This is a genomic window from Blastococcus tunisiensis, from assembly GCF_900112815.1.
Lineage (GTDB): Bacteria > Actinomycetota > Actinomycetes > Mycobacteriales > Geodermatophilaceae > Blastococcus_B > Blastococcus_B tunisiensis.
The window spans coordinates 111,661-215,967 of record NZ_FOND01000009.1 but is presented as its reverse complement, the minus strand read 5'-3'; the positions used below and the strand labels follow the sequence as shown (position 1 = coordinate 215,967).

General features: G+C 74.3%; 103 protein-coding genes, 1 pseudogene and 2 riboswitches (1 of these 106 only partly in view). Of the genes and pseudogenes, 58 read left to right on the top strand and 46 right to left on the bottom strand.

Annotated features, from left to right (window positions below; all coding sequences use genetic code 11):
- Nucleotides 1–340: 340 nt before the first annotated feature.
- Genes BM142_RS13450 through BM142_RS13440 form a run of 3 tightly spaced genes read right to left on the bottom strand, consistent with a single transcriptional unit; the run spans nucleotide 341 to nucleotide 2,777 of the window.
- Nucleotides 341–1,504, bottom strand: a complete 1,164-nt coding sequence (locus BM142_RS13450) for an alkaline phosphatase family protein (RefSeq protein ID WP_092199530.1) — start codon at nucleotides 1,502–1,504, stop codon at nucleotides 341–343.
- Nucleotides 1,504–2,247: a methyltransferase domain-containing protein gene (locus BM142_RS13445; RefSeq protein WP_092199425.1), complete on the bottom strand. Its 744-nt coding sequence runs from the start codon at nucleotides 2,245–2,247 to the stop codon at nucleotides 1,504–1,506. The genes BM142_RS13450 and BM142_RS13445 overlap by 1 nt, the downstream gene beginning before the upstream one ends.
- A gap of 44 nt (nucleotides 2,248–2,291) precedes the next feature.
- A complete protein-coding gene (locus tag BM142_RS13440; protein ID WP_092199421.1) occupies nucleotides 2,292–2,777 on the bottom strand; it encodes a VOC family protein in 486 nt (161 codons plus the stop codon).
- A 159-nt stretch (nucleotides 2,778–2,936) separates the two neighbouring features.
- Here BM142_RS13440 and BM142_RS13435 point away from each other — a divergent pair, with 159 nt between their 5' ends.
- On the top strand, nucleotides 2,937–3,131 hold the full coding sequence (locus BM142_RS13435) for a hypothetical protein (protein WP_092199418.1): 195 nt from the start codon (nucleotides 2,937–2,939) through the stop codon (nucleotides 3,129–3,131).
- Nucleotides 3,132–3,209: 78 nt separating this feature from the next.
- Entirely contained in the window at nucleotides 3,210–3,524 is a 315-nt protein-coding gene (locus BM142_RS13430; RefSeq protein ID WP_092199415.1) for a hypothetical protein, read from the top strand.
- Nucleotides 3,525–3,539: 15 nt separating this feature from the next.
- Here BM142_RS13430 and BM142_RS13425 read toward each other — a convergent pair whose 3' ends face one another.
- The 3 genes from BM142_RS13425 to BM142_RS13415 are packed head-to-tail and all read right to left on the bottom strand — an operon-like array spanning nucleotide 3,540 to nucleotide 8,142.
- Nucleotides 3,540–7,313 carry a DNA polymerase III subunit alpha gene (locus BM142_RS13425; protein ID WP_254790890.1) on the bottom strand — a complete coding sequence of 1,258 codons (3,774 nt, stop codon included), beginning with the start codon at nucleotides 7,311–7,313 and terminating at the stop codon, nucleotides 3,540–3,542.
- On the bottom strand, nucleotides 7,310–7,819 hold the full coding sequence (locus BM142_RS13420) for an SAV_6107 family HEPN domain-containing protein (protein ID WP_092199412.1): 510 nt from the start codon (nucleotides 7,817–7,819) through the stop codon (nucleotides 7,310–7,312). Before BM142_RS13420 ends, BM142_RS13425 begins: the two co-directional genes overlap by 4 nt.
- Nucleotides 7,819–8,142 carry a DUF6504 family protein gene (locus BM142_RS13415; RefSeq protein ID WP_092199409.1) on the bottom strand — a complete coding sequence of 108 codons (324 nt, stop codon included), beginning with the start codon at nucleotides 8,140–8,142 and terminating at the stop codon, nucleotides 7,819–7,821. Before BM142_RS13415 ends, BM142_RS13420 begins: the two co-directional genes overlap by 1 nt.
- A gap of 222 nt (nucleotides 8,143–8,364) precedes the next feature.
- On the opposite strand from BM142_RS13415, the gene BM142_RS13410 reads away from it, so the two are divergent.
- The 5 genes from BM142_RS13410 to BM142_RS13390 are packed head-to-tail and all read left to right on the top strand — an operon-like array spanning nucleotide 8,365 to nucleotide 13,118.
- Entirely contained in the window at nucleotides 8,365–8,901 is a 537-nt protein-coding gene (locus tag BM142_RS13410; RefSeq protein WP_092199406.1) for a YbaK/EbsC family protein, read from the top strand.
- A complete protein-coding gene (locus tag BM142_RS13405; RefSeq protein ID WP_092199403.1) occupies nucleotides 8,898–9,494 on the top strand; it encodes a GNAT family N-acetyltransferase in 597 nt (198 codons plus the stop codon). Before BM142_RS13410 ends, BM142_RS13405 begins: the two co-directional genes overlap by 4 nt.
- A gap of 2 nt (nucleotides 9,495–9,496) precedes the next feature.
- Nucleotides 9,497–11,188 carry a phytoene desaturase family protein gene (locus tag BM142_RS13400; RefSeq protein ID WP_092199400.1) on the top strand — a complete coding sequence of 564 codons (1,692 nt, stop codon included), beginning with the start codon at nucleotides 9,497–9,499 and terminating at the stop codon, nucleotides 11,186–11,188.
- Entirely contained in the window at nucleotides 11,185–12,018 is an 834-nt protein-coding gene (locus BM142_RS13395) for a carotenoid biosynthesis protein (protein ID WP_092199397.1), read from the top strand. The genes BM142_RS13400 and BM142_RS13395 overlap by 4 nt, the downstream gene beginning before the upstream one ends.
- Nucleotides 12,015–13,118, top strand: a complete 1,104-nt coding sequence (locus tag BM142_RS13390) for a glycosyltransferase family 2 protein (RefSeq protein WP_092199394.1) — start codon at nucleotides 12,015–12,017, stop codon at nucleotides 13,116–13,118. Before BM142_RS13395 ends, BM142_RS13390 begins: the two co-directional genes overlap by 4 nt.
- On the opposite strand, the gene BM142_RS13385 is transcribed toward BM142_RS13390, so the two are convergent.
- The gene (locus BM142_RS13385; protein WP_092199524.1) at nucleotides 13,093–14,010 is read right to left on the bottom strand and encodes an alpha/beta hydrolase fold domain-containing protein; all 918 of its coding nucleotides are present in this window, start codon (nucleotides 14,008–14,010) and stop codon (nucleotides 13,093–13,095) included. The genes BM142_RS13390 and BM142_RS13385 overlap by 26 nt on opposite strands.
- Nucleotides 14,011–14,135: 125 nt before the next feature.
- Here BM142_RS13385 and BM142_RS13380 point away from each other — a divergent pair, with 125 nt between their 5' ends.
- Nucleotides 14,136–14,777, top strand: a complete 642-nt coding sequence (locus BM142_RS13380) for a flavin reductase family protein (protein ID WP_254790888.1) — start codon at nucleotides 14,136–14,138, stop codon at nucleotides 14,775–14,777.
- Nucleotides 14,778–14,783: 6 nt separating this feature from the next.
- On the opposite strand, the gene BM142_RS13375 is transcribed toward BM142_RS13380, so the two are convergent.
- From BM142_RS13375 to BM142_RS13365, 3 genes are all read right to left on the bottom strand, one after another.
- Nucleotides 14,784–15,761, bottom strand: a complete 978-nt coding sequence (locus BM142_RS13375) for a carbohydrate kinase family protein (RefSeq protein WP_092199391.1) — start codon at nucleotides 15,759–15,761, stop codon at nucleotides 14,784–14,786.
- A 145-nt stretch (nucleotides 15,762–15,906) separates the two neighbouring features.
- Complete coding sequence (locus tag BM142_RS13370; protein ID WP_092199388.1) at nucleotides 15,907–16,560, bottom strand: CDP-alcohol phosphatidyltransferase family protein; 654 nt, start codon at nucleotides 16,558–16,560, stop codon at nucleotides 15,907–15,909.
- Nucleotides 16,561–16,629: 69 nt separating this feature from the next.
- Nucleotides 16,630–17,007, bottom strand: a complete 378-nt coding sequence (locus BM142_RS13365; protein ID WP_092199385.1) for a hypothetical protein — start codon at nucleotides 17,005–17,007, stop codon at nucleotides 16,630–16,632.
- Between the two features lie 170 nt (nucleotides 17,008–17,177).
- Between BM142_RS13365 and BM142_RS13360 the strand changes: the two genes are divergently transcribed.
- Nucleotides 17,178–17,948 carry a hypothetical protein gene (locus BM142_RS13360; protein ID WP_254790886.1) on the top strand — a complete coding sequence of 257 codons (771 nt, stop codon included), beginning with the start codon at nucleotides 17,178–17,180 and terminating at the stop codon, nucleotides 17,946–17,948.
- 103 nt (nucleotides 17,949–18,051) lie between these two features.
- Complete coding sequence (locus tag BM142_RS13355; protein WP_092199382.1) at nucleotides 18,052–18,672, top strand: hypothetical protein; 621 nt, start codon at nucleotides 18,052–18,054, stop codon at nucleotides 18,670–18,672.
- Nucleotides 18,673–18,685: 13 nt separating this feature from the next.
- On the opposite strand, the gene BM142_RS13350 is transcribed toward BM142_RS13355, so the two are convergent.
- Nucleotides 18,686–19,891 carry an AI-2E family transporter gene (locus BM142_RS13350; RefSeq protein ID WP_092199379.1) on the bottom strand — a complete coding sequence of 402 codons (1,206 nt, stop codon included), beginning with the start codon at nucleotides 19,889–19,891 and terminating at the stop codon, nucleotides 18,686–18,688.
- Nucleotides 19,892–19,935: 44 nt separating this feature from the next.
- Nucleotides 19,936–20,856, bottom strand: a complete 921-nt coding sequence (gene metF / locus BM142_RS13345) for a methylenetetrahydrofolate reductase [NAD(P)H] (RefSeq protein WP_092199377.1) — start codon at nucleotides 20,854–20,856, stop codon at nucleotides 19,936–19,938.
- 257 nt (nucleotides 20,857–21,113) lie between these two features.
- Between metF and BM142_RS13340 the strand changes: the two genes are divergently transcribed.
- Genes BM142_RS13340 through BM142_RS13330 form a run of 3 tightly spaced genes read left to right on the top strand, consistent with a single transcriptional unit; the run spans nucleotide 21,114 to nucleotide 24,678 of the window.
- Nucleotides 21,114–22,232 (top strand): polyprenyl synthetase family protein, encoded by a 1,119-nt coding sequence (locus BM142_RS13340; protein WP_254790884.1) that lies wholly within the window; start codon nucleotides 21,114–21,116, stop codon nucleotides 22,230–22,232.
- A complete protein-coding gene (crtI, locus tag BM142_RS13335) occupies nucleotides 22,232–23,728 on the top strand; it encodes a phytoene desaturase family protein (protein WP_092199371.1) in 1,497 nt (498 codons plus the stop codon). Before BM142_RS13340 ends, crtI begins: the two co-directional genes overlap by 1 nt.
- Nucleotides 23,725–24,678, top strand: a complete 954-nt coding sequence (locus BM142_RS13330; RefSeq protein WP_217640708.1) for a phytoene/squalene synthase family protein — start codon at nucleotides 23,725–23,727, stop codon at nucleotides 24,676–24,678. Before crtI ends, BM142_RS13330 begins: the two co-directional genes overlap by 4 nt.
- Here the strand turns inward: BM142_RS13330 and BM142_RS25190 are convergent.
- The 3 genes and pseudogenes from BM142_RS25190 to BM142_RS13315 form a co-directional block, all read right to left on the bottom strand.
- Nucleotides 24,675–24,884: pseudogene (locus BM142_RS25190) on the bottom strand (lycopene cyclase domain-containing protein); the annotation flags it as partial. The gene BM142_RS13330 and the pseudogene BM142_RS25190 overlap by 4 nt on opposite strands.
- Complete coding sequence (locus BM142_RS13320) at nucleotides 24,881–25,309, bottom strand: lycopene cyclase domain-containing protein (protein ID WP_092199365.1); 429 nt, start codon at nucleotides 25,307–25,309, stop codon at nucleotides 24,881–24,883. The gene BM142_RS13320 and the pseudogene BM142_RS25190, both read right to left, overlap by 4 nt.
- 42 nt (nucleotides 25,310–25,351) lie before the next feature.
- Nucleotides 25,352–25,675 carry an Rv2175c family DNA-binding protein gene (locus BM142_RS13315; protein WP_092199362.1) on the bottom strand — a complete coding sequence of 108 codons (324 nt, stop codon included), beginning with the start codon at nucleotides 25,673–25,675 and terminating at the stop codon, nucleotides 25,352–25,354.
- 13 nt (nucleotides 25,676–25,688) lie between these two features.
- On the opposite strand from BM142_RS13315, the gene BM142_RS13310 reads away from it, so the two are divergent.
- From BM142_RS13310 to BM142_RS13295, 4 genes are all read left to right on the top strand, one after another.
- Nucleotides 25,689–26,822 carry an alpha-hydroxy acid oxidase gene (locus tag BM142_RS13310; RefSeq protein WP_092199359.1) on the top strand — a complete coding sequence of 378 codons (1,134 nt, stop codon included), beginning with the start codon at nucleotides 25,689–25,691 and terminating at the stop codon, nucleotides 26,820–26,822.
- A gap of 4 nt (nucleotides 26,823–26,826) precedes the next feature.
- Nucleotides 26,827–26,910, top strand: a riboswitch (ZMP/ZTP riboswitch).
- A 24-nt stretch (nucleotides 26,911–26,934) separates the two neighbouring features.
- Nucleotides 26,935–28,413 (top strand): glycine hydroxymethyltransferase, encoded by a 1,479-nt coding sequence (locus BM142_RS13305; RefSeq protein ID WP_092199356.1) that lies wholly within the window; start codon nucleotides 26,935–26,937, stop codon nucleotides 28,411–28,413.
- A gap of 193 nt (nucleotides 28,414–28,606) precedes the next feature.
- Entirely contained in the window at nucleotides 28,607–30,595 is a 1,989-nt protein-coding gene (locus BM142_RS13300; RefSeq protein WP_092199352.1) for a Stk1 family PASTA domain-containing Ser/Thr kinase, read from the top strand.
- The gene (locus BM142_RS13295; protein WP_092199518.1) at nucleotides 30,592–31,491 is read left to right on the top strand and encodes a deoxyribonuclease IV; all 900 of its coding nucleotides are present in this window, start codon (nucleotides 30,592–30,594) and stop codon (nucleotides 31,489–31,491) included. Before BM142_RS13300 ends, BM142_RS13295 begins: the two co-directional genes overlap by 4 nt.
- A 43-nt stretch (nucleotides 31,492–31,534) precedes the next feature.
- Here the strand turns inward: BM142_RS13295 and BM142_RS13290 are convergent, their stop codons facing one another.
- From BM142_RS13290 to BM142_RS13275, 4 genes are all read right to left on the bottom strand, one after another.
- On the bottom strand, nucleotides 31,535–31,870 hold the full coding sequence (locus tag BM142_RS13290) for a hypothetical protein (protein WP_092199350.1): 336 nt from the start codon (nucleotides 31,868–31,870) through the stop codon (nucleotides 31,535–31,537).
- Nucleotides 31,871–32,112: 242 nt separating this feature from the next.
- Complete coding sequence (locus BM142_RS13285) at nucleotides 32,113–33,177, bottom strand: threonine aldolase family protein (protein ID WP_417852093.1); 1,065 nt, start codon at nucleotides 33,175–33,177, stop codon at nucleotides 32,113–32,115.
- Nucleotides 33,170–34,507, bottom strand: a complete 1,338-nt coding sequence (locus BM142_RS13280; RefSeq protein ID WP_092199346.1) for a class II 3-deoxy-7-phosphoheptulonate synthase — start codon at nucleotides 34,505–34,507, stop codon at nucleotides 33,170–33,172. Before BM142_RS13280 ends, BM142_RS13285 begins: the two co-directional genes overlap by 8 nt.
- A 36-nt stretch (nucleotides 34,508–34,543) precedes the next feature.
- Nucleotides 34,544–35,569: a 6-phosphofructokinase gene (locus BM142_RS13275; RefSeq protein ID WP_092199343.1), complete on the bottom strand. Its 1,026-nt coding sequence runs from the start codon at nucleotides 35,567–35,569 to the stop codon at nucleotides 34,544–34,546.
- A gap of 86 nt (nucleotides 35,570–35,655) precedes the next feature.
- Here BM142_RS13275 and BM142_RS13270 point away from each other — a divergent pair, with 86 nt between their 5' ends.
- Nucleotides 35,656–36,531: an NmrA family NAD(P)-binding protein gene (locus tag BM142_RS13270; protein WP_254790880.1), complete on the top strand. Its 876-nt coding sequence runs from the start codon at nucleotides 35,656–35,658 to the stop codon at nucleotides 36,529–36,531.
- A gap of 23 nt (nucleotides 36,532–36,554) precedes the next feature.
- Here the strand turns inward: BM142_RS13270 and BM142_RS13265 are convergent, their stop codons facing one another.
- Complete coding sequence (locus BM142_RS13265) at nucleotides 36,555–37,040, bottom strand: polyadenylate-specific 3'-exoribonuclease AS (RefSeq protein ID WP_092199507.1); 486 nt, start codon at nucleotides 37,038–37,040, stop codon at nucleotides 36,555–36,557.
- A 43-nt stretch (nucleotides 37,041–37,083) separates the two neighbouring features.
- The gene (locus BM142_RS13260) at nucleotides 37,084–38,001 is read right to left on the bottom strand and encodes a short-chain dehydrogenase/reductase (protein WP_092199341.1); all 918 of its coding nucleotides are present in this window, start codon (nucleotides 37,999–38,001) and stop codon (nucleotides 37,084–37,086) included.
- 107 nt (nucleotides 38,002–38,108) lie between these two features.
- On the opposite strand from BM142_RS13260, the gene BM142_RS13255 reads away from it, so the two are divergent.
- From BM142_RS13255 to BM142_RS13245, 3 genes are read left to right on the top strand one after another with little or no spacing between them, the layout of a single operon-like run.
- On the top strand, nucleotides 38,109–39,641 hold the full coding sequence (locus BM142_RS13255; protein ID WP_092199338.1) for a flavin-containing monooxygenase: 1,533 nt from the start codon (nucleotides 38,109–38,111) through the stop codon (nucleotides 39,639–39,641).
- On the top strand, nucleotides 39,638–40,588 hold the full coding sequence (locus BM142_RS13250) for an alpha/beta fold hydrolase (protein WP_092199335.1): 951 nt from the start codon (nucleotides 39,638–39,640) through the stop codon (nucleotides 40,586–40,588). Before BM142_RS13255 ends, BM142_RS13250 begins: the two co-directional genes overlap by 4 nt.
- Nucleotides 40,589–40,601: 13 nt before the next feature.
- Nucleotides 40,602–41,192, top strand: a complete 591-nt coding sequence (locus BM142_RS13245; protein ID WP_092199332.1) for a TetR/AcrR family transcriptional regulator — start codon at nucleotides 40,602–40,604, stop codon at nucleotides 41,190–41,192.
- 135 nt (nucleotides 41,193–41,327) lie between these two features.
- On the opposite strand, the gene BM142_RS13240 is transcribed toward BM142_RS13245, so the two are convergent.
- The gene (locus BM142_RS13240) at nucleotides 41,328–42,089 is read right to left on the bottom strand and encodes a lysophospholipid acyltransferase family protein (RefSeq protein WP_254790878.1); all 762 of its coding nucleotides are present in this window, start codon (nucleotides 42,087–42,089) and stop codon (nucleotides 41,328–41,330) included.
- Nucleotides 42,090–42,211: 122 nt separating this feature from the next.
- Between BM142_RS13240 and BM142_RS13235 the strand changes: the two genes are divergently transcribed.
- Genes BM142_RS13235 through BM142_RS13225 form a run of 3 tightly spaced genes read left to right on the top strand, consistent with a single transcriptional unit; the run spans nucleotide 42,212 to nucleotide 44,982 of the window.
- Entirely contained in the window at nucleotides 42,212–43,039 is an 828-nt protein-coding gene (locus tag BM142_RS13235) for an alpha/beta hydrolase (protein ID WP_254790876.1), read from the top strand.
- Nucleotides 43,036–43,731, top strand: a complete 696-nt coding sequence (locus tag BM142_RS13230) for a hypothetical protein (protein ID WP_092199329.1) — start codon at nucleotides 43,036–43,038, stop codon at nucleotides 43,729–43,731. The genes BM142_RS13235 and BM142_RS13230 overlap by 4 nt, the downstream gene beginning before the upstream one ends.
- Before the next feature lie 9 nt (nucleotides 43,732–43,740).
- The gene (locus tag BM142_RS13225) at nucleotides 43,741–44,982 is read left to right on the top strand and encodes an ornithine cyclodeaminase, nickel-pincer nucleotide-dependent (protein ID WP_092199327.1); all 1,242 of its coding nucleotides are present in this window, start codon (nucleotides 43,741–43,743) and stop codon (nucleotides 44,980–44,982) included.
- 93 nt (nucleotides 44,983–45,075) lie between these two features.
- Here BM142_RS13225 and BM142_RS13220 read toward each other — a convergent pair whose 3' ends face one another.
- From BM142_RS13220 to BM142_RS13205, 4 genes are read right to left on the bottom strand one after another with little or no spacing between them, the layout of a single operon-like run.
- Nucleotides 45,076–46,065: an ROK family glucokinase gene (locus BM142_RS13220; protein ID WP_092199324.1), complete on the bottom strand. Its 990-nt coding sequence runs from the start codon at nucleotides 46,063–46,065 to the stop codon at nucleotides 45,076–45,078.
- Nucleotides 46,062–46,448: a hypothetical protein gene (locus BM142_RS13215; protein ID WP_092199321.1), complete on the bottom strand. Its 387-nt coding sequence runs from the start codon at nucleotides 46,446–46,448 to the stop codon at nucleotides 46,062–46,064. Before BM142_RS13215 ends, BM142_RS13220 begins: the two co-directional genes overlap by 4 nt.
- Nucleotides 46,445–47,590, bottom strand: coding sequence for an ArsA family ATPase (locus BM142_RS13210; RefSeq protein WP_092199318.1), 1,146 nt, complete (start codon nucleotides 47,588–47,590; stop codon nucleotides 46,445–46,447). The genes BM142_RS13215 and BM142_RS13210 overlap by 4 nt, the downstream gene beginning before the upstream one ends.
- Before the next feature lie 6 nt (nucleotides 47,591–47,596).
- On the bottom strand, nucleotides 47,597–48,028 hold the full coding sequence (locus tag BM142_RS13205) for an SRPBCC family protein (RefSeq protein ID WP_092199315.1): 432 nt from the start codon (nucleotides 48,026–48,028) through the stop codon (nucleotides 47,597–47,599).
- A gap of 154 nt (nucleotides 48,029–48,182) precedes the next feature.
- Between BM142_RS13205 and BM142_RS13200 the strand changes: the two genes are divergently transcribed.
- Nucleotides 48,183–49,976: an AMP-dependent synthetase/ligase gene (locus tag BM142_RS13200; protein WP_092199312.1), complete on the top strand. Its 1,794-nt coding sequence runs from the start codon at nucleotides 48,183–48,185 to the stop codon at nucleotides 49,974–49,976.
- Between the two features lie 64 nt (nucleotides 49,977–50,040).
- Here BM142_RS13200 and BM142_RS13195 read toward each other — a convergent pair whose 3' ends face one another.
- From BM142_RS13195 to BM142_RS13175, 5 genes are all read right to left on the bottom strand, one after another.
- Complete coding sequence (locus BM142_RS13195; RefSeq protein WP_092199309.1) at nucleotides 50,041–51,165, bottom strand: glycosyltransferase family 4 protein; 1,125 nt, start codon at nucleotides 51,163–51,165, stop codon at nucleotides 50,041–50,043.
- Nucleotides 51,162–52,439, bottom strand: coding sequence for a M48 family metalloprotease (locus BM142_RS13190; RefSeq protein WP_092199306.1), 1,278 nt, complete (start codon nucleotides 52,437–52,439; stop codon nucleotides 51,162–51,164). The genes BM142_RS13195 and BM142_RS13190 overlap by 4 nt, the downstream gene beginning before the upstream one ends.
- A 99-nt stretch (nucleotides 52,440–52,538) precedes the next feature.
- Entirely contained in the window at nucleotides 52,539–53,621 is a 1,083-nt protein-coding gene (locus BM142_RS13185; RefSeq protein WP_092199302.1) for a C40 family peptidase, read from the bottom strand.
- Between the two features lie 16 nt (nucleotides 53,622–53,637).
- Nucleotides 53,638–53,787: riboswitch (cyclic di-AMP (ydaO/yuaA leader) on the bottom strand.
- A 216-nt stretch (nucleotides 53,788–54,003) separates the two neighbouring features.
- On the bottom strand, nucleotides 54,004–54,330 hold the full coding sequence (locus tag BM142_RS13180; RefSeq protein WP_092199299.1) for a hypothetical protein: 327 nt from the start codon (nucleotides 54,328–54,330) through the stop codon (nucleotides 54,004–54,006).
- A gap of 81 nt (nucleotides 54,331–54,411) precedes the next feature.
- Nucleotides 54,412–56,154: a D-alanyl-D-alanine carboxypeptidase family protein gene (locus BM142_RS13175; RefSeq protein ID WP_092199296.1), complete on the bottom strand. Its 1,743-nt coding sequence runs from the start codon at nucleotides 56,152–56,154 to the stop codon at nucleotides 54,412–54,414.
- 187 nt (nucleotides 56,155–56,341) lie between these two features.
- Here BM142_RS13175 and BM142_RS13170 point away from each other — a divergent pair, with 187 nt between their 5' ends.
- Together BM142_RS13170 and BM142_RS13165 are read left to right on the top strand one after the other, a co-directional pair.
- Nucleotides 56,342–58,204: a DEDD exonuclease domain-containing protein gene (locus BM142_RS13170; protein WP_092199293.1), complete on the top strand. Its 1,863-nt coding sequence runs from the start codon at nucleotides 56,342–56,344 to the stop codon at nucleotides 58,202–58,204.
- Nucleotides 58,201–58,488, top strand: coding sequence for an Lrp/AsnC family transcriptional regulator (locus BM142_RS13165; protein ID WP_092199290.1), 288 nt, complete (start codon nucleotides 58,201–58,203; stop codon nucleotides 58,486–58,488). Before BM142_RS13170 ends, BM142_RS13165 begins: the two co-directional genes overlap by 4 nt.
- A gap of 57 nt (nucleotides 58,489–58,545) precedes the next feature.
- Here the strand turns inward: BM142_RS13165 and trpD are convergent, their stop codons facing one another.
- Together trpD and BM142_RS13155 are read right to left on the bottom strand one after the other, a co-directional pair.
- Nucleotides 58,546–59,601, bottom strand: coding sequence for an anthranilate phosphoribosyltransferase (gene trpD / locus BM142_RS13160; protein WP_175527263.1), 1,056 nt, complete (start codon nucleotides 59,599–59,601; stop codon nucleotides 58,546–58,548).
- A 7-nt stretch (nucleotides 59,602–59,608) separates the two neighbouring features.
- The gene (locus BM142_RS13155) at nucleotides 59,609–60,049 is read right to left on the bottom strand and encodes an ANTAR domain-containing protein (RefSeq protein ID WP_254790874.1); all 441 of its coding nucleotides are present in this window, start codon (nucleotides 60,047–60,049) and stop codon (nucleotides 59,609–59,611) included.
- 133 nt (nucleotides 60,050–60,182) lie between these two features.
- Between BM142_RS13155 and ctaE the strand changes: the two genes are divergently transcribed.
- From ctaE to BM142_RS13130, 5 genes are all read left to right on the top strand, one after another.
- On the top strand, nucleotides 60,183–60,794 hold the full coding sequence (gene ctaE / locus BM142_RS13150) for an aa3-type cytochrome oxidase subunit III (protein ID WP_256381297.1): 612 nt from the start codon (nucleotides 60,183–60,185) through the stop codon (nucleotides 60,792–60,794).
- A 7-nt stretch (nucleotides 60,795–60,801) separates the two neighbouring features.
- Nucleotides 60,802–61,653: a cytochrome bc1 complex diheme cytochrome c subunit gene (qcrC, locus tag BM142_RS25515; protein ID WP_092199283.1), complete on the top strand. Its 852-nt coding sequence runs from the start codon at nucleotides 60,802–60,804 to the stop codon at nucleotides 61,651–61,653.
- Nucleotides 61,650–62,762, top strand: coding sequence for a cytochrome bc1 complex Rieske iron-sulfur subunit (qcrA, locus tag BM142_RS13140; RefSeq protein ID WP_092199279.1), 1,113 nt, complete (start codon nucleotides 61,650–61,652; stop codon nucleotides 62,760–62,762). Before qcrC ends, qcrA begins: the two co-directional genes overlap by 4 nt.
- Entirely contained in the window at nucleotides 62,762–64,441 is a 1,680-nt protein-coding gene (qcrB, locus tag BM142_RS13135; RefSeq protein ID WP_092199276.1) for a cytochrome bc1 complex cytochrome b subunit, read from the top strand. The genes qcrA and qcrB overlap by 1 nt, the downstream gene beginning before the upstream one ends.
- Nucleotides 64,442–64,571: 130 nt before the next feature.
- A complete protein-coding gene (locus tag BM142_RS13130) occupies nucleotides 64,572–64,889 on the top strand; it encodes a hypothetical protein (RefSeq protein WP_092199273.1) in 318 nt (105 codons plus the stop codon).
- 263 nt (nucleotides 64,890–65,152) lie between these two features.
- Here the strand turns inward: BM142_RS13130 and BM142_RS13125 are convergent, their stop codons facing one another.
- Together BM142_RS13125 and ctaC are read right to left on the bottom strand one after the other, a co-directional pair.
- The gene (locus BM142_RS13125; RefSeq protein WP_092199270.1) at nucleotides 65,153–65,557 is read right to left on the bottom strand and encodes a cytochrome c oxidase subunit 4; all 405 of its coding nucleotides are present in this window, start codon (nucleotides 65,555–65,557) and stop codon (nucleotides 65,153–65,155) included.
- 51 nt (nucleotides 65,558–65,608) lie between these two features.
- Entirely contained in the window at nucleotides 65,609–66,490 is an 882-nt protein-coding gene (gene ctaC, locus BM142_RS13120; protein WP_092199267.1) for an aa3-type cytochrome oxidase subunit II, read from the bottom strand.
- Between the two features lie 274 nt (nucleotides 66,491–66,764).
- Here ctaC and BM142_RS13115 point away from each other — a divergent pair, with 274 nt between their 5' ends.
- From BM142_RS13115 to asnB, 3 genes are read left to right on the top strand one after another with little or no spacing between them, the layout of a single operon-like run.
- Complete coding sequence (locus BM142_RS13115; RefSeq protein WP_092199265.1) at nucleotides 66,765–67,133, top strand: metalloprotease; 369 nt, start codon at nucleotides 66,765–66,767, stop codon at nucleotides 67,131–67,133.
- The gene (locus BM142_RS13110) at nucleotides 67,123–67,473 is read left to right on the top strand and encodes a DUF3817 domain-containing protein (protein ID WP_092199493.1); all 351 of its coding nucleotides are present in this window, start codon (nucleotides 67,123–67,125) and stop codon (nucleotides 67,471–67,473) included. The genes BM142_RS13115 and BM142_RS13110 overlap by 11 nt, the downstream gene beginning before the upstream one ends.
- A 46-nt stretch (nucleotides 67,474–67,519) precedes the next feature.
- Entirely contained in the window at nucleotides 67,520–69,451 is a 1,932-nt protein-coding gene (gene asnB / locus BM142_RS13105) for an asparagine synthase (glutamine-hydrolyzing) (RefSeq protein WP_092199262.1), read from the top strand.
- Nucleotides 69,452–69,620: 169 nt separating this feature from the next.
- On the opposite strand, the gene BM142_RS13100 is transcribed toward asnB, so the two are convergent.
- Nucleotides 69,621–69,989 carry a HesB/IscA family protein gene (locus BM142_RS13100; RefSeq protein WP_092199259.1) on the bottom strand — a complete coding sequence of 123 codons (369 nt, stop codon included), beginning with the start codon at nucleotides 69,987–69,989 and terminating at the stop codon, nucleotides 69,621–69,623.
- Between the two features lie 154 nt (nucleotides 69,990–70,143).
- Here BM142_RS13100 and BM142_RS13095 point away from each other — a divergent pair, with 154 nt between their 5' ends.
- The 3 genes from BM142_RS13095 to BM142_RS13085 are packed head-to-tail and all read left to right on the top strand — an operon-like array spanning nucleotide 70,144 to nucleotide 72,629.
- Nucleotides 70,144–70,752 carry a DUF3043 domain-containing protein gene (locus BM142_RS13095; RefSeq protein WP_092199256.1) on the top strand — a complete coding sequence of 203 codons (609 nt, stop codon included), beginning with the start codon at nucleotides 70,144–70,146 and terminating at the stop codon, nucleotides 70,750–70,752.
- A gap of 21 nt (nucleotides 70,753–70,773) precedes the next feature.
- The gene (locus tag BM142_RS13090; RefSeq protein ID WP_092199253.1) at nucleotides 70,774–71,634 is read left to right on the top strand and encodes an MBL fold metallo-hydrolase; all 861 of its coding nucleotides are present in this window, start codon (nucleotides 70,774–70,776) and stop codon (nucleotides 71,632–71,634) included.
- Between the two features lie 11 nt (nucleotides 71,635–71,645).
- A complete protein-coding gene (locus BM142_RS13085) occupies nucleotides 71,646–72,629 on the top strand; it encodes an aldo/keto reductase family protein (protein WP_092199250.1) in 984 nt (327 codons plus the stop codon).
- A 61-nt stretch (nucleotides 72,630–72,690) separates the two neighbouring features.
- Here the strand turns inward: BM142_RS13085 and BM142_RS13080 are convergent, their stop codons facing one another.
- Nucleotides 72,691–72,900, bottom strand: coding sequence for a hypothetical protein (locus BM142_RS13080; RefSeq protein WP_092199247.1), 210 nt, complete (start codon nucleotides 72,898–72,900; stop codon nucleotides 72,691–72,693).
- 109 nt (nucleotides 72,901–73,009) lie between these two features.
- Between BM142_RS13080 and BM142_RS13075 the strand changes: the two genes are divergently transcribed.
- The 4 genes from BM142_RS13075 to BM142_RS13060 are packed head-to-tail and all read left to right on the top strand — an operon-like array spanning nucleotide 73,010 to nucleotide 75,416.
- Entirely contained in the window at nucleotides 73,010–73,456 is a 447-nt protein-coding gene (locus tag BM142_RS13075; RefSeq protein ID WP_092199244.1) for a phage holin family protein, read from the top strand.
- Nucleotides 73,453–73,956: a DUF3618 domain-containing protein gene (locus tag BM142_RS13070; RefSeq protein WP_092199241.1), complete on the top strand. Its 504-nt coding sequence runs from the start codon at nucleotides 73,453–73,455 to the stop codon at nucleotides 73,954–73,956. Before BM142_RS13075 ends, BM142_RS13070 begins: the two co-directional genes overlap by 4 nt.
- Nucleotides 73,953–74,225, top strand: coding sequence for a DUF4235 domain-containing protein (locus tag BM142_RS13065; protein WP_092199238.1), 273 nt, complete (start codon nucleotides 73,953–73,955; stop codon nucleotides 74,223–74,225). Before BM142_RS13070 ends, BM142_RS13065 begins: the two co-directional genes overlap by 4 nt.
- 48 nt (nucleotides 74,226–74,273) lie before the next feature.
- Nucleotides 74,274–75,416, top strand: coding sequence for a YihY/virulence factor BrkB family protein (locus BM142_RS13060; RefSeq protein ID WP_092199235.1), 1,143 nt, complete (start codon nucleotides 74,274–74,276; stop codon nucleotides 75,414–75,416).
- A gap of 21 nt (nucleotides 75,417–75,437) precedes the next feature.
- Here BM142_RS13060 and gcvT read toward each other — a convergent pair whose 3' ends face one another.
- A complete protein-coding gene (gene gcvT / locus BM142_RS13055) occupies nucleotides 75,438–76,559 on the bottom strand; it encodes a glycine cleavage system aminomethyltransferase GcvT (RefSeq protein ID WP_092199232.1) in 1,122 nt (373 codons plus the stop codon).
- 36 nt (nucleotides 76,560–76,595) lie between these two features.
- On the opposite strand from gcvT, the gene BM142_RS13050 reads away from it, so the two are divergent.
- Nucleotides 76,596–78,110, top strand: a complete 1,515-nt coding sequence (locus tag BM142_RS13050) for a leucyl aminopeptidase (protein WP_092199229.1) — start codon at nucleotides 76,596–76,598, stop codon at nucleotides 78,108–78,110.
- A gap of 106 nt (nucleotides 78,111–78,216) precedes the next feature.
- Here the strand turns inward: BM142_RS13050 and BM142_RS13045 are convergent, their stop codons facing one another.
- Complete coding sequence (locus tag BM142_RS13045; protein ID WP_092199227.1) at nucleotides 78,217–78,579, bottom strand: oxidoreductase; 363 nt, start codon at nucleotides 78,577–78,579, stop codon at nucleotides 78,217–78,219.
- 176 nt (nucleotides 78,580–78,755) lie between these two features.
- On the opposite strand from BM142_RS13045, the gene lpdA reads away from it, so the two are divergent.
- The 3 genes from lpdA to BM142_RS13030 all read left to right on the top strand — a co-directional run bounded on the left by lpdA (nucleotide 78,756) and on the right by BM142_RS13030 (nucleotide 83,060).
- On the top strand, nucleotides 78,756–80,135 hold the full coding sequence (lpdA, locus tag BM142_RS13040) for a dihydrolipoyl dehydrogenase (RefSeq protein ID WP_092199224.1): 1,380 nt from the start codon (nucleotides 78,756–78,758) through the stop codon (nucleotides 80,133–80,135).
- A gap of 48 nt (nucleotides 80,136–80,183) precedes the next feature.
- Nucleotides 80,184–82,067 (top strand): 2-oxoglutarate dehydrogenase, E2 component, dihydrolipoamide succinyltransferase, encoded by a 1,884-nt coding sequence (gene sucB / locus BM142_RS13035; RefSeq protein ID WP_092199221.1) that lies wholly within the window; start codon nucleotides 80,184–80,186, stop codon nucleotides 82,065–82,067.
- An 87-nt stretch (nucleotides 82,068–82,154) separates the two neighbouring features.
- Complete coding sequence (locus BM142_RS13030; protein WP_092199218.1) at nucleotides 82,155–83,060, top strand: TIGR01777 family oxidoreductase; 906 nt, start codon at nucleotides 82,155–82,157, stop codon at nucleotides 83,058–83,060.
- 6 nt (nucleotides 83,061–83,066) lie between these two features.
- On the opposite strand, the gene BM142_RS13025 is transcribed toward BM142_RS13030, so the two are convergent.
- Nucleotides 83,067–84,779: a serine/threonine-protein kinase gene (locus tag BM142_RS13025; RefSeq protein WP_092199215.1), complete on the bottom strand. Its 1,713-nt coding sequence runs from the start codon at nucleotides 84,777–84,779 to the stop codon at nucleotides 83,067–83,069.
- 102 nt (nucleotides 84,780–84,881) lie between these two features.
- Between BM142_RS13025 and BM142_RS13020 the strand changes: the two genes are divergently transcribed.
- Both BM142_RS13020 and BM142_RS13015 read left to right on the top strand, forming a co-directional pair.
- Nucleotides 84,882–86,129, top strand: a complete 1,248-nt coding sequence (locus tag BM142_RS13020; RefSeq protein ID WP_092199212.1) for a protoporphyrinogen/coproporphyrinogen oxidase — start codon at nucleotides 84,882–84,884, stop codon at nucleotides 86,127–86,129.
- Nucleotides 86,129–86,863 carry a Type 1 glutamine amidotransferase-like domain-containing protein gene (locus tag BM142_RS13015; protein ID WP_092199209.1) on the top strand — a complete coding sequence of 245 codons (735 nt, stop codon included), beginning with the start codon at nucleotides 86,129–86,131 and terminating at the stop codon, nucleotides 86,861–86,863. Before BM142_RS13020 ends, BM142_RS13015 begins: the two co-directional genes overlap by 1 nt.
- 37 nt (nucleotides 86,864–86,900) lie before the next feature.
- On the opposite strand, the gene BM142_RS13010 is transcribed toward BM142_RS13015, so the two are convergent.
- The gene (locus BM142_RS13010) at nucleotides 86,901–88,316 is read right to left on the bottom strand and encodes an amidase (RefSeq protein ID WP_092199490.1); all 1,416 of its coding nucleotides are present in this window, start codon (nucleotides 88,314–88,316) and stop codon (nucleotides 86,901–86,903) included.
- A 195-nt stretch (nucleotides 88,317–88,511) separates the two neighbouring features.
- On the opposite strand from BM142_RS13010, the gene lipB reads away from it, so the two are divergent.
- Genes lipB through BM142_RS12995 form a run of 3 tightly spaced genes read left to right on the top strand, consistent with a single transcriptional unit; the run spans nucleotide 88,512 to nucleotide 89,754 of the window.
- Nucleotides 88,512–89,156 (top strand): lipoyl(octanoyl) transferase LipB, encoded by a 645-nt coding sequence (gene lipB / locus BM142_RS13005; RefSeq protein ID WP_092199206.1) that lies wholly within the window; start codon nucleotides 88,512–88,514, stop codon nucleotides 89,154–89,156.
- Nucleotides 89,153–89,536, top strand: a complete 384-nt coding sequence (locus BM142_RS13000) for a PPOX class F420-dependent oxidoreductase (RefSeq protein ID WP_092199203.1) — start codon at nucleotides 89,153–89,155, stop codon at nucleotides 89,534–89,536. The genes lipB and BM142_RS13000 overlap by 4 nt, the downstream gene beginning before the upstream one ends.
- A complete protein-coding gene (locus tag BM142_RS12995; protein WP_092199201.1) occupies nucleotides 89,533–89,754 on the top strand; it encodes a hypothetical protein in 222 nt (73 codons plus the stop codon). The genes BM142_RS13000 and BM142_RS12995 overlap by 4 nt, the downstream gene beginning before the upstream one ends.
- A 177-nt stretch (nucleotides 89,755–89,931) precedes the next feature.
- On the opposite strand, the gene leuS is transcribed toward BM142_RS12995, so the two are convergent.
- Entirely contained in the window at nucleotides 89,932–92,823 is a 2,892-nt protein-coding gene (gene leuS / locus BM142_RS12990; protein WP_092199198.1) for a leucine--tRNA ligase, read from the bottom strand.
- A gap of 324 nt (nucleotides 92,824–93,147) precedes the next feature.
- On the opposite strand from leuS, the gene BM142_RS12985 reads away from it, so the two are divergent.
- Complete coding sequence (locus BM142_RS12985) at nucleotides 93,148–95,409, top strand: putative bifunctional diguanylate cyclase/phosphodiesterase (RefSeq protein ID WP_254790872.1); 2,262 nt, start codon at nucleotides 93,148–93,150, stop codon at nucleotides 95,407–95,409.
- A gap of 12 nt (nucleotides 95,410–95,421) precedes the next feature.
- Here the strand turns inward: BM142_RS12985 and BM142_RS12980 are convergent, their stop codons facing one another.
- Nucleotides 95,422–96,351, bottom strand: a complete 930-nt coding sequence (locus tag BM142_RS12980; protein WP_092199195.1) for an LLM class F420-dependent oxidoreductase — start codon at nucleotides 96,349–96,351, stop codon at nucleotides 95,422–95,424.
- 112 nt (nucleotides 96,352–96,463) lie between these two features.
- Here BM142_RS12980 and BM142_RS12975 point away from each other — a divergent pair, with 112 nt between their 5' ends.
- The 3 genes from BM142_RS12975 (at nucleotide 96,464) to BM142_RS12965 (ending at nucleotide 99,584) form a co-directional block, all read left to right on the top strand.
- Nucleotides 96,464–97,606, top strand: coding sequence for a hypothetical protein (locus tag BM142_RS12975; RefSeq protein ID WP_139228883.1), 1,143 nt, complete (start codon nucleotides 96,464–96,466; stop codon nucleotides 97,604–97,606).
- Nucleotides 97,607–97,701: 95 nt separating this feature from the next.
- The gene (gene lipA, locus BM142_RS12970; protein WP_092199484.1) at nucleotides 97,702–98,676 is read left to right on the top strand and encodes a lipoyl synthase; all 975 of its coding nucleotides are present in this window, start codon (nucleotides 97,702–97,704) and stop codon (nucleotides 98,674–98,676) included.
- 74 nt (nucleotides 98,677–98,750) lie between these two features.
- Nucleotides 98,751–99,584, top strand: coding sequence for a DUF4191 domain-containing protein (locus BM142_RS12965; protein ID WP_092199190.1), 834 nt, complete (start codon nucleotides 98,751–98,753; stop codon nucleotides 99,582–99,584).
- Nucleotides 99,585–99,752: 168 nt separating this feature from the next.
- Here BM142_RS12965 and BM142_RS12960 read toward each other — a convergent pair whose 3' ends face one another.
- Nucleotides 99,753–100,172 (bottom strand): RDD family protein, encoded by a 420-nt coding sequence (locus tag BM142_RS12960; protein ID WP_092199187.1) that lies wholly within the window; start codon nucleotides 100,170–100,172, stop codon nucleotides 99,753–99,755.
- A gap of 188 nt (nucleotides 100,173–100,360) precedes the next feature.
- On the opposite strand from BM142_RS12960, the gene glnA reads away from it, so the two are divergent.
- Nucleotides 100,361–101,794, top strand: coding sequence for a type I glutamate--ammonia ligase (gene glnA, locus BM142_RS12955; protein ID WP_092199184.1), 1,434 nt, complete (start codon nucleotides 100,361–100,363; stop codon nucleotides 101,792–101,794).
- Between the two features lie 314 nt (nucleotides 101,795–102,108).
- Nucleotides 102,109–102,426 (top strand): hypothetical protein, encoded by a 318-nt coding sequence (locus BM142_RS12950; RefSeq protein WP_092199181.1) that lies wholly within the window; start codon nucleotides 102,109–102,111, stop codon nucleotides 102,424–102,426.
- Here BM142_RS12950 and BM142_RS12945 read toward each other — a convergent pair.
- Complete coding sequence (locus BM142_RS12945; RefSeq protein ID WP_092199178.1) at nucleotides 102,423–103,154, bottom strand: glutamine amidotransferase; 732 nt, start codon at nucleotides 103,152–103,154, stop codon at nucleotides 102,423–102,425. The genes BM142_RS12950 and BM142_RS12945 overlap by 4 nt on opposite strands.
- A 255-nt stretch (nucleotides 103,155–103,409) precedes the next feature.
- On the opposite strand from BM142_RS12945, the gene BM142_RS12940 reads away from it, so the two are divergent.
- The gene (locus tag BM142_RS12940) at nucleotides 103,410–103,652 is read left to right on the top strand and encodes a hypothetical protein (RefSeq protein ID WP_175527262.1); all 243 of its coding nucleotides are present in this window, start codon (nucleotides 103,410–103,412) and stop codon (nucleotides 103,650–103,652) included.
- A 20-nt stretch (nucleotides 103,653–103,672) separates the two neighbouring features.
- On the opposite strand, the gene BM142_RS12935 is transcribed toward BM142_RS12940, so the two are convergent.
- A protein-coding gene (locus BM142_RS12935) for a 5-methyltetrahydropteroyltriglutamate--homocysteine S-methyltransferase (protein WP_092199172.1) crosses the window boundary here: on the bottom strand, nucleotides 103,673–104,307 show its 3' portion. 490 nt of this gene lie beyond the right edge of the window; 635 of the gene's 1,125 nt are visible here — the last part of the coding sequence; its start codon lies beyond the right edge, outside the window; it ends in the stop codon at nucleotides 103,673–103,675.

The window sequence follows — 104,307 nt, the reverse complement described above, 5'->3', positions numbered from 1 at the left end:
CAGGAGCAGGAGCAAGCCGACCCATCACAGACCTGGCTCGTATCGGGCACCGACGGGCAGCAGCGCGAGGGGCCGAACCGGCGATTGGGCTGTGAGCCACGACGCCGACCCACCAGTACGGTTCGACGAGCGTGACGCTCGACCTCAGACACGCCGAAGCGCCCCCGCCGAACGCCGTCCTGCGGAACCAACCCGCGAATATCAGCATCGACCGCGCGTCGCACCGACACGCTCACCCCGTCGCACCGCCGATCCGAGCCAGCACAAAAGCGAGGCGCCGCCAGAGCACCCAGCCCCGGCGGCGCCTCGCCCTGCCCTCTTGACAGCGAGGGACTACATATCAGCCCAGGGCACGCCCCCGTGCGGTGAGCAACGGGACGGCGAGCTCGGTGGCGGTCAGCGAGCCGTGGTAGCCGATGAGCGAGCTGGGGCCCGGTTCCCGCTGCGGCGTCGTGAGCGCCCAGGTGCCGCGGGCCAGGGCGACGACGTCGCCGATCCTCGCGGCGAGGGCGTCGTCCACCGGTCCGAAGACCCCGGAGGCGACGGCCTCGGCACGCCCGACCACCCAGGCCCGCTCCCCCAGCGTCTCGCGCCATGCCTGCAGCACGTCGTCCTCGGCGCCCGCCTCGGCGTGCACGTAGCGGGCCCGCGGCTCGCCGGCCAGGAGCCGGACGCCGTCGGCCAGCCCGGCCTCCTCGTCCAGGTCGAACCGGGTGTCGTCGGGGACGTCGAGCATCCCGTGGTCGGCGGTGACGACCAGCGCGGCGTCCTCGGGCAACCCGGCCACGAGCTCCTCGACGACGCGGTCGACGAAGGCCAGCTGCGCCCGCCACGCCGCCGACCCGACACCGCGGACGTGGCCGGTGAGGTCGAGCTCGGGGATGTAGCCGTAGACCAGGGCCCGGGGTGTGGCGGCCAGCGACCCGAGCAGCAGGGCGCAGAGGTCGCCGTGGCTGACCGCACCGGTGTAGGTGGCCCCCCGGTAGACCGCGCGGGTGAGGCCGGAGCCGGTGTAGGCGTAGGGCCCGACGGCGGTGGCCGGGACGCCGGCCGCGGCAGCCTGCTGGAACACGGTGCGCCGCGCCTGCCAGACGTCCGGGTCGGGGTCGTCGCCCCACTGGACGTGGTTCAGCGTCCGGTCCTCGCCGGGGACGGCGGTGACGAAGCCGAGGATGCCGTGGCTGCCCGGCGGGAGCCCGGTGCCGAGGGTCGCCAGGCTGACCGGGGTGGTGCTCGGGCAGGGGGCGGACAGGTCCCCGGCCGGGCTGCTGAGCGCGGCGAGGGTCGGGGCCAGCCCGGCGTGGGCCCGGACCAGGTCGGCACCGAGGCCGTCGACCAGGAGGACGGCGACCCGGCGGGCGCCACCCAGGGCGCCGGTCAGGTCCAGCGGGTCGGCGGCGAGGTCGCCCCGCTCGACCGGGACGCCGAGGGCCGTCGCCACGCCGGGGAGGACGTCGGCCAGGGACGCTGCGCCGTACGGGGGTACCGCGAGGTCCGGAGGCATCACGGCCGGGCGGCCAGGACGTGCAGGCCGGTGGCGACGTCCCGGTAGGGCGAGGTCTCGGCCAGCGCCACCTCGAGGGCGCGGACGGCCAGCGGGTCGGCGCCGGTGCTCGCCTCCAGCAGGTCCGCGACGACGGAGACGCCGCGCCACGCGCCGGGGGTGAGATCCGCCGCCTCGACGAGGGCGAGCAGCCCGTCGGGGGTGAACCGGCGTCGCTCGGGCTTCGTCCGGCCCGGGGCCGGGTCGCGGTCCTCCACGAGGGCGAGCGCCTCCACCGGGTGGCCGGCCACGGCCCGCGCGAGGACGGCACCGGCCCGGTTGCTCGTGGCGACGCTCACCTGCCCGCCCGGCCGCAGCGCGCGGGCGATCTCCCGGAGGGTGACGGCCGGGTCGTCGACCACCTCCAGCACGTAGTGGCACAGCGCCAGGTCGTAGCCGGTGGCGGTGTCGTCCCCGGCGGGCAGCACCTCGTGCAGCAGGTCGCCGTCGCCCTGGAGGCCGTGCACGCGCGCGCCGACCCCCGCGGTGTCGGCCCGCCGCCGCAGCGTGGCGAGGGCGTCCGCGCTCGGGTCGACGACGGTGACGTCGTGGCCGAGCCGGGCCAGCGGGACGGCGAACATGCCGCTGCCGCCGCCGACGTCGAGCACGCGGAGCGGCGTACCCGCACCGATCACCGGGTCGAGCGCGGCCCACACGGCGGCGGTCCGGGCGGGCAGCTGCTCGGTCGCAGGGGTCGTCGGCACCCCAGGGAGCCTAGTGGCGGCCCGCCCGGGCCACAGGCCGCGCGTCAGCCGGGCACGTCGTCGGCGGCCCGCCGGATCTCGGCGAGATCGAGCCGGCGCATCTGCAGCATGGCCTGGGTGGCCCGCTGGGCCCGGCCGGGGTCGGGGTCGCTGAGCAGGCCGGTCAGCTCCGTGGGAACCACCTGCCAGGAGACGCCGAACCGGTCCTTGAGCCAGCCGCACTGGCTCTCCTGGCCACCCTCGGTCAGCCGGGTCCAGTAGTGGTCGGCCTCCTCCTGGTCGGCGCACATGATCTGGAAGGAGATCGCCTCGCTGAACGGGAACTGCGGCCCGCCGTTGAGGGCGGTGTAGGGCTGCCCGTCGAGGGTGAACTCCACGGTCATGACGTCGCCCTCCTTCATCGGGGGCGGCATGTCGGGGCCGTAGCGGGTGACGTCGCCGATGCTCGAGTTCGGGAAGATCGAGGTGTAGTGCTCGGCCGCCTGCTGGGCGGTGCCGTCGAACCACAGGCAGGGGATCTGCTGAGGCATGGCTGGTCCTCTCGTCTCCGGTGGATCCGGTCGCAGGGAGGACCCCGCCGACGGTGCGATCTCATCGGTGCACGCCGGATCGGGCCCGGGCGGTCGTTTACCGCCCTGCCGTCCACGGGCACGGGGTGTGGGTCAGCACCCGTCGATCGAGGAGCTCCCATGCCCAGGTCCACCCGCCCCCGCCTGCTCCGCTCCACCGCCGCCGCTTTCGCCATCGCCGCCGCATCGCTGACGACGGTCGCCTGCGGGGAGGACGTCGTCGACGACGGCGTGGAGCAGAACATCGAGGAAGGTGTCGACGACGTCGAGCAAGAGGTCGACGAGGGCCTCGACAGCGAGGACACCGAGGGCTGATCGCCTGCCCGGTACCGGGCCGGGCGGCTCGCGGAACGCCTGGTTCCGGTTCATGCCGGCGGGCGCTAGCCTCCGCGCATGGGAGTCCTGGTCGGGCTGGTCCTCGTGGCGGCCGGTGCGCTGGTCGCCGTCGTGCAGGTCCGCCGGGCCGCCCGGTCGCCACTGGTCCCGCTGCGCATGTGGCACGTCTCGGAGTCGCTCCCGCCGCGGGAGCGGTACGTCTCCGACGCCACCATCGCCGTCCTCCTCTTCGTGGGGGTGGCCACGGTCGGCTGGAGCGAACCGTGGCCGGTGCGACTCCTCGTCCTCGTCGCGGCCGCCGCGGTCACCGCCGCCGCCCAGGCACTGGCGCTCCGCGCCGGGCGTGCCCGGTCGACGGCCGTCGGGTCGTGAGCTGCTCCGCCGGGGTCAGTGGCCGGAGCTGCCCGGGCTGGAGTGCCAGAGCTTCCGTGGCGGCCCGGACGCCGCGCGTCTCGCGGCGGCCTTCGCGTCCGTGCCGGCGGGCTTGATGTCGGCGTAGGGCGACATCCGGAAGCCCGTCGGGTGCACCAGCACCGGCCGGACCACGACCGGTCGCGGCCCGTGCGAGGCCGCCGCTCCCGCGATCGCCTGCTCGGTGAACCCACCCGGTTCCGCCATGAGCTCCCGCACCCCGTCCGGCCCCTCGGCCTCCCACGCCTCGTGCAGCGCCGGCAGCTCCCACGCCCCGGTGGCCCGGAGCGACACCCCGCGCGGACCGGTGCGGCGCAGCACCCCCCGGATGACCAGCAGCCAGGAATGGAAGACAGTGGCCGCGTAGGGCCCCTGCGCGTCCTCGAAGAACGTCGAGTCGGTGCAGCCGGTCCCGTCGTCCAGGGTCACGAACACCACCCGTCGCCCGGAGCGGATGGGCGGGGTCTGGGTGGCCACCTTGACGCCGGCGACCAGCACCTCCGCCCCGCTGCGGCAGCCCAGCAGCTCCCCCGCCGGGACCGCACCGAGGGCGGACAGGAACGGCCGGTAGAAGTCGACGACGTGCCGGCTGGCGTCCAGCCCCAGGACCTCCAGCTCGGCGCGCACCAGCTCGGCGTCGGTGAACTCCGGCAACCCGCTGCCCTCGGCCCAGCCGAGTCCGGCCTCCTCCGGCCCGGTCCCCTCCTGATCCGCATCCTCGGGCAGTTCCAGCCCCATCAGGTCCAGGCTCAGCTGGCCGCTGGAGCTCGCCCGCGCGCCGCTGCGACTCCACCGGTCCAGCTCGCCGATCTGCAGCAGCAGGTCCCGCCGGGTCACCTGGTTCCGGCGGGAGGTGGGCCGGCCGGCCTCGCGGTCGCGCACCCCGAAGCCGTAGAGGGAGTCGAAGCCACCGGCGAGCACCAGCCGCTCCACCACGGGCCGCGACACCGACGCGCGGTGCCAGAAATCCGTCAGTGACCGATAGGGCTGCCCGGTGACGATCCGGTCCACCTCGTCGTCGGAGATGCCCTTCACGTCGGCCAGCGCGAGCCGGATCCCGTAGCGGGACGGGTCGCGCATGTCCCCCGGCATCCACTCCGGCCGGGACCAACCCTGGACCTCTGGTCGACCCTCAGGGTCCTCCGCGATCCGCTCCACCCGGTAGGTGCCGGTGGACGCGTTGACGTCGAGGCCCAGCACCCGGATCCCGAAGTTACGGGCGTCGTCGAGGATCAGCCGCTTCGGGTACATGCCCGGGTCGTGGGTGAGCACCCCGGCGAGGAAGGCCGCCGGGTGGTGGGTCTTCAACCAGGCCGACTGGTAGGTGGGCAGCGCGAACGCCGCCGCGTGCGCCTTGCAGAAGCCGAAGGAGCCGAAGGCCGCCAGCACCGTCCAGACCTGCTCGGCGACCGCCACCGGATAGCCGGCGTCCAGCGCCCGGGGCACGAACCAGGCCCGCACCTCGGGATGGGCGTCCTTCTCCCCCAGCGCCCGGCGCACCTCGTCGGCCTCGGCCAGCGTGCAGCCGGTCATCCGTGCCACCACCTGCAGCACCTGCTCGTGGAAGACCACCACCCCGGCGGTCTCCTCGAGGGCGAAGGCCAGGTCGGGGTGCGGGTAGACCGCGTCCCGCCAGCCGTTCCGCGCCATGAGGAACGGGGTGACCATGTCGCTCTTCACCGGCCCGGGCCGGAACAGCGAGATGTCGATGATGAGGTCCTCGAACGTCTGCGGACCGAACTTGCCGACCAGCTCCCGCTGCCCCGGCGACTCGATCTGGAACATGCCGAGGGTCCGGGTGCTGCGGATCAGCTCGAACGTCGTCGGGTCGTCGCGCGGGACGGCGTCGATGTCGACGCTCTCGCCGTCGACCCGGACCACCTCGTCCAGCGCATGGGCGATGGCCGACTGCATCCGGATGCCCAGCAGGTCCAGCTTGAGCAGGCCCAGCTCCTCGACGTCGTCCTTGTCGAACTGGCTCATCGGATAACCCAGGTAGCTGTTCTCCACCGGGGTCCGGTCCAGCAGCGTGGCGTCGGACAGCAGCACCCCGCACGGGTGCAGCGCGATGTGCCGGGGCAGCCCGTCCAGCCGGGAGACGAGGTCGAACATCAGGTCCAGGTCGCCGGAGCCGCCGGTGCGCTTCGAGCCCAGCCGGCTGGCGCGCAGCTCCGGGAGGTCCTTGAGCGCGGCGTGCACCTGGTTGGCCCGGATGTGCGGGAAGGCCTTGGCGACGGCGTCGATCTCGGCCGGGGGGAGGCCGAGAGCCGCCCCGACGTCGCGGATGGCGTGCCGGACCCGGTAGGTGTCCATCATCGAGATGCAGCTGACCCGGTCGGCGCCGAAGCGGTCGAGAACCGCGTCGTAGACCTCCATGCGCCGGGCGGACTCCACGTCGATGTCGATGTCGGGCAACTGGTGGCGCAACGGGGACAGGAAGCGCTCCATCAGCAGGCCGTAGCGCAGCGGGTCGACGTCGGAGATGCCGAGCAGGTAGGTGACCAGGCTGCCGGCGCCCGAGCCGCGCGCCGCGGCACGAACCCTCAAGCTCTTGATGAGGTCGACCACGTCGGCGACGGTGAGGAAGTAGGACGGGTAGCCGAGGGAGTCGATCACCGCCAGCTCCTCGTCCAGCCGCTGCCGGACCCGCTCCGACGGCGCCAGCCCGCGCCGGCCCATCCCGGCCTCGCACCGCGCCCGCAGCACCTGCGAGGGACCCATCCCCCGTTCCGCGGCCGTCGTGACGACGTCCAGCTCCGGATAGCGGACGCTGCCGATGCCGAGGTCCTCGCGGACGTCGACGACGCACTGCTCGGCCAGCCGTGCGGTGCCCTCGAGCAGCCGCAGGGCGGCGTCCCGGTCGGGCCCCACCAGGTCCTCGGCGACCGCGGCCATCTCCTTGCCCGACTTGAGGTACCCCTCGGCCGTGCGCCGGTCGACGTGCCGCGCGTCGAGCGGGACGAGGCGGCGGGCGGCGTCGAGCACGTCGGCGGTCGGTGCGTCGAGCGCGTCCACGTACCGGACGGCGTTGCTGAGCACCACCGGCACGCCCTGCTCGGCGGCGAACCGCAGCATCGTCTGCGCCCGCACGCGGTCGCCCCGGCCCCGGTGGTGGACCAGTTCGAGCACCAGCCGGCCCGCGCCGAAGGCCGCCCGCCAGGCGTCGAGGTGGGCCGCCGCGTGGTCGGCCCGGCCCGACAGCAGCGCGCGGCCGACCGCCGAGTCCGGGCCCAGCACGGCGATCAGCCCGTTCGCGTGCTCCGCGGCCGCGGCCAAGGAGCTGACCGGCTCCCCGCGGGTGCCGCGCAGGTGGGTGGCGCTGGTCAGCCGGCACAGCGACCGCCAGCCGGCGCCGTCCCGGGCGAGGAAGGTGACCCGCGGCAGCCGCGGGTCGACGCTCGCCCCACCGCGCGCGGGACTGCGGCGGGGCGGCGCGGACGGCGTCCGCAACCGGGGCGACCGGGCTCCGGACGCGTTCCCACCGAGGGCGTGCGCCAGCGGCGGCGGGACCGTGGCGCCGAGGGCAGGGGCGACGGCGAGGTCCACCCCGAAGATCGGCCGCACCCCCGCCGACCGGCAGGCCAGCGCGAACTTCACCGCGCCGTACAGCCCGTCGCGGTCGGTGAGCGCCAGCGCCGGCATGCCGTGCTCGGCGGCGCGGGCCACGAGGTCGGCGGGGTGGTTGGCCCCGTACCGCATCGAGTAGCCGGAGGCGACGTGCAGGTGGACGAAGGGATCGCGGTCGCTCACTTCCCGGGCCTGGAACCGGGCCCGCCGGCCCCCCGCGGGCGGGTGAAGGGCGATCGGGACGGTGCCGGTGCGGCAGGAGCAGGAGCGGCGAGGACGTTCTCCACGACGGCGAGGAAGGCGCCGACGTCACGCACGAGGTCGTCGGCCTCCCGCTCGGTCACCGCCCGGGAGAGCCCGGCCTCGGCGGCCGCCCGCTTGGCGGCCCCGGCGGCGAAGAAGGTGGCCCACTCCCCCAGCTCGGGCGCGACCTGCCCGAGCAGCACCCAGGCACTGCGCGGACGACGGCGGGCGGGTTCGGGCCGGGTACGGGCGGCCAGCACTCCCGCCGCCGCCCGCAGCGCACCCAGGTGCGCGGTGGCGTACCGCTGGCGCGGATCGGTGTGCTCGGTCGCCTCGCGCAGCGCACGGTGGGCCTGGTCGAGCAGCTGGGTGGCCGCGGCCGGCAGCGCCGGGGGCAGGGGCAACTGGGTGGCCGGCACCTGGGGCATGGCTCGGAGGGCGGCCATCAGTCGTGCACCCGCACGAGCCACCAGCGGTTGCCCGCCGCGTCCCAGGTGAGGTCGTAGACCCCGGCGAAGCTGGTGCGCGACCGCCCGGCCCGCACCGCCTCGACCCGCCACACCTCCTGGGTGGCGACCAGCTCGGCGGAGGCGCCGGCGCCGGCGGCATCCCGGCGCCACCACGGAGCGGTCTCGACCCAGGAATCCAGCAGCTCACCCACGAGGTAGCGGGACTGCCCCCGCCAGAACTGCGCCGGGCCCAGCGGACCGCGCTCGACCTGGACCTCCTCGCCGGCCCGTCCGACGACCTCACCGAGCACCCGGCTCATGACAGCCTCCCCACCTCTGACCATCCGCGCCGCTCCCGGCCACCGCTCCCGGCGGGGAAGGACCGCGGAGCGATGGAGGAGCGACGCTGTTCGAACGCCTGTTCGAACGCACTCCAGTAGACCGGACCCGCCCCCGGCCGTCAAGACCGGACCCGCCGTGTCGCCCCTCCGGCCGCAGCGACCACGGCGGCGCGGGTTCCGGGCCGGTGGCAGGATCAGGCCATGCCGCCTCCCCCGACCCCGACGGACCATCCCCGGGTCGCCGAGGTCGCCCGCCTCCTGCGCGCCGCCGGTGCGGCCGGCGAGGTGCGCTCCCTGCCCGACAGCGCACGCACCGCCGCCACGGCCGCCGCGCAGCTCGGCGTCCCCGTCGGCGCGATCGCCAACAGCCTCGTGTTCGACGTCGACGGCAACCCGCTGCTGGTGCTGACCAGCGGCGCCCACCGGGTCGACGAGACCACGGTCGCCGGCCTGCTCGGCGTCCCCCGGATCGGCCGCGCCACCCCGGAGTTCGTCCGCCGGCACACCGGTCAGGCGATCGGTGGCGTCGCCCCGATCGGCCATCCCGAGCCGATCGGCACGCTCGTCGACGTCGAGCTGGCCCGCCACGAGAGGGTCTGGGCCGCCGCGGGACACCCGCACACCGTCTTCCCCACGACCTACGACGAGCTGCTCCGCCTCACCGGCGGCACGGCGGCCGAGGTGGGCGCCGGTCCGGCCGCCGAGGTCCTGCAGAGCCCGGGGGCGACCGCACGATGACCGACACCCGTCCGGCCACGCGCATCGTCGAGCTGCCGACGCCGTGGCTGCGCGAGCACATGCACGAGGCGCTCACCATCTACGGGCTGGCGATGGGTTACGACTCCGGCGTCGTCGCCGGCCGCTACGGCTACGCGATCCAGCACACCGAGCGCCCGGGGTTCCGGGCCGTCGGCGCCTTCGCCCAGACGTCGGAGGGCGAGCAGCTCGTCGGCTTCGGCTACGGCTACGTCGTCGCCCCCGGCCAGTGGTGGCACGACCAGGTGCGCGCCGCACTCGACCGGCGGACGGCGAAGAAGTGGCTGCCCGACGCCTTCGAGGTCTGCGAGCTGCACGTCCACCCCGACTCCCAGAGCCGCGGGCTGGGCCGCCGGCTGCTGCACGCCCTCGTCGCCGGCATCCCCCAGCCCGCAGCCCTGCTCTCCACCCCGGACGCCGACACCAAGGCGTTCCGGCTCTACCACGCCGACGGCTTCGTGGACCTGGCGCGCGGCTACCACTTCCCCGGCGACGCCCGGCCGTTCGCCATCCTCGGCGCCCGGCTCCCGCTCCGGCCGCTGCATCCGGACGCCGGGGACCGGGCGAACACCTGAGCGTGAGCACCCCTTCCCCCGACGCCCGCGTCGACGTCCGGGTCGACGTCGCGGTGATCGGCTCCGGCCACAACGGCCTCGTCGCCGCCTGCTACCTGGCGCGCGCGGGCCTGTCGGTCGAGGTCGTCGAGTCCGACGCGGTCCTCGGCGGCGCCGTCTCGACCGTCGAGCGCTGGCCCGGCGTCCTGGTCGACCGCGGCTCCAGCGCGCACGTGATCATCCGGCAGAGCGGCATCGTCGAGGAGCTGGACCTGGCCCGGCACGGCCTGCGCTACATCGACTGCGACCCCTGGGGGTTCGCGCCCGCGCCGTCCCCCGGCACCGACGGGCCCGACGGGCGGCCGCTGGTCTTCTCCGTCGACCTCGACGCGACCTGCGCGTCCATCGCCGACGCCTGCGGTCCCGAGGACGCCGCGGCCTACCGGCGCTTCGTCGAGGTCTGGGGGCCGCGCAGCCGTGCGGTGGCCGCGTCCTTCCGTCGTCGGCCGAACCCCGCCGGGCTGCTCCGGTCCTTCTGGCCGCTCGGGGCCCCCGCGGACGGCCGGCCGCGCACGCCCGGGGGCGAGCTCGCCGTGGACTTCCTCGGCTCCGGCGACGCGCTGCTGGACCGCTGGTTCGGCAGCGAACGGCTCAAGGCGGCGCTGGCCTGGTTCGGCGCCCAGTCCGGGCCGCCCATGTCCGAGCCCGGCACGGCGGCGATGGTCGCCTGGTCCGCCCTGCTCCACGACGTCCCGCCCGGGCATCCGGTCGGTGGCTCCGGCGGGCTGACCGCGGCGCTGCGCCGCCGCCTGGAGTCCGACGGCGGGCGGGTGGTGCTCGGTGACGGCGCCGCGGAGCTGCTCACGGAGGACGACGGCGCGGGCGGCCGGCGGGTCACCGGGGTCCGGACGACCGGTGGACGGCGGGTGCGCGCCGACGCCGTCGTGGCGGCCTGCCACGTGGACGCGACGCGGCGGCTGGCGGGGGCCGCCGCTCCCCCGGCGCTGGCCGACGCCGACCCACCGCTGGGCAACGGCTTCGGGCTCGTGGTGCGCGCGCTCACCGACGCGCCCCCGAGCTACCCCGGCGTCGCCCCCGAGCAGGCTCTCCAGGGGCTCCAGCTGCTGTGCACCGACCGCGCGGAGCTGGCCTCGGCGCACGGCGACTGGTCGGCCGGCCGGCTCCCGCGCTCCCCGGTCCCCCTGGCCATGTGCTTCTCGGCCAGCGACGACACCCTCGCCCCGCCCGGGCAGCACGTCGTCACGATCTGGGGGCAGTGGTACCCCTACGAGCTCGCCGACGGCGCCGACTGGGACGCCCTGGCCGAGGCCGAGGCGCAGCGCCTGGTGGCCGCGGTCGACCGCTACGCGCCCGGCTTCGCGGCCTCGGTGCAGGAGCTCTACATCCAGACCCCGCTGCGGCTCGAGCAGGAACTGTCCCTGCTCCGTGGCAACGTCATGCACGTGGAGATGGGCCTGGCCAGCATGTTCGCCTTCCGCCCGACCCCCGCGCTGTCGGGCTACACCGTCCCGGGGCTGCCGGGCCTCTACCTGGCCGGCGCCTCCACGCACCCCGGCGGCGGCGTCTCCGGCAACTCCGGACGGACGTCGGCGCGCGTCCTCCTTGCCGATCGCCGTGGGCTCCCGCGCGCCCGGGCCGCGGCCGGCCGGACGCTGCGCCGCACGGTGGCCAGGCTGCGGCGGGCGCCGTCGTGAGCACGGCGCTCACCGCGCACGCCCGGGCCTGGCGGCCGACCGCCCGCGAGCTGCTCCCGCTGCTCGTCGCCGGGGCGCTGGTGCTCACCGCCATCGCCTACCCGCTGAGCTCCGGCTCCGCCCGCGACGTGGTGAGCTGGGCGATCGTCGTCCTGGGTTCGGTGCTCTCGGTGGCGCACGCCGGGCTCAGCCGGGGTGCCCGGACGGCGGCCGGCGTGCTGGCGCTCGTCGTCGCCGCCGCCGTCGCCTTCGAGTCGGTCGGCCTGGCCACGGGCTTCCCGTACGGCAGCTACGACTACGCCGACGTGCTCGGCCCGACCCTGCTGGGCGTGCCGTTCCTGGTCCCGCTGGCCTGGCTGATGATGGCGTGGCCGAGCTGGCTGCTGGGTGGGCACCTCGCCCGGACGACGCGTCCGACGCGGCGACGGTTCGTGCGCGTCGCGTGGGCCGCCGCGGTCTTCGCCGCCTGGGACGTCGTCCTCGACCCGCAGATGGTGCAGGCGGGGTACTGGACGTGGGCCTCGCCCTCGCCCGGGCTGCCGGGGATCGACACGGTCCCGCTGACCAACCTGGCGGGCTGGCTCGTCGCGGGCGCCGTGCTCATGACCGTGCTCGACGTGCTGGTCACCCGCACCGCCGTGCCCGACGCTCCCCGGATCGGGAACGCGGCGCCGCTGCTGGTGCTCGGCTGGATGACCCTCGGCGGTGCGCTGGCGCACGCGGGCTGGCTCGGGCTCCCGGGCTCGGCGGCGTGGGGAGCGGCGCTCGCCGTCCCGGTGCTGGTCGTGCTCGCCGTGCAGCACCGCCGGGCCGGCGCGGGCACCGGGTGACCGGGCGGGCGGTGCGTGTCCTGGCCGGCCTCTCGGTGCTCGGGGCGCTGCACGCGGTGCTCAACGTGCTGCTGCTCCGCCGTCCCCCGGTGGACCCGCCGCCGGTGCGCCGTCCGGTCACGGTGGTGGTCCCGGCCCGGGACGAGGAGGACCAGATCGGCGGCTGCCTGACGGCCCTGCTGGACCAGCGGGGTGTGCCCGACCTCCGGGTGGTCGTGGTCGACGACGGCTCCACGGACGGGACGGCGGCCGTCGTCGGCTCGGTGCCCGATCCGCGGGTCCGGCTGGTCCGGGCGGCCCCACCCCCGCCCGGCTGGCTGGGCAAGCCGCACGCCTGCGCCACCGGAGCGGCCGCCTCCGCCGACGGGGGCGACGGGGTGCTGGTCTTCGTCGACGCCGACGTCCGGCTCTTCCCCGACGCGGTCGCCGGCGCCGTCGCGGTGCTGGAGCGGCACGGCCTGGACCTGGTGTCGCCCTGGCCGCGCCCGCTGGCGCACGGCCCGGCCGAGCGGCTGGTCCAGCCGCTGGCCCCGTGGCTCTGGCTGACCACGCTGCCGCTGCGCCTGGCCGAGCGCTCCGGCCGGCCGTCGCTCGCCGCGGCGAACGGCCAGTTCCTCGTGCTCGGCCGGCGCGGGTACGAGCGGGCGGGCGGCCATGCGGCCGTCCGCGGCGAGGTGCTGGAGGACATCGCGCTGCTGCGCGCGGTCAAGCGGTCCGGGGGGCGGGGCGTCCCGATCGACGGGTCGCGACTGGCCGCCTGCCGCATGTACGACGGGTGGCCGGCCCTGCGGGACGGCTACGCCAAGTCGCTGTGGGCGGCGGTCGGGGGCCGCTCCGCCGCGAGCGTCGCGGCGGCGATCGGTCTCACCGCCGTCTGGGTGGTGCCGCCCGCCGCCGCGCTCGCCGGCTCCCGGGCGGGGCTGGTCGGCTGGCTGGCCGGCGCGGCCGGTCGCGCCGTGGCCGCCGTGGCGACCGGCGGCCGGGTCTGGCCGGACGCCCTGGCGCACCCGGTGTCGATCGTGGTGTTCGACGCGCTGGTGGCCCGGTCGGTCGTCGGCCGCCGCCGCGGCACCCTCACCTGGCGGGACCGGCGCCTGTAGACCGCTGCGCCGTCCCGGCGACCGACGCGACGATCTCCCGCGCCGCCGCCCGGCCCTCGGGTGCCGGGACCAGCGGGTAGACGTGCACCGCGCCCTCGCACACCACGAGGCGGAGCGTGGCACCCTCGGCCGCCGCGCGGTCGCGCAGCAGCAGGGCGTCGGGCAGGCAGATGTCCCGGCTGCCGACGTAGAGGTCCGTCGGCGGCAGGCCGGCGAGGGACCCGTTGATCGGGCTGAGCCGGGAGTCGGTCGGGTCGTCGCCACCGGCCCACGCCGCCGCCGCCTCGTGCAGGCCCGCCCTGCTCAGCCACGGGTCGCGCGCCTCCACCGCGGGGATGCCGGGGTTGCTCATGGTCAGGTCCAGCCAGGGCGCCACCAGGACCAGCCGGCCGGGCCGCGGCAGCCCCGCACCGTCCAGGGTCTGCGCGAGCCCGAGCGCCAGTCCGCCGCCGGCGGAGTCACCCAGCACGGTGGTCGCGCCGGCGTCCACGTCGGCCAGCAGCTGCCGGTACACCTCGGTGAGGAACGGATAGGCGTCCCGGTAGGTGTGCTCGGGGGCGAGGCCATAGCTGGGCACCTCCACGCGGACGCCGGCGTCGGCCAGGCGGGAGACCAGCGTCCAGTGCTGCGGTGAGATCTCGCTGATGTACGCCCCGCCGTGCAGGTAGACGGCGGCACGTCCGGCAGCCCGGTCCCGCGGGGCCACGGTGGTGCAGTCGAAGCCGCCGATCCGCCGGGTGGTCACCGCGTGCCGCCGGCGCAGCGCCGCAGGGGGTCCGGACGGGCCCTTCGGCGCCGCCACCCGTCGGCGGCCGGCGGCGGCCGTCGCCATGCCCCGCTTGCGGGTCAGGCGCACCACCGCCGCCACCGCCCGCATCTGCAGACTGGTCATCGTCGTGCGCACTCCTCCGCTGCCGGACTCGCCGCCCCCGCACCCCGGCGGCACCGACACCCTAGGCGCCGGCCGGATCCCGCCCCGCCTGCGCGGAAGCGCACGGTACGGGCGACGATGGGCCGGTGAGCGACCGCGTGCACTTCGACCCCGCAGCGATGGAGACGCGCGCGTTCTACCGCGTGCTGAACTCCGTCGTCGTCCCCCGCCCGATCGCCTGGGTGTGCACCCGGTCGGCGGAGGGGGTGGTCAACCTCGCGCCGCACTCCTTCTACACGGTGGCCTGCGTCGATCCACCGGTCGTGCAGTTCACGTCGGTGGGGCGCAAGGACTCGCTGCGCAACGTCGAGGCGACCGGCGAGTTCACCGTCAGCCTCACCCCCGAGCCGCTGTTCGAGCAGATCAACGCCACGGGGACCGACTTCCCCGCCGGCATCAGCGAGGCCGAGGAGTGCGGCGTGCGGCTCGAGCCCAGCGAGCGGGTGGCCGTGCCGCGGGTGGCCGAGTCGCCGGTGTCGGTCGAGTGCACGCTGCACTCGACGGTCCGGCTCGGCGACAGCACGGTGGTGTTCGGCCGGGTCCGGCTGATCAGCGCCTGGGACAGCGTGGTGCGCGACGGCCGGCCGAGGGTCGAGCAGCTCCGGCCGCTGGCCCGGCTGGGCGGCAACGAGTGGTCGACCGTCGGCGAGGTCAGGGAGATCCCGCGGATCCCCTACACGAACTGGGCCGAGGACCCGGCCATCGGGGAGCAGGTCCGGGGCGGCTGAGGCCCCTCAGCCGGGCAGGTGGACGGCGATCTCGTCGGCGGCGTCGGCGCCGAACGCCTCGGCGAACCGGGCGAGGAAGCTGTCCTTCGGCAGGTCGTACTCCTGGGTGCCGACCACCTCCACCGCAGCGGTCGCGACGGCGGACCCGAGCTGGGTGGCCCGCTCGAGGTCCAGGCCCCACATCCGCCCCGCGATGAACCCGGCGCGCAGGGCGTCGCCGCCGCCGGTGGGCTCGACCGGCTTGGTCTCCGGGACGGCGATCACCGAGATGGGCTCGGCGCCGGCCTGGCGGACCAGGACCCCCTCGGCCGCGCGGGTGGTCACCCAGGTGCCCACCCGCGCGAGCACCTCGGTCTCGTTCCAGCCGGTCTTCTGCTGGAGCAGGTGGGACTCGTACTCGTTGGTGAACAGCAGCTCCGCACCGTCGACCAGGGCGCGGATCATCTCGCCGTCGGCCCAGGCCAGCTGCTGGCTCGGGTCGGCGGCGAACAGGTAGCCGCGCTGCCGGCACTCCTCGGTGTGCCGCACCATCGCCGTCGGGTCGTTCGGGCCGACGACGACCAGGTCGGGCTCACCGACGCGGTCGGCCACCGGGCCGAGTTCGATGCTGCCCGCCTCGGACATGGCGCCCGAGTAGAAGGACGCGATCTGGTTGTTCGCCGCGTCCGTGGTGCACACGAACCGTGCGGTGTGCTTCAGCTCGGACCAGTGCACGCTGCGCGTATCCACGCCGTGGCGGGTCAGCCAGGCGTCGTACTCGGCGAAGTCGCTGCCCACCGCACCGACCAGCACCGGCCGCAGACCGAGGAGCCCCAGGCCGTAGGCCATGTTCGCGCCGGCACCGCCCCGGTGCTGCACGAGGTCGTCCACCAGGAAGGAGAGCGAGACGTTCTCCATCTGGCCCTCGACGAACTGCTCGACGAACTTCCCCGGGAAGGTCATCAGGTGGTCGGTGGCGATGGAGCCGGTGACGGCGACGGGCACGGAGCGCTCCCCTGGTGCTGGATCGGCGGAACGGCCCGCGCGATGGCGAATGCCCTGCCGCTGGCGCAGGGCACCCGCACACCCTAGAAGGCGGGGGCCCGCCCGGCTCGGCGGCGTCGGACACCGGCGGGCCCGGTAGCCCCCGTCAGTCGGCGAGCATCCGCCGCAACGAGAACCCCAGCTGCACGACCCCGACCAGGCCCAGCGCCGCGCCGACGCCGGCGCCGGCCGTCACCACCAGCTCCTCCGCCCCGGTCGCGGCGAGCACCCCGGCGCCGCCGAGGGTCATCCCCGCCATGGCCACGCGGGAAGGCCGCTCCCACACCGACAGCGCGCCGGTCTCCTCGACGCCGGCCTGGCCGGCCCGGGCCCGCAGGTAGTCGGGCAGCCAGCAGAAGGCGCCGAACGCGACGGCCAGCCAGCCGGGCGCACCGGCCGCCCACAGCGCGCCCGCGTAGGCCGCCTCGCTCAGCCGGTCGACCACCGAGTCGAGGACGAAACCGCGACGGGAGGCCCGGCCGGTGCCGATGGCGATCGCGCCGTCCAGGGAATCCAGCAGCCCCGACGCCCCGACGAGCAGCCCCGCGGCGATCAGCCAGCGCCCACCGGCGACCGCCGGCCCCAGCGCCGCTGCCGCCACCAGCAACCCGAACGCGGTCGCGGCGAAGGGGGGCAGCCCGGCCAGCGGGCGCGCCAGCACCCAGGCGCCGGTCAGCCAGCCGCGCACCAGCGGCCGGGAGGTGTCCGCGCCACCGTGCCAGCGGGACCAGGCCGCGAGGTACTCGTCCCGGCTCAGCACGTCCCGGCTCCCCGCGTCACCCGGGCAGTCCACCAAACCCGGGGACGCCGTGCGACCGCGGCGCGCCCGTCACCCCAGCGCCACGACCAGGCAGCAGACGGCGAGCACGGTCACCACCGGCGTCATGACCAGCCGCTCGGGCAGGCTCCGGGAGATCCCGTTGAGCACGATGCCGAGGGCGAAGTAGCCGGTCAGCACCCAGATGCCGACGTCGGCGACCGCGTCGGGCAGCACCGACAGCACCTCGGCGGCCTGCAGGACGACCGCGCCGAAGGCGGCGTAGAGGACGACGGACACCGCGCTGCCGATCCGCAGGTGCCGGGGCAGCACCTCGTGCTGACCGCCCCAGGCGAACCGGCCCAGGGGCCGGCCGGCGAAGAGCAGGACCTGGAGGACGGCGAGACCGGCCAGGAGCACGCACGCCACGACGGCCGCCCCGATGATCACGCTGACGACCCTAGTCAGCGGGTGCCGTCGCCCCTCCCACCCCAGGCGACCCGGCCACCCCGCCCGGCCGCCGGACCTCACCCGCCCGGGCGTCCCCGTCGGGTAGACCCTTCCTCGTCGACGGACGCGCAGGCATCGTCGGCAGCCGGCACACGAGAGGGGAAGCACGGGTGGACCCTTCCGAGCGCGGCGCCGGTGAGCCGTTGTGGCCGGCCCGCTACCTGCTGGACGGCCGCCTCGTCGTCCTCAGCGGCGCATCACGCACCGAACGCTCACCCGTGCGGGACCTCCTGCGTCGCGCCTTCCGTCGCTGGCGCGGCTGGACCCGCCGCTCTCGGGCTGACGCCGGTCCCCCGGAGACGGCCCTCACGCCCGGACAGCTGCTCGCCGCCTGGGACTCGACCGAGGCACGCGTCGCCGGGGCCGCCAGTCGCGCCTGGCTGGAGACCGTGCGCGAACCGGCCTGGTCCTCACCGTTCCTGGCCTCCAGCCGCGCCGCCTTCGACGGGCGGGCGGAGGTCGACCAGATCACCGACCTGGCGCTGCGGATCCGCGACGCCCGGATCGCCCTCGGCGCCCGTCCGTCCGGCCCCGCCGCCGAGTACTGGGAGCGGCAGCAGGAGGCGCTGGAGAGCACTGCCCGGCAACTGGGCCACCGGGCGGATGCGCTCATCCGCTATCGCGACCAGACGGCTCTGCTCTCCGCGGAACTGCAGCACCTGACCGAGCTCGAGCGACTCGAGCGCAGCGCGACCGAGATCGACGGGCTCACGATCGAGACGGCGTACGCCTCCGGCCGCGGGGACGGCGGGCTCGGCACCGTCGCCGAGGAGATCGCCGGTGTCCGGACGGCGATGACCGAACTCCTGGACCTCATGACCCGCACGAGGGCGCCGCTGGCCGGGCCGCCCGACGGGTCCGCCTCGCCCGCGCAGCGCTGACCGGGATCCCTGCCCCGGGCCTGCCCGCGCCGGCCCCGGGCGGCGGTCTCCCCGCGGCCGTCCTCAGCGGGTGAGATCGCTCCGTCCGGGGCACCCCGCTCCCATGGCAGCCATCAGTGACGCCGTCGTCGTCGACGTCCTCCGCCGGATCGACCGGATCACCGCACCCCTCGTCCGGCGCCTGGGCCGCCCGCCGGCACTCCCCGAGGCGGAACGGGACGCGTGGTGGGCCGACCGGGTCTCCCGCGTGGCGGCCGGCGTCTCCGCCGCGCCGCGTTTCGCCGGCAAGCTCGCCGACCTGCTCCCGCTGCAGAACACCGTCGGCACGGCCGTCCAGTCCGTCGTCGTCCTGGGCGTGGCGTCCGAGCACGGGGTCGAGGACCCGGCCGCACGGGTCTCGCTGCTCACCCGGGTGCTGATGCGCCGCGACCTCACCGCGGAGCAGGTGGCGCCGCTGCTGGACCGGGCCCAGGGCACCTACGCCGAGGAGGCGCTCGGCGCGAAGGACCGGCGCACCGGCCTCCGCGGGACGGCCCGCACCCTGTGGCGCGTGGCCCGACTGCTGGGCCGGATCGACGACGCGCTCGACGCCCGCCCGAAGGGCAAGCTGCGGCACCGGCTCCTGTCGAACCTGCCGGTGGTCGGTGTCGTGGGCGGCTACGCCGCGGAGCGGGAGGGGCTGCGCCGGGCCGCCGCGGAGGCCGCGGCGGCGCTGCAGGCCTGAAAGGCGCCGGGGCTCAGCCGGGCAGGTCGGCGTCGGCGGACGTCGACCCGCCCGGCCGCCCGTCCCGCGCGCCCTGCCCCGCCCCGTCCGTGGCCCCGTCGGGGGACGCCGCACCACCCCACCCGTCCTTCCCGTCGGCAGCCGGGCCTGCGGCCGGCGGCCGGCCACGCGCGTAGTCGATGATCCGGCCGGCGCAGGCGGTCAGCGGGACCGCCAGGAACGCCCCGAGGACGCCGTAGGTCACCGCGCCCACGGTGACGGCCAGGATGATCACGAAGGGGTGCAGGCGGAGCACCGGGCTGAGGATCAGCGGCTCCAGCAGGTTCCCCTCGGCCTGCTGGACGACGACCACGACGAGCAGGGCGATGAGCGCCGTCGTCAGCCCCTGGTCGGCGAGGGCCACCAGGACGGCGACGAGACCGGAGACGAACGCGCCCACGATGGGGAAGAAGCCGCCGAAGAAGATCAGCAGGGCCAGGGGCAGGACCAGCGGCACCCCGAGGATCGCCAGCCCGATCCCGATGAACACCGCGTCGGCGAGCGCCACCACCATCTGACCGCGGAAGTAGGCGCCGAGCGTCCAGAACAGCTGCCCCGACACCCGCCGCACGTGCCGGCCGGCGGTGTCCGGGAGCAGCCCGGACACCGCGGCCCAGATGCGTTCCCCGTCGCGGAGGTAGAAGAACAGGGCGATGACGAACAGGACGGTGGCCGTGGCGACGTCGGTCAGCGTCCGCGCCACCTGGAGCCCCTGGCCGACCACGTCGGTGCCCTGCCCCATCGCCTGGAACGCCTCGTCGGCCAGGTCGGCGAGCCCACCGTCGCCGACGTCGAACGGGAAGGCGAACGGGGTGTCGGCGACGAACTCGGAGAGGTCGCTGATCGCCTGCTCGACGCTGTCGGCGAGGGTGGGCAGCTCGTCGGCGAAGCGCGGCACGATGAACCAGAGGACCAGCGCGACCAGCCCGAACAGCGAGAGCACCAGGAACAGTGCGACGAGCGTCGCAGGCAGCCCCCTGCCCTTCAGCCAGGCGGCGAGCGGCCAGAGCACGGCCGCCGGGAACAGCGCGATGGCCAGTGGGGTGGCGACCACGCTGACCTCGCGCCCCACCAGGTAGACCAGGACGAGGACGCCGACCACACCGAGCACGGCCCACGCCCGGCGCCCGGTGCGCAGCAGGAGGGCGTCACGGCCCCCCGGTTCGGCCGGACCGTCCATGGCACCTCCCTGCCAGGTGGGGCAGGTCGCCCCGCCCGAGCAGATCAGCCGGAGACGGGTTCCGGCTGCCGCGGGGAGCCGGCGACGAGGTTCGCGTACACCTCACGCGTCGCCGTGGAGCGGTTCATGGTGATGAAGTGGATGCCGGGGACGCCCTCGGCCAGCAGCGTCCGGCACAGCTCGGTCGCGACCTCCACCCCGAGCGCGCGCACCGCGGCCTTGTCCTCCGGGCGGTCGCCGTCCAGGGCGGCGAACCGGTCGGCGAGGTCGCTCGGGAACGCCTGCCCCGACAGCTGCACGATGCGGGCGATCTGGCGGGCGCTGGTCACCGGCATGACCCCGGCGACGATCGGGACCTCGCAGCCGTGCCGGGCGACCCGGTCGCGCAGCCGCAGGTAGTCCTCGGCCCGGAAGAACATCTGGGTGATCGCGAAGTCCGCCCCGGACCGGCACTTGTCGACGAACCGGGACACGTCCGTCTCGAAGTCCGGCGAGCGCGGATGCTGCTCGGGGAACGCGGCGACACCGACGGAGAAGTCCCCCATCGACTTGATCAGCTCGACCAGCTCGGCGGCGTAGTTCAGCCCCTGCGGGTGCGCCCGCCACTCCGCCTGCGGGTCGAGGCCGGGCGGGTCGCCGCGCAGCGCCAGCAGGTTGCGCACGCCGGCCGCGGCCAGGCGGCTGACCACGTGCCGCAGCTCGGCGACGCTGTGGTCGACGGCCGTGAGGTGCGCCAGCGGGGTCATCGTCGTCTCGGCGGCGATGCGTTCGGTGATCGCGACGGTGCCCTCGCGGGTCGAGCCACCCGCCCCGTAGGTGACCGACACGAACGAGGGCCGCAGGCGCTCCAGCTCGCGCAGCGCCTGCCAGAGCTGGGGATCGGCGTCCGGGCTCTTGGGCGGGAAGAACTCGAACGACCAGGTCGGTCGCTCGGCGGCGAGGAGCTCACTCACGGTCCGGCTCACGGGCTCCCAGGGTACGGGCCGCCCTCCCGTGGCGCGGCAACCGGCGCCTCGCGGCGGCCGGCACGCCGGCGCATCCAGATCCGGCGCACCCGCCGAAGAAGGGTCGGCAGCGGCCCAGGCCGGGGCCGCCGGGGCGTCCTCGCCCCCCTGTCGACCGTCGCGCGCCGCGCGAGGAGGGTGGAACGACGATGAACCGGAGCCCGGGACCTGCTCTGCTGCGGAGGTCGCACACCACCAGGTTGGGCAATACTGGGCCGGTGACCGCCGCCCGGACCCAGCAGCGCGAGTCCGCGGCCCGATCGCTCGCGGCAGCCGACCTCGACCGGCTCCGGACGGCGGTGAGCGCAGCCCTGGCGGGGTTCCTCGACCGCCAGCGCGACACGCTCGCCGCGATGGACGCCAGCCTGACCCCCGTCGTCGACGAGGTGTGCGCCGTCGCCGAGGGCGGCAAGCGGCTGCGTCCCGCGTTCGCCTACTGGGGCTGGCGCGGCGCCCGCGACGAGGCGACCGGCGAGGACGACGCCGCCGTGCTCACGGCCGTCGCGGCCCTGGAGTTCGTGCACGCGAGCGCCCTGGTGCACGACGACGTCATGGACGGCGCGCAGACCCGCCGTGGCCGGCCGGCCACCCACGTCGGCTTCGCCCGCCGCCACTCCGGCCAGGAGCTGGACGGCGACCGCGAGCTGTTCGGCACCGGATCGGCCATCCTCGTCGGCGACCTGGCGCTCGTGTGGTCCGACGAGCTGCTGCGCCGGTCGGGCATCTCCCCGGCGGCCCTCTCCCGCGCCCGGGCGGTCTGGGACACGATGCGCACCGAGGTCACCGCGGGCCAGTACCTGGACCTGCTGCGGGCCGCCGGTGGCCTGCCCGGCCCCGACGGCGCCCTCAAGGTCGCCCGGTACAAGAGCGCCGGGTACACCGTCCAGCGGCCGCTGCAGCTGGGCGCCGCCATCGCCGGCGCCGGCCCCGCGGTCGCGGACGCGTACACGGCCGTCGGGCTGCCGCTGGGCGAGGCCTTCCAGCTGCGCGACGACGTCCTCGGCGTCTTCGGCGACCCGGCCGTCACCGGCAAGTCCGCCGACGACGACCTGCGCGAGGGCAAGCAGACCCTGTTGATCGCCCTCGCCGCGGAGGCCGCCGGTCCGGACGGCCTGCGGCTGCTCGACGACCTGCTGGGCAACGCCGACGCCGGCCCGGAGGAGTTCGACGCGCTGCGCGGGCTGCTGGAGTCCACCGGAGCCCGCGCCCGGGTCGAGGAACGGATCACCGAGCGGACCGCCCTGGCCCGTGCCGCCATCGCCGAGGCACCGATCGCCGACGACGCGCGCGCCGCCCTCGACGCCCTGGCCCTCGCCGCGACCTCCCGCACCGCCTGATGGTCCGCACCGTTCCCGGGCGCACCGAGCGCGTCGTCGTCGTCGGTGCCGGGCTCGCCGGGCTGGCCACCGCCCTGCGGCTGCGCGGAGCCGGTCGCGAGGTGACCGTCGTCGAGCGCGGCGCGGGACCGGGCGGGCGGGCCGGGCGGGTGGACCGGGGCGGCTACTCCCTCGACACCGGGCCGTCGGTCTTCACCGCGCCGGAGATCGTCGCCGACACCCTCGCCGCGGTCGGCGAGAAGCTCGAGGACCGGCTCACCCTCGTGCCGCTGGCGACCACCTACCGCGCGCAGTACGCCGACGGCTCGCACCTGGACGTGCACGCCGACCCCGACGCCTTCGCCGCCGAGGTGGCGGCGTTGTGCGGCCCGGCCGAGGCCACTGCCCTGCGCCGGTACCTGGCCGACCTCGCCGAGCTGTACCGGCTGCAGCTGACCACGTTCATCGACCGCAACCTCGACTCGCCGCTGGACCTGCTGGGGCCGGAACTCCTCGCCCTCGCCCGGCGCGGCGGGTTCGGCCGGCTGTCGGCGCACGTGGGGAAGTACTTCGCCGACGACCGGCTGCGCCGGCTGTTCAGCTTCCAGGCCCTCTACGCCGGGGTCTCCCCGTTCCGGGCCATCGCCGCCTACGCGGTGATCGCCCAGCTCGACATCGGCGCCGGCGTGTGGCACCCCATGGGCGGGATCGCCGCCGTCCCGAACGCCCTCGCGGCCGCGGCGGCCGACGCCGGCGTCGCCTTCCGCTACGGCGCGGACGTCGAGGAGCTCGAGACGGCCGGCCGGCGGGTCACCGCTGTGCGCCTCGCCGGGGGGGACCGGCTGCCCGCGGACGCCGTCGTCGTCACCACCGACCAGCCCTGGCAGCTGGTGCCGGGGCTCCGGGCGCCGCGCCGGCCGGTGTACTCGCCGTCCTGCGTCGCCCTGCACGTCGGTGTGCGGGCCGAGCTGCCCGGCCAGGCGCACCACACGATCAGCTTCGGCGACTCCTGGCAGGGGGTGTTCGACGAGCTCACCCGCGACGGCCGTCCGATGACCGACCCGAGCCTGCTGGTCAGCATGCCGTCGCGCACCGACCGCAGCCTCGCCCCCGAGGGCGGTCAGGTGCTGAGCATCGTCGCCCCCACCCCCAACCTGGACCGGCGCAGCGGCGGGAATCCCGACCTGGACTGGACGACGCTCGGTCCCCGGTACCGCGACGAGGTGCTCGCCACCCTCGAGGCCCGCGGCTGGACCGGTCTTCCCGGTGCCATCGAGGTCGAGGAGCTGGCGACCCCGCTGGACTGGGCGGCCCAGGGCATGGCCGCGGGCACCCCGTTCGCCCTCGCCCACACGTTCGGGCAGACCGGGCCATTCCGGCCCTCGACGCTGCCCCGCCGCGGCCCGGAGAACGTCGTGCTCGCCGGGTCGTCGGTGCAGCCCGGCGTCGGCGTGCCGATGGTGCTGATCAGCGGCCGGCTGGCCGCCGAGCGGATCACCGGGCCGGTGGCCCGATGACGGGCCTCCGGATGCCGGCCACGCAGGCGGGACGCCAGGCACAGCTGGACGCCGCCTACCGGCACTGCGCCGCGATCGCCGCCCGGCACGGGAAGAGCTACCACCTGGCGACCCGGCTGCTCACCCCCGACCGGCGGCCCGCCGTGCACGCCCTGTACGCCGCGGCCCGCACCGCCGACGACCTCGTCGACCTGCCCGGCCCGGACCCCGAGGGCGACCTCGCCGAGTGGTCGCGGGCGGTGCTCGCCGAGCTCGAGGCCGGCTGGTCCGACGACCCGGTGCGGCTGGCCCTGGTGCACACCTACCGCCGCTACGACATCGCCGTCGAGCACCTGGTCGACTTCCTCGCCGCGATGACCAGCGACCTCGACGTCGACAGCTATCCCGACATGGCCGCCCTGGACCGGTACATGTGGGGATCGGCGTCGGTCATCGGCCTGCAGGTGCTGCCGGTGCTGGGCACCGCCCCCGGCGTGGCCCGCGCGGAGGCCGCGCCGCACGCCATCGCCCTCGGCGAGGCCTTCCAGCTGACCAACTTCCTGCGCGACGTCGCCGAGGACGTCGACCGCGGCCGGATCTACCTGCCGGCCGACGCCATGGCCGCGCACGGGGTCACCCGCGAGCAGCTGGCGGAGAAGCGGCACGACGACCGGTTCGCGGACCTGATGCGCGAGATGGTCGCCGTCGTCCGCCGCCGGTACGACGACGCCGCTCCCGGCACGCCCCTGCTGGCGCCCGAGTCGCGGGACTGCGTGCGGGCGGCCACCGCGCTCTACGGCGGCATCCTCGACGAGATCGAGCGGGCGGACTACCGGGTGCTCGACGGGCGGGTGTCGGTGTCCAAGCCGCGGCGCCTGGCGGTGTTCGCCCGCCGGTTGACCGCCGCCCAGCTGGCCAGGGTCAGGGTGACCATGGCAAAGCCGAAGAGCAGGTCCTCCACCGGGGCGTAGGCGATGCGCGGACCCCAGATCGCGCCCGGGTCGTAGGTGACGACGTCCAGCCCGGTGAGCACCCCGTTCATCAGCAGCTGGAAGAAGACGATGATCGCGTAGGCGGTCCAGAACACCTTCCGGGTGACCATGCGGGTGCGGTAGACGGCCAGGTCGACGACGAGGACGCCCACGACGGCGAGGACGGCGAGGGTCGAATAGCTCATCGCCGGGGCTCCGCTTCTCTGCCGTGACCCGACTCCGCGCCGCCGTCCGCTGCTCGCTCGTTCCTCGCTGCGATGCTCCCGCGGCTGTCGTCGGGGGAAGCCGGGTAGCCGGCGTCCCACCCCGTCACCCGGCGCACCGCCTCCAGGGCGAGCACCGAGCACAGCGGGACGACGAGGAAGAACAGCACCTCCTCCACCGGGATGCCGCCGGGGAACCGGACGCCGAGGGTGAGCTCGTCGCTGTAGTTCCAGTGCCCCTGCGCGATCGCGTAGAGCACCCAGACGACGAAGACGGTGAACTCCGGCAGCACCGCCAGCAGGAAGCGGCGCCAGCGGGCGTAGACCCGCACCCGCAGCACGATCTCGAGCGGTGCGGTGACGACCAGGCACCCCACGAGCAGCGCGAGGTACGTCAGGGAGCCCACGGGATCAGCTTCGTCCCCGTGCCGGCGTCCGGATGCATCCGCTCAGAACGCCAGCGCCTGGGCCCGGCGGGTGACCTCGGTGTGCCGGTCGTCGCGGAGCGCCTGCACCGGCGTGCCGGGCAGGGTGTCGTCCTCCCGGAACAGCCAGTCGAAGGCCTCCTCGTCGGTGAAGCCGCCGTCCTGGAGAACGGTCAGCAGCCCGGGCAGGTGCTTGAGGATCACGCCGTCCTGCACGAAGTCGGCGGGGATCCTGCCGTTGCCGCTGCCGGGGACGGCCATCAGCTTCCGGTCGCGCAGCAGCTGGCGGACCCGGTTGGGCGAGGTGCCCAGGAGCTGGGCGACCTCCGTCGGGGTGAGCGTGTCCATAGGGTGCCAGCCTATGGCCACCGCCGACGACGCACCCACGGTGCCCGGGCAGGCGCTCGGCGGTCCGGGAGCGCCGCGCCAGCGCCGGGAGTCCGACCCGGCGACCGCGGCGCCCGAGCACCTCGACCTGGCCGCCCTGGAGGCCGAGGCCGCCGCCCTCCTCCCGCCGGCGGTCGCCGACTTCTACGCCGGTGGCGCGGAGTCCGAGACCACCCTCGCCGAGGCGCCCGCGGCGTGGCGGACCTGGCGGCTGCGGCCCCGCGTGCTGACCGGGCTGTCGGCCGTCCGCCTGCGCACGTCGCTGCTGGGCAGCGACGTCGCGACGCCGATCGGCATCGCCCCCTGGGCCTACCAGGCGCTGGCCCACCCGGACGGGGAGCGCGGCAGCGCCCGTGCCGCCGCCGCGTCGGGTGCCCTGCTGACGGTCTCCACCTCGGCGAGCGCCCCGCTGGCCGAGGTGGCGGCCACCGAGCCCGGCGCGCCGAAGTGGTTCCAGCTCTACCGGCAGCACTCCCCCGCCCACACCGACGACCTCGCCCGCCGCGCCGGGCAGGCCGGCTACCGCGCTCTCGTGCTCACCGTCGACCTGCCGGTCCTCGGCCGGCGGCTGCGCGACGTGGCCAGCGGCTTCGCCCTGCCGGCCGACCTGCCGCCGGGGAACCTGCCGACCGAGAGCGCCGTCGAGGCCGAGTCGCCCGTCTGGACCGTCGACGACATCGCCCGCTTCGGCGACCTGTCCGGCCTCCCGGTGGTCACCAAGGGGGTGCTCCGGGGCGACGACGCGGCGCGGTGCGTGCAGGCCGGCGCGGCCGCGGTGTGGGTGTCCACGCACGGCGGCCGGCAGGCCGACCCGGCGGTCGCCAGCGCCCACGCCCTCCCCGAGGTGGTCGACGCCGTCGGCGACGACGCCGAGGTCTACGTCGACGGCGGGCTCCGGAGCGGATCGGACGTGTTCACTGCGCTCGCCCTGGGTGCGGACGCGGTGTTCGTCGGGCGGCCGGCGATCTGGGGCCTGGCCACCGGCGGCGCCGACGGCGTCTCCCGCGTGCTGGACGGACTGACCGCGCAGCTCGCGCACACCATGCTGCTGTGCGGGGTGCCCGACGTCCGGTCGGTGCCCCGCGACGCGGTCACCCCGGCGCGATAACCTGAGGACGGGCCGTGACTGGCGCGTCGAGGTGGGCCACCACCGGGGAGCGGCCTGGAGGACCCTGCCGTGCGCCTGGGCACCTTCCCGACGTCCCGTCCAGGAGCCCCCGATGACCACGTCAGTTGAGAACCAGCCCGTAGGCACCCACTCGTTCGACGGCGCGGCCGCTTCGGCCGCCTACCGCAACGCCCTGGCGGTGATCGGCGCGGTCGAGCCCCGCGTGGCCGACGCCATCGGCCAGGAGCTGGCCGACCAGCGGGCCTCGCTCAAGCTCATCGCCAGCGAAAACTACGCGAGCCCCGCCGTGCTGCTGACCATGGGCAACTGGTTCAGCGACAAGTACGCCGAGGGCACCGTCGGGCACCGCTTCTACGCCGGCTGCCAGAACGTCGACACCGTCGAGGCGCTCGCCGCCGAGCACGCCCGCGAGCTGTTCGGCGCCGCCCACGCCTACGTCCAGCCGCACTCGGGCATCGACGCCAACCTGGTCGCGTTCTGGGCCGTCCTCGCCCAGCGGGTGGAGCTGCCGGCACTGGAGAAGGCCGGCGCCAAGCACGTCAACGACCTGACCGACGCCGACTGGGCGCAGCTGCGCCGGGCGCTGGGCGACCAGCGGATGCTGGGCATGTCGCTGGACTCGGGCGGCCACCTCACCCACGGCTTCCGGCCCAACATCAGCGGCAAGATGTTCGAGCAGTCCTCCTACGGCACCGACCCGGGCACCGGCCTGCTCGACTACGCCGCCGTCCGCGCCCGTGCCCACGAGTTCCGCCCGCTGATCATGATGGCCGGGTACTCCGCCTACCCGCGGCGGGTGGACTTCGCCGCCATGCGGGAGATCGCCGACGAGGTGGGGGCCACGCTCGTCGTCGACATGGCCCACTTCGCCGGCCTGGTCGCGGGCAAGGTGCTCACCGGGGACTTCGACCCCGTGCCGCACGCCCACGTCGTCACCAGCACCAGCCACAAGTCGCTGCGCGGCCCGCGCGGTGGCTTCGTGCTCGCCCAGCCGGAGTTCGCCGACGCCGTCGACCGCGGCTGCCCCATGGTGCTCGGGGGGCCGCTCCCCCACGTGATGGCCGCCAAGGCCGTGGCCTTCGCCGAGGCCCGGCAGCCATCCTTCGCGACGTACGCGCAGAACATCGTCGACAACGCGGTCACCCTGGCCGACGGCCTGCGCAAGCGCGGCGTCCGGCTGGTCACCGACGGCACGGACAACCACCTCGTGCTGCTCGACGTCACCTCCTTCGGGCTGACCGGCCGGCAGGCGGAGTCCGCCCTGCTCGACGCCGGCATCGTCACCAACCGCAACTCGGTCCCGGCCGACCCGAACGGCGCCTGGTACACCTCGGGCGTCCGGATCGGCACCCCGGCGCTGACCACCCGGGGCTTCGGGGCCGCCGAGTTCGACCAGGTGGCCGAGCTCATCGCCGGCGTCCTCGAGGGGACGACGCCGACGACGACGTCCTCGAACGAGCCGTCCCGCGCCAAGTACACGCTGGCCGAGGGGCTCGCCGACCGCACCCGCGACGCCGCGGCGGAGCTGCTCAGCGGTCATCCGCTCTACGCCGGGCTGGACCTGGGCTGATCGGGCCCCGTCCGGAGGCTCGCCGCGATCTCGTGAGCGGTGAGCGGGACGGGGCCCTCCGACCGCCGCCCGTCGTCGGCACACCCGCGGCGGGCGGCGGGGTGGTCCATTTCATTCGCACCACCGGCCACGGCGGCCCCCTGCACCGCGTGGTTGGCCTGTCCGCGCCCGACTCCTACCTACACTCGCTCGAGTGGACACCGCCGTGAGCGACCCCGTCGTGGGCCTGGTCCTCGAGGGGCGCTACCGCCTCGAGGAGCGGGTCGCGCGCGGCGGCATGTCGACGGTGTACGCGGCCACCGATCTGCGGTTGCACAAGACGGTCGCGGTCAAGGTCATGGCCGAGCACCTCGCGCACGACCCGACGTTCGTCGACCGGTTCACCCGCGAGGCGCGCGCCGCGGCCATGCTCAGCCACCCGAACGTGGTCGGCGTCAGCGACCAGGGCAGCGACCAGGGGCTGGTGTTCCTGGTCATGGAGCTCGTCCGCGGGCGCACCCTGCGCGACCTGCTCACCGCCCGGGGCCGGCTGACCGTCGCCGAGGCGTTCGCCGTCCTCGAGCCGACCCTGTCCGGGCTGACCGCCGCCCACCGGGCCGGCATCGTGCACCGCGACATCAAGCCGGAGAACGTCCTCATCGGCCTCGACGGCGTGGTGAAGGTGGCCGACTTCGGCCTGGCCCGCGCCGTCGTCGGCACCGGGACCGCCCAGGCCAGCCAGACCGGCGGTGTGCTCATCGGCACCGTCGCCTACCTGTCGCCCGAGCAGCTCGAACGCGGCAAGGCCGACGCCCGCAGCGACATCTACGCCGCCGGCATCGTGCTCTACGAGATGCTCACCGGGCACCCGCCCTACGGCGGGGACACGCCGCTGGCGGTGGCCTACCAGCACGTGCACCACGACGTCCCGGCCCCGTCGGACGAGGTCGAGGGGCTGCCGTGGGCGGTCGACGAGCTGGTGGCCCGCACCACCCGCCGTGACCCGGCGGGCCGGCCGGTGGACGCCGGCGCGTTCCTCGCCGAGCTCGGTCACGTGCGCAAGGACCTCGGGATCGAGCCGGTCCCGGTGCCGACGGGGCGCAGCACCGCCGGGCCGGGCACCCTGCGGCCGACCAACCGGCCCTCCCGGCCGCGCCACCCCAGCGACCCCGGGACCGCCGTGCTCGGCGGCCAGCGCACCGATCGCACGGGCCGGACCAGCATGCTGCCGGCCGCGGGCGGCGCCACGATGAACGTGAACGGCCGGCGGCCGGCCGCACTGGAACGCCCGCGCCCCGGCGTCCCGCAGCACATCCGCCGCCGGCGGGCCCGGTTCGCCGTCGCGATCATCGCCCTGCTGGCCATCACCATCGGGGCGATCGGCTGGTGGCTGGGCAGCGGCCGGTGGACGCAGATCCCGCAGCTGGTGGGCCAGGACGAGGCCGCGGCGATCGACCTGCTGCAGGAGGCGGGGCTGACCCCCGACTGCTGCGAGGAGGTCTGGAGCGAGGAGTTCCCCGCCGGCGTCGTCATGTCCACCGATCCCGAGCCCGGCGAGGCGATCCGCGGCACCGACGTCCGTCTCGTCGTCTCGCAGGGGCCGGAGCGCTTCACCGTGCCCACCGAGCTGGTCGGCCAGCCCGTGGACGACGTCGTCACCTTCCTCCAGGAGGAACGGTCGGCGATCCAGGTCACCGTCGCCGAGCTCTACAGCGACGCCGTCGCGCCGGGTCTGGTCATCGGTTTCGACCCGCCGGCCGGCACCGCGCTGCCGCGCGACTCGGTGGTGACCGTGCAGGTGAGCCTCGGCCACGAGCCGGTCGTCGTGCCCGACGTGACCGGGCAGAGCCCCGAGCAGGCGGTGGCCAACCTGGAGGCGCTCGGGTTCACGGTCACCCGCGGCGAGGACGGCCGGAGCGCCGACGTGGACCCGGGCGAGGTCATGGCCATCACCCCCGGCCCCGCCGCGGGCCCCGTCCCCTACGGCAGCGCGCTGACGATCGTGGTCTCCGCCGGGGTCCCGCTGGTCGTCGTGCCCGACGTGGCCGGGATGAAGGAGGAGGAGGCGGTCGCGGCGCTGCAGGCCGCGGGGCTGACCGTCGACGCCACCAAGTTCTTCGGCAACAAGGTGCGCCAGCAGCAGCCCGCCGCCGGCGAGAGCGTCGAGCAGGGCACTGCGGTGAAGATCCTGGTGGCGTTCTGACCGGGATCCCGTCGCCTCCCATCGGGGCGCACATCCAGATCAAGGGCGGCCTCGCGACGGGCGGGCTGGCGTACACCGACGCGGTGGGCGCCCGCGCCGTCCAGGTGTTCGTGGGCAACCCGCGCGGCTGGAAGCTGACCGACGGCGATGCGCGGCAGGACGCACTGTTCGTCGAGGGCTGCGCGGAGCGCTCGGTGCCCGCGTTCATCCACACCCCGTTCCTGGTGAACGTCGGCTCCCCCACCGAGGCGACCGTCGAGCAGTCCATCGCCTCCATCGCGCACAACCTGCGGCGTGGTGCGGAGCTCGGCTGCGCCGGCGTCGTCGTGCACGCCGGGTCGGCCGTGGGCGAGGACCGCTACGAGGCCGCCCTGCGCCAACTGCGCGAACGGCTGCTGCCGGTGCTCGACGGCCTTCCCGCGGGCTCGCCCCGGCTGCTCGTCGAGCCGACCGCCGGCGGCGGCAAGGCGCTGGCCGCCACGGTCGAGGACCTCGGGCCGTACTTCGCGGCGCTGGAGGACCACCCGCTGCTCGGCGTCTGCTTCGACACCTGCCACGCCTGGGCGGCCGGCCACGACCTCGCGGCGCCGGGCGGGATGACGGCGACCCTGGACGCGCTCGAGGCGACCGTGGGCCCGGGCCGGCTGGGCCTGGTGCACGCCAACGACTCGCTCGACGGGTGCGGCTCCAAGCGGGACCGGCACACCACCATCGGCGAGGGCTCGATCGGGGTCGCGCCCTTCGCCGAGCTGCTCGCCCACCCGTCGATGGCCGGGGTGTCCGTCGTGGTGGAGACGCCGTCCGAGAAGGACGGCTCGCCGTACGGCGGGCACGCCGCCGACATCAAGCTGCTGAACTCGCTGATCGGCGATCCGGTCGAGTTCGACGGCGCCTGACGCGCTCGTGGCTCCAGCGCGGGCCCCAGCGGGTCGTCCCCGGCTATTCGAACAGCACGTGGATCGCGGCGACGTCGTCTCCGAGTGAAGCCGTGACCCGCCAGCAGCCCGCGGTCGGGACGTGGACCCCCGTCGGCAGGAATCCCGGCAGGCCGTCGGCCGTGGGCGACTGGTCGACCCGGCCGACACCGGGCCCATCCGCTTCCCGGACGTCGACATCGGGAGCGGAGTCGGTGCCGACCCACAGACCCAGCTTCAGGTAGATGCCGTCGGTCCGGCGTTCGGCAGCGTCGCCCCAGGTGCCTTCCGCGGGGGTGAGAAAGTAGAGGTTCCCCTCTCCGACCACCCTCGGCGCTCCGTCGCCGCCCAGGTCCGCCACGAGGGCCTCCGGAGGTCCGCGCGTGACCGACTCGGACCCGGCGCAGTCGGACGCAGTCGTCCGTGCAGCTGTGGGCGACCCGGCACCGCTCCCGGAAGCGGAACAGGCGACGAGCAGCGCGAGGGCGAGGAAGCCCGGCCCTACCGCCCGGACGGCACGTGCGCGGTGGGCGGTCATCGCCGGACCACGATCGACCGGATGCAGACCGCGGTCAAGCCGGCCGCCGGGAGTCCCCCGGAGGGTCAGCGGTTCGACAACTCCGCGAGGACGTCGGCGGCGCGGTCGATGCCCGCACGGTCGACGTCGAGGTGCGTCACCAGGCGGACCTTCCGGGCGCTCACCTGGCTGACCAGCACACCCTGCGCCTTCGCGGCCTCGGCGAGCATCGGCGCGGCGACGTCGTCCAGCACGACCATGTTCGTCTCCACCGTCGACGGGTCCACACCGAGCCGCTTGGCCAGCAGCTGCGCGTGCTCGTGGTCCTCGGCCATCCGCGGCAGGTGGTGGTCGAGGGCGTAGCTGCACGCCGCGGCGAGGACGCCGACCTGGCGCATGCCGCCGCCGAGCCGCTTGCGCCACAGCCGCGCGGTCGCGATCCGCTCCGCCGAGGCGACCAGCACCGAGCCGACCGGCGTCCCGAGGCCCTTCGAGAAGCAGACCGACGCGGTGTCGGCCAGCCGGCCGTACGTCGACAGCGGGACACCCGAGGCGACGTGCGCGTTCCAGATGCGGGCGCCGTCGAGGTGCACGGCGACGCCGGCCTCGCGGGACCAGTCCCACAGCTGCTGCAGCTGGTCGAGCGGCTGGACCAGTCCGCCGCCCCGGTTGTGCGAGTTCTCCACCGCGACGGCGGCAGTGGCGGTGAGGTGCCAGTTGTCCCGCGGCCGCACCTGATCGATCAGCTGCCCGGCGTCCAGGCGACCACCGGAGGAGACGACCGTGCGCGTGGAGATGCCGAAGATCGCGGCCGCGGCCCCCATCTCGTAGGTGACCACGTGCGCGTCGGCGTCGCAGAGGACCTCCTGGCCCGGCTCGCAGACCAGGCGCATGCCGATCTGGTTGCCCATGGTCCCGCTCGGCACGAACATCGCCGCCTCGTGGCCGAAGAGCTCCGCCGTCCGCTCCTCGAGGGCCCGGACCGCGGGGTCCTCCTCGTAGACGTCGTCGCCGACCTCCGCCTCGGCCATGGCCCGGCGCATCCCGGGCGTCGGCTTCGTGACGGTGTCCGACCGGAGATCGATCAGGCCCCCTTGCAGGGTCCCGCCGCGAGCTCGCGAGCGGTGGGGGGCAAGGGGGTCCTTATCCACGCAGCATCTCCGCGACCAGGAACGCCAGCTCCAGGGACTGACCGGTGTTCAGCCGCGGGTCGCAGGCGGTCTCGTACCGGCTGTTGAGGTCCTCGTCGCTGATCTCCATGGCGCCGCCGAGGCACTCGGTGACGTCCTCACCGGTCAGCTCCACGTGGATGCCGCCCGGCCACGTGCCCAGCGCGCGGTGCACGTCGAAGAAGCCGAGCACCTCGTCGACCACGCGGTCGAAGTGGCGGGTCTTGTAGCCGGTGGAGGACTCGTGGGTGTTGCCGTGCATCGGGTCGCACTGCCACACGACCTGGTGCCCGCTGGCGGTCACCTTCTCCACGATCCCCGGCAGGACGTCGCGGATCTTGCCGTTGCCCATCCGGCTGATCAGCGTCAGCTTGCCCGGGAGGCCGTCGGGGTCCAGCCGCTCGACGAGCTCGGTGGCCTGCTCCGGCGTCGTCGTCGGCCCGATCTTCACGCCGATCGGGTTGGCCAGCTTCGAGGCGAACTCGATGTGCGCGCCGTCCATCTGGCGGGTCCGCTCCCCCACCCACACGAAGTGCGCCGACGAGGCGTACGCGCGGCCCCCGTGCACCCGCAGCAGCGCCCGCTCGTAGTCGAGGATCAGCGCCTCGTGGGAGTTGTACAGCTCCACCCCGCGCAGGGCGTCGGAGTCGATGCCGCAGGCCTTCATGAACGCCAGCGCGCGGTCGATCTCCCGGGCGATGACCTCGTAGCGCACGCCCGCAGGCGAGTTGGCGACGAAGTCGCGGTTCCAGTCGTGGACGGCGTGCAGGTCGGCCAAGCCGCCCCGGGCGTAGGCGCGGATCATGTTCATCGCCGCCGCGGAGTTCGCGTACGCCCGGACCAGCCGGTGCGGGTCCGGGATGCGCTGCTCCAGGACCGGCTCCAGAGAGTTCACCATGTCGCCCCGGTAGGACGGCAGCCCGAGGGCGTCGGTGTCCGACGAGCGCGGCTTGGCGTACTGCCCGGCGACCCGGCCGACCTTGACCACCGGCACGCTGGCGCCGTAGGTGAGGACGACCGCCATCTGCAGCAGCGTCCGCGTGGTGGCCTGCAGGTGCGGCTCGGTGTTGAGGTCGAAGGTCTCCGCGCAGTCCCCGCCCTGCAGCAGGAAGGCCTTGCCCTGGGCGACGTCGGCCAGCTGCGCCCGCAGCCCGTCGATCTCCGCCGGGGCGACGATCGGCGGCACGGTCGACAGCGTGCCGAGGACGGCGTCGAGCGCCGCGCGGTCGGGCCACTGCGGCTGCTGCGCTGCCGGGAGGTCCTTCCACCGGTCGAGACCGGGCACCAGCTCAGCAGGTTCGGGGAGACTCACGCACCCGAGGGTACTTTGCGGCTCCCGCGGGACTGCTCAGCCGAAGAACACCTCGGCCTCGGCGTACCGCTCGGCGGGGACCAGCTTGAGCTGGGCGGTCGCCGCGCTCAGCGGCACCCGCACGATGTCGGTGCCCTTCAGCGCCACCATCACCCCCGACTGGCCGTCGTGGACGGCGTCGACGGCGGCCAGCCCGAATCGGGTGGCCAGCACCCGGTCGAACGGGGAGGGGGTGCCGCCGCGCTGGATGTGGCCGAGGACGACGGCCCGCGCCTCGCGGCCGGTGCGCTCCTCGAGCAGCGAGGCCAGCGCGGCACCGATCCCGCCGAGCCGCACGTGCCCGAACGCGTCCTTCTCGCCGGTGGACAGCATCATGTCGCCGTCCGTGGGCTTGGCCCCCTCGGAGACCACGACGATGGGCGAGTACCCGGACTCGAAGCGGTGCAGGCAGTGGGCGACGACGCCGTCGACGTCGAACGGCTTCTCGGGGATGAGGATGACGTTCGCCCCGCCGGCCATGCCCGCGTGCAGCGCGATCCAGCCGGCGTGCCGGCCCATCACCTCCACGACGAGCGTGCGGTGGTGGCTGTCGCCGGTGGTGTGCAGGCGGTCGATGGCCTCCATGGCCACGCCGACCGCGGTGTCGAAGCCGAACGTGTAGTCGGTGGAGTCGAGGTCGTTGTCGATGGTCTTCGGCACCCCGACGACGGTCACCCCCGCCTCGGCCAGCCGGGTGGCGACGCCGAGGGTGTCCTCGCCGCCGATCGGGATCAGCGCCTCGATGCCCAGGCGCTCGATGGTCGCGAGCACCCGCTGCGGGCCGCCCTCGACGGCGTACGGGTTGGTGCGGGAGGTCCCGAGCACGGTCCCGCCGCGCGGCAGGATCCCGCGCACCGCGGCCAGGTCCATGGGCACGGTGTCGCCGTCGAGCACCCCCCGCCACCCGTCGCGGAAGCCGACGATCTCGTCGCCGTGCTCGCCGATCCCCTTGCGGACCACGGCCCGGATCACGGCGTTGAGCCCAGGGCAGTCACCGCCGCCGGTCAGGATGCCGATCCGCATGCTGGTCCTCCGGGAAGGGGTCGGGGTCCGGTCAGGTTGGTCCAGGACATGATGCCGCAGCTCACAGCCCCGCAGGGAGGATCTTCGTGATCGGTCTGACCGGAGTGACCGGTGCGCTCGGAGGCCGGGTCGCCGCCCGGCTCCCGGCGGCGGCCGCGGGGCCGCTGCGACTCGTCGTCCGCGACGCCGCCCGCGCGCCGGAGCTGCCCGGCGCGGAAGTGGTGGAGAACCCCGCCGGCTACGCCGACGGAGAGGGCTTCCGCGACGCGCTCCGGGGCGTGGACACCCTCTACCTGGTGTCGGCGGCCGAGGCCGAGGACCGGCTGGAACAGCACCTGACCGCAGTCGCGGCGGCGGCCGAGGCCGGGGTCGGCCGGATCGTCTACACGTCCTTCGTCGGGGCCGCGGCCGACGCCACCTTCACCCTCGCGCGGCAGCACCACGCCACGGAGCGGGCCATCGCCGCGACCGGCGTCCGCCACACGTTCCTGCGGCACAGCATGTACGCCGACTTCGTGCCGTTCTTCGCGACGCCGGAGAACGGTCGCGCGGTGATCAGTGCCCCGGCCGGGGACGGCCGTACCGGCTTCGTCTCCCGGGACGACCTCGCCGACGTCGCCGCCGCCGTCCTGGTCCGGGACGACGACGAGCTCGACGGCCGCACTCTGGACGTCACCGGCCCGGAAGCCCTCTCGATGGACGACGCCGCGCGGGTGCTCGGGGAGATCACCGGGCGTCCCGCGGACTACCGGCAGCAGACCGTCGAGGAGGCGTGGGCGACCCGCCGCCCGTCCGGCCACCCGGACTGGGAGATCGAGGGGTGGGTCACCAGCTACCTGGCCATCGCCGCCGGCGAGCTGGCGTCGGTGAGCGACGTCGTCGCGCGGCTGACAGGGCGTCCCGCGCGGACCGTGGCCGAGCACCTGCGCGCCCACCCCGAGGACTGGGCCCACCTCCGCTAGCCGCCGAGCGTGGTGAGGCGACCTCAGGGACGGGCGGCCTCCATGGCGTGCCAGCGCTCGAGGTTGTAGCGGGCGTCGACCAGCGCATCGTGCGTGCCCTGCGGCTTGGGCGGCAGCGCCGGCTGCCCGAGGTCGTCCCACCGCTGCCGCAGTTCCCGGGTGAACCGCGGGATCGGCCGCGGCAGGGCCGGCATCGCACCCCACAGCTGGCAGAGCGCGACGTGGTCGTAGGCGCCGAACCACGCCCACAGCTCGATCTCCTCGCCCGGCCCGGTGAGGAACGCGAGCAGGTCCTCGCGGATCCGCTCGCGGCTGCGCCACGCCGTGTCCGCCGGCGGGGGCAGCTGGTCCAGCACGTTGCGCCGCACCCACGGGATGGCCTTGTCCGGGTCGAACTGGGTGCTGACGGCGTAGAACTCGCGGCCCGCCTCGTCGACGACGCCGATGGAGACGAGGTCGATGGTGGTGCCGTCCTCGATGAACTCGGTGTCGTAGAAGAAGCGCCGCACGATGTCCACCGTAGGTGGCGCGAGCACCACCGATGCGCAGCCCTCAGGCGGGCCCGTTCCTGCGCTGCGCCCCGATGGAGTTCGCGCCGAACTCCTGCCCCTCCAGCGCCGCGATGTCGCGCTCGAGCTGCGGGACCCGGGTCGCCGAGACCCGCAGGGCCACCTTCTCCGCGACCACGCCGGTCACCAGCTGGCGCAGCGCGGAGACGACGCCGACCGACCCGGGGACGAACACGCGTCGGCCCCGGGTCTCCAGGTTCTCCACGAGCGCGTCGGCGCAGGCCTCGACCGAGGTGTAGGCACCGAGCGGCCCGGGGAGCTGCCGCCGCGTGGCCTTGAAGGTGGGCAGCGCGTTCTCGGTGTCGCGCACCATGTCGGTGTCGATCCACGTCGGGTGCGCGCTCGCGACGGTGACGCCGCGGTGCGCGACCTCCAGCCGGAGGGCGTCGCCGAACCGCTCGACACCGGCCTTGGCGGCGCAGTAGGCGCTCATCCCGGGGAGGACCGTGAAGGCGGCGGCGGAGCTGATCAGCTGCACGTGGCCTCTCCGCTTGGCGATCTCGGGCAGCGCGGCGTGCGTGGTGAGCATCGCGCCGATCAGGTTGACCTCGATCGTGCGGGCCAGTGCGTGCGCCGAACTGGTCATGACCGTGGTCAGCGGTGCGATGCCCGCGTTGGCGACCACGATGTCCAGACCGCCGAAGGTGTCCACGGCGCGCCGGACCGCGGCCGTCAGCGCGTCGGCGTCGGTGACGTCGGCCTCCACCCACAGGTGCTCGGGCCCCAGCTCGTCGGCGACGGCAGCCAGCCGGTCGGGCTCCAGGCCCACCAGCGCGACGCGGGCCCCGCGCGCGGCGGCACGGCGGGCCAGTTCGGCGCCGATGCCGCGGGCCGCGCCGGTGATCAGCACCGCCCGGCCGGCCAGCGGGGTGCGGGGACGCGTCCTGCGGAGTGACGGCACGGGGGCTCCTCGGGGTCGGCTCGGGCGCTCGGATTGAGCACTGCTCAACAACTGTTGTAGCTTGTTGAGCGTTGCTCAGCAAACCGGGACCGCGAAGGAGCCGATCGGTGACCAGCACGCTCGAGAGCCAGCCCGCCACGGGCACCGACGCCGTCCGCGACGTGGGCGTGGCCATCATCGGGTCCGGTTTCGCCGGCCTCGGCATGGCGATCGCGCTGCGGCGCCGGGGCGAGACCGACGTCGTGCTCCTCGAGCGCGCGGGGGACGTCGGCGGCACGTGGCGGGACAACACCTATCCCGGCGCGGCCTGCGACGTGCAGTCCAACCTCTACTCCTTCTCCTTCGCCCAGAACCCCCACTGGGGCCGCTCCTACTCCGAGCAGCCCGAGATCCAGGCCTACCTGCAGCGGACCGCCGACCGGTTCGACGTGCGCCGGCACTGCGTCTTCGGCGCCGACGTGACGTCGGCCCGCTGGGACGACGAGGCACGGCGCTGGCTGGTCTCCACCACGGCCGGCGAGTTCCGCGCCCGCGTCCTGGTCTCCGCGGCCGGCGCCCTGGCCGACCCCACCTATCCCGACATCCCCGGGCTGGACTCCTTCGCCGGCACGGTCATGCACTCGGCGCGCTGGGACCACGAGCACGACCTGGCCGGTGAACGGGTCGCCGTCGTCGGCACCGGCGCCTCGGCGATCCAGGTCGTCCCGGCGATCCAGCCGGTCGTGGGCAGCCTCGCCGTCTACCAGCGCACTCCCGCGTGGGTGGTCCCCCGCACCGACCACCCGGTGAAGCCCTGGATGCAGAAGCTCTACCGGTCGGTCCCCGGCCTGCAGAACGCGATCCGGGCTGCCCTGTACCTCTTCCGCGAGTTCCTGGTCATCGGCATGGCCAAGAACCGACGCTTTCTCAGGCCCGTCGGCAAACTCGCCAAGGCCCACCTGCACCGCCAGGTCCGGGACCCCAAGCTCCGCCGGGCCCTCACGCCGGACTACACGATCGGCTGCAAGCGGATCCTGATCAGCAACGACTACTTCCCGGCGGTCGCGGCACCCAACGCCGAGCTGGTGACCGCGGGCATCCGCGAGGTCCGGCCGCACTCGATCGTCACCACCGACGGCGTCGAGCGCCGCACCGACACCATCGTGCTGGCGACCGGCTTCCACGTGACCGACCTGCCGATCGCGGAGCGGATCCACGGCCGCCAGGGGCGCACCCTGGCCCAGGTCTGGGCCGACGGGATGGTCAGCAACCGCAGCGCCACCGTCGCCGGCTTCCCCAACCTGTTCCTGCTGGTCGGCCCGAACGTGGGCGTGGGACACACGTCGATGGTCTACATGATCGAGTCGCAGGTGGCCTACGTCGACGACGCGCTGCGGACCATGGACGCCGAGGGGCTCGAGGTCCTGGAGACCACCCCGGAGGCACAGGAGGCCTGGCGCTCGCTGATCGCCGAGAAGTCGGCGGGCACGGTGTGGCTGGCCGGCGGCTGCGCCAGCTGGTACCTCGACCGGCACGGGCACAACACCACGCTGTGGCCCGACTTCACCTTCCGGTTCCGGCGGCTCACGAGGAAGCTCGACCGCGAGAACTACGTCGGCGTCCCGGCCGCGGCGGCCGAGCGCCCGGAGGTGGCGGCATGAGCGCCGGAACCGTCCTCCGCCAGGTGGCGGCGGTCCGCACCCCCGACGGCGCCGTCCTGCACGCCGTCGTCGACGGTGCCGACGACGCCCCCGTCACGCTGGTCCTCGCGCACGGCTGGACGCTCGCCCAGGCCGCCTGGGACGACGTCGCCGAGCTCCTCACCCCCCGGATCGCCGCCGGGGAGCTGCGGCTGGTGCGCTACGACCAGCGCGGGCACGGACGCTCCACCTGGGGGCGGTACGCCGACGACGTGGGCGAGCTGTCCATCGACCAGCTCGGCGCCGACCTCGGCGAGCTCGTCGACGAGCTGGCGCCCACCGGCCCGGTCGTGCTCGCCGGGCACTCGATGGGCGGCATGACGATCATGTGCCTGGCCGCGGCCCGGCCCGAGCTGTTCGGCGACCGCGTCCGCGGCGTCGCCCTGGTCTCGACGTCCGCCGGTGACCTCGCCCCGCCCGGGCGGACGCGCGCCGAACGGCTGCAGCTGAAGCTGGCGCCGGGCATGGTGTCGGTCGCCATCGGCGGCGCGCGGGTCCTCGAGCGGCTGCGCGAGCTGCTGCCGCCAACCCATCCGCGGCACCGGACGCTGGTGCGCGAGCTCCTCTACGGCGCCGACGCCACCGACGACATGGTGCGTGCGGGGGCGGAGATCATGCACGCGACGACCGTCCGCGCGTTCGCCGCCTTCTACCCGGCGCTCGGCGAGCACGACAAGCGCCGGGAACTGGCGGCGCTGACGAGCGTCCCGGTCGAGATCCTGGTCGGCGACAGCGACAAGCTCACGCCGGTGCGGCACAGCCGTCACCTGGCCGAGGCGATCCTGGGCGCCTCCCTGCACGTGGCGGAACGGACCGGGCACATGCTGCCCCAGGAGCGGGCGGGGCTCGCGGCGGAGGCGATCGGCCGGCTGCTCGTGGCCGCGGCCGCCGACCGGCTCCCGGCCTGAGCGGGCCGCCCCGGTGACGGCGTCCTCCCGGCCCGGCCCGCCCCGGCTGCGTCGCTCGGCCGGGGACCGCCGGGCACAGCTGGTCCAGATCGGGCTGGAGCTGCTGCCGACGACGCCGGTGCAGGAGCTGACCATCGACGAGGTCGCCCGGAGGGCCGGCATCAGCCGCAGCCTGCTGTTCCACTACTTCGCGAACAAGCGGGAGTACTACACCGCCGTCACCCGGGCGGCGGCCGATCTGCTGCTCGACCATCTCCTGCCCGAACCCGGCACCCCGGCCGAGCAGCAGGTCACCGGCATGCTGGACCGCTACGTCGGGTGGGTGGAGACGTTCCCGGAGACCTACCTGGCGTTCGTCCGCGGCGCCGGCGGTGGCGACCCGTGGGTGTCGGAGGTCTACGAGGAGACCCGCGGCCGGCTGGTCCAGGTGGCGCTGACCACGCTCGACCTGCCCGACGACGCCCTGCGCCGTCAGCTGGTGCTGGCCTGGTTCGCCTTCACCGAGGACCTCGTCGGGTCCTGGGTGCAGGAGCCGACAGTGACCCGTGCGGAGCTGCTCGACCTGCTGCGCGACGTGCTCGACCGCCTCGTCGCCCGCGGCTAGGCAGCCACGGCGCGGCCGGGTTCCGGTGCACGCCGCGTGTCCCTCAGGGACGTCGTGCGCGGACAGGCAGTTCTCGGGCGCGGAACTGCTGGTCTGCGCACACTGTTCGACCGGTGGAGAAGGCGACGCAGCGGGTCAGCCGGCGAGCGTCGTGGGAGCGCGGTCGGCGGCCTCGTCCGGCGGCGGCTGGAGCCGGGCCACGACGTCGGGCGCGCTGGCGCCGGTCGCGTCCATCGACTTCTTCACCGTCGCGCCGTAGACGTCGACGTACTCCTGGCCCGACAGCGTCATGATCTCGTACATGATCTCGTCGGTGATCGAGCGCTCGACGAAGCGGTCACCGGCCATGCCCTCGTAGCGGGAGAAGTCCAACGGGGCGCCGAACCGGACGGTGACCCGGGTGATCCGCTTGCCGAACGGCAGCTTCCTCTTGCGGTAGACCATCGCGACCGGGATGACCGGGGCCCCGGTCTCCAGCGCCATGCGGGCCACGCCGATCTTGCCGCGGAAGAGCCGGCCGTCCGGGGAACGCGTGCCCTCCGGGTAGATGCCGAGGACCTTGCCCTCGTGGAGCGTGCGGATCCCCGTCCGGATGGCGCCCTCGGCAGCCGACGCGCTCGACCGGTCGATGGGCACCTGGCCCGCCCCGGAGAAGAAGGCGCGCTGGGCCGCACCCTTGAGGCCGGTGCCGGTGAAGTACTCGGCCTTGGCGAGGAAGGTGACGCGGCGCTTGAGCTGGAGGGGCATGAAGATCCAGTCCGCGGCCGACAGGTGGTTGCTCGCCAGGATCGCGGCACCGGTCGCCGGCACGTGCTCCGTGCCCTCGGCGCGCGGCCGGAAGGCGGCGCGCACCGCCGGGCCGATCGCGACGAACTTGAGGAACCAGTAGAACAACACGCCTCCACTCGTGAGCTGCCAGACTAGGGAGCCTGACGGCTGAATCACAATCGGCCGGACGTGTGACCTGTTCCGAGCACCCCTGCCGGTCGGCACCGCCACCGGACGCCGAGGAGGACCCTGTGTCTGGACCGACCGCGCCGCACGGCGTCATGCCCGGCGCCGAGCCGTTCGCCTTCCCGGGCGGGGACGGTCCGGACGGCCGGACCGGTGTCCTCCTGCTGCACGGCTTCACCGGCACCCCCATGAGCATGCGGCCGTGGGGGGAGCACCTCGCGGCGGAGGGCTTCGCCGTGCGCTGCCCCCTGCTGCCCGGGCACGGCACCCGCTGGCAGGACTGCAACGCCAGTACGCACGACCAGTGGACGGCGACGGTCGAGCAGTCCTTCGACGAGCTGGCCGCCGACTGCGACCGGGTGTTCGTCGCGGGCCTGTCCATGGGCGGCACGCTGGCCACCCGGCTGGCACAGGTGCGCCCCGACGACGTCGCCGGGCTGCTGCTGGTCAACCCGGCCCTCCTCACCCAGCGGGTGGACGCCAAGCTGCTGCCGCTGCTCGCCCGCATCACGCCGAGCTGGGCGCCGATCGCCAGCGACATCAAGAAGCCGGGGGTGACCGAGCTGGCCTACCCGAAGCTGCCGACCCGGGCGATGATGCAGCTGCGCGGGCTGTGGGCCGCCACCCGGGCCGACCTGGGCACGGTCACCGCGCCGGTCATCGTGTTCCACAGCACCGAGGACCACGTGGTCGAGCCGGTCAACAGCACGATCCTGCTCGCCGGCGTCGGCAGCACGGACACGACCGAGGTGCTGCTCGAGGACAGCTACCACGTCGCGACCCTGGACAACGACGCCCCGACGATCTTCGCCGGCTCCGTCGACTGGATCCGTGCGCACGTGCGGGCCGGGGACGACCAGGGCACGGGGAACGCCGCGGCGGAACCACGATGAACGTCCGCCGCGGACGCGGCCGGCGCGACAACGGCCTGCAGGCCACGCTCTGGAGCCCGCTGCGAGACGTCGACCCGCGCGTCGGCGAGCACCTGCTCGACCTGCTGCACGCCGTCGGCATCGCCGCCTACCTGGAGCCGTCGGCCGACGTGGAGCCCTACACGCGGTCGGTCAGCCTGCCCAGCCCGCCGTCCGACCGGCTGTTCGTCGACCGCTCCCGCCGGGGCGAGGCGCGTGCGGTCGTGGACCAGCACGTGCCCGCTCCCGACCCGCCGCCCGTCCCGGCCCCCGAGCCGGAGCCGGCCCCCGTCCGCCCCGGGCTGGACGAGGACGCCGAGTGGGCGCGGATCGTCGCCGCGTTCGAGGCCGAGCACGGCCGCGCGGTGGTCCAGGAGGAGCCGGCGGACGTCCCGGCGCCTCCCCCGCACGAACTGCCCGTGCTGGACCGGCCCGAGGAGCACTTCCGGCCACCTCCCGCTCCCCCGATCCCGGCGCCCGCGCCCGCCTCGCTCTACGCGCTGCTGCTGGTCGTGGGGGGCGTGCTGCTCATCGGCGCGCCGGGCATCCTGCGGCTGTCGGCGGACGTGGGTCTGGTCCTGGGCGTCCTGGCCATCGCCGGCGGCGTCGCCCTGCTGGTGTCCCGGATGCGGGACCGTTCCGAGGACGACGGCGACGACGGCGCCGTCGTCTAGCGTGCCGGTGTGACCACTGCCGCGCACACCGCCACGGTCACGGTGACCGGGCATCTCGTCGACACCGGCATCCTCGCCCGCATCCTCGACGACGTCCTCGAGTACGGCGGGGACTACCGCATCGAGACTCTCGACCTCGGCCGGCAGCACGAGGACGAGTCGCGGGCGCTCATCGAGGTGAGCGCCGACGGGGCGGACCTGCTGGACCGGATCCTCATGCGGGTGCAGATCCACGGGGCCAACGCGGTCGACCCGGGAACGGCGCTCACCCGCCCGGCGCCGGCCGACGGGGTCTTCCCCGACGACTTCTACTCCACCACCAACCTGGAGACCCTCGTCCGGCTGGACCGGGAGTGGCTGCGGGTGCGGCAGCCCGAGATGGACTGCGGCCTGGTCGTCACCACCGACGACGGGCAGGCGGTGGTCCGCACCGTGCCGGTGAGTGACGTGCGCGCCGGCGACGCCGTCGTCTGCGGCGCCCACGGTGTCCGGGTGGAGCTGCCGGCGCAGGCGCCGCGCGGCGAGGAGGACGACTTCGGGTTCATGTCCTCGGCGGTGTCCAGCGAGAAGCCGCAGGCGCTGCTGGTCCGCCAGATCGCCGAGCGGATGCGCGAGGTCAAGGCCGCGGGCAAGCGGATCCTGTGGGTCGGCGGTCCGGCGGTCGTGCACACCGGCGCCGCGCCGGCCATGGTGCGGCTGGTCCGCGCCGGGTTCGTCGACGTCCTCTTCGCCGGCAACGCCCTGGCCACCCACGACATCGAGTCGGCGCTGTACGGCACCTCGCTGGGTGTGGACCTGGCGAAGGGCTCGGGGGTCCCGCACGGGCACGAGCACCACATCCGGGCGATCAACACCATCCGGGCGGCGGGTTCGATCGCGGCGGCGGTGCGCTCCGGCGTCCTCACCGGCGGCGTCATGCATGCGATGGTCGAGGCCGGGAAGCCGTTCGTGCTGGTGGGCTCCGTGCGCGACGACGGACCGCTGCCCGACGTGCACACCGACGTGATCGAGGGTCAGCGGGCGATGCGCGCGGAGCTCCCGGACGTCGGCTTCGCGATCATGGTCGCGACGATGCTGCACTCCATCGCGACCGGGAACCTGCTGCCGGCGTCGGTCCCGCTGGTCAGCGTGGACATCAACCCGGCCACCGTCACGAAGCTGGCCGACCGCGGTAGCGCCCAGGCGATGGGCATCATCACCGACATCGGCCTGTTCCTCGAGCAGCTGGCCCGCGAGCTCGCCCCGGAATAGCTCCTGTCGGCCCCGTCCGGAGGCTCGCCCCGAGCTTGCGAGGGGTGAGGGGGACGGGGTCCTTCTACCCTCCGGGGCCCACTCGGCGCGACCTCAGGCGTCGCCTTCCCGGACGGCCTGCCGCACGAGGTCGGCGGCGCCGACCATGCCCGCCTGGGGGCCGAGCGCGGCGACCACGACCCGGGGACCGGGACGGAAGCCCCGGCCGGGCAGGGCGCGCTCCAGCCGGTCGCGGGCGGGCCCGAGCACCATCTCGCCGAGCTTGCTCACCCCGCCCCCGATGACGACGACGTCGGGGTCGAGGACGGCGGCCAGGTCGGCGATGCCCTGCCCGAGCCAGACCCCCACCTCGGTGATCAGCTCCAGGGCCAGCGGGTCGCCGTCGGCGGCGGCGCGCGCGACGTCCTCCCCGGTGAGCCGGTCGGGTTCGCAGTCGACGCGCTCCAGCAGCCGCGCCGCCGCGGCCGGCGACGTGCGGGCCACCTCGCGGGCGGTCTGCCCCAGCGCCGTCCCGCTGGCGTACTGCTCCCAGCAGCCGCGGTTGCCGCACGCGCAGAGCCGGCCGTCGGGGACGACGCGCATGTGCCCCCACTCCCCCGCCACCCCGTGCGAGCCCCGGCGCAGCCGCCCGTCCATGACGATGCCGCCGCCGATCCCGGTGCCGAGCGTGATCATCAGCGCCAGGTCCGCCCCGCGGGCGGCGCCGTAGCGGTACTCGGCCCAGGCCGCGGCGTCGGCGTCGTTGCCGACCCAGAGCGGCCGCTGCAGCCGCGCGGCGAGGTCCTTGCGCAGGGTGGAGTTGCGCCAGGCGAGGTGCGGGCTGAACAGCACCGTGTCGCCGGTGCGGTCGAACCATCCGGCGGCACCGACGCCGACGCCGACCAGTTCCCCCGGGTGTCCCTCCGCCAGCTCGTCCACCACAGCCGCGATGGCGTCCTCGGTGTCGGACACCGAGGCGCCCGGCGTGGCCCGGCGGGCGGTGGCGAGGATCGTCCCGTCCTGGGCGACGACCCCTCCGGCGACCTTGGTGCCGCCGATGTCGATGCCGAGCGCCGCCGGCCCGGCGGCAACCGGGTCGGTCACGCGATGTCGATCTGCTGGACCGGCGCCGGCGGCTCCGGCCGGCGATCCTCGGCCTCCTCCGCCGCCGGCTCCTCCGGCGGGCGCCCGGCCGCAGCGACCGTCCGCAGCGCCGTGGCCGCGGCGGTGAGCAGGTCGGCGAGGGCCGCGTTCACCTCGGGACGCTCGCCACGCACGACGGCCGCGGCCTGGCAGACCGGGCACCACCGGCAGTCGGCGGCGTGCCCGGTGCCGTCGGAGGACGTCGTGCCGTCGGAGGACGTCGTGCCGTCGGAGGACGTCGTGGCGCCGGCCCCGGTCGTGGGGTCGACGACGGAGGCGAGGCCACCGCGCAGGGCCTCGACGAGGCGCTGCGCCTGGTCGATCCAGTCGGTTCCGGGTGTCATGACGTCCTTCTCTCGGCGCTGAGCAGATCGGCGGGCCAGAGCTGTGGGTCGGGGCGGAAGCCCACCTCGAGGCGGGCCGCGGCGGTCCCCGGCTCGGCGAGCCGCCCGCCCGTCACCTCGCACCGGCGGAGCAGCGGATCCAGCCGGACCGAGCGCCGGACCCCGCCGACGGTCAGCACCAGGTCGTCCACCCACCGGGTCAGCGTCACCGCGCCCCGCTCGGCGAAGGGCAGCGGGAGGGCCAGCCGCCACGCCCCCTCGTACCGCTCGGGCACGGGGGCCCCGAACCCGGCGCTGTCCGGCAGTTCCCCGTCGAGCAGGGCACCGACCTGGTCCGGGCCGTCCGGCGCGACGGGCAGCTCGGGGACCCGCAGCACCGGGGCGACGTCGGCGAGGCCGGTCAGCGCCGCCTCCTGCTCGGCGGCACGGGCGGTGGTCCACTCGTCGTCCCCGGCCAGGGGCAGCACGCGGCTGAGGACGGCGCCGGCTCGCAGGCCGTGCAGCCCCAGCACCGCCGCCGCCGTGCGCAGCGGTGCCGACGACGCGGCGCGGGGGGCGGCCACCAGGTACACGCCGGTCGTGGTGGGGTCGGCCAGCCGGTCGCGGGCGAGCAGCGCCTCGAGCGCCGGGACGGCGGACAGGGCGGCGTCCACCGGGCCGCGGCGCACCGCGCCGGACACCACGGCCGCCGTCCGGACGGCACCGAGTGCCCGCATGCCCGGCGGCATGAGCTGCGCCAGCCACCACCGCAGGGTGACCGGCAGGTTGACCAGGGCCAGGGCGGACTCGACCGGGCCGGCGTCGACCACGACCAGCTCGGCGTCGGCCCGGGCGAGCTCGGCGAACAGCGCGACGTCGGCGGCGCCCGGCAGCGGGACCACGGAGGTGGCCGGGGGCAGGGTCAGCTGCGGCAGCACGGCACCAGCCGTGCCGGCGACCCCGGACCAGATGCCCTCGACGGCCGCCTGCGGGTCGACGGTGACGACGGTCAGCCCCGGCTCGACCTCCAGCCCCGCGACGGCCGGACGCTGCCGGGAGAGCAGGACGGTGTGCCGCCCGGCGCGGGCGGCCCGGACCGCCGCGGCCGCGGCCAGGGACGAGGTGCCGGCGCCGCCGGGGCCGGTGAGGATCAGCGTGCGCACGCCGGATCAGCCCTCGACGCGCTTCTTGAGCTCCTTGAGAGCGGTGTCCAGGATGACCTTCTCGGCCTTGCGCTTGATCATCCCGAGCATCGGGATGGACAGGTCGATGGTGATCGCGTAGGTGACCTCGGTGGCGCCGTCGCGCTCGGCGAGCGTGTAGGAGCCCTCCTGGCGCTTCTGCATCTGCCCCTTGACCAGGTTCCAGGACACCTTGCGGTCGTCCTCCCAGGTGTAGGCGAGGACGTAGTCGTCCTTGACCGCCCCGGCGTCGAGGACGAAGTGGACCCGGGTGGCGCGGCCGTCGGGCCCGGTCTCCAGGACCTCCACCTGCTTCGCGGCGGCCACCCACTGCGGATAGGCGGGGAAATCGGCGATGACCGCCATGACGTCGGCGGCGGGTGCGTCGACGACGATCGACTGGGTGGACTGGTCGGCCATGGGCAGCAGGCTAACCGCTCGACCCCTCCGTGCGGGCCGACGGCCCGACGCTCTGCTACTCACGGGTAGGCACAGCCGCTAGATTCGACCCGATGTCCCTGACCGGGGCCGGGGGCGACGGTGCCCCTGGACGGCGGGGAGGAGAGGACCAGGCGTGCGCGAGTTCAGCGTTCCTGCGACCACCGAGGTGGGCCCGGACGAGGCCCTGACCGACATGCTCGCCACCAACGTCGCCGAGCACGGAGCCGAGGTCGGCCTGCGCAGGCGACGGAACGGGCAGTGGCACGACGTCACCTGGACGGAGTTCGGCGCCGAGGTGTCGGGGGTCGCGAAGGGGCTCGTCGCCGCCGGCGTGGCTGCCGGCGACCGGGTGGCCCTGCAGGCGAAGACCCGCTACGAGTGGACCGTCCTCGACTTCGCCATCTGGACGGCCGGCGCCGTCGTCGTCCCGATCTACGAGACCTCCAGCCCGGACCAGGTGGCCTGGATCCTCTCCGACTCCGGGGCCACCGCCATCGTCGTCGAGCGGGACGAGCACGCCGCCGCCGTGGAGTCCGTCCGGGAGCAGGCGCCCGACCTGCGGTCGGTCCACGTGATCGAGGACGGCGCCGTCGACCAGCTGATCCAGGCCGGCCGGGACGTCCCCGACAGCGAGCTCGCCACGCGCCGCGGCACCCTCAGGGCCGAGAGCCCCGCCACCCTGATCTACACCAGCGGCACGACCGGTCGCCCCAAGGGCTGCGAGCTCACCCACGGCAACTTCCTGTTCGAGATCGGCAACGGGATGAGCCTGCTGGGCCGCTTCATGAACATGCAGGGCTCCCTGCTGCTGTTCATCCCGCTGGCGCACGTGCTCGCCCGCGTCCTGCAGGTGGGTGCGGTCAAGACCCGCACGGTCATCGGTCACACCCCCGACGTCTCGAACCTCGTCGAGGACCTCGGCGAGTTCAAGCCGACGTTCGTCCTCGCCGTCCCGCGGGTGTTCGAGAAGGTGTTCAACAGCGCCAAGGCCAAGGCCGAGGGCGACGGCAAGGGGAAGATCTTCGACAAGGCCGCCCAGGTGGCCATCGACTGGTCGCGCGCGCAGGACACCGGCGGCGCCGGCCTGGCGCTGCGGGCCCAGCACGCCCTGTTCGACAAGCTGGTCTACGGCAAGCTGCGGGCCGCCCTGGGCGGGCGCTGCGAGGGCGCGATCTCCGGCGGCGCGCCGCTGGGTGACCGGCTGGGCCACTTCTTCCGCGGCATCGGCGTCACCGTCTACGAGGGCTACGGCCTGACCGAGACGACCGCCGCCGCGTCGGTCAACCACGACGACGGGATCCGGATCGGCACCGTGGGCCGGCCGCTGCCCGGGGTCGAGTTCCGCATCGCCGACGACGGCGAGGTGCTCATCCGCGGCGGCATCGTCATGCGCGGCTACTGGCGCAACGAGGACGCCACCCGGGAGGCCATCGACGCCGAGGGCTTCTTCCACACCGGTGACCTCGGTGAGCTCGACAGCGACGGCTTCCTGAAGATCACCGGGCGCAAGAAGGAGATCCTGGTGACCGCCGGCGGCAAGAACGTCGCGCCCGCCGTCCTCGAGGACCGGCTGCGCGCGCACCGCCTGGTCAGCCAGTGCATCGTCGTCGGCGACCAGCGTCCGTTCATCGGCGCCCTGATCACGCTGGACGCCGAAGCGCTGCCGCAGTGGCTGGAGTCCAAGGGGAAGCCGGCCGACCAGCCGATCGAGCAGGTCCGCGAGGACCCGGAGCTCCAGGCCGAGATCGACGCCGCGGTCAAGGACGCGAACAGGGCCGTCTCGCAGGCCGAGGCGATCAAGAAGTTCACGATCCTGGGCACCGACTTCACCGAGGACAACGGCATGCTCACCCCGAGCCTGAAGCTCAAGCGCGCCGTGGTGATGAAGGAGTTCGGCGACGAGGTCGAGGGGCTCTACGCCCGCTGACACCGCCCGCCGAGGTCCCGCCCGCTGCTCCCCACCCTCCTCCGGGTGGGGAGCAGCGGCGTCCTCAGGACTCGAGCAGCTCGGCGAAGGTGGCCGCGATCCGGGTCCAGGACCAGCGCTCCTCCACCCAGGCGCGTCCCGCGACGCCCATGCGGCGCGCCCGGTCGGGGGCGGCGAGCAGGTCGGCGAGCGTGTCGGCGACCGCCTCGGCCGAGCGCGGGTCGACCACGTGCCCGGTGACGCCCTCGCGGACGGTCTCCGGGGCCCCGCCGGAGGTGCCCGCGACGACGGGACGCGCGCAGGCCGCCGCCTCCAGGAACACCATCCCGAGGCCCTCGACGTCCAGCCCGGCCCGGCGGGTCCGGCACGGCATCGCGAAGACGTCGCCGGCGGCGTAGTGGCCCGGCAGCTCCGCCGGCTCCACCGGCCCGGTGAAGATCACCGACCCGGCCAGCCCCCGGGCGGCCACGGCGCGCCGGAGCGATGCCTCGGCCGGCCCGCTCCCGACCAGCAGCAGCCGCGCGTCCGGGTGACGGGCCAGCACCCGCGGCCAGCCGGCGACGAGCACGTCCTGGCCCTTGCGGGCGACGAGCCGCGAGACGCACACCACCACCGGCGCCGTCCCGAGGCCGTGGCGCTCGCGGACGGCCGCGCCGTCGGCGTCCGGGGTGAAGCGCTCGACGTCGACCCCCGGGGAGAGCTGGGCCAGCCGGGCGCGCGACGCGAGCGCGGGCGCCAGCCGGTCGCGGGTGTACTCGCTGATGTAGGTGACGACGTCCAGCCCGGACGCGATCCGCTGCATGGCCTGCCGACCGCCCGGCAGGGCCACCCAGCCCGTCTCGTGCCCGTGCGTGATGCCGAGGAGTCGCCGCACCCCGGCGGCCCGCAGCGTCGGCCCCAGGAGGCCCAGGGGTGCGGCGGCGCCGAAGACGGCGGTGTCGCAGCCGAACCGGGAGGCGAGCTCGACGGCGGCCCGGCCGGTGGTGCGCGTCGGCAGCAGCATGCCGGTCGGCAGCCGGACGACCGGGTACGGCAGCGCGGCGTCGTGCACCTCCCAGCCCGGCGAGCGGGAGGCGAGCACGACGAGCGACTCCGGCGGGCGCCGGGCCAGCAGCGCGGCGACGAAGGTCTGGATGCCGCCCTGCCGGGGCGGGAAGTCGTTGGTGACGACGAAGGTCCTGCCGCTCACGGACGCTCCAGCCGGGCCCAGTCGTCGGCCATGGCCAGCCGCTGGGCGACGGTGGGGTGCGAGCCGAAGAACCAGTGCCAGGCCGCCGGCGGGTCGGGGTCGCTGAGATTGGCGCCGGCCAGGTCGCGCTGGAGATCGCTGAACGCCGCCGGGTCCCGGGTGAGGTCGAGGGCCTGCACGTCCGCCCGCTCCTCGACGTGCCGGGACACCACGTTCTGCACCGGCGTGGAGAGCAGGGTTCCCACGGCCAGCAGGAACAGCAGCAGCGGGACGACCCGCGGATCGGCCGGGCCGTCCGCACCGGCGCGCCGCAGCAGGACCGGTGAGGTGAGCAGCCAGCCGAGCGCCGCCGCACCCGCCCCCGCGCCGAGCGCGCCGATCAGCGTGCCGGAGAGCACGTCGTCGGTGGCCACGTGCCCGAGTTCGTGGGCGACGATCGACTCGATCTGCGCGTCGGGCAGCCGGTCCAGGACGGTGTCGTAGAGGACGATCCGCCGGGTGGAGCCGAACCCGGACACGTAGGCGTTCAACGCCGTCGTCCGCCGGGAGGCGTCCGACACCAGGACGTCCTGGACCGGGGTGCCGTTCTCCTCGGCCAGCTCCAGCAGGTCGGTGCGCAGCTGCCCGGCCGCCAGCGGCTCGAACCGGTTGAACGCCGGCTCCATCAGGACCGGCCACAGGAACGACCCGACGACCACCAGGGCGGCGGCCCCCGCCCCCGCCCAGGCCCACCACATCCGGGGCAGCCGCCGGGCCAGCAGCACCAGCACGAGGACGCCCACCGCCGTCAGACCGGCGTCGATGGCCGTGGAGACGCCGACATCCCGCAGCCACAGCCCCCAGCTGCGCGTGGAGAGCCCGTACCGGTGTCGCACCACCTCGCCGTACGCGGCGAGCGGAAGGGTGACCAGCCGGCCCACGACGGCCAGCGCCAGGACGCCGAGCAGCACCTGCCAGACCCAGCCACCACCCAGCGGTGCCGCCACACCGCGCACCAGCCGGGCCCCGGCCCGGGTGAGACCGAGGAGCGCCGAGACGGCCAACCCGAGCAGCAGCGAGGCCAGCGAGGCCGGGCGCATTGCCGCCACGAAGCTCTCGGCGAGCTCGACCTGCGCCGGCGACAGCCCGGCGGTCGGGTCGACCGGGCTGCGGCCACCCGGCGGCTCCGGCAGCGGCGTCCAGGGCGTGGTGACGGCGATGACGACCACCAGCGCGACGCCGAGGACGGCCGCGGTGACCAGTGCGGCGCGACGCGCGCTCCCACGCCCACTCACCTGCCGGAGCCTAGGCGACGGCCCCCGGACCGCCCGACGGCGAGGGCCGGCGACCCCCGCGTGGGGATCGCCGGCCCGGGGCCGCGGCGATGCCGGGTGTCAGCCGATGCGCCGCGCGTGGGTGAAGCCGCTCATCGAGTTGAAGTCCACGACCATGACCGGCTTGCTCGAGGTCGAGGCGTGCACCATCTTCCCGTTGCCGACGTACATGGCCACGTGACTGGTCGGGCTGTAGTAGAAGAGCAGGTCGCCGGGCTGCAGGTCCCCGACGGACACCGGCGAGCCCATCTGGGACTGGCTGCGGCTGGAGTGCGGCAGGCTCACCCCGGCGGCGGAGTAGGCGTACTGCGTCAGGCCCGAGCAGTCGAACGCGTTCGGTCCGCCGGCGCCCCAGACGTAGGGATCGCCGACCTGCGCCAGCGCCGTGTCCACCGCGACCTGCGCCGCGCCGCTCGGCGCGACGACGCCGCTGGGCACGGCCTGTGCCTGCGTGCCGCCGTGCGCTCGGGCGACCTCCTCCTGCTGAGGAACGCTCAGTGCCGCGTACTGGGCCTGGAAGTCAGCGATCTGCGCCTCGAGGTCCTCCTGCTGGGCGGCGATCTCGTCGACGGCGCGCTGCGCCGCGGCCTCCGCCTCGTCGGCGGCGGCCTGGGCCTCCTCCGCCGCGGCGGCGGCCTCGGCCACCTCCGCCAGCTGCTGGTTGGTGTGCCCGGCGATGGCGTCCAGCGTGCCGAGCTGGTGGATCAGCTCCTCGGCCGAGTTGCTGGTGAGCAGCACGTCCAGCCGGGAGAACCCCTCGCTGGTGTACGCGGAGCGAGCCAGCTGGCGGACCTGGCCGTCGAGGGAGTCCAGCTGCAGCTGCGCGTCGGCCGCGGCCTGCTCGGCGGCGGCGACAGCGGCGTGCTGCTCCTCGAGCTGGACCTTGGCCTCGTTGAGCTCCTCGGTGACCACCTCGAGCTCGTGCTCGGCGTCGGCGACGAGCCGGGCCGCCTGGGTGGCGTCGGTGGCCGTGGTCGTGGCCGGGTCCGCGGACGCGGTGCCCGGCAGGACGGTGAAGGTCAGGGCCGCGGTCACTCCGAGGAGCAGACCGGAGCGCAGCCAGCCGACGTGACCCGGAGCGGGCGGACGTGCGGCGGCGGACTGATCGAGGGCGTGCGGCGGTACGGCGTGTGGGGTCGCCACGAGCGGCGGCTCTCCGTTCTTCCTCAACGACCGCCTACCGAGTTAGCTGACGGGTTCGGGCTGGGAAGACTGGCCCTATCCCCTGCGCACCGGCGAACCGGCCGGCAGGAGAACTCACCCCAGGACTGCGGTGGGTCCCCGGCTCGCCGTCCGGCACCTCTGCAGGAGCCGTCAGGCGATTAGGCGGTGCCCGTCCGAGGCCACCCCTCTGCGGGTGACGACCACTCGGTCGGACCCGGCGACCCTACGACCGTGACGATCGCGTGACAAATGGACAGTCCTGTGACAGGTGTGACGGGAGTCGCATTCCGGTCCGTCGCCGCAGCTCAGGGGCGTGCCGCGCGCTCGATGTGATGCGACGCGGACCGTTCCGTCCGCACGCTCAGCCGGTCCTCCGGGTGCCGTCGGACGTGGTCCCGGCCGGGTCGCGATGGCGCAGCGGGGGCACCAGACCGACGTCGGCGAGCGCACGGACGGCCCGGCGCTCGACCTCGTCGAACTCGACGACGACGCCGGCCGGTGGCACGACGACGTCCTCGGCCGCGACGCCCGCCTCGGGAGCACCGGCGAGCGCCCCCCGGCGCCCGTCGATCGGGACGACGACCGGGTCGACCCCCTGCCATCCGGGTGGCGCCCCGAGCAGGACGGTGACGACGCAGTCGGCGCAGCCCGTCGGGCGCGCGGTGCAGGTGTCGCAATCGATCAGCATGGTCTCTCTCCTCCGTGAGTCGTCCGCACGGTAGGAGCGGGCACCGACAATTTCCCCCGGGTCCCCGCGGAGCACCCCGGCTCAGGTGCCGGCGAACTCCCAGTGCCAGGGCTCCTCGCGGCCGTTGCCGGGTTCGGCCCAGTCGGGATGCAGGAAGCCGAAGCGGCCGGCGTTGGCCGTCATCCAGGCGTACTGCGGCGTAGCGAACCGCTCGATCCCGCCGCAGAGGTCCACCGCGAGCCCCCAGCCGTGGTTGCTGGTGCCCGGAACCGCGGCGAGGGCCGGCTTCTGGCCGTAGAGGCGGACCTGGCCGGCGTAGCTGCGGTAGGAGTCGGTGAGGCAGATCGGCCCGCCGAAGGCTCCGGCGTAGGCCGCCGACATGGCCCGGTAGGCCGCGGCGGCGTCGCAGCGCAGCGTGTGGGCGCCCACCCCGATCGGGCACATGGCGCTGGGCGGGATCAGGCCGTTGGGATAGCCGCCCCACGAACGCGCGCCGTCGTAGCTCGCGGGGTAGACGGTGTTCCCGCACTCCACCCGCAGCGCCCCGCCGGCCGGGCCGGGGGCGGCCACCGGGGCCCGCTGCCCCAGGCTGGGGCGTCCGATGCCGAGCACCTGGTCGCCGGGCAGGGTGCGCACGACCACCGCTCCGGCCCGTGCGTCCGCGGCCAGCATGGTCGTCGGGTCCAACGCGATCCCGACGTGGCCGAGCCCCGACTCGGCCGTGCCCAGGAAGACCAGGTCACCGGGGAGCACGTCGGCCGGCGCCACGGGCGGCGTGACGGCGAACAGGTCTGCCTGGCCGCCGGGCAGCGGCACGCCCGCCGCCCCGTACGCCGACCGGACGAGCGCTCCGCAGTCCCAGGAGTCCGGTCCGGCGGTACCCGGGGCGTAGGGGCGCCCCAGGGCATCCATCGCCGCGGTCACGGCGGCCAGGGTCTCGGCCGGGAGCACGAGCAGGGACGTCGGCTGCCGCGGCAGCTGCGCCGCCCCGCGCTGGGCCGTGCCGTCCCCCGCCCCCACCGGCACCAGTCCCGCCGGCAGGCCGGCCGCGGGATCGAGGAGGGCCGCTGCCGGTGGGGGCGTGATGCCGGCGGCGCCCAGCTGCTGGAGGTAGGCGCCCCAGTTGGCCGCGGTCCGGTCGTTGACGTCGAGCTGCTCGCGCTGGAGCCGGGCCAGCTGGCCGTCGACCACCGCGAGGGCCTCGTCCAGCTCGCCGGTCACGGCGGCCGCCGCGGCCTCCAGCCCGGCCACCGTCGCGGCGACCGCGTCGGCCCGCGCCCGCGCCTCCGCCAGCGCGGCGGCGGCCCGCCGCTGCTCCCCCAGGGCCGCCTGCCGGAGCTCCTCTGCGGCACCGATCACGCGCGCCGCATGGGCGTCCACGACCTCCAGGAAGCCGAGCGCCGACACCACGTCCCCCGGATCCCCGCCGGAGAGCAGCAGCGTCAGGGGGGTCACCGCCCCGCCGTCCCGGTAGATCGCCGCCGCGTAGCCGGCGACCTCCCGCTGGTGGACGGCCAGCTCCCCCGCAGCATCGGAGACGACGGCCTCGGCGGCGGCGACCACCGCCTGCGCCTGCACCAGCTCCTCCCGCGCCGCGGCCACCTCGGCCTGCTGCTGCTGGAGCCCGGCCTGCACCTCGGCCGCCCGCTGCTGGAGCCGGTCGAGCGCCCGGCTGTCCAGCACCGCGGTGGTGCCGCCCGGCTGGTCGCTGGGGTCCGCGGCGGCCGGCTGCACGGCGCCGGCCGACAGCGCGGCGGCGGCCAGCAGCGCGACGGCCGTCCGGACCGCCGTCCCGGCAGTGCGCCACCGGGAGCGCGGGAGCATCAGACCACCTCTGCGTGTCCGGGCCGCGCGCGTCCTCGGGGGCGGCCCACCGGGGGAATGGTGTCCTGCCCGTCCGCCGTCCGCCAGCGCAAACGTGCAGGTGACCCTCGTGCGGGCGACACCACGGCAGCCCCCGGCCGCGGCGCGGCATCACAGGAGTGTCATTCCCCCGACCTACCGTCCGGTCGTGCCCACCTCCCCCGCGCTCCCCCGTGACGTCCCCCGGCGGCAAGAGGCCCCGCGGCCGGATCGCCTGCGGTACGAGCAGGTCACGATCGAGGAGCTCGGCACGCCCCTGGCCGACGTCACGTTCGTCGTGGTGGACCTCGAGACCACGGGCGGGTCCCCGAAGGACAGCGCGATCACCGAGATCGGCGCGGTGAAGGTCCGCGGCGGGGTCGTGCTCGGCGAGTTCCAGACGCTGGTCGACCCGGGGCGGGAGATCCCGCCCTACATCAGCGTCCTGACCGGGATCACCTCGACGATGGTCGCCGCCGCACCGCGCATCGGGACGGTGCTCCCCGCCTTCCTGGAGTTCGCCCGCGGCGCCGTCCTGGTCGCCCACAACGCGCCGTTCGACCTCGGCTTCCTCAAGGCAGCCTGCGCGGAGACCGGCATCCCGTGGCCGGCCACCGCGTCGGTGGACACCGCGGTGCTGGCCCGCCGGCTGCTGTCCCGCGACGAGGTACCCAACTGCAAGCTGGCCACGCTGGCGCCCTACTTCTCCGCCACCACCTCCCCCACCCACCGTGCGCTGGACGACGCCCGCGCCACGGTCGACGTGCTGCACGGCCTCTTCGAACGGCTGGGGCCGCTCGGGATCACCTCGCTGGAGGAGCTGACCGGGCTCACCCGCCAGGTCGACCCGGAACGGCTGCGCAAGCGGCACCTGGCTGACGGCGTGCCGCGGGGACCGGGCGTCTACCTCTTCCGCGGTCCGCGCGACGAGCCCCTCTACGTCGGGACCTCGAACGACCTCCGCAGCCGGGTGCGCAGCTACTTCTCCTCCGGCGAGCAGCGCAGCCGGATCACCGAGATGGTGGCGCTGTCCCAGCGGGTGGACGCGATCCCCTGCGCGCACGACCTCGAGGCGGCCGTCCGGGAGCTGCGGCTGATCGCCGAGCTCAAGCCCCGCTACAACCGCCGGTCCCGGTTCCCCGAGCGCGCCCTGTGGATCCGGCTGACCGAGGAGCCGTTCCCCCGGCTGTCGGTGGTCCGCCGGGTGCGACCCGGCGCCGGGGCCTTCCTCGGTCCCTTCCCCGACCGGCGGGCCGCCGACGCCGCCGTCGCCGCGGTGCACGAGGCGCTGCCGCTGCGGCAGTGCACGACGCGGATCTCGCCGCGGATCCCCAGCGCGGCCTGCGCCCTGTTCGACATGGGCCGCTGCGGCGGCCCGTGCACCGGCGCCCAGTCGGTGGAGGCCTACGCGCCCATCGCGGCGGTGTTCCGGGCGGCCGTCCACCACGACCCGCGCGATCTCGTCGCGCCACTGCTCGCGCGGGTCGACCGGCTGGCCGCCGAGGAGCGCTACGAGGACGCCGCGCTCCTCCGGGACCGGGTGGCCGTCCTCGTCCGGGCCGTGCGCCGCCGGCAGCGACTGGAATCCCTCGCAGCCGTCCCGGAGCTGGTGCTGGCCCGGGCCGACGGCTCGGGCGGCTGGCAGCTGTCCGTCGTCCGCCGCGGCCGCCTGGTCGCCGCGGGCGGGGCACCGCGGGGCACCTCGGTGCGCGCCACGCTGCCGGGGCTGCTGGCCACCGCCGAGACGCTCGCGGGTCCCGAGGGCGAGCTGGCGGCCACCGTCGACGAGACGGAGCTGATCCTGCGCTGGATGGAGAAGCCGGGCACCCGTCTGGTGGAGCTCACCGGCACCCTGGCCTGTGCGGCACCGGGAACCGGCGGGTTCAGCTCCTTCCTCGCGCGGGTGGAGACGGGACACACCCGACGGGACCCGTTCGCCGACGACCGGTCGCTCGGCACCCGCGCCCGCCCGGAGCGCGTCACCGCAGGTGCGGGCGGCCGGGTCCGCTCAGGGCTAGGCTCCCCGGCGTGATCACCGCCATCGTGATGATCGACGCCGCCACCGACGCGATCCCCGAGGTCGCGGCCGCCATCGCCGACCTCGAAGGGGTCAGCGAGGTCTACTCGACCGCCGGCGAGGTCGACCTGATCGCCATCGTCCGGGTCCGCGAGTTCGAGCACATCGCCGAGGTGATCGCCGGGCGGATCAACAAGGTGCCCGGCGTGCTCGAGACCGAGACGCACATCGCCTTCCGGGCCTACTCGCGACACGACCTCGACGCCGCCTTCTCGATCGGCTTCGACTCCGCCGACTGAACAAGGACCCCGTCCCCCTCATCCCTCGCACGCTCGGGACGAGCCTCTGGACGGGGCCTAGGCGCGGGAGGACTGGCTGACGGTCACCCAGCGGTCGAGGAGCGTCGTCGCACGGCCGTCGTCGATGGCCGCGGCGGCCCGCTCCATGCCCGCCCCGACCGCGTCGTGCAGCCGGGCGGACCGCTCGTCGAAGGCCGCCAGGGCGGCGGCGGCGTTCAGCACGACCGCGTCGCGGACCGGCCCCCGCTCGCCGTCGAGCACGCGACGGAAGACATCCGCGTTGAACTCCGCCGAACCACCCCGCAGCGCATCCGGGCCGGACGCCGGGATGCCCAGGGCCGCCGGGTCCAGCCGGTCGGGCTCGACGTCCCCGTCGCGCACCACCCAGACCGACGAGGTGGTCGCCGTGGTCAGCTCGTCCAGACCGTCGTCGCCGCGGAACACCAGCGCTCGCCCCCCGCGGGCGGCGAGCACGTCGGCCATCACCGGGGCCATCCGGGCGTCCGCGCAGCCGATCGCGGCGGCCACCGGCCGGGCGGGGTTCGTCAGCGGACCGAGGAAGTTGAAGACGGTGGCGATGCCCATCTCCCGCCGGGCCGGGCCGGCGTGCCGCATGCCGGGGTGGAACACCGGGGCGAAGAAGAAACCGATGCCGGCCTCGTCGACGCACCGGGCCACGCCCTCCGCGGGCAGGTCGATGACCACCCCGAGGGCCTCGAGCACGTCGGCGGAACCCGAGGACGACGACGCCGCGCGGCCACCGTGCTTGGCGACCGGCGCGCCGGCGGCCGCCGCGACGACCGCGGCCATCGTCGAGATGTTCACGGTGTGCGCGCCGTCGCCTCCGGTGCCCACGATGTCGACGCAGTCACGGGAGAGCTGCACCGGCGTCGCCTGGGCGATCATCTCCGAGGCGAGGCCCGCCACCTCTGCCGCCGACTCCCCCTTGGCCCGGAGCGCGACGGCGAAGGCCGCGACCTGGACGGGCGTGGCCTCCCCCGTCATCACCTCGCGCATGGCCCAGGCGGTGTCGGCCGAGGACAGGTCCTTCCCGGCGAGCAGACGGCTGTACAGCTGCGGCCAGGTCGGTGCGTCTACCGAGGGGGCGCTCACGGGCGGCTCACCGGCGGACGGCGGGGCGCTGCGCACGGGCACGCAGCAGGTCCGCGACCACGCCGGGGGCGGTCAGCGGGTCGATCGGCAGCGGGAGCGTCCCCTCCGCGCGGGACCAGTGCGCCAGCCAGCGGTCCGGCTGCCGGGCGATGAGCACGCACACCGCGGGCCGGTCCACGACCTCCTGGTCCAGCTGTCGGCTCACCGCCAGACCGCCCGTCGGCTGCGCCTCGCCGTCGAGGATGCAGAGGTCCACGCCACCGGCGTCCACGGTGGCGACGACGTCGTCGCCGGTCTCGCACTCGAGCCAGGTCACGGGGCCGACGTCGGCCGCGGGACGACGGCCCACCGCCGTCCGGACGGCGGCGCGGACCTCGGGCCGGTGGCTGTAGACGACCACGGTGGCCGGCATCGAGGTGGTGTCGGTGACGTCGGTGGCGGAGCTCACCCCGCCGAGCCTAGCGGCAGACCAGGGCATTTCCCGGGCAGGCCGGGGAAACGGTAAAGACCTGATCACTTCGGCGCCACGCCCACCGCACCCGCGGTCGTGACGACCCCCCGGCGATGCCATGATGAGCCTCGTGACAACGGCCCCCGTCGCGAGCAGCACCTTCGACCCATCGCGGGTGCACTCCCTGACCCGACCGAACATGGTCAGCGTCGGCACGATCATCTGGCTCTCCAGCGAGCTGATGTTCTTCGCCGGCCTGTTCGCCATGTACTTCACCGCGCGAGCCCGGTCCACCGAGGGGTGGCCACCGGAACCGACCGAGCTGAACGTCCCGTACGCGCTCGTGATCACGCTGATCCTGGTCAGCTCGTCGGTCACCTGCCAGTTCGGGGTGTTCGCCGCGGAAGAAGGCAATGTCTACGGCTTGCGCAGGTGGTTCACGATCACCTTCGCGCTGGGCCTGATCTTCGTCCTGGGCCAGGCGTACGAGTACTACGAGCTCGTCCACGAGGGCACGACGATCTCCTCGTCCACGTACGGCTCGGTCTTCTACCTGACCACCGGCTTCCACGGGCTCCACGTGATCGGCGGACTGGTCGCGTTCATCTTCGTGCTCATCCGCTCCACCATGGGCCGCTTCACCCCCGCCCAGGCGACCTCGGCCATCGTGGTCTCGTACTACTGGCACTTCGTCGACGTCGTCTGGATCGGGCTGTTCGCCACGATCTACTTCATCCGTTAGGAAGCCGGTGTCCTCTCAGAACCCGCAGTCCGAGGCCGTGCACGACGGCGCCGGGCCAGTCGACGGCAACCCGGCCCGGCGGGCCCGCGCCCGGCGGCGCTCCAAGCACCGTCGCCGGCTGGCCAACGTCGCCGGCCTGCTGACCGCCCTGGTGCTCACCGGTGCGATGTACTCCGTCTTCGCGCCGGCCCAGGCCGCCGACGACAGCACGGAGTCCGCCGCCGAGGCGGCCGGCCGGGAGCTCTACCAGCGCAGCTGCATCACCTGCCACGGCGAGAACCTCGAGGGCGTGCCCAACCGCGGGCCGTCGCTCATCGGCGTCGGCGAGGCCTCGGTGTACTTCCAGGTGCACACCGGCCGCATGCCGCTGGTCCGCCAGGAGGCCGACGCGCCCCACAAGCCGGCCGTCTTCTCCGACGAGGAGATCGACCAGCTGATGGCCTACGTCCAGTCCAACGGCGGCGGGCCCACCCTCCCGTCGGGGGACCTGCGCGACGGCGACCTCGCCGAGGGCGGGGAACTCTTCCGGCTCAACTGCGCGTCCTGCCACAACTTCGTGGGCCAGGGGGGTGCGCTGTCCTCCGGCAAGGCGGCGCCGAGCCTCCAGGACTCCAACGACCTGGAGATCTACACCGCGATGCTGACCGGGCCGGAGAACATGCCCGTCTTCGGTGACAACCAGCTGACCCCCGAGGAGAAGCGGGCGATCGTCAACTACGTCCAGACGATCGGTGCCCAGGCCGACCCGGGCGGTGCCGGGATCGGCCGCGCGGGCCCGGTCGCCGAGGGCCTGGTCATCTGGGTCGTCGGCGTGGGCATCCTGATGTTCGGGATCTTCTGGATGGGGAGCAAGGCGTGACGACCCGCGACACCCGCCCCGGTTCCACCGGTGGCGCCGACGTCCCCGACACGCTGTACGGCGGGCCGGACGACGACTACACCCCCGAGCAGCTGGCGGCCATGAGCCGCCAGGACCTCGACCGCCTCGGTGCGCGCTACGACGGCGTGGAGATCATGCACGTCGACCCGGGCCCGGAGCCGGGGTCGAACCTGGAGCGGCGCGCCGTCCGCCAGGTGGGCACGGTCTTCGCGCTGGCCGGGCTCTTCGCCTTCCTCTTCGTCGTGGTCTACGTCGGCTCGGGCTGGTTCCTCCCCGACTGGCAGTGGGACATCACCGAAGGCGGCTGGAGCGCCCTCTTCACGCCGCTCCTGGGTCTGTTCATGGGCCTGTCGCTGCTGTGCGTCGGTCTCGGCCTGGTGCTCTTCACGAAGAAGCTGCTGCCGCACGAGACCGCGGTGCAGGACAAGCACGACGGCTCGCACTTCGACCGCGTCACCGCCGGCGCGACGCTGGTGGGTGGTTGGCACAACAGCGGGCTCGCCCGCCGCAAGCTGATCACCCGCTCCCTCGCGCTCATGGGCGGCGGCGTGGGCCTGATGCTGATCATGCCGCTCGGCGGCCTGATCAAGAACCCGAACAAGGGCAACCCGCTCGGCACCACCAGCTGGGCCGAGGGCGTCCGCCTGCTCCGGGACGACGGCAGCCCGATCCGCCCCGGCGACCAGGAGCCCGGCTCGCTCGAGACCGTCTTCCCGGCCGTCCCCGGCGGGAACCGGGAGGCCGACGCGGCGACCATGCTCATCCGGCTGCGTCCCGAGCAGGTCCTGGAGAACGAGCCGCGCGAGGGCCAGGCGGACTTCTCCTTCGGCGACTACGTCGCGTACTCGAAGATCTGTACCCACGCCGGCTGCCCGGTGTCGCTGTACGAGCAGGAGACGAGCCGGATCCTCTGCCCGTGCCACCAGTCGCAGTTCGACGTGACGCAGGGGGCCAAGCCGGTGTTCGGGCCGGCCACGCGTGCGCTCCCGCAGCTGCCCATCGGTGTCGACGACGAAGGGTTCTTCGTCGCCCGCAGCGACTACATCGAGGCCGTAGGACCCACGTACTGGAACCGGGAGCGCATCTGATGGCCCGCACCGCCACTGCACCGGGTGCCCCCACGACGAGGCTCGGCAAGGCGGGTCACGCCGTCGACGAGCAGCTGACCGTCGCGCCGTGGCTGCGCCGGACCCTGAACAAGGTCTACCCCGACCACTGGTCCTTCCTGCTCGGGGAGATCGCGCTCTACTCCTTCCTGATCCTGCTGCTGTCGGGCACCTACCTGACGTTCTTCTTCGACGCCTCCATGCAGGAGGTCGTCTACGAAGGCTCCTACGCCCCGCTGCGCGGTGTGGAGATGTCGGCGGCCTACGACTCGACCCTGCAGCTGTCCTTCGACGTCCGCGGCGGCCTCTTCATGCGGCAGCTGCACCACTGGGCGGCGCTGCTGTTCGTGGCGTCGATCGTGGTCCACCTGCTGCGCATCTTCTTCACCGGCGCCTTCCGCCGGCCGCGGGAGACGAACTGGCTGATCGGCGTCGTCATGCTGGTCCTCGCCCTGCTCATGGGCGTCACCGGCTACTCCCTCCCCGACGACCTGCTGTCGGGCACGGGGCTCCGGATCATCAGCGCGATCCTGCTGTCCGTCCCGGTCATCGGCACGTGGGCGCACTTCGCGGTGTTCAACGGTGACTACGTCGGCACGGAGATCATCGGGCGCTTCTACATCGCCCACGTGCTGATCATCCCGGCGATCCTGCTCGCGCTCATCGCGCTGCACCTGATCATCCTGGTCAAGCAGAAGCACACCCAGTTCCCGGGTGCCGGGCGGACCGAGCACAACGTGGTGGGCAACCGCCTCTTCCCGACCTTCGCGGCGAAGGCCACCGGCCTGGTGTTCATCGTGTTCGGCGTCTGCGCCGCGCTCGGTGGTCTCGTGCAGATCAACCCGGTGTGGCTGTGGGGCCCCTACAACCCCGCGCAGGTGTCCGCCGGATCGCAGCCGGACTGGTACATCGGGTTCCTCGACGGCTCCACGCGCATCTTCCCGCCGTGGGACATCGAGCTGCCCGGCGACTACAACATCCCGGCGCTCTTCTGGCCGACGGTCGTCATCGCCGGCCTGATGTTCACCCTGCTGGCCCTGTACCCGGTGATCGAGCGCAAGATGACCGGGGACACCGCACCGCACCACCTGTTGCAGCGTCCCCGCGACGTCCCCGTGCGCACGTCGCTGGGTGCGATGGCGCTGACGTTCTACCTCTGGCTGATGGTGGCCGGCGGGAACGACCTCATCGCCGACAAGTTCGACATCAGTCTGAACGCGATGACGTGGGTGGGCCGGATCGGGGTGATCATCCTGCCGGCGATCGCCTACATGGTGACCTACCGGATCTGCCTCGGTCTGCAGCAGCACGACCGCGAGGTGCTGGAGCACGGCATCGAGACCGGTGTGATCCGGCGGCTGCCCAGCGGCGAGTTCATCGAGGTCCACCAGCCCCTGGGCCCGGTGGACGAGCACGGCCACGGCCAGCTCGCCTACGGCGGCGCACCCGTGCCGAAGCGGATGAACCAGGTGGGTGGTGCCCGCCGGGCGATCCGGGGCTTCTTCTCCCCGATCGAGGAGCCCGCGCAGGTGGAGCTCGAGCAGCGGCGGGAGGGCCGCGGCCTGGCCGCCGGTGAGGACCGTGAGCTGACGTCCTCCGGCCGCCCGGCCGACGGTGGCCGCCCCTCGGACGGTGGACGCCCGCAGGAACCGCGCGACTGATACCGCTCGACCAGCAGGGCCCCGGTGGACGCCACCGGGGCCCTGCTGCATGTCGGCCCCTTTCGCCCCGGGACCCTCCCCGCCGGGAACCGGGCTGCCCCCCGCCCCACCGACGGGCCAGACTTCCCTCATGCCGACCGAGCTCCCGGCGGGGACAGCGGTGTTCCGCGCCCTGCACCGCCCTCGACCGCCCTCCCCCGCCGAGGTCGCGGTGCTGTCCTGGCTGGCCGCCGCGGTGGGCCCGGAACCGAGCGGCCAGGTCGCCGACGCGGCCGTCGTGGGCGCGTGCACGTGCGGCTGCTCGTCGGTCCAGCTGTCGACGTCGGGGGCCCCGCTGCCCGTGGCGACGGTCCGCCGGCTGTCCGCGACCGGGACGACCGACCATCTCGCGGTCAGCTCCTCGGGCCGTGGAGCGGACGGTTCACCCTCGACGTCGTGCTGCACCTGACGGAGGGCCGGCTGCACGAGCTGGAGGTCCACGACACCGGGGCCGGCGACGGCACACCGGTCGACCTGGCCCGCGTGCGGGACCTGGGGCCGCCCCGGGTCCACTGAGGCGGCCACGGTGACCTGCGCCGGGAACGGGCGACGGTCACCTGCGCCGGGAACGGCCGCCCGCCCAGCCGCGCCGGTGAGCTCCGACGAGCCCCCAGCACGACCGAGGGCCCCACCCGCGGCGGCGGGTGGGGCCCTCGGGAGAGGCGCGGTGGTTCAGCTCTGGGTGGCGTTCTGCCCCGTGTGGAACTCGAACAGCAGCCCGGAGATGGTGATGATCAGGGCGGCGGCGGCGATGAGGATCAGCCAGCTGTAGAAGAAGGCCAGGCCCAGGCCCATCAGCGCGGCGGACAGGGCCAGGCCGAAGGGCCAGTAGCTGGCCGGCGGGAAGAACCCGAGCTCACCGGCGCCGTCGGCGATGTCGGCGTCCTTGCGGTCCTCCGGGCGCGCGTCGATGCGCCGGGAGACGAACCAGAAGAACCCGCCGATGAGGCCCGTGAGGCCCGCGGAGAGGACCAGCGCCGTCGTGCCGATCGGCTCCCGCGCCCAGACGCCGTAGACGACGGCGGCGACGACGCAGAAGAAGGCGATGATGTTGAAGATGAGCGCCTCGACCTTCACGGTCGCGCCTCCTCGTGCGTCGGTGCGGTCAGGACCCGGACGATCGACATCTCAGCCCCCCGCATTCAGGTCGGTGTTCTTGTTCTGCAGGTACTCGAACGGCGCCGTGGTGGACGACAGCCCCGGCTGGCCGATCTCCTCGAGGGCCTCGTAGGTGTCCAGGCCGGACTCCCGCGCCGCCAGGTAGTCCTCGTAGTCGTCGCCGGAGACCGAGCGGACCTCGAAGTTCATGTACGCGTGGTAGCTGCCGCACAGCTCCGCGCAGCGCCCGACGTAGGCGCCCTCCTCCTCGACCGTCACCTCGAAGACGTTGTCCCGGCCGTTCTCGTTGCCCGGGATGACGTCGAGCTTGAAGAGGAACTCCGGCACCCAGAACGAGTGGATGACGTCCGCCGAGGTCAGCTCGAACCGGATCGTCCGATCGGTCGGCAGCACGAGGATCGGGATCTCCGAGGTGGTGCCGATCGTGTTGACCGGCTCGCCGTCCGGGCCCTCGGTGTCGGGGTAGACGAACTGCCAGTTCCACTTGAACGCGTTGACCGCGATCGTCTCGTCGGGGTTCTCGCTGCGGTCACGGACCTCGTTCTGGACGACCACCGTGTAGAAGAACAGCCCGGCGATGATCACGAACGGCAGGATCGTGTAGACGATCTCCAGCGGCAGGTTGTACGCCGTCTGCTTGGGCAGTTCGTCGCTGCGCTTGCGGTGCCGCACCACCGACCAGCCGATCAGGCCCCAGACGCCGAAGCCGACGATCAGCGCGGCGATCACGGAGCCGGTCCACAGCTCCCGCATGGGTTCGGACTCCTGGGTGATGCCCTCCGGCCAGCCGAACCGCCAGAACTCGTTGTTCGGCATCGAACATCCGGTGAGGGTCACGACCCCCAGGAGACCGAGCGCGGCCAGCCGCGCGAGCCTGCTGCCTCGAGCCACTGCTCGCTGCCTCCTCGTTCTCCACCCGGGCGTCCGGGCGGTCCTCCCGCTGGTCGTCCGCCGGCTTCCGGGCGGACGGCATCCTGCCGTTCACAGTGTGGGGCGAGACTAGCCGACCCCGCTCGGCGGCCGACCACCGGAGACACCCCACCGGCGCGTCCCGGACCCCGTTCCGGACCCCGTCCCCGGCCTGCGGCGCTCGTGCCGCATCCGCGAGCCCGGGTGTGCGCGGAACCTCGGCCGCCGGTCCACGGCCGGCGGTTAGAGTCGAGGCGTGTTCTCCCGGCTGCTGACCCCCAAGTGGCTGCTGCTGCACCTGCTGGTGGCGGCCCTCTTCGTGGCCACCTTCTTCCTCGGGTACTGGCAGCTGACCAAGGCCGAGGCCGGCGGCGGGGCGGTCAACTGGAGCTACGCCCTCCAGTGGCCCCTCTACGGGTTCATGGGGCTGTGGTTCTACCTGCGGATGCTCCGGGTCGAGCTGACCCGCGACCCGGACGAGGGCGAGCCGGGCGCCGCCGTGGTCCTGTACCAGCGCCCGCGGATCGACACCTCCGGAGATCCCGAGCTGGCCGCCTACAACGCCTACCTCGCGGAGCTCAACGAGCGCGCCCTCGGGCAGCGGAGTGCCGGCCATGGCCGCTGACCGCACCGCGCCGGCCCGCGACTCCGAGCAGGCGATCGCCGCGGCGCTGCAGCGCTACCGGGTGATGGCCACGGTCGTCGGCGTCCTGCTCGTGCTGCTGTTCGCCGTCGCCGTCCCGCTGAAGTACCTGGCCGACGTCCCGGAGTTCGTCACCGTCCTCGGGACGGCGCACGGCTGGCTCTACGCGCTCTTCTTCCTGTCCACCGTCGACCTGGCGCTCCGGGCCAAGTGGAGCCTCAGGGGCGCGGTCGTCGCACTCGTGCTCGGCACCATCCCGTTCCTCTCCTTCTACGGCGAGCGCACCGTCACGCAGAAGATGCGCGCCGGCGAGCGCGTGTGATCCCCCACCTCCCGACCCGCTCCCCAGCCCCGAGGATTCGCGCCTGATGTGTGGCCTGCTCGCCTACTTCTCCACCGACGCCGACCGGGTCGACGACGCGACCGTCGACGCGGTGCGCGGCGCCCAGCACTGCATGCGGCACCGCGGCCCCGACGAGAACGAGGCCTGGTGGGACGGCCGGGCGGTGTTCGGCTTCAACCGGCTGTCCTTCATCGACATCGAGCACAGCCACCAGCCCATGCCCTACGCGGACGGCCGCTACCGGATCGTCTTCAACGGCGAGATCTACAACTACCTCGAGCTCCGGGCCGAGCTGGCCGCCCAGGGGGCGCAGTTCGCGACCGAGGGCGACACCGAGGCGATCGTGGCCGGGTACCACCTCTGGGGTGCCGACGTCGTCCACCGCCTCCGCGGCATGTTCGCGTTCCTGATCTGGGACACCCAGGAGCAGACGGTCTTCGGCGCCCGCGACCCCTTCGGCATCAAGCCTCTGTTCACCGCCCGGCTCGCCGACGGAGGGATCGTCTTCTCCTCGGAGAAGAAGGCCCTGCTGGAGGTGCTCGGCGGCAGCGCGGCCGCCGGCGGCGTCGACGGCGCCTCGCTGCAGCACTACCTGACCCTGCAGTACGTCCCCGAGCCGGCGACCCTGCACGCCGGGATCCGCCGGATCGAGAGCGGGACGAGCTTCACCGTCCGCGACGGCGAGCTGACCACGACGCGCTACTTCCATCCCTCCTTCCCGGTCCGGCCGGTCGCGAAGGACGAGCAGCAGGCCGTCTACGACCGGATCGCCGACGTGCTCGACGACTCGGTCCGCATGCACATGCGGGCCGACGTGACGGTCGGCTCCTTCCTCTCCGGCGGCATCGACTCCACCGCGATCGCCGCGCTGGCCAAGCGGTACAACCCGAAGCTGCTCACCTTCACCACCGGCTTCGAGCGGCAGGGCTTCTCCGAGATCGACGTGGCAGCGGAGTCGGCGGCCGCGATCGGCGTGGAGCACATCACGAAGGTGGTGACGGCCGCGGAGTTCGCCGAGGCCATCCCGCTGGTCGTCTGGTACCTCGACGACCCGGTCGCCGACCCGGCGCTCGTGCCGCTCTACTTCATCGCCCGCGAGGCCCGCAAGCACGTGAAGGTGGTGCTCTCCGGCGAGGGCGCCGACGAGCTGTTCGGTGGCTACAACATCTACCGCGAGCCCCTGTCGCTCGCGGCGTTCGACCGCATGCCCGCCGTGCTGCGGCGCGCCCTGGGCACACTGTCCACCCGCCTGCCCGACGGCATGCGGGGCAAGGACCTGCTGCGCCGTGGCGCGATCCCGCTGGAGCAGCGGTACTACGGCAACGCCCGGATCTTCCGGGACGACGAGCTCGGGTTCCTCGAACGCCGCGACCCCGACCTCTCCCACGTCACGGTCACGCGCGAGCTGTACGAGCGCACCCGTGCGGCCGGCTACGACGACGTCACCGCCATGCAGTACGTCGACCTGTTCACCTGGCTGCGCGGCGACATCCTGGTCAAGGCCGACAAGATGACGATGGCCAACTCCCTCGAGCTGCGCGTGCCCTTCCTCGACCCCGAGGTGTTCGCGGTCGCCAGCACCCTGCCGGTCGACCAGCGGGTGACCCGGGAGACCACGAAGTACGCCCTGCGGCGGGCCCTGGAGCAGATCGTGCCGGCGCACGTGCTGAACCGGCGGAAGCTCGGGTTCCCCGTGCCCACCCGGCACTGGCTGGCCGAGGACCTGCACGACTGGGCCCGCCAGGTGATCGAGGAGAGCCGGACCGACGAATGGCTGGACCGCCGTCAGGTGCTGGCCATGCTCGCCGCGCACCGCGAGAACCAGCGCAACGGCTCGCCCGTGGACCACTCGCGCAAGCTCTGGACGCTGCTGGTCTTCATGGTGTGGCACGGCATCTTCGTCGAGGAGCGGATCAAGCCCGAGATCCCCGAGACCGTCTACCCCGTGCGGTTGTAGTTCCCGCGGATGCACGACGGCCCGGCTCCCCGTCGTGGGGAACCGGGCCGTCGTGTCGTCCCGAGTGGAGGCCCGGAGGGTCTCCTGCGACGGGAGGACGAAGCGGCTCAGCGCGTCCGGGGGACGGTAGCTGGCCGCGGTGCGATCCGGAGGATCGCCGTGTCATTGCTCAGCTGAAGCTGTCCCCGCAGGCGCAGGAGCTGCCGGCGTTGGGGTTGTCGATCGTGAAGCCCTGCTTCTCGATGCTGTCGACGAAGTCGATCGTCGCGCCGCCGAGGTAGGGCCCGCTCATGCGGTCGACGATGACCTCGACCCCGCCGTACTCGTAGGTCTGGTCGCCGTCGAGGTAGCGCTCGTCGAAGAACAGCTGGTAGCGCAGCCCGGAGCAGCCACCCGGCTGCACCGCGATGCGCAGTCGCAGGTCGTCGCGGCCCTCCTGATCGAGCAGCGCCTTCACCTTCGCGGCCGCCGGGTCGCTGAGCACGACGCCGGTGACGCCGGCCCCGCCGTCGAGGGTGGTGGTGTCCTGCACCGACATGTTGTGTCCTCCCAGATCCGAGGTGCCCGCTGCGGCACGTCCTTCAGCGGACCAACACCGCCGTTGCGGTGGCTCTTCCCCTGCTGCCGACCACTGTACGGCGCCGGGGGCGATTTCCCAGGTCTCCTTCCCCACACCCGTAGACTCCGAGCCCGTGAAGCTCCGCCTGCCCGGCCGCCGGAACCGCGCCGAGACGTCCGCCACCGCTTCCTCCGCCGATCTTCCGGAGGAGCTGGTCAGGGCGTCCGGCAAGGGTCGCCCCACGCCCAGGCGCAACGAGGCCCAGGGCCGCCGGCCCGGCCCGCCGCCGCCGCCGCCGACCACGCGCCGGGAGGCCTACAAGCGGATGCGCGAGCAGAACGCGGCGCAGCGGGCCGCCACCCGCCAGGGCGCGGCCCGCGGGGACGACGCCTACCTGCCGGCGCGCGACCGCGGACCGGTGCGGAAGCTGGTCCGCGACGTCGTCGACTCCCGCCGCAACGTCGGCAGCTTCTTCCTCGCCATCGCCGGGGTCGCCCTGATCGGGACGATCGCGCCGAGCGTGACGCTCCGGAACTACGCGAGCTTCCTGCTCTTCGGCTTCTTCCTGCTGCTGATCGTCGACTCCGTGGTCCTGAGCCGCAAGATCAAGCAGAAGGTCGCCGAGCGCCACCCCGAGACGACGAAGACCCGCGGACTGACCTGGTACGGGATCAGCCGGTCGACGATGATCCGGCGCTGGCGGTTCCCCAAGCCCGACGTGCCCCTGGGCGCCGAGGTCTGAGCGCGACCTGACCGCCGCCTGATGGAGGTCACCCTCCTGGGCACGGGTGCGGCCGACGGCTGGCCCAACCCCTGGTGCGGCTGCGAGTCGTGCACCGACGCCCGGCGCCGGGACGAGCAGCGCCGGCCCACCTCGGCGCTGGTCGACGGCGTCCTGCTGCTGGACCTGGCCCCGGGGCTGCCGCCCGGCGGGATCTCCCTCGGGCGGGTGCACACGGTGCTCGTGACGCACGCCCACCCCGACCACTGCTCGCCGTTCTCGCTGCTCTGGCGGCACTGGGCACGGCCGACGGCGCCGCTCACCGTGGTGGGGCCGGCGCCGGTGCTCGAGGAGTGCCGGCCGTGGCTGGCCCCGGACGGCCCGGTGCGCCTCACGGCGGTCGAGCCCGGCGACGTCCTCGACCTCGCCGGTCACCGGGTCCGGGCACTGGCGGCCGACCACGACGTGCCGACCGTGCTCTACGACGTGACCGGCCCGGACGGCGGCCGGCTGCTGTACGCCACCGACACCGGGCCGTTGCCGGAGCCCGCCGTCCTCGCCACCCGCGGAGCCGCGTTCGACCTCGTCCTGATCGAGCAGACCTTCGGCGACGTGTTCGACCACGGCACCCGGCACCTGGACCTCGCGACGTTCCCCGACCAGCTGGCCCGCCTGCGCGCCGTCGGGGCGGTCACCGATGCGACCGACGTGGTCGCCGTGCACCTGAGCCACCACAACCCGCCGGCGACGGAACTGGCCGGCCGGCTCGCCGTCCACGGCGCCCGCACCGTGCCGGACGGGACGACGCTGACGCCCGGGGCCGGACGCGCGGTCCTCCCAGGCCCCCCGCAGGGGCCCGCAGCGAGCGTGCGAGCGGTGGGGGGCGAGGGGTCCTTCTACTAACGTCGCCGTCCGTGGAATTCCGACGCCTCGGCCGCTCAGGCCTGAACATCTCCGAGATCGCCTACGGCAACTGGCTCACCCACGGTGGGCAGGTCGAGGAGGACGCTGCACTCGCCTGCGTGCGGGCCGCCCTCGACGCAGGCATCACCACCTTCGACACCGCCGACGTCTACGCCGGCACCCGGGCCGAGGCGGTCCTCGGCCGTGCGCTGGAGGGCCAGCGCCGCTCCTCCTACGAGCTGTTCACCAAGGTCTACTGGCCCACCGGTCCCGGGAGGAACGACCGGGGACTGTCGCGCAAGCACATCGTCGAGAGCTGCCACGCCTCGCTGGAGCGGCTCCGGACCGACTACGTCGACCTCTACCAGGCCCACCGCTACGACCCGACCGTGCCGCTCGAGGAGACGATGACCGCGTTCGCCGACCTGGTGCGGGCGGGCAAGGTGCTCTACATCGGTGTCTCCGAGTGGAACGCCGAGCAGATCGCCGCCGGTGCCGCACTGGCCCGCGAGCTGGACGTCCAGCTGATCAGCAACCAGCCGCAGTACTCGATGCTCTGGCGGGTCATCGAGTCCGAGGTCGTGCCGACGTCGGAGAAGGAGGGGCTGTCGCAGATCGTCTGGTCGCCGCTGGCCCAGGGCGTGCTGACCGGCAAGTACCTGCCGGGGCAGCAGCCGCCGGCCGACAGCCGGGGCGGCCACGCCGAGGCCGGGACGTCGATGCGGGGCTTCCTCCGGGACGACATCCTGTCCGCCGTCCAGGGGCTGCGCCCGATCGCCGACGACCTCGGCCTGTCGATGGCCCAGCTGGCGATCGCCTGGGTGCTGCAGAACCCGAACGTCGGCGCGGCGATCATCGGCGCCACCCGACCCGAGCAGGTGCACGACAACGTCCGGGCCTCCGGTGTCCGGCTGGACGACGACGTCCTGACCCGGATCGACCAGGTCCTCGGCGACGTCGTGGAGCGCGACCCGGCCAAGACCGCCCGGGGCTAGTGGGAGGACCCCGTCCCGCGCGCCGCACGCACGCTCGCGGCGAGACTCCGGACGGGGTCCTTCAGGAGGCGGCGAGGCCCATCCGGTAGACCTCCTCGTCGCCGTCGAGGAGCGTCACCGTGGCCACGCCCTTGTCCAGCAGCTCCCGCCAGTTCTCGCCGAGCCAGGACTCCGCGTCGCCCTGGTTGTCGGCGCCCGGCACCGCCACGCCGATGGAGGAGGGCTCGACGGCCGCTCCGGAGGAGTCCTCGAGGCGCCAGGTCCAGGTCATGCAGGCAGGCTAGCGACCCGCCCGCGCCCGTGCCGGAACCCGCCGTCCGGTTACGGCGGCGCCCGCGCGGGCATGGCAGGTCATCGACCCCGTCCCGTCCGGAGGACCGATGACTGCACCCCGTTCCCAGGCCGCCACCGGCGCCACCCGCGCCGACGAGCAGCCGGTACCCGAGAACGCGTCGACCGGACAGCTGATCAGCCAGCTCACCGAGCAGCTCAGCCGTCTGGTCCGGGACGAGGCCCGCCTCGCCCAGGCCGAGATGACCCAGAAGGCCAAGAAGCTCGGCGTCGGGGCCGGCCTCTTCGGCGGTGCCGGCCTGGTCGCCTTCTTCGGCCTGGCCGCGCTCATCACCACGGCGATCCTCGCCCTCGCCCTCGTCCTGCCGGCCTGGCTGGCCGCGCTCATCGTCGCGGTGGCCCTGTTCGCCGTCGCCGGTGTGCTCGCGCTCGTCGGCAAGAAGGACGTCGAGAAGGGCTCCCCGCCGGTGCCGACCGAGGCGATCTCCAGCGTCAAGACCGACATCTCGACCGTGAAGGAGAGTGCACGGCGGTGAGCACACCGAGTGATCCGGGAGACGGGCAGAGCGCGGCCGGCAACGGCCCCACCGATCCCGACGCCATCAGGGCGGACATCGAGGCGACCCGCGCCGAGCTCGGCCGCACCGTCGACGAGCTCAGCCAGCGCCTGGACGTCCCCGCCCGCGCCAAGGAGACCGCGGCGCGGGCCAAGGACACCGCCGTCGAGACCTACCGGGAGAGCCCGCCGGCGGTGGCCGGCGCCGGCGCGGCGCTGGTCGGCCTGGTGGGCCTGGTGCTGTGGCGCCGGCGGCGGAAGCGGCGGCGGGCGAGCACCGAGGAACTCGTCGTCGGGGCCCGCGTCGGCGGCCGGCGCGAGGCGAAGCGGGCGCGCAAGGAACTGGCCGCCCGCCGCACGGCGGCGCAGAAGGAGCGCAAGCGGGCCCAGAAGCGGCGCAGGCGTGCCGCCAGGGAACAGCGGCGTGCCGTGCAGAATGCCAAGGTCACGGCCCGTCGCGTCGCGAGGAGGAAGCGTTGAGCAAGGGAGCCAAGCTCGCCTACCGGCCGATCGGCCTGGTGGCCGGCATCGCGGCCGGGGCGGTGTCCGGCGCCGTCTTCAAGCAGGTGTGGAAACTGGTGTCGGACGAGGAGGACGCTCCGAGCGCCCTGCAGAGCGAGTACCCCATATGGGAGATCATCGTGGCGGCGGCACTGCAGGGCGCCATCTTCGCCGCCACGAAGGCCGCCATCGACCGGATCGGCGCCGACACGTTCACCAAGCTCACGGGTGCGTGGCCGGGAGACTGAGGACCCCGGCCAGCCGACCGTCGTCGCCCGCACTGCGAGGAGCACCCCATGACCGGCACCAGGCGCCGTGAGAGCAGCGTCGACCGGATCCGGCAGCGGGTCGAGGAGAAGGCCGCCCGGCGCGCGGCGGCCGCCGAGGCGGCGGCGGCCGGTGGGCCACCGCACGATCCTCGGACGCTCCCCCCGGACGCCCCGCCGCCCGAGGAGCTGCCGGGCGTCGGCGCCCGCTCCCCGGCCCAGATCCCCGCCCGGGGCTGGCTGCAGGTGCTCAAGCGGGCGTGGGCGGAGAACAACGCCGACAACATGCCGATCATCGCCGGCGGCGTCGCCTTCTTCGGCTTCCTGGCGATCTTCCCCGCGCTGCTCGCGCTGATCTCGATCTACGGGCTCGTCGCCTCGGCGGAGGAGGCGGCGGAGCAGGTCGAGGAGTTCACCAGCGGCCTGCCCCGCGAGGCACGGGAACTGGTCACCGACCAGGTCACCGCCGTCACCGAGAACGCGGGCGGCGCCCTGACGCTGAGCCTGATCATCTCGATCCTGGCCGCCCTGTGGAGCGCCTCCGGAGGCGTCAACAACCTCGTCAAGGCGGTCAACATCGCCTACGACGAGGTGGAGACCCGCAACTTCGTCAAGCTCCGCGCGCTCTCGCTGGGGCTCACACTGGGCGCGATCGTCTTCGTCGTCCTCACCATCGGCCTGGTCGCCGTGCTGCCCATCGTCATCGATGCGCTGCCCCTGGGCGGCGTCGGCACGGTGCTGGTGGAGGTCGCGCGCTGGGTGGCGCTGCTCGCCGTCGTCGCCGGCTCGCTGGCCGTGCTCTACCGGGTGGCACCGGACCGGGACGCCCCGCGCTTCCGCTGGGTCAGCCTGGGCTCGGTCGTCGTCACCGTGGTGTGGGCGCTGGTGAGCCTCGGCTTCACCCTCTACGTCAACAACTTCGGGTCCTACGACAAGACCTACGGCGCGATCGCCGGGGTGATCGTGCTGATGCTGTGGCTGTACCTGACCTGCTACCTCGTGCTGCTCGGCGCCGAGATCAACTCCGAGGCCGAGCACCAGACGGCGCAGGACACCACCGACGGCGAACCGCTGCCGATGGGCCGGCGGGACGCGGTGAAGGCCGACACGCTGCCGGCGAAGGCGGAGCCGGAGAAGGGCGACAGCGACCCGACGCGCAAGAACGCGGGCTGAGCGAGGGCCCCGACCGGAGCGTCAGCGCACGTGCGACTCGACGAACGGGAGCTCGACCACCTGCACCGCCTGCAACCGGCCCCGGACGTCCACGGCGAGCGTACTGCCGGGGTGCGCGCCGGCCGCGGTAGCGACCAGCGCCAGCGCGATCCCGGTGCGCAGGGTCGGGGAGAACGTGCCGCTGGTGACCTCGCCGACCCGCTCCCCCTCGGGGTCGAGGACCGCCATGCCGGGCCGCGGGATGCCCCGGCCGTCGGCCCGCAGCCCCCGGAGCACGCGGGGCGGGCCGGCCTCCTTCTCCGCGAGCAGTGCCTCGCGGCCCCAGAACGCCGGCTTCGCCCAGCCCACCGCCCAGCCGGCGCGCGCCTGGTTGGGGGTGATCTCCCGCGACAGCTCGTGGCCGTGCAGCGGGTACCCCATCTCGGTGCGCAGCGTGTCCCGCGCGCCGAGGCCGCAGACCCGGAGATCCTGGTCCTGGCCGGCCTCCAGCACCGCGTCCCACAGGGCCCCCGCGTGCGCGGCGTCGACGAGCAGCTCGTAGCCGTGCTCCCCCGTGTAGCCGGTGCGGCAGACGGTCACCTCCGCGGATCCGTGCGCCCCGGTGCCGGTCACGAACGACATGTACGCCAGCTCGCCCGGCAGGCCGAGCAGCTCGAGCACCTGCAGCGACCGCGGTCCCTGCAGCGCCAGGACGGCCACCTCGGTGTGCCGGTCGGCGACCGTGATCCCGGCCGGCGCGGCCTCCGTCAGACGCCGCACGACCTCGGCGGCGTTGGCGGCGTTCGGCACCAGCAGGACGTCGTCCGGGCCGTGCAGGTAGACGATCAGGTCGTCGAGGACCCCGCCGGCCTGCGGGTCGCCGTCGGGCAGGCAGCACAGCGAGTACTGCGCCTGCCCGGGACCGATGCGGGACAGGTCGTTGGTCAGGCAGGAGTCGACGAACGCCGCCGCCCCGGCGCCGCGGACCGTGGCCGTCCCCAGGTGCGAGACGTCGAACAGCCCGACGCCGGACCGCACTGCGGCGTGCTCGGCCAGCACGCCGCCGCCGGCGTACTCGACGGGCATCGACCAGCCGCCGAAGTCGGCGAACTTCGCGCCGGCCGCCACGTGCCGGTCGTGGAGAGGGGAGGTCAGCGGGCTCATGCGGGCCACGCTAACGCCGGCCCCTACGATCGAGCGGTGCCGCCGACGATCACCGCCACCGACCACCCGCTGGAGAAGCTGACCGGGGACGCCGTCGTCGTCGCCGTCGGCAAGGGCCCCGACGGGCCGCTGCCGACACCCGGCGCGGAGGCCGTGGACCGGCTGCTCGGCGGGCGCCTGCTGCCCGCGCTCGCCGATCTCGGCGCCCGCGGCGCCGAGGACGAGGTCACCCGCATGCCCTCCTTCGGGCAGGGCCCCTTCCCCGTCGTGGCCGTGGCCGGCCTGGGTGCGCCCGACGCGTCCGGGGGCTACCGGCCCGAGGCGGTGCGCCGGGCCGCCGGTGCCGCCAGCCGGGCGCTGGGCGGACGCCGTGCGGTCGTCAGCCTGCTCGCCGCCGTCGGTGGCACCCCGGACGCCGACCGGCTGCACGCCGTCGGCGAGGGCGCGCTCCTGGGCGCCTACGAGTTCACCGCGTACAAGTCCGACCTCCCGGCGGGCCGCCCGGTCCCGCCGAGCGAGATCACCATCGTCGTGCCGGACGCCGGGGCGGCCGAGGACGCGCTCCGGCGGGTCCGGGCCGTCGCCGACGCCGTCGCCCTGGTGCGCGACCTGGTGAACACCCCGCCCAACGACCTGTACCCGGCCGAGCTGGCCGCCCGCGGTGCCGCGGCCGGCGAGAAGGTGGGCCTGGCGGCCGAGATCCTCGACGAGGACGCGCTGGCCGCCGGCGGCTACGGCGGCATCCTCGCCGTCGGCCAGGGCTCGACCCGCAAGCCGCGCCTGCTCCGCCTCGCCTACTCGGGTCGCGGTGCGCGCCGGAAGATCGCGCTGGTCGGCAAGGGCATCACCTTCGACAGCGGCGGCCTGTCCATCAAGCCGGCGCTGAAGATGGAGGACATGAAGAGCGACATGGCCGGTGCCGCGGCCGTGATCGCCACCGTCTGCCTGGTCGCCCAGCTCCGGCTGCCCGTCGACGTGGTGGCCACCGTGCCGATCGCCGAGAACCTGCCCAGCGGCACCGCGTACCGGCCCGCCGACGTCGTGACCTTCCGCAACGGCAAGAAGGCCGAGATCACCAACACCGACGCCGAGGGCCGGGTCGTCCTGGCCGACGCGATCGCCCGCGCCGCCGAGGACAAGCCGGACTACCTGCTCGAGACGTCGACGCTGACCGGCGCCCAGATGGTCGCGCTGGGCTCCCGCACCGCCGGGGTCATGGGCAGCGACGACCTGCGGGACGCCGTCGTCGCCGCCTCCGAGCGCAGCGGCGAGGGTATGTGGCCGATGCCGCTGCCGGCGGAGCTGCGGAAGGGGCTGGACTCCCCCATCGCCGACTTCGTGAACGCCAACGCCGACCGGATGGGCGGCATGCTCGTCGGCGGGCACTTCCTCAAGGAGTTCGTGCCGGACGGCCTGCCGTGGGCGCACATCGACATCGCCGGCCCGAGCTACAACACCGGCGCGCCCTGGGGGTACACGCCCAAGGGCGGCACCGGCGTCCCGGTCCGCACCCTGCTGGCCACGATCGAGGCCCTCGTCCAGAAGGACTGATCCCGGCCGGGATCAGCTCACCTGATCGTGGCGCGTCCTCCCCCACCGCCCACCGTGGGGGAGGACGCCGCGCGGTGAGGGTGGATGCCCGCGACGCCGCCGACGCTCACTCCAGCCGGTTCGTCTTCTGGCGGGCGCTCCAGTCGCGCATCCGCTGCGGATAGCCGGTGACCTGCGCGTCGTACACCGGGATCGCGAGGTCCTTGGAGAGCCGGCGGGCGACGTCCGGGCCGTCGATGCGGCGCCGGGTCCACTCCCCGTCCGCGGCGACCAGCACGATCGTGGTCTCGGTGACCGTGGTGCGGGGCTCGACGTAGCCCTCCACCCCGCGGCGGCTGGCCACGAACTGCTCGAGGTGGCTCAGGTCCGTGCGGTGCGAGGCGCGGTCGAGGGTGCTCCCCCGCCCGCCGTCCCGCGCCCTGCCCGCCGGACGACGTCCCCGCCCGCGCAGCCGGTCGAACAGCCCCATCGCGTCTCTCCCGTCGTCGGTCCCGGCCCCCTGGCGGGCTCGTGATCATCGGCACGCCCCGCATGGCAACGGTGCTCCGGGCCGGGTCGTTCCCGGAGTGGCAGGATGAGGGGCACTGCCCCCGCGGCCCCCGCGCCGCACGAGCGGGACGCCGACGACTGCACCGAGGAGATCTCGTGAGCTCACCCACCTCCCCCGCCGACCTGGTCATCCTCGGTGGTGGCTCCGGTGGCTACGCCGCGGCCTTCCGCGCATCCGAGCTGGGCCTGAACGTCGTCCTCATCGAGAGGGACAAGGTCGGCGGCACCTGCCTGCACCGTGGCTGCATCCCCACCAAGGCGCTGCTGCACGCCGGCGAGGTCGCCGACCTGGCGCGCGAGGGCGAGCAGTTCGGCGTGAAGACGTCCCTGGCAGGCATCGACATGGACGGCGTCAACGCCTACAAGGACGGCGTGATCTCCAAGCTCTACAAGGGCCTGCAGGGCCTGGTGAAGGCCCGCAAGATCACCTACGTCGAGGGCGAGGGCCGGCTGACCTCCCCCACCACCGTCGAGGTCAACGGCGAGACCTACGAGGGCAAGCACGTCCTGCTGGCCACCGGGTCCTACGCCCGCAGCCTCCCGGGTCTCGACATCGACGGCACCCGCGTCATCACCAGCGACCACGCGCTCAACCTGGACCGGGTCCCGGCGTCGGCGATCATCCTCGGTGGGGGCGTGATCGGCTGCGAGTTCGCCAGCGCCTGGAAGTCCTTCGGGGTCGACGTCACCATCGTCGAGGCCCTCCCCCACCTCGTCCCGCTCGAGGACGAGTCCTCCTCCAAGCTGCTGGAGCGCGCTTTCCGACGCCGCAAGATCGGCTTCGAGCTGGGCAGCCGCTTCTCCGGTGTCCAGAGCACCGACAACGGCGTCAAGGTCTCCCTCGAGAACGGCAAGGAGATCGAGGCCGAGCTGCTGCTGGTCGCCGTGGGCCGCGGGCCGGTGAGCGAGGGCCTCGGCTACGAGGAAGCCGGCGTGCAGATGGACCGCGGCTACGTCCTCGTCGACGAGTACTGCCAGACGAGCGTCCCGACGGTCTCCGCCGTCGGCGACCTCATCCCGACGCTGCAGCTGGCCCACGTGGGCTTCGGCGAGGGGATCCTCGTCGCCGAGCGCCTCGCCGGCCTCAAGCCCGCGCCGATCGACTACGCGGGCGTCCCACGGATCACCTACTCCGACCCCGAGGTCGCCTCGGTGGGCCTGACCGAGACGCAGGCCAAGGAGAAGTACGGCGAGGTGAAGACCCTCACCTACGACCTGGCCGGCAACGGCCGCAGCCAGATCCTGAAGACGACGGGCGCGGTGAAGCTGATCCAGGCCGAGGACGGTCCGGTCGTCGGCATCCACATGGTGGGTGGCCACGTCGGCGAGCTCATCGCCGAGGCGCAGCTCATCTACAACTGGGAGGCCGAGGCCGACGACGTCGCGAGCCTCATCCACCCGCACCCGACCCAGAGCGAAGCGCTGGGCGAGGCCCACCTCGCCCTAGCCGGCAAGCCCCTGCACGTGCACGGCTGATCGACCGCTCGTCCCCCACTCCCCCACGCCAGAAGGAGCACTGCCCCGATGCCGACCTCCGTCACCATGCCCGCCCTGGGCGAGAGCGTCACCGAGGGCACGGTCACCCGCTGGCTCAAGCAGGAGGGTGAGCAGGTCGAGGCGGACGAACCCCTCCTCGAGGTGTCGACCGACAAGGTCGACACGGAGATCCCCTCCCCGGCCGCCGGGGTGCTGACCAAGATCCTGGTCGCCGAGGACGAGACCGTCGAGGTCGGCGCCGAGCTCGCCGTCATCGGTGGCGACGGCGACGGCGACGGCGGAGGCGGTGGCGAGGCCGCTCCGCCCGCCTCCGCCGACGACGCGGACACCCCCCAGACGCCCGACGAGCAGGTCGAGGACGCGGCGCCGGAGCCGCAGCAGGAGGAGCAGCCCGCCCCGCAGGAGCAGCCGGAGCCTGCTTCGGCCGACAGCGGGTCCGGCGGTGGCGGGGGCTCCGGCGGTGGCGAGGGGACGCCGGTGACCATGCCGGCGCTCGGTGAGAGCGTCACCGAGGGCACCGTCACGCGGTGGCTGAAGTCCGTGGGTGACGAGGTCTCGGCGGACGAGCCCCTGCTGGAGGTCTCCACCGACAAGGTCGACACCGAGATCCCCTCCCCGGTCAGCGGCACGCTGCTGGAGATCACCGTCAACGAGGACGAGACCGTCGACGTCGGCGCCCAGCTGGCCGTGATCGGCGGTGCCGGCGGCGGCTCCGCCCCCGCTCAGGAAGCCCCCGCTCAGGAAGCCCCCGCTCAGGAAGCCCCCGCGCAGGAAGCCCCCGCGCAGGAGGAGCCCGCCCAGGAGGAGCCGCAGGCGGCCCCGGAGGCCAAGCCCGCAGCCGACGAGACGGCGCAGCCCGGTGGCGACTACGGCGCCAGCGGCGCACAGCCGGCCAGCTCGCCGACGTCCGCGCCGCCGCCCCAGGTGGCCCCCCAGGCGCCTGCCCAGCAGTCCTCCGGCGGGGACGGGTCCGGCGCCTACGTGACTCCTCTCGTCCGTCGGCTCGCGGCCGAGAAGGGCGTCGACCTCGGGTCCCTGTCCGGCAGCGGTGTCGGCGGTCGCATCCGCAAGCAGGACGTGCTCGCCGCCGCCGAGAAGCCGGCTGCCCCGGCGGCCGCCCCGGCCCCGGCCGCCGCCTCGAGCGGGCCCAGGACCCCGTCCCCGGCGGCCACGCCCGACACGTCGCTGCGCGGTCGCACGGAGAAGATGTCGCGGCTGCGGACCGTCATCGCCCGCCGGATGGTGGAGTCGCTGCAGGTCAGCGCCCAGCTCACCACGGTGGTCGAGGCCGACGTCACCCGCATCGCGAACCTGCGCCAGCAGGCCAAGGGCGACTTCGAGGCCCGCGAGGGCGTCAAGCTGTCGTTCCTGCCGTTCTTCGCGAAGGCCTCGGTCGAGGCGCTCAAGGCCCACCCGTCGGTGAACTCCTCGATCGACCAGGAGGCGGGCACCGTCACCTACCACGACGCCGAGAACCTCGGTGTCGCGGTGGACACCGAGCGCGGGCTGCTGGTGCCGGTCATCCACGACGCCGGGGACCTCAGCCTGGGCGGGATCGCGCGGAAGATCGCCGACCTGGCCGAGCGGACCCGCTCGAACAAGGTCACCCCGGACGAGCTGGGCGGCGGGACGTTCACGCTGACCAACACCGGCAGCCGGGGTGCCCTGTTCGACACCCCGATCATCAACCAGCCGCAGGTGGCCATCCTGGGCGTCGGGTCGGTGGTGAAGCGCCCGGTCGTCGTCAACGATCCCGAGCTCGGCGAGGTCATCGCCGTCCGGTCCATGGTCTACCTGGCGCTGACCTACGACCACCGCATCGTCGACGGCGCGGACGCGGCGCGATTCCTCACCACCGTCCGTGAACGGCTCGAGGCCGGCCAGTTCCAGGGCGAGCTCGGGCTCGCCTGAGCACGGACCCCCCGCCCCCCACCACTCGCGCGCTCGCGGCGGGCCCCTGCAGGGGCCCGCCGTCGCGTGCGGCGTGAGGAGAAGTTCGTGAAGATCGCCGTGTCCGGCGCCTCGGGCCTGATCGGGGGCGCGCTCCTGCCCGCCCTGCGCGCGGACGGCCACGAGGTGCTGACCCTGGTCCGCCGCACTCCGCGGACCGCCGAGGAGCACCGCTGGGACCCCCAGCACCACCGCATCGACCCGGCGCTGCTGGCCGACGTCGACGCGGTCGTCAACCTCGGCGGGACGCCCATCCGTCCCCGGCCGTTCACCTCCGGCTACAAGGAGCGGCTGCTGAGCAGCCGGATCGACGCGACGACGACCATCAGCACGGCGCTCGCCGCTGCCGCCGCGGCCGATCCGACCCGGCCGCGCGTGCTCCTGTCGGCGTCCGCGGTGGGCTACTACGGCGACACGGGATCCCGGACGGTGACCGAGCGGGACCCTGCGGGAACGGACTTCCTGGCCCGGCTCTGCGAGCAGTGGGAGGCGGCCACCGCGCCCGCGGAGTCGGCCGGGGTGCGAGTGGTCCTCCTGCGGACGGGGCTGGTGCTCGACCGGGAGGCGATGCTGATGCAGGTCCTCGGCCGGGTCTTCCGGCTCGGCCTGGGCGGCCGGATGGGCAGTGGCCGGCAGTACTGGCCGTGGATCAGCCTGACCGACGTCGTCGGCGCGATGCGGCACCTGCTGACCGCCGACGTCTCCGGCCCGGCCAACCTGACCGGGCCCGCGCCGGTGACCAACGCCGAGTTCACCCGCGAGCTGGCCCGGCAGGTGCACCGGCCCGCGGTGATCCCCGTGCCGGCCGTCGCGATCAACCTGGCGCTGGGCGAGTTCGGGCGCTCCAGCGTCACCGCCGGGCAGCGCGCCCTCCCGTCGGTCCTCGAGGAGTCCGGGTACCGGTTCACCCATCCGGACTTCGCCTCGGCGCTGGGCGCGGCGACCGGTCGCTGACCGCCCTCACGGCAGGCGCCGTGCGGACTCGATCCGCCAGCCGCCGACGGTGCGCGCCAGGACCATGCGCACGGTCGTCTCCGGTCGTCCCGGCACCGTGCGCAGCGCCGGACCGTCCGGCCCGCCGGCGACGACGTCGTAGCCGGGCCACCGGTCGACCAGCTCCAGCTCGACGCGGTCCCCGTCGGTCCGCACCGCCGTCACCGCGACCACCTCCGGCGCGAAGCCGCGCAGCGCCTCGTCGGCCGCGGCCAGCCGGCGGGCGTGCTCCTCGTCGGCCGACCGCAGGGAGCTGCCGGAGGTGTAGACGTCCCCCCACGCCTCCGGGGCGGCGGCGGTGAACGCGGCGACCCGGCGCTGGTAGAGGTCGGCGACCACCGCCTGCCAGACCTCCGCGGAACCCGGCGTTCCGGGGCGGTCGGCGGGGCGGGCGTCCCTGCCGGCCGGGGGGACCTCCGCACCGGGCACCCCACCTCCCGTGCTCGGCGCCCCGTCCCCCGCCACCGGGGTGTCCGGGGCCGGCTCCCCGGACACCGGTCCGACCGTGCCGGGTCCGTCGACCGCCGAACCGACCGCCGCCTCCACCGGCCGGGCGCCGTCCCCGGGTGGCCCGCCGTCCCGGGCCCCGTGCATCCCCAGCCGGCCCGAACCCAGGAGGACCGCCACCACGGCGAGGACGGTCACCCCCAGGAGCCCCGCCCGCGCAGGCAGTGGACGCGCCCACCGGCCGGACCAGCGGCCCCGGCCACGGGCGGGGGGTCCGACGACGACCGGCGCAGGGCGCGCGCGGTGGCCCGGCACCTGGTGGGTCAGTTCCGTGCGGGGACCACGGCCGGTTCGCCCGAGGTCCGCGTCGGGGACGCCGTCGCGCGGCAGTCGCACCGGTTCCGGGCGGCAGGCGTGCCGCAGGTCCAGGGCGAAGGCCGCGGCCGATCCCCGGTCGTGCGGATCGGCCGCCAGGCCCCGGCTGATGACGGCGAGCAGCTGCGGCGGCGCGGCCGGCGCCAGTTCGGCGAGGTCGGGGAGCAACCCACCGGCGGCCACGGCCAGCGTGTCCGCCGGTGTCGCGGCGTTCCAGGGGGCGATGCCGGTCAGGGCGTGGAACGCCGCGGCCGCGATCCCGAAGACGTCGGAGGCGGGCCCGGGCGCCCCGCCCCGGGCGACGGTCGGGTCCACGTAGGGCGGCGTGACCTCCGCCGCCGCCTCCTCCCCCAGCACCCGGGCCACGCCGAGGTCGGTCAGCACGGGCCGCCCGTCGGCGGTGAAGACGATGTTGCCCGGTGAGAGGTCACCGTGGACCACGCCGTTGCCGTGGGCGTGCGCCAGGGCCGCGGCCACCGGGGCGATGGTGGTCACCACCTCACCGGGCCGCAGCCGCCCCCGCCGGCTCAGCAGCGCCGCCAGGCTGCCACCGGGCAGGAGGTCCAGCACGAGGGCCACCCGGGCGGCGCCCCCGCGCCGGGGCTGGTGGACCACCTCGATCAGCCGGACGAGGTGCGGATGGTCGAGCGCCCCCAGCAGGGCCGCCTCCCGGGCCTGCCGCTCCGGGTCACCGGCCACGAGCACCTTCACGGCGACCGGTTCCCCGCCGCGCCGCGGGACCGCCCGCCAGACCTCCCCGGAGCCGCCACGACCGAGCAGCGTGTCCAGGGTGTACCCGGGGACGACGGGCGGCGCCCCGACGGCACCGGCGTCGACGGGCGGCACGGCGGCAGGCATGGTCGGACGGTAGGGCGTGCCACGGTCCGCCCGCCCCGGTTGTCCACAGGCCGGCGGCGGGGCCACCCGGTCGTCGGCCCGGCTCCCGGCTACCGTCGGACGATGTCGTCGCGCGCCGAGGTCGTGGTGGTCGGGGCCGGCCTGGCCGGGCTCTCGGCGGCCGTCCGGCTGGCCGCGGCCGGGGTCGACGTGCACGTCCTCGAGGCGGGGGCCCACGCCGGCGGCCGGCTGTCCACCGAGCGGATCGACGGGTTCGTCGTCGACCGCGGCTTCCAGGTGCTCAACACCGGCTACCCCCGGGCGGCCGACCTCGACCTCGGGGCGCTGCAGCTCGGCTGGTTCGAGCGCGGGGCCGTCGTCCGGGTCGACGGGACGGCCCACCGGGTCGTCGACCCACGACAGCGACCGGCGGACGTGCTCGGCACGGCCACCGCCCCCGTCGGCTCGCTGCGGGACAAGGCCGCGCTCGCCGCCTTCTCCGTGCGCGCCGGATACCTCCCCGTCGGCCGCCTCCTGGCGGCCCCGGAGCGGACCGCGGAACAGGCGCTGCGTGCCGCCGGCGTGGGCAGCACCGCGCTCGACCGGTTCTTCCGGCCCTTCCTCGCCGGCGTCCTGCTGGAGGACGAGCTCGGTACGTCCAGCCGCTACCTCGACCTGCTCTGGCGCAGCTTCGTCCGCGGCTCGATCGGCCTGCCGGCCAGGGGGATGCAGGCCGTGGGCGAGCAGCTGGCCGACCGGCTCGCGCCCGGGCGCCTCTCCCTGCACACCGCGGCCCGTTCGGTCTCCCCGGGCTCCGTCGTCACCGACGACGGCACCTGGTCGGCGACCGCCGTCGTCGTCGCCACCGACCCGGACACCGCTGCCCGGCTGCTGCCGGCCGTCGAGGCGTCGGCGCCCCGCCAGGTGACGACGCACCTCCACGTCCTGCCGGAGTCACCGTGGCGACGTCCGCTGATCGTGCTGGGTGCTCCGGGCGGCCGGCTGGTGAACTCGGTGGTCGTCTCCGACGCGCAACCGCGGTACAGCCCCGACGGACGGGCGCTGCTCGCGAGCTCCACCCTCGCGCCGACCCGCGAGGAGGAGGTGCGCGCCGAGATCGCCGCGGCGCACGACGTCGCGCCGGACGACCTCGACCACCTCACCACCGTCACCGTCCCCGGTGCCCAACCCGCCGCGCTGCCCCCGCTGCGGCTGCGCCGGCCGGTCGAGCTCGGGGACGGCTTGTTCGTGTGCGGCGACCACCGCGACACCCCTTCCATCCAGGGCGCCATGGCGAGCGGGGCGCGCGCCGCCCGCGCCGTCCTCCGCACGGTGCGCCCGGCGCACCACGACGACCGGAGGACCTCCTGATGCCCGCGTCCCAGCCGACCATCCTGGCCACCAGCATGGGGTTCGCCTCCCGTGGCCGCGGCCCCTACGACTGGCGGCCGGGGCCGGTCTTCGACCTGGCCGTGGAGCTCGCCGGAGCGCCGGACCGGCCGCGGCTCTGCTACCTGGGGACGGCGACCGGCGACGACCCGGTGCGGATCGCCGGCGTCTACGGCGCGTTCGCCGGGAGCGCCGTGCAGGTCAGCCATCTGAGCCTGTTCACGATGCCGACGGTGGCCGACATGCGCGCCCACCTGCTCGCCCAGGACGTGGTCTGGGTCGGCGGCGGCAGTGTGGCCAACCTGCTGGCGGTCTGGCGGGTGCACGGCCTCGACGAGATCTTCCGCGAGGCGTGGCAGGCCGGCGTCGTGCTCGGCGGGGTGTCCGCCGGCTCGCTGTGCTGGCACGTCGGCGGCACCACCGACTCCTTCGGCCCCGACCTGCGTCCGGTGACGAACGGACTCGGCCTCATCCCGACGTCCAACGGCGTGCACTACGACTCCGAGGAGCAGCGGCGCCCGCTGTACCACCGGCTGGTGGCCGACGGCACCCTCCCCGGTGGGCACGCCACCGACGACGGCGCCGGGCTCGTGTACCGGGGGACGACGCTCGCGGAGGCGGTCGCCGACCGTCCCGGTGCCGCCGCCTACCGGGTGGAGCGGGGAGCCGACGGCACGGCCGTCGAGACCAGGGTCGAGCCCCGACGGCTCGCCTGAGCCCTCCGCCCCGGCCGGCGGGCGGCGGGCGTCGGTGTCAGCCGTTCACGAAGGGGTCCACCGGGGTGAGGGCACCGACCGCCGCCTGGATGGCCGCGGCGGCATCGAGCGCCCGGTCCTCGCGGAACGGCGCGGCCATGCACTGCACCCCGACGGGCATGCCGTCGGCGAGGCCGCCGGGGGTCGCCGCAGACGGCAGCCCCAGGAGGTTGGCCGGCATGACCGGCCGGAGCAGCTCGATCGCCGCGTCCGCCTGCTCGTCGCTGGCCACGTCCCAGCCGTGCGGGAACGCGGGCTGCGCCCACACCGGCGTGAGGACCACCGGGTAGTCCTCGAGGAACTCCGCCCACCGGCGGGCCACCTGGCGCCGGCGCACGAACATCTGCACGTAGGCGTCGACGTCCAGGCGCGGGTGGTCCCGGAGGACCCCGGTGAGGAACCCCTTCCCGTCGGCACCCATCACCTGTTCCAGCAGCGGCTGGAGGGTGCGGATCTCGGTGAACAGGAAGTCGCGCCACAGGTCGACCGCCGTCTCGTACTCCGGCGGCGTGACCTCCTCCACCTCGTACCCCGCGGCCGCGAGATGCGCGCCGGCCTGACGGACCACGTCGGCGATGCCGGCGTCCGTGCTGCCGCCGGGCGGTTCGGCCAGCAGCGCGACCCGCACCGGACGTCCGGAGTCGGGGTAGCTCAGCGGCACGGGAAGGCACTCCGGGTCCCGCCGGTCGGGGCCGCTCATGATCTCCAGGGCCATGCGCACGTCGCCGAGGTCCCGGGCCATCGGGCCGTTGACCATCATCATCTGGAACGACAGCGGCCCGTCCTCGGGCGCGATGACGGTGGCGTGCGGCACCCGGCCGGGCGTCGGCTTGATCGAGGAGACACCGCAGCAGTGCGCCGGGTTGCGCAGCGACCCGCCGATGTCGTTGCCGGCCCCGAGCGGGGACATGCCCGATGCCAGCGCCGACGCCTCGCCCCCGGAGGACCCGCCCGCGGTCCGGTCGGCGTGCCAGGGGTTGCGGGTGAGGCCCCGCAGACTGCTGTCGGTCGAGATGCGCAGGGCCATGTCGGGCAGGTTGGTGCGGCCGATGACGATGGCGCCGGCGGCACGCAGCCGCTCCACGACCGGGGCGTCGACCGGCGCGACCGCCTCGGCCAGCGCGGGCACACCGTTGGTCGTCGCGGTACCGGCGACGTCGATGTTCTCCTTGATCGTCACCGGCACCCCGTGCAGCGGGCCGAGGTCGCCGTTCCCGGCGGCGGTCCGCTGGTCGGCGAGCTTGGCGGCCTCCAGTGCCTGGTCGGCCAGGACGACCACCACCGCGTTGAGCGCGGGGTTGACCGCCTCGATCCGCGCCAGGTGCGCCTCCACGACCTCGACCGAGGAGACCGCGCCGGACCCGATCATCCCGGCGAGCTCTCCCGCACCCTTGCGCCACAACTCGTCGCTCATCCGTACCTCCACCGATCCTGCGCTCGGCACCACGGCGTGCCGGGTCGGGGCGAGCATGGCAAGCGACCGTCTCCCTGACCAGGCCCGTTGCGCATTTCGTGCGGCGATGCGTGCGCACGGCCGAGCGGGGCGGACGGCCGCGCGGCGACCTCGCGAGGACGGCGTCCTGCCCGGGCAGCGGCATAGGCTGGTGCGGTGAGCGGACTGCGGATCATCCGGGCGGGCACGGTTCCCTACGAGCAGGCCTGGGCGCAGCAGCGCGAGCTGCACGCGCAGCGGGTGGCCGGGACGGGGCCGGACACCCTGCTGCTGCTGGAGCACCCGGCGGTCTACACCGCCGGCAAGCGCACCGAGCCGCACGAGCGCCCGTTCGACGGCACCCCGGTCATCGACGTCGACCGCGGCGGCAAGATCACCTGGCACGGCCCGGGACAACTGGTCGGCTATCCGATCGTCGCGCTGCCCGATCCGGTCGACGTCGTCGCCCACGTCCGCCGGCTGGAGGACGCGCTGATCGAGGTCTGCGCCGGCTTCGGTCTCGAGACGATCCGGGTCGAGGGTCGCAGCGGTGTCTGGGTCGCCGCCGACGGGGCACGCCCCGAGCGCAAGGTCGCGGCCATCGGGGTCCGCGTCGCCCGCGGCGTGACGATGCACGGCTTCGCCCTCAACTGCGACCCGGACATGACGGCGTTCGCCAACATGATCCCGTGCGGCATCCCCGATGCGGGTGTCACCTCGCTGTCGGCGGAGCTCGGTCGCGACGTCCCGACGGCCGCCGCGATCGGCCCGGTCGAGGCCGCCATGACCCGGGTCCTGACCGCGGCGCCCGCACCCGCGTGACCCCGCTCCCCCGCAGCGAGTACGTCAGCCTCACCACGTTCCGGCGGACCGGCGTCCCGGTCGCGACCCCGGTGTGGGCGGCACCGGACGGCGACTCGCTGGTGGTCTGGACCCGCGCGGACTCCGGGAAGGTGAAGCGGCTGCGGCACACGAGCCGGGTCACGGTGGCCCCGTGCGACGTCCGGGGCCGGGTCCTCGGCCCCGCCGTGGAGGCGACCGCCGAGTTCGTCCCGCCTCCCGACCACCCGGGTGCGCTCGCTGCGCTGCGCCACGCCTACGGGCTGAGGTTCACCCTCGGCAACGCGATCTCCCGGGCCTGGCACCGGGCGCTGCGCCGCGCCGGTGAGCGCCACGAGCTGCTCCGCATCAGCGCCCCATGAGTTCGGCAGACCCCTGGCACTCCCCGGACCGGAACTTCCTGGGCGAGGACTCCCAGGGCGGCATGGGCAACGACGCGGGCCTCGACCGGGCTCTCCTGCGGCTGCTGAGATGGGCGCTCGGCCGCAAGGACGGCCGCACCACCCGCCAGGCCATCGAGGCCCGCGCCCGGAAGGCCCGCCTCAAGGCCGAACGCAAGGCCGCCAAGCGCTCGCGCTGACCTCCGACCACCGCACCCGGACGACGTGTGCGCACCGCGCAGCACACCTTGCTGCCGGACTCGGCTCCCCCTGACCCCGGGTGGACACGGAGAGGTCCGCGCAGGCGCACCGACAGGGCTGCGCGTGTCGGACGCGTGGCACGTCGCCGCGGTGCGGTCGGCGAGGACCGCGACGTCCTAGCCGAGGACGAAGTTGACCAGCCGGCCGGGGACGGCGACGACGCGCCGCACGGTGGCGCCGTCCAGGTAGCCGGCGATCTTGTCGTCGGCCCGCGCCGCCGCCTCCAGGGCCGCGGCGTCGGCGTCGGCCGGCACGCTGACCTGCGACCGCACCTTGCCGTTGACCTGCACGGCGACCTGCACGGTGTCCTCGACCAGCCAGCGCTCGTCCGCGACCGGGAACGGGGTCCACGCCGAGGAGCCGTCGTGACCCAGCCGGGTCCACAGCTCGTCGGCCAGGTGCGGGGCCAGCGGCGCGACCAGCAGCACCAGCGGCTCGACGACCGACCGGGGCAGCGGCGACGACGCCCCGTAGGCCTGGGTCAGGTGGTTGGTCAGCTCGGTGATGCGGGCGATCGCGATGTTGAACCGCAGCGTCGAGAACCCGTCCCGAACGCCGGCGATGGTGCGGTGCAGCGCCCGCAGCGTCTCCTCGCTCGCCGCCACGTCGTCGGAGGCCCGCACGGCCCCGGAGACCTCGTCGACCACGACGCGCCAGATCCGCTGCAGCAGCCGCTGCGAGCCGACGACGGCCTTCGTCTCCCAGGGGCGCGACTGGTCCAGCGGACCGGTCGACATCTCGTAGACCCGGAAGGTGTCCGCGCCGTACGCGCCGATCATCTCGTCCGGCGTGACCATGTTCTTGAGGCTCTTGCCGATCTTGCCGTACTCGCGGTTGACCGGACTCCCCTCGTAGAAGAAGCGGCCGTCCTTCTCCTCCACGTCGGCGGCGGGCACGTAGAAGCCGCGCTCGTCGGTGTAGGCGAAGGCGGAGATGTAGCCCTGGTTGACCAGCCGGCGGAACGGCTCCTCGCTGGACACGTGGCCGAGGTCGTGCAGGACCTTGTGCCAGAAGCGGGCGTACAGCAGGTGCAGGACGGCGTGCTCGACGCCGCCGACGTAGAGGTCCACGCCGCCGACGTCGCCGGGCTCCCGGGGGCCCAGCCAGTACTCCTCCAGCGCGGGGTCGACCATCCGCTCGTCGTCGGCGGGGTCCAGATAGCGCAGGTAGTACCAGCACGAGCCGGCCCAGTTGGGCATCGTGTTGGTCTCCCGGCGGTACTTCTTCGGGCCGTCGCCCAGGTCCAGCTCGACCGTCGTCCAGTCGGTGGCCCGGGAGAGCGGGGGCTCGGGCGCGGAGTCGGCGTCGTCGTCGGCGAAGGTCTTCGGCGAGTAGTCGTCCACCTCGGGCAGCAGGACGGGCAGCATCGACGTCGGGACGGCGACCGGCAGGTCGTCCTCGTCGTAGACGATCGGGAACGGCTCGCCCCAGTAGCGCTGCCGGCTGAACAGCCAGTCGCGCAGCTTGTAGGTGGTGGTCGCCTCGCCGTGCCCGTGCTGCACGAGCCACTCGGTGATGCGGGCGATGGCCTCGGCCTTCTCCAGGCCGTCCAGCGAGATCTCGTCGTTGGACGAGTTGATCATCGGGCCGCTGCCGGTGTACGCACCGCCCGCGAAGTCCGCCGGTGGCTGGACGGTGCGCACGACCGGCAGCCCGAACGCCTCCGCGAAGTCGAAGTCCCGGGTGTCCTCCCCCGGCACGGCCATGATCGCGCCGGTGCCGTACCCGGTGAGCACGTAGTCGGCGATGAAGACGGGCAGCTCGCGGCCGTTGACCGGGTTGACGGCGGTGACGCCCAGCCACACGCCGGTCTTCTCGCGGCCGGCGTCCTGGCGGTCCAGCTCCGAGCGGCGGGACGCCTGCCGCTGGTAGTCGCGCACCGCCTCCGCGGGCGTGCCCGCTCCCCCGGTCCAGCGCTCGTTGGTGCCGTCCGGCCACGCCTCGGCCGTCAGTGCGCCGACCAGCGGGTGCTCGGGCGCCAGCACCATGTAGGTGGCGCCGAACAGCGTGTCGGGGCGGGTGGTGAAGACCTCGACCGTCTCCTGACCGGCGGCGAACCGGACCTTCGCCCCGGTGGAGCGGCCGATCCAGTTGCGCTGCATCAGCTTCAGGGAGTCGGACCAGTCCAGCCGGTCCAGGTCGTCGATCAGCCGGTCGGCGTAGGCGGTGATCCGCATCATCCACTGCTTGAGCGGACGCCGGAACACCGGGAAGTTGCCCCGCTCGGAGCGGCCGTCGGCGGTGACCTCCTCGTTGGAGAGCACGGTGCCCAGGCCCGGGCACCAGTTCACCGGCGCCTCGTGCAGGTAGGCCAGCCGGTGCGCGTCGACGACCTTGCGGCGCGACACCTCGTCCAGCTCGGACCACGGCAGACCGGAGGGGTTCGTCCCCGGGGCCGGCGTGCGCGCCCCGGCGTCCAGCTCGGCCACCAGCTCCTCGATCGGGCGCGCCCTGCCGGCCGACTCGTCGAACCAGGCGCCGAACAACTGCAGGAAGATCCACTGGGTCCACTTGTAGTAGCCCGGGTCGATCGTGGCGAAGCTGCGGCGGTCGTCGTGGTCGACGCCCAGCCGGCGCAGCTGGGCCCTGATGGCCGCGATGTTGGCCTCGGTGGTGACCCGCGGGTGCTGCCCGGTCTGGACGGCGAACTGCTCCGCGGGCAGGCCGAAGGCGTCGTAGCCCATGGGGTGCAGCACGTTGTCGCCGTCCATGCGGCGGAACCGGCTGGTCACGTCGGTACCCAGGTAGCCCAGCGGGTGCCCCACGTGCAGGCCTGCCCCCGAGGGGTACGGGAACATGTCCATCAGGAAGTACTTCGGCCGGTCGGCCACCCGCTCGAAGCCCGCGCTCAGCCGTCCGCTCGGGTTGGGGGTGTGGAAGGTGCCGTCGGCCTCCCACCGGTCCTGCCAGGCGAGCTCGATCTGCTGGGCCAGCGCGGGCGTGTAGCGGTGCGGCGGCACGTCACCGGACGTCGGCTCGACGTGCGGCTGGTCGGCGGTCTGGCTCATCGCTGGTGCTCCCGGGTCATCGCAAGTGCTGGTACCGGCGGCAGACATGAAGAAACCCCTCACGCAGGAGGGGTCGCCGTGCTGTCCGAGGGTCTCAGGTCAGCACGGCCGGTGAAGCAGGAACCGCCCGGTCACGCCCCCAGCCTACCGCGTGCGGCCCCGCGGCCGGCCCGCCGGGCGGGCAGCGACCCGTGAGCGGCCTCTCACCCGTACGAGCCGGATCGGGATGCCGTTCGGCTGCGGATCGGGGGCCGGCGAGCCGATGGGAATCCCGTGGAACAGCATCGGCCACCGGGTGGGCATACGCGCCTGCCCTCGTCCCGGGTGCTGCTCTGGTTGACCGCCGCCTCCTTCCTGGCCTACGCGAGCGGCGTGGGCCCACGGCCGGGCGGCATGACCTGGGACGTCACCTACGACGTCGTCCTCTACAACCTCGCGTACCTGCCCGCGGCGCTGCTCTGCCTGCGGGCCGCCGGCCGGGTCCCCCGGGAGGGCGTCGCGTGGCGGGCGCTCGGCGTCTCGCTGCTGCTGAACGCGGCCGCGAACGTCGTCCGGACCCTCGTCGCGGGTGCCGACGGCGCCGGGACGTCCTCGGTGCTCGCCGTGGATCTCCTGTCGCTGGGCGCCTACCTGACGATGTGGATCACGCTGGTCGGCCTCGTGCGGGCCCGTGTCCCCCGCTTCCACCCCAGCATGTGGCTGGACGGCATCATCGGCGCGTTCGGCACCGCGGCCGTCGGCGTCGCCCTCCTGCTCGGCCCCTACCTGATCCCGGGAGAGGGCAGGGTCCCGCTCCCGCTGGTGCAGCTGGCCCTGCCCACCACCGACGTGCTGCTGCTGGCGCTCCTGGTCGCGCTGGGCTCGATCCTGGGGGTGCGCCTCGACCGCACCCTGCTCCTCATGACCGCCGCCCTGGGCTGCATCCTGGTCGGTGACGTGCTCCTCTTCTCACGCACCGTGGACGGCAGCTACGTCGACGGGAGCGCACTCGAGCTGACCTGGCTGAGCGGGATCGTGCTGGTCGCGCTCGCCGCCTTCCTGGCCCGGCCCCGGCCGGTCCCCGTCGACGACCCCGGCGTGGCGAGGACGCGCCTCGGCTGGCGACTGCTGGCCCTCCCCCTGACCGCGAACGTGGCCAGCCTGGCCGTGCTCGCCCTCGGCTGGGGCGACTCGATGCCACCCGCCGCGGCCTGGCTGGCCATCGGCTGTGCGCTGGCCACCATGGCCCGGACGGCGATCACCTTCCGGGAGGTGCGCGCGTTCAACGAGGTGCAGCAGCAGGCACGGACCGACGAGCTGACCGGCCTGCCCAACCGCCGGGCCCTGCTGGAGCGTGCCGGGCAGGTCCTGGCCACCGCCTCGGCACGGCGTCCGGCGGCACTGCTGCTGCTCGACCTCGACGGCTTCAAGGAGGTCAACGACAGCCTCGGCCACACCGCCGGGGACCAGCTGCTGGGCCAGATCGGGCCGCGCCTGCTCCCGGCGCTGGCTCCGGATGAGGTGCTGGCCCGGCTGGGCGGCGACGAGTTCGCCGTCCTGCTGCCGAACGCCTCCCTCGACCAGGCCCAGGAGCGGGCCGACCGGCTGCGCAAGCTGATGCTCCAGCCGTTCCCGGTGGAGGACATCCGCCTGCACGTCGGGGTGAGCGTCGGCGTGGCCACCGCGCCCGTGCCCGCCGCGACGGTGCAGGAGATGCTGCGCTGCGCCGACGTCGCGATGTACGCCGCGAAGTCCGCGCGCGAGGGCGTGCACGTCTACGTGCCCGACCCGCACGGCGGCAGCGGCGACCGGCTGCGCACGATGGAGGAGCTGCGCACCGCCCTGGACGGCGACGAGCTGCTCGTCCACCTGCAGCCCCAGGTCGGCTTCGCCGACGGCCGCGTCGTGGGCGTGGAGGCCCTCGTCCGCTGGCAGCACCCGGTCCGCGGCCTCCTCTCACCCGCCGACCTGCTGCCGGCCGCGGAGCAGGCCGGCCTGCTCCGGCCGCTCGCCGACACGGTGCTCGAGCTGGCGCTCACGGCTGCCGAGCTCTGGTGGGGCACCGATCCCGTCCCGGTGTCGGTGAACCTCTCCGCCGCGAACGTGAACGACGTCGACCTGCCCGGCAAGGTCGCCGCGGCGCTGGACCGGCACGGGCTGCCGGCGGACGCACTGACCCTGGAGCTGGTCGAGGACACCCTCATGGCCGACCCCGAGCGCGGCCGCCAGATCCTCGGGGAGCTGCGCCGGCTCGGCGTCCGCACCTCGATCGACGACTACGGCACCGGCTACAGCTCCCTGGCCTACCTGCGGCACCTGCCCGCCGACGAGCTCAAGCTCGACCGGAGCCTGACCGCCGACGTGGTCGGCGACCGGCGCGCCGCCGCGATCGTCCGGCACACCGTGGCGCTGGCGCACGACCTCGGGCTGCGCCTGGTGGTCGAGGGGGTCGAGGACGCCGCGAGCTGCGCCGCCCTGGCCCGGCTCGGGTGCGACGTCGCGCAGGGGTACGCCATCGCCCGGCCGATGCCGGTACCCGACTTCCTGCGGTGGCTCGCCTCCCCGGAGCACCCGCTGCTGGACCCGGAGCGCTTGGTCCGGCGCTGACCGCCGGGTCGCTCAGCCGAGCTGCGGCGCCACCTCGCTCGCCACCAGGTCCAGGTGGTCGAGATCGGCGAGGTCGAGGACCTGCAGGTAGATCCGCTGGGAGCCGGCCTCGGCGTAGCGGCCGATCACGTCCACGGCCTCGGCCGGCGTGCCCGCGACACCGTGCTCGCGCAGCTCGTCCACCTCCCGCCCGATGGCGGCGGCACGGCGGGCGAGCTCGGCCTCGTCCCGGCCGACGCAGAGCACCAGCGCCGAGCTGTAGACCATGGACCTCGGGTCCCGGCCGGCCTGCTCGCAGGCCTCCCGCACACCGGCGAAGAGCCGGGCGTTGTCGTCGGCGGACATGAACGGCACGTTGAACTCGCTGGCGTAGCGGGCGGCCAGCCGCGGCGTCCGCTTCCTGCCCGCGCCGCCCACCAGGACCGGGATGCCACCCTCCTGGACGGGCTTGGGCAGGGCCGGGGAGTCCGACAGCCGGTAGTGCTGCCCCTCGAAGGTGAAGGTCTCCCCCGGCGGGGTGTTCCAGAGCCCGGTGACGACGGCGAGCTGCTCCTCGTAGCGGTCGAAGCGCTCGCCCAGCGCCGGGAAGGGGATCCCGTACGCGGTGTGCTCCTGCTCGAACCAGCCCGACCCGAGGCCGAGCTCCACCCGCCCGCCGCTCATCTGGTCGACCTGGGCGACCGAGATCGCCAGTGGTCCGGGCAGCCGGAAGGTGCCCGCGGTCATCAGGGTGCCCAGCCGGATCCGGGTGGTCTCCCGGGCCAGGCCGGCGAGCGTGACCCAGGCGTCGGTGGGCCCGGGCAGTCCGTCGCCGCCCATCGTCAGGTAGTGGTCGGACCGGAAGAAGGCGTCGAAGCCGGTCTCCTCGGTGCGCCGGGCGACGGCCAGCAGGTCGTCGTACGTGGCGCCCATCTGGGGCTCGGTGAAGACTCGCAGCTGCACGCCACGACGCTAGCCAGGGCCGGCCGGATCCGCTCCCCGGCCCCTCCGGGGTGTGCTCATCGCCCGGACCGGGCAGGATGATCGCCAGACGATCAACTCGGAGGTGCAGCTCGTGTCCCGCAAGAAGACGCATGGTCAGGTCATCGGTGCCGAGCTCCAGGAGGGTTTCGCCCACATCGGGGTGGCGGCCACCGAGGCCGGGCGCCTCGCCGCCGAGCAGCTGGGGCCGCGGGTGGCCGCGGCCCGCGAGGCGGCCGCTCCCGCGTTCGACGCCGCGCAGAAGGCCGCCGCCGTGAAGGTGGCCCCCAAGGTCGCCGCCGCGGTGGCCGCCGCCGCCCCGGCCGTGGCCACCGCCCGCGACACCCTCGGCCCCCGCGTGGATGCCGCCCGCGACGCCATCGGCCCCCGGGTGGAAGCCGCCCGGGACGCACTGACCCCGCGGGTGGAGGCCGCCCGTGAGGCAGCCGCTCCCCGTGTCGCGGCCGCCCAGGCCGCGGCCGCGAAGGCGGCCGCCGACCTGGCTCCGCGGGTGGAGGCGGCGCAGAAGGCCGCGCAGAAGGCGCTGCACGACGACGTCGTCCCCCGGCTCGAGGCCGCCCAGGTCGCTGCGCTGGCCTACGCCACCCCCCGCGTCGCCGCCGCACGCGAGGCCGTGACGCCGGCCCTGGAGAGCGCCCGCGAGACGCTGGCCGCGGGGATGGACAGCGCGCGCAGCGAGCTCGACGCGCGCCGGGCCGAGCTGGCCGCGGCCGCGGCCGAGTCGGGCCGGAAGGCGCGCAGGACGGCGAAGAAGGCGCGCAAGACCGCCGGCAAGAAGCACCGGGAGTTCGAGAAGGCCGCGCTCGCGACGGCGAAGACGGTGAAGCGCAAGGTCGGCGTCGAGCCCGAGCCCCGTCGCCGCTGGCCGTGGGTGTTCCTCGCCTTCGCCGTGGGTACCGCCGCGTTCGTCCTGCTGCGCCGCAGGAAGGACGACGCCTGGACCCCCGCCCCCACCGGGGACGGTCCGGTGCCCAGCTACCGAGAGGACCCCGTGCCCAGCTCCGACAGCACCTCCGGCAAGACCGTCTCCACGGCGTCGCAGACCACCGACTCGACGCCCGCGGAGTCCGACATGGGCCTGCGCGACGCCCAGCTCGCCGACGGCGACGGCCCGGACGACGCCACCGACCCGGCCGCGGACAAGCCCGAGCCGTTCACCTCCGGTGGCGGGGCCGACGAGGGCCCCACGGCCGGCCCGGCGGACAAGCAGGTCTGACCGAGTTCCTCGCTGCACCGACGCCCCCGCTGCTCCCGAGCAGCGGGGGCGTCGCTCGTCCGGGGGCGCGGCGCAGCCGGAGTACCGTGCAGATCATGAGTGAGCCGGCCGTACCGACGACCTCGAACGGATCGACGATCGAGCCGGCGGGCCGCAAACTCCTCCGCCTCGAGGTCCGCAACAGCCAAGTCCCCATCGAGCGCAAGCCCGAGTGGATCAAGACCCGCCTCAAGACCGGCCCCGAGTACACGGAGCTGAAGTCGCTGGTCCGCCGCGAGGGGCTGCACACGGTCTGCGAGGAGGCCGGCTGCCCCAACATCTACGAGTGCTGGGAGGACCGCGAGGCCACCTTCCTCATCGGCGGCGACCAGTGCACCCGCCGCTGCGACTTCTGCCAGATCGACACCGGCAAGCCCGCCGACTTCGACGCCGACGAGCCGCGCCGCGTCGCCGAGAGCGTCGCGACGATGGGCCTGCGGTACGCCACGATCACCGGTGTCGCCCGCGACGACCTGCCCGACGGCGGCGCGTGGCTGTACGCGGAGACCGTCCGCCAGATCCACGCCCAGCTGCCCGGCTGCGGCGTCGAGCTGCTCATCCCCGACTTCAACGCCGACCCCGCGCAGCTGGCCGAGGTCTTCTCCTCCCGCCCCGAGGTCCTCGCGCACAACGTGGAGACGGTGCCGCGGATCTTCAAGCGCATCCGGCCCGGCTTCCGCTTCGACCGGTCGCTGGCCGTGCTCACCGCCGCGCGCGAGGCCGGCCTGGTCACCAAGTCGAACCTGATCCTCGGCATGGGCGAGGAACCCCACGAGGTCATCGAGACCATGCAGGCCCTCCACGACGCCGGCTGCGACCTGCTCACCATCACCCAGTACCTGCGCCCCTCGCCCCGCCACCACCCCGTCGTCCGCTGGGTGAAGCCCGAGGAGTTCGTCCAGTTCCAGGAGGACGCCGAGGAGATCGGCTTCCCGGGCGTCCTCGCCGGGCCCCTGGTGCGCAGCTCCTACCGCGCCGGGCGGCTCTACCAGCAGGCGATCGAAGCCCGCGGGCTCGCACCGGCGCCCTGACCGCATCCGGCCCGCTGCGGGGCCCGCCGCGAGCTTGCGAGTGGCGGTGGGCAGCGGGTCCCTAGACTGGCGGCATGGCACGCAGCAAGCCCACAGACGCGACCGCTCCGAGCGGCAAGGCCGGCCGCGGTCCCGGGGGCGGTGGGCGCGGGCGCGGCTCCGGTGCCACGGCGTCCGGCGCCGAGCCGGTCAAGCTCAACCGGAAGGGCCAGCCGAAGAAGCGGCGGCTGAAGAAGCTCGCCGGTCAGGCCCGCATGATCAAGCAGGCCTACACGCTGACCCGCAAGAACGACCCCCGGCTGCCGTGGATCCTGCTGATCTGGTTCGTGGCCGTCGCCGCGGCGGTCGAGCTGGTCGGCATCCTGTTCAACGCGCCGTTCCTCTTCATCCCGCTCGCGCTGGTCACCGGTGCCCTGGCCGCGCTGATCGTGTTCGGCCGGCGGGCGCAGGGGTCGGCCTACCGCCAGGTCGAGGGACAGCCCGGCGCGGCCGCCTGGGTGCTCGAGGGCATGCGTGGCGACTGGCGGGTCACCTCCGGTGTGGCGGGCACGCAGCAGATGGACGCCGTGCACCGCGTGCTCGGCCGGCCCGGCGTGATCCTGGTCGCCGAAGGGGTGCCGGCGCGGGTGCGCGGCCTGCTCGCCCAGGAGAAGAAGAAGGTCGCCCGGGTCGTGGGCGACGCGCCCATCTACGACATCGTGGTCGGCGACGACGAGGGACAGATCCCGCTCCGCAAGCTCAGCGCGCACGTGATGAAGCTGCCGCGCAACCTCAGCGCGGCCGAGGTGAACGCCCTGGGCCGCCGGATGAGCGCCCTGGGCGGGGCCCGCATGCCGGTGCCCGGCGGTCCGCTCCCGGGCGGACGGCAGATGTCGATCAGCCAGCGCCAGGTGCGCCGCCGCAGCTGAGCGCACGCCCGACCGCCGGGAGCCCCGTACCCACAGGTGCGGGGCTCCCGGCGTCCTGGCACCGGCATCCACGATCAGCCCACCTGATCGTGGAGCGTCCTCCCTCACGTCCCACGGTGAGGGAGGACGCCCGATGATCAGGTGGGCTGATCATCGACGGGCCTGGGGTCAGTCCTTGACGACGGCGGTGTCGGTGAGGCGGTCGTGCAGTCCGCGGCCGTCGGCGTCCACGACCAGCGCCGGCACCAGCAGGCAGAGCAGCGCGGTGCGGACGACGGCACGCCACGGGGCCAGCCGCTGGCCCGGCCGGGGATGGGCCAGCCGCAGGCCGAGCAGCCGCATGCCCGGGGTCTGACCGGAGACCACCAGCGTGACCACGGTGACCGCCGCGAACGCCACCAGGGCCCAGTTACCCGGGAGGTCCGGCGCGGTGAAGAGGCCGGCGACGAGCGCGGACCCGAAGGCGTCCACGCAGAAGGCCCCGACCCGCGTACCGAAGGGGGCCAGCGACCCCGGCCCCTCCGCGGGCAGCCCCAGAGAGGCGCCGCGCACGCGGTCCTGAGAAGGTGGCTGCACATCGCTGACCATGCGGCCAGCGTAGTGAGATGACCCCCTGCCCCCACCACTCGCACGCTCGCGGCGGGACCCTGCAGGGGGCCGACCGCGAACCCGACACGCCAGGACCGTTGTTACCGCCCGGAAACACTCGGGACACCGGGGGGCAACTCCCCCCTCGTAACTTGCGGTTCGGCAGTTCGCCCAATCCCGGAGGATCGATGTTCACCAGCCCCGACGAGGTCGCCGCCTACATCCGCGACAACGACGTCGAGTACGTCGACGTCCGCTTCTGCGATCTCCCCGGCGTCATGCAGCACTTCACCATCCCGGCGTCGACCTTCGGCGAGGACACCTTCTCCGAAGGCCTGGGCTTCGACGGGTCCTCGATCCGTGGCTTCCAGGCGATCAACGAGTCGGACATGCTGCTGCTCCCCGACGCCAACAGCGCCTTCCTGGACCCGTTCCGGACGCACAAGACGCTGAACGTCAACTTCTTCATCCACGACCCGATCACGCGCGAGGCCTACAGCCGCGACCCGCGCAACGTGGCGAAGAAGGCCGAGGCCTACCTGGCCAGCAGCGGCATCGCCGACACCGCCTACTTCGGCGCCGAGGCGGAGTTCTACATCTTCGACTCGATCCGGCACTCCACCGGGATCAACGAGGGCTACTACCACATCGACTCGGTCGAGGGCTCCTGGAACTCCGGTGCGCTGGCCGGCGAGAACGGCGGCCCCAACCTGGGCTACAAGACGCGGGCGAAGGGCGGCTACTTCCCGGTCGAGCCCTACGACCACTACAGCGACCTGCGCGCGACGATGATGACGAACCTGACCAACGCCGGGCTCGAGCTCGAGCGCGGGCACCACGAGGTCGGCACCGGCGGCCAGGCCGAGATCAACTACAAGTTCGACACCCTGCTCCGCTCGGCGGACAGCCTGATGCTGTTCAAGTACATCATCAAGAACACCGCGTGGGCCCACGGCAAGTCCGCCACCTTCATGCCCAAGCCGCTCTTCGGCGACAACGGCTCCGGCATGCACTGCCACCAGAGCCTCTGGCTGGGCGGCGAGCCGCTCTTCCACGCCGAGACCGGCTACGCGGGCCTGTCGGACATGGCCCGGCACTACATCGGCGGCCTGCTCAAGCACGCCCCGTCGCTGCTGGCGTTCACCAACCCAACGGTCAACAGCTACCACCGCCTGGTGCCCGGCTACGAGGCGCCGATCAACCTGGTCTACTCCGCGCGCAACCGTTCGGCGTGCACCCGCATCCCGATCTCGGGTGACAGCCCCAAGGCCAAGCGCATCGAGTTCCGCGTGCCCGACCCGTCGGCCAACCCCTACCTCGCCTTCTCAGCGATGCTGATGGCCGGCCTGGACGGCGTGAAGAACAAGATCGAGCCGCCGGCGCCGGTGGACAAGGACCTCTACGAGCTCCCGCCCGAGGAGGCCCTGGGCATCGAGAAGGTGCCCGCGTCGCTGGACGCCGTCCTCGACCGGCTCGAGGTCGACCACGAGTACCTCATCGACGGCGGGGTGTTCACCCCCGACCTGATCGAGACGTGGATCGAGTACAAGCGGGAGAACGAGATCGACCCGATCCGCCTGCGCCCGCACCCGCACGAGTTCGCGATGTACTACGACATCTGAGCCCGCCTGCGTCCGCCGCGGCCCCCGACCTGCGCCAGGTCGGGGGCCGCGGTGCGTCCGGGGCGACGAACGTCACCGCGACTTCTCCGCGCGTACACCCACGCCCCGGGCTCCTGCTCCTACGGTGGAGAGGTGCCCGTCGGGCACGGACCGGTCGGCCGACCGCGCACCGCCGAGGTGGGCGTCGCACGACAGCCGGTCCCGGCAGACGCCGGCTCGCATCGTCGCGAGCAGATCGGCGACCGCGCGCCGAGACGCCGTCGCCCCCACCCCACCGGACCACCATCCCGCGAACCCGCAGAGGACAAGTCATCATGACGTCAGTACGACCTACGCTCAGCGACGACCACGGCGACCGGTTCCCCGGCGCCGTCCGGCCGCACACCGGCACCCCGACGCCCGGCGCCGGCGAGCGCCTGGTCCGGATGCACTCCGCCTACCTGACCAAGGTGAACTCGCTCGTCGAGGCGGGACGCGACGACCTCGTCCCCGAGCTGTCCGAGACCTTCACCGCGGAGTCCGCCGGCCTGCGCTCCCCCGGCCGTCGCGGAGCGGGACACGCCCCGGGCACCCGGCGGCCGGCCCGGCTGAGGCGGCTGACCCGGACCTCCCTGCAGCGTTTCGCGCGCTAGGCCCCGTACCGGGCCGCGAACGCGGCCAGCATCCGCCCGGGCTCGGTGATCGACGCGGGCCTCAGGCGGGCGACGAGGTCGTCGCGCTCCTCCGGCGGGAAGTAACCGGCGTGCTGGTAGACGTGCACCCGCGTGACGATGCCCGCCACGTCGAGCTCCGGGTGGAACTGGGTGGCGTACAGGTTCTGCTTGATCCGGAACATCTGCACCGGGCAGGCGTCCGATCCGGCCAGCAGGACCGCTCCCGGCGGGAGCTCGCTGCAGGCCTCCTTGTGCCCGACGAAGGCGTCGAACTCCGGGGCCATCCCGGCCAGCAGCGGATCCGCCCGCCCCGCGTCGGTGAGCCGGATCCGGACGGCGGAGACGGGCTCGGCGTACCTGCGGTCGATGGTGCCGCCCTGGTGCACCCCCAGCGTGCCCACGCCGTAGCAGGCACCGAAGAAGGGGAAGTCCCGCGCGACGATCTCGTCGAGCAGCGCCGACAGCTCGCGCTCCACCCGGTGCTGGACCGCCGACTTCTCCGACGGGGGGTCGCTGGAGTTGAACGGCCCCCCGCCCACGAGGACACCGGCGTACCGGTCCAGGTCGAGGTCCGGCAGCGGTCCCGCCTCCATGCGGATCCGCAGCAGCCGCTCCGGCGGCAGCCCGGTGAACCGCAGGAATGCCTCGTACTCGCCGTCGGCAGCCAGGTCCTCGGCGCGCGAGGAGAGCAGGAGGAAGGGCCGCACGGCCGGATCCTAGGGCGCCGCCCCGGTCCGGTCCCGGCGCGGACGACGGAGCCCGGATCCGCGTACGGACCGGCAGTGAGCCAGATCACTGCGAGGGCGTGACGATCCTCGGTCGAATCGGTCACGACACGGATGCCCCGCTCCTGCCGGGGGCACGGTGGAGCCAGCCTGATCCCGCGAGCCGCACCGCAGCGGCCGCAGACGGAGGAGCTCACGCCCATGAGCAGCAGCGGCGGACCATCGCCAGTGCACGACATGCGGACCGACATCCTCGACGAGGCCGTCCGGCCCGACGCCGGGAAGCCGGTGCTGATCCGGGTCCGCCCGGAGATCCACGCGCGCATGTGCCGGCCGGCGCGTCCGGGAGACGAGCAGGACGCGGTCCTGGGCATCCCCCTGGTCGTCGACGACGAGATCCCCCCGTTCCCCGGCTACGAGATCCACCGCGCGGTGCCACCACCGCACCGGCCGCTCCGGTCGGGAGTCCCCCTCCCCTGACCGGCCGGCCCGCACCGGCGTCAGCCCCAGACCTCCTCCGCCGTCTCCACGACGAGGGCCAGCTTGGCGATCTGCTCGTCCCGGGTGAGGGCGTTGCCCTCGACGGTCGAGGAGAAGCCGCACTGCCCGGAGAGCGCCAGCTGGTCCAGCGGGACGTACCTCGCCGCCTCGTCGATCCGCCGCTTCAGGTCGTCCTTCCGCTCCAGCTCCGGATGCTTCGTCGTCACCAGGCCGAGGACGACCCGCTTGCCCGGCGGCACGAAGCGCAGCGGCTCGAAACCGCCCGAGCGGGCGTCGTCGTACTCGAGGAAGAACCCGTCGACGTCCAGCTCGGCGAACAGCGCCTCGGCGACGAAGTCGTAGCCGCCCTCGGCGACCCACGAGGAACGGAAGTTGCCCCGGCACAGGTGGGTGGTGATGGTCAGCCCCGGGGGCCGGCCCGCCAGGGCCCGGTTGATCTGCCGGATGTAGCGCTCGTGCAGGTGCTCGGCGTCGCGACCCTGCGCGGCCAGCTCGGCGCGCTGCTGCGGATCGTTGAGGTAGGCCAGGCTGGTGTCGTCGAACTGCAGGTAGCTGCAGCCCCGGGCGGCGATCCCCCGCACCTGCTGCGCGTAGGCAGCCGACAACGCGTCCCAGAAGGCGTCCTCGTCGGGAT

Excerpts from the sequence above, each read along its gene's own strand:
- BM142_RS13450 (WP_092199530.1), bottom strand. The coding sequence starts at position 1,504 with ATGCCTCCGGACCTCGCGGTACCCCCGTACGGCGCAGCGTCCCTGGCC.
- BM142_RS13440 (WP_092199421.1), bottom strand. The coding sequence starts at position 2,777 with ATGCCTCAGCAGATCCCCTGCCTGTGGTTCGACGGCACCGCCCAGCAG.
- BM142_RS13435 (WP_092199418.1), top strand. The coding sequence starts at position 2,937 with ATGCCCAGGTCCACCCGCCCCCGCCTGCTCCGCTCCACCGCCGCCGCT.
- BM142_RS13430 (WP_092199415.1), top strand. The coding sequence starts at position 3,210 with ATGGGAGTCCTGGTCGGGCTGGTCCTCGTGGCGGCCGGTGCGCTGGTC.
- BM142_RS13420 (WP_092199412.1), bottom strand. The coding sequence starts at position 7,819 with ATGGCCGCCCTCCGAGCCATGCCCCAGGTGCCGGCCACCCAGTTGCCC.
- BM142_RS13415 (WP_092199409.1), bottom strand. The coding sequence starts at position 8,142 with ATGAGCCGGGTGCTCGGTGAGGTCGTCGGACGGGCCGGCGAGGAGGTC.
- BM142_RS13410 (WP_092199406.1), top strand. The coding sequence starts at position 8,365 with ATGCCGCCTCCCCCGACCCCGACGGACCATCCCCGGGTCGCCGAGGTC.
- BM142_RS13405 (WP_092199403.1), top strand. The coding sequence starts at position 8,898 with ATGACCGACACCCGTCCGGCCACGCGCATCGTCGAGCTGCCGACGCCG.
- BM142_RS13385 (WP_092199524.1), bottom strand. The coding sequence starts at position 14,010 with ATGACCAGTCTGCAGATGCGGGCGGTGGCGGCGGTGGTGCGCCTGACC.
- BM142_RS13355 (WP_092199382.1), top strand. The coding sequence starts at position 18,052 with ATGGCAGCCATCAGTGACGCCGTCGTCGTCGACGTCCTCCGCCGGATC.
- BM142_RS13350 (WP_092199379.1), bottom strand. The coding sequence starts at position 19,891 with ATGGACGGTCCGGCCGAACCGGGGGGCCGTGACGCCCTCCTGCTGCGC.
- crtI (WP_092199371.1), top strand. The coding sequence starts at position 22,232 with ATGGTCCGCACCGTTCCCGGGCGCACCGAGCGCGTCGTCGTCGTCGGT.
- BM142_RS13330 (WP_217640708.1), top strand. The coding sequence starts at position 23,725 with ATGACGGGCCTCCGGATGCCGGCCACGCAGGCGGGACGCCAGGCACAG.
- BM142_RS13315 (WP_092199362.1), bottom strand. The coding sequence starts at position 25,675 with ATGGACACGCTCACCCCGACGGAGGTCGCCCAGCTCCTGGGCACCTCG.
- BM142_RS13310 (WP_092199359.1), top strand. The coding sequence starts at position 25,689 with ATGGCCACCGCCGACGACGCACCCACGGTGCCCGGGCAGGCGCTCGGC.
- BM142_RS13305 (WP_092199356.1), top strand. The coding sequence starts at position 26,935 with ATGACCACGTCAGTTGAGAACCAGCCCGTAGGCACCCACTCGTTCGAC.
- BM142_RS13275 (WP_092199343.1), bottom strand. The coding sequence starts at position 35,569 with ATGCGGATCGGCATCCTGACCGGCGGCGGTGACTGCCCTGGGCTCAAC.
- BM142_RS13250 (WP_092199335.1), top strand. The coding sequence starts at position 39,638 with ATGAGCGCCGGAACCGTCCTCCGCCAGGTGGCGGCGGTCCGCACCCCC.
- BM142_RS13230 (WP_092199329.1), top strand. The coding sequence starts at position 43,036 with ATGAACGTCCGCCGCGGACGCGGCCGGCGCGACAACGGCCTGCAGGCC.
- BM142_RS13215 (WP_092199321.1), bottom strand. The coding sequence starts at position 46,448 with ATGACACCCGGAACCGACTGGATCGACCAGGCGCAGCGCCTCGTCGAG.
- BM142_RS13205 (WP_092199315.1), bottom strand. The coding sequence starts at position 48,028 with ATGGCCGACCAGTCCACCCAGTCGATCGTCGTCGACGCACCCGCCGCC.
- BM142_RS13180 (WP_092199299.1), bottom strand. The coding sequence starts at position 54,330 with ATGCTGATCGATTGCGACACCTGCACCGCGCGCCCGACGGGCTGCGCC.
- BM142_RS13175 (WP_092199296.1), bottom strand. The coding sequence starts at position 56,154 with ATGCTCCCGCGCTCCCGGTGGCGCACTGCCGGGACGGCGGTCCGGACG.
- qcrB (WP_092199276.1), top strand. The coding sequence starts at position 62,762 with ATGGCCCGCACCGCCACTGCACCGGGTGCCCCCACGACGAGGCTCGGC.
- BM142_RS13130 (WP_092199273.1), top strand. The coding sequence starts at position 64,572 with ATGCCGACCGAGCTCCCGGCGGGGACAGCGGTGTTCCGCGCCCTGCAC.
- BM142_RS13110 (WP_092199493.1), top strand. The coding sequence starts at position 67,123 with ATGGCCGCTGACCGCACCGCGCCGGCCCGCGACTCCGAGCAGGCGATC.
- asnB (WP_092199262.1), top strand. The coding sequence starts at position 67,520 with ATGTGTGGCCTGCTCGCCTACTTCTCCACCGACGCCGACCGGGTCGAC.
- BM142_RS13100 (WP_092199259.1), bottom strand. The coding sequence starts at position 69,989 with ATGTCGGTGCAGGACACCACCACCCTCGACGGCGGGGCCGGCGTCACC.
- BM142_RS13090 (WP_092199253.1), top strand. The coding sequence starts at position 70,774 with ATGGAGGTCACCCTCCTGGGCACGGGTGCGGCCGACGGCTGGCCCAAC.
- BM142_RS13080 (WP_092199247.1), bottom strand. The coding sequence starts at position 72,900 with ATGACCTGGACCTGGCGCCTCGAGGACTCCTCCGGAGCGGCCGTCGAG.
- BM142_RS13075 (WP_092199244.1), top strand. The coding sequence starts at position 73,010 with ATGACTGCACCCCGTTCCCAGGCCGCCACCGGCGCCACCCGCGCCGAC.
- BM142_RS13060 (WP_092199235.1), top strand. The coding sequence starts at position 74,274 with ATGACCGGCACCAGGCGCCGTGAGAGCAGCGTCGACCGGATCCGGCAG.
- gcvT (WP_092199232.1), bottom strand. The coding sequence starts at position 76,559 with ATGAGCCCGCTGACCTCCCCTCTCCACGACCGGCACGTGGCGGCCGGC.
- BM142_RS13045 (WP_092199227.1), bottom strand. The coding sequence starts at position 78,579 with ATGGGGCTGTTCGACCGGCTGCGCGGGCGGGGACGTCGTCCGGCGGGC.
- sucB (WP_092199221.1), top strand. The coding sequence starts at position 80,184 with ATGCCGACCTCCGTCACCATGCCCGCCCTGGGCGAGAGCGTCACCGAG.
- BM142_RS13025 (WP_092199215.1), bottom strand. The coding sequence starts at position 84,779 with ATGCCTGCCGCCGTGCCGCCCGTCGACGCCGGTGCCGTCGGGGCGCCG.
- BM142_RS13020 (WP_092199212.1), top strand. The coding sequence starts at position 84,882 with ATGTCGTCGCGCGCCGAGGTCGTGGTGGTCGGGGCCGGCCTGGCCGGG.
- BM142_RS13015 (WP_092199209.1), top strand. The coding sequence starts at position 86,129 with ATGCCCGCGTCCCAGCCGACCATCCTGGCCACCAGCATGGGGTTCGCC.
- BM142_RS13010 (WP_092199490.1), bottom strand. The coding sequence starts at position 88,316 with ATGAGCGACGAGTTGTGGCGCAAGGGTGCGGGAGAGCTCGCCGGGATG.
- BM142_RS12995 (WP_092199201.1), top strand. The coding sequence starts at position 89,533 with ATGAGTTCGGCAGACCCCTGGCACTCCCCGGACCGGAACTTCCTGGGC.
- leuS (WP_092199198.1), bottom strand. The coding sequence starts at position 92,823 with ATGAGCCAGACCGCCGACCAGCCGCACGTCGAGCCGACGTCCGGTGAC.
- lipA (WP_092199484.1), top strand. The coding sequence starts at position 97,702 with ATGAGTGAGCCGGCCGTACCGACGACCTCGAACGGATCGACGATCGAG.
- BM142_RS12965 (WP_092199190.1), top strand. The coding sequence starts at position 98,751 with ATGGCACGCAGCAAGCCCACAGACGCGACCGCTCCGAGCGGCAAGGCC.
- BM142_RS12960 (WP_092199187.1), bottom strand. The coding sequence starts at position 100,172 with ATGGTCAGCGATGTGCAGCCACCTTCTCAGGACCGCGTGCGCGGCGCC.
- glnA (WP_092199184.1), top strand. The coding sequence starts at position 100,361 with ATGTTCACCAGCCCCGACGAGGTCGCCGCCTACATCCGCGACAACGAC.
- BM142_RS12950 (WP_092199181.1), top strand. The coding sequence starts at position 102,109 with ATGACGTCAGTACGACCTACGCTCAGCGACGACCACGGCGACCGGTTC.
- BM142_RS12940 (WP_175527262.1), top strand. The coding sequence starts at position 103,410 with ATGCGGACCGACATCCTCGACGAGGCCGTCCGGCCCGACGCCGGGAAG.